Origin of the sequence: Ensifer sp. ENS08, assembly GCF_014852195.1 — a bacterium.
In the GTDB taxonomy this organism is placed as follows: domain Bacteria; phylum Pseudomonadota; class Alphaproteobacteria; order Rhizobiales; family Rhizobiaceae; genus Ensifer; species Ensifer adhaerens.
The window spans coordinates 855,040-964,885 of sequence record NZ_JACVBF010000001.1; the positions used below are offsets into that span (position 1 = coordinate 855,040).

The window sequence follows — 109,846 nt, forward strand, 5'->3', positions numbered from 1 at the left end:
GGTTTTCCCTGATGGCAAGACGGTTCGGCTTGGCGGTCAGGGTGAAATCCATCGATGCGTGTATCCTGTTCAAATTTCTATCGCGGCCATAGATAGCATCGAATGCGCCCGTTTCAAGGCAGGCCCTTCGATACAGACCTGCGGGGGCCAGGGGATCAGGCGAGGCTGCGCTGCACTTCGTCGTCGCCGAAGACGAGCCCGGAGGCCCGCACGCTCCGGTTTCGGCCGTGGTTCTTGGAGTCGAGAAGAGCGGCATCGGCCCGGGTCAGGAGCGTGGCTACAGGCCCATCGTCCGGCGCCGAGGCAACGCCGACCGAGACCGAAACCGTGCCCAGAATCCGGCCGCGATGCGACAGCGGCGTCGTGCCGATCCGCGTCCTCAGCCGCTCGGCAAGCTCGAAGCCCGCGGCTTCGCCGGCGTCGGGCATGAGCACGGTGAACTCCTCGCCGCCGAAACGGTAGGCACTGCCGGCATCGCCGACCGTGTCGACGATGATCTGCGCGACATACTGCATGACGACGTCGCCGGCATCGTGGCCGAACTCATCGTTGAAGCGCTTGAAGTGGTCGATGTCGATCATGAGGCAGCTGAGCGGCTTGCCGGCCTGCCCGCGCGGCTGCCGGTTCAGCGCCTCATCGAGGCAGCGCCGGTTGAGCAGGCCCGTCAACGCATCGCGGACGGCGAGATTGGTAAGCTTCTCGCGCAGCTGAAGATTGGCGACGGCGAGCCCGATATTTTCGGCGATCAGTTCGAGATAGAGGCGCGACGCCTCGACCGCGAACTCCTCCTCAGACCGTTCCTCGAAGTAGAGGAGCCCGATCGTGTCGCCCTGGGCCGTCAGCGGCACGCAGAGGCCGATCACGCCTTCATCGTCGAGGTGCTGGCAGGCGATGTCGCTGTGGCCACGGTTGCTGACATGCGGCCGGCCGCGGCGGAGCCCCCAGCAGGCGCTGGACGGAAACGTCGGCGCCGAGTGCTGCGGATCGAGCCAGGTACCGACGCGCGACAGGAGCGTCCGGCTGTCGTTCAGCACATAGAGGTGGCCGGCGAGGTTGGGAAAGACCTGCGGCGCGAAACGGGCGACGACCTCGGCCAGTTCGTCCTGGCTCTGGCAGGCCTGCAGCCGGTGCATCATCTGCAGGATGAGATCCTTGGTCTGCTGGTCCAGCCGCCGCTCCGCGTCCAGACGGTCCCGCTCCAGGCCGTTTTCGCGGAAGATATGGATCGCCTTGTTCATCTCGCCGATCTCGTCGCTGCGGCGATCGAGCGGGACTTCCACGGCGTAATCCTGCTCGGCAAGTCTTGTGACGATGCCGCTCATGCGGGTGAGCGGCATGGCGACGCGACGCTTGAGGATGAAATAGAGCACGCTCAGGAACAGGGCGGCGGTGATGCCGAGCATCGTCTTGGCGGCGGCCGCATACCAATCGCTGCGCTCCTGCGCCTCGTTGAGGGCCGCGCCGGTGCGGACGTTGGTCAGGTCCCTGAACCGCGCCACCGTCTCAAGAAGGGCGGTCTGCAGACGCTCGTGCTCGGGCCCAAAGAGCTTTTCCTGCGCGCCGGCGCGGTCACCCTTCTGGTAGGCCTCGATGGCGGTAACCTCGACCTTGTCGAGCGCTTCCGCCTCGCGAACGATATCCTGCAAGGCGGCGATCTCCGCCGGCGTTGCGCCAAGATTGGTCGCGGTCTTGGTCGCCTCCTCGCGCCGGCGTTCTTCTTCCTCGGCGCGGTGGAAGGCTTCGAGATGGCGCTCGTCGCCGCGCATCACATAAAGACGTGCCTCGTCACTTCGCGTTTCAGCCCCGAGCGCAAGCTCTTCGCCGAGCGTGTCAAGCACCAGATGTTGCTCAACCGCCTGGCGTTCCTTGATCGCGCTGTCGGTCGACAGGATGAAGGCGGCACCGGAAAGCCCCGTCAGAAGGACGGTCACGCCATAGGCCCAGTTTGTGATCGCATTTATTCGCATGGAAGAAGCTTAGCCCCCGCGGATTGAGAGCGGATTAACCGCATTATCAGGCTTCGGCAACAGCCCATGCCCCGGTTGACGCAAGCGGCGCGGCTTTTGTTCCGCCCCCTTGACCTGCCGGCCCCTCCGGACACGTTGCGCCCGGCAGATCGCTCAAGTAGGTTCGACATCAAAGGCGTCGGTGAGGCCGGTCGCCTGGACTATTCTGATATCGCGTAGGCTCGGCAGCCCATGCCGGGCGAGAGGACGGCCGAAGGGCCGGGTGCAAATGACACTGTCGGGCAAGCGTATTCTCCTCATCATCTCCGGCGGCATCGCGGCCTATAAGAGCCTCGATCTCATCCGGCGCCTCAGGGAGCGCGGCGCAAGCGTGCGGCCGGTCATGACGGCGGGCGCACAGCAGTTCGTGACGCCGCTTGCCGTCGGCGCGCTTTCGGCCTCGCATGTCTATCTCGACCTGTTCTCGCGCGAGGACGAGCAGGACGTCGGCCATATTCGGCTGGCGCGCGAATGCGATCTGATCGTCGTGGCACCCGCGACCGCCGACCTGATGGCGAAGATGGCGAACGGCCATGCGGACGATCTCGCCTCGACCATTCTGTTGGCAACGGACCGCCCTGTCCTGGTTGCGCCGGCGATGAACCCGAAAATGTGGGCGCATCCGGCGACGCGCCGCAACCGGGCGACGCTTGCCAGGGACGGCCTCCGCTTCATCGGCCCGGAAGCGGGCGAAATGGCCGAAAGCGGCGAGGCCGGCGAAGGCCGCATGAGTGAGCCGCTGGCGATCGTCGCGGCCGTTGAAGACCTGCTCTTAGGCGCGCCAAAACCGCTTGCCGGGCGCAGCGTCGTCGTCACCTCAGGGCCGACGCATGAGCCGATCGACCCGGTGCGCTACATTGCCAATCGCTCCTCCGGCAAGCAGGGCCATGCGATCGCCGCGGCGCTAGCAAAGCTCGGCGCCGACGTCACGCTGGTCTCCGGCCCGGTGACGATCCCGGATCCGGTTGGTGTGAAAGTCGTGCATGTGGAGCGGGCCGAAGAGATGCGCGATGCGGTGCTTGCCGCCCTTCCCGCCGATGTCGCCGTCATGGTCGCCGCCGTTGCCGACTGGCGGGTGGCGACGGCCGCCGGCAACAAGATCAAGAAGAAGCCGGGCGAGGCGCCGCCGCCGCTGCAGCTTGCTGAAAACCCCGATATCCTGAAGACGGTCGGCCACCATGCGAAGCGGCCAAAGCTCGTCATCGGCTTTGCCGCCGAGACCGAAAACGTCGCCGACAACGGCCGCGCCAAGCTCGAGCGAAAGGGCGCCGACTTCATCCTCGCCAACGACGTCTCGCCGGCAACCGGCATCATGGGCGGCGACCGCAATAAGGTGAAGCTGATCTCACATGCCGGCAATGACGACTGGCCAGAGATGGACAAGGACGCGGTGGCGGAAAAGCTGGCGGCGATGATTGCCGAGCAGCTGGCGCGCTAAACAATCGATCTCATGGCAAATGCCCCTCACCCGAGCCCTCTCCCCGCAAGCGGGGCGAGGGGACGCGGCACACGCGATATCGCGTCCCGTTGGCTGCGGGCTTAGCCTCTCCCGTCTAACCTCGAGAACGATGATAATCGGTCGCTTTCTCAAAGAGCCAGTCGTGGACGAGCGAGCGCCACGCGTCCCTTCTCCCTGCCTGCGGGGAGGAGGTGGCGGCAGCCGGATGAGGGGCGCGGCGTCCTCGTCGAAGTCGAAAGCGCCGCCCGCTCAGGCCATCTGGCGAGATCTGACCGGCGTGCCCTTGGTCGAAAACAGCCGAACATCGACTCCGTTTTCGCCGACGATGACCGCGGTGCCGTCGGGGATTTCGACCCAGGCACTGTCGTCGTCGTTGAGCGGCTCGGAGACAAGGCAATAGCCACCGCTCGGGCCCATCGGTGCGGCATAGAGCGTCGGCGCCTTCCAGTCGGAGGCGTAGCGCACGGCGTAGAGATCCTGGCCGTCGGAAAAAGCTGCGGTGAAGCGCACCAGCACCTGGCGCTCCAGATGCTCGGCAAGCTGTTCGATAAAGGCGAGCGCCTCGGCGATGGCGCCGAGCGGATCGCGGTCGAGCCCGAACTGCATGGCGAGAAGAAACAGGAGCTCCGAATCCGTCGTGCCGGTGCGCGCCGAATAGAGGTCATTGTCGAGCATGCTCTCCATCGGACGGCGCAGATGCTCGAAGTCGCCGATCTGGCCGTTGTGCATGAAGGACCAGCGGCCGAAGACGAAGGGATGACAGTTGTCGCGCCTGGTTCCACCGCCGGTCGCGGCGCGCACATGGGCGAGGAAGAGCGGCGAGCGGATCTGCCGTGCGATGCTCTTCAAGTTGCAGTCGGACCAGGCCGGCAGGATATCGCGGTAGCGCCCCGGCTCGGGATGGTCGCCGTACCAGGCGATGCCGAAGCCGTCGCCGTTGGTGGCGGTCTTGGCCCGTGTCGCGCAATGGGACTGTTCGATCAGCGAGTGCGCCGGAGAGGTCACCAGTTCCTCGAGATACAGCGGCTCCCCGCGATAGGCTGCCCAGCGGCACATGCTGATTTCACTCCAGCTCCGCTCCGTTCACTGCGGAGCGATTCGTTAACCATGACGAAACGCGATGTTCCAACGGAACATGGTAAAAATGCGTTAACACATTCCCCCTTCGTCAAGGTGAAGCTAACCGGAACGCACAGTTTTGGCTGTTTCAAACGGCACAACGTCGGTATCGCCATCCTATTTCGAACAAAAATTCCATATTGACAAAACTTGCAAAATTCATTTCATCTCAGACCAACACGGCAGCGCCGCCAGGGAGGAATTCAGCATGGGCAGCAAGCGCAAACTCGGCATCGGCCTGATCGGCACGGGCTTCATGGGCAAGGCCCATGCGCTCGGCTTCACCATTGCCGCGCGGGTCTTCGACCTGCCCTTCGAGCTCGATCTGGTTTCGGTCGCCGACGTGACCGTCGAGAGTGCCGAACGCGCCCGCGGTCAACTGGGTTTCCGCAAGGCGACCGCCGACTGGCGCGAGCTCTTGACCGATCCGGATATCGACATCATCGACATCACCACGCCGAACCTTTTGCACAAGGAGATGGCGCTTGCGGCGATCGCCCATGGCAAGCACGTCTATTGTGAAAAGCCGCTGGCGCCGACCGTTGCGGAATGCCGCGAGATGGTTGAGGCGGCCGAGAAGGCGGGCGTCGTGACCCAGGTCGGCTTCAACTATCTGAAGAACCCACTGATCTTCCTTGCCAAGGACATCATCGAAAGCGGCGAGATCGGCGAGATCCGCTCGATGCGCGGCATCCATGCGGAAGACTTCATGGCCGACGCGCAGGTTCCGTGGGGCTGGCGCCTGAACCCGGCCAGCGGCGGGGGTGCGCTTGCCGACATCGGCAGCCACATTATCGCCTCCATGCGCCACCTCGTCGGCCCGATCAAACAGGTGCTTGCCGAAACCATTATCCAGATCCCGGAACGCCCGGTTTCCGCCGGCTCCAGCGAAACCCGCGCCGTCGAGGTCGACGACGTCGCCCGCGCCTTCGTGCGCTTCGAAAACGGCGCCACCGGCAGCTTCGAGGCAAGCTGGATCGCGACCGGTCGCAAGATGCAGCACGATTTCGAGATCTACGGTTCGAAGGGCAGCATCGTCTTCACCCAGGAGCGGCTGAACGAAATCCGCCTCTACAAGACGGGCGATGATATCCGCACCCGCGGCTTCCGCACCATCTGGGCCGGACCGGAACATCCGCCCTATGGCGCGTTCTGCGTAGCGCCGGGCCACCAGATCGGCTTCAACGACCTGAAGGCCATCGAGGTGAAGGAGTTCCTCGACGCCATCGCCGGCGGCAAGTCTCCCTCGACCGATTTCCGCGAAGGCTACGAGGTGCAGAAGGTGCTTTCGGCGACCTATCAATCGGCCAAGACAAACGAATGGGTGCGGATCTAGGCGGCTTCGACGGCCGGCGTGTTGTAGGAAAGCCATCTATTTTTGCACGCACGTCGGGACGCTAAACCGCTACGCACTTTTCCTGGAAATGCCGCCCGTCTTGCTGCGCATTTCCGGACGCAAAACCGCTACGCACTTTTCCTGGACATGCTCTCTGTTTTGGTGCGCATTCCGGACGGAAATCCGCTTCGCACTTTTCCTGGACATGCTCCGAGAAAAATAGAATGCCTGTTCTATCCCGTTCCCGACTAATCGATTAGGGTGAGGCCGAAAGCCAGACTGACATCGAGGGAGACGAGCGAGACATGGCCATGCCGGAAACGACGACAGAGGTGCCGCAGGATTTCGAGGCGCTGAAGGCCGCCATTCTGGAACGCAAGGCGGAGCTGCCGAAACGGCTGCGCCAGGTTGCCGCCTATTCGCTCGACAATCCCGATGAAATCGCCTTCGGCACGGCAGCGAGCATCGCGACTTCCGCCGAAGTGCAGCCGTCGACGCTGGTGCGCTTCGCCCAGCATTTCGGCTTCGAGGGCTTTTCCAGCCTGCAGCAGATCTTTCGCGCCCGGCTGCGTGAGCGCACGCCCGGCTATGAGGACCGGCTGAAGGCGCTCAGCGCCAACGACCACAGCAAGCTCGAAAGTGGTTCGATCTTCAACGGCTTCGTCGCTGCCGCCCACCGCTCGCTCGACAACATCGCCTCCTCGGTGGATCCTGAAGCCTTCGAACGCGCCGTCGATATCCTCGCCAAGGCCGACACCGTCTACCTGATCGCCAAGCGCCGCTCCTATCCGATCTCCAGCTACATGGCCTATGCCTTCGGCAAGCTGAAGGTGAAATACCAACTCGTCGGCACTGCCGCCGGTATCGACGAGGACATGCTGGCGATGGCGACGAAAAACGATGCCGCCTTTGCCGTCAGCTTCTCGCCCTACGCCTCCGAAAGTGCGGCCCAGGCGCGGCTTCTCGCCGAACGCAAGGTGCCCGTCGTGTCGCTGACGGACTCGGCCTTCTCGCCCTTGGCAGAATCCTCGAAGGTCTGGTTCGAACTGGTCGAGGCCGACCATGCCGGTTTCCGTTCTCTTTCCGCCAGCATGGCGTTTGCCATGGCGCTGACGGTCGCTATCGCCGAGAAGCGCCAGCGCCTCGCCGAGGGCGGCTAGGCAAAACGGAACAGATAGAATGAAAATTCCATATTGACGAAACGTCGGAATTTATGTTTCATACGGCCATCACCCACAGTACGGAAATGGTCGGGCCCGCCAAGGTGTCCGCGGGGAGGAAGCAGTGAGCCAGAACGTTTCGGCACAGGGAGCAAAGCCGCTCGACCTGATCACCATCGGCCGGGCCTCGGTCGATCTCTATGGCCAGCAGATCGGCACGCGGCTTGAAGATGTTTCGAGCTTTGCGAAGTCAGTGGGCGGCTGCCCCTGCAACATCTCTGTCGGCACCGCCCGCCTGGGCCTGAAGTCAGCGCTTCTCACCCGCGTCGGCGACGAACAGATGGGCCGCTTCATCCGCGAGCAGCTCACTCGCGAAGGCGTCGAGACCCGCGGCATAGTCACCGATCCGGAGCGGCTGACGGCGCTCGCGATCCTCGCGGTCGAAAACGACAAGACCTTCCCGCTGCTCTTCTATCGCGACAACTGCGCCGACAACGCGCTTTGCGAAGATGACGTTTCCGAGGAGTTCATCCGTTCCGCCCGCGCAGTGCTCGTCTCGGGCACGCATTTCTCCAAGCCGAACACCGACGCCGCCCAGCGCAAGGCGATCCGCATTGCCAAGGAAAACGGCGCGAAGGTCGTCTTCGACATCGACTACCGTCCGAACCTCTGGGGCCTTGCCGGCCATGACGCCGGCGAAAGCCGTTATATCGCGTCGGATCGCGTTTCGGCGCACCTGAAAACGGTCCTTGCCGATTGCGACCTGATCGTCGGCACGGAAGAGGAAGTGCTGATCGCCTCGGGCGAAAGTGACCTGCTCCAGGCGCTGAAGACGATCCGCTCGCTCTCCAAGGCGACGATTGTGCTCAAGCGCGGGCCGATGGGCTGCATCGTCTATGACGGTCCGATCACCGACGACCTCGAAGACGGCATCGTCGGCAAGGGCTTTCCGATCGAGGTCTATAACGTGCTCGGCGCCGGCGACGCCTTCATGTCCGGCTTCCTACGCGGCTGGCTCAAAAACGAGCCGCACGCGACGTCGGCCACCTGGGCCAATGCCTGCGGCGCCTTCGCTGTCTCGCGCCTGCTCTGTGCGCCTGAAATCCCGACTTGGACGGAACTGCAGTTCTTCCTGGAAAAGGGCAGCAAAGAACGGGCCCTGCGCAAGGACGAGGCGATCAACCACGTTCACTGGGCAACCACACGTCGCCGCGATATTCCGCTTCTGATGGCGCTGGCGATCGATCATCGCAGCCAGCTCGAAGACATGGCCGCCGGCGACCAGGCTCTGCTTGACCGCATTCCCGCCTTCAAGGTGCTGGCGGTGAAGGCCGCCGCACAGGTCGCGGCCGGCCGCTCCGGCTTCGGCATGCTGATCGACGACAAGTACGGCCGCGACGCGCTTTACGCTGCCGGCGCCCACCGCGATTTCTGGATCGGCAAACCGATCGAGCTTCCGGGCTCGCGGCCGCTGCAGTTCGAATTCAGCCAGGATCTCGGCAGCCGCCTGATCGACTGGCCGGTCGACCACTGCATCAAGGTGCTCTCCTTCTACCACCCGGACGATCCGGCGGACTTGAAAGCCCAGCAGGTGGCAAAGCTCCGCTCCGCCTTCGAAGCGGCGCGCAAGGTTGGCCGTGAGATCCTGATCGAGATCATTGCCGGCAAGCACGGCAAGCTCGACGACCAGACCATTCCGCGGGCACTGACCGAACTCTACGATGCCGGGCTCAAGCCGGACTGGTGGAAGCTCGAGCCGCAGGCGAGCCGCGGCGCCTGGGCAGCGATCGATGCCGTCATCGAGGCACGCGACCCGCTCTGCCGCGGCGTGGTGCTCTTGGGCCTCGAAGCACCCTATGAGCAGCTGAAGGACGGCTTTGCAGCCGCTCGCACTTCGAAGAAGGTTCGCGGCTTTGCCGTCGGCCGAACGATTTTCGCCGATGCCGGCCGGGCCTGGCTCGGCGGCACGATGAGCGACGACCAGGCGATCGCCGACATGGCCGGAAAATTCAAGGCCCTGGTCGATCTCTGGCTGCAACTGGGTGAAACAAAGGCGGCATAGGATCGACAGATATCAGTCGATAATGCCGGACAGGGCGGAACGGGACGATTCCGCCACGAGGAGGAAACAGATTATGAGCCAGAAGACCGTGCGCCTGACCATGGCCCAGGCCGTGGCGCGGTTCCTGACCCGCCAGATGACCGTCATCGAAGGCAAGAAGGTGCCGATCTTCGGCGGCGTCTTCGCCATCTTCGGCCATGGCAACGTCGCCGGCGTCGGCGAAGCGCTGCACGCGATCAAGGACACGCTGCCGACCTACCGCGCCCAGAACGAACAGGGCATGGCGAATGCGGCGATCGCCTTTGCCAAGGCGAGCTTCCGCCGCCGCTTCATGGCCTGCACCACCTCGATCGGCCCCGGCGCGCTCAACATGGTGACCTCGGCAGCACTCGCCCATGTCAACCGCCTGCCGGTCCTCTTCCTGCCCGGCGATGTGTTCGCCAACCGCCGCCCCGATCCGGTGCTGCAGCAGGTGGAAAGCTTCGGCGACGGCACGATCTCGGCGAACGACTGCTTCCGCCCGGTCTCGCGCTACTTCGACCGCATCAGCCGGCCCGAACAGATCATCCCGGCGCTGCGCCGCGCCATGCAGGTGCTGACGGATCCGGCCGATTGCGGCCCGGTAACGCTGTCGCTCTGCCAGGATGTCCAGGCGGAAGCCTACGACTACCCCGAAAACTTCTTCGACGAGAAGGTCTGGGTGCCGCGCCGCGTCGAGCCGGATCTCGACGAACTGGCGACGGCGATCGCGGCGCTGAAGGAAGCAAAGAAGCCGATCATCATCGCCGGCGGCGGCGTGCTCTATTCGGAAGCGAGCAAGGAGCTCGGCGATTTCGCCGAACGCCACGGCTTTCCCGTGGTCGAGACGCAGGCCGGCAAGTCGGCGCTGCCGCATTCGCATTCGCTCAACATGGGCTCGGTCGGCGTGACCGGCACCACCGCCTCCAACGCGCTTGCCGAGGATGCCGACGTGGTTCTCGCCGTCGGCTCGCGCCTGCAGGACTTCACAACCGGCTCCTGGGCGCTCTTCAAGAACGAGGGCCTGAAGATCATCGGCCTCAACGTTCAGCCTTTCGACGCCGGCAAACACAACGGCCTGCCGCTGATCGCAGACGCCCGCGCCGGTCTCAACCGCATCTCCGGCGGTCTTGGCGGCCACAAGGCCGATCCGAGCTGGACCGCGAAGGCCAGGGCCGGCAAGGCGGAATGGCTGGCGGCGGCCGACAAGGCAACGGCCACGACCAATGCGGCCCTTCCCTCCGACGCCCAGGTGATCGGCGCCGTGCAGCGCGCCCGCGGCGGCAAGAACACGACGCTCGTCTGCGCCGCCGGCGGTCTACCCGGTGAGTTGCACAAGCTCTGGCAGGCGGAAGAGCCTGGCGGCTACCACATGGAATACGGCTTCTCGACCATGGGTTACGAAGTAGCCGGCGGTCTCGGCGTCAAGCTCGCCAAGCCCGAGAGCGACGTGATCGTCATGGTCGGTGACGGCAGCTACATGATGCTGAATTCGGAGATCGCCTCTTCGATCATGCTTGGCGCCAAGTTCACGATCGTGCTGCTCGACAATGCCGGCTACGGCTGCATCAACCGGCTGCAGATGGGTACCGGTGGCGCCAACTTCAACAATCTCTTGAAGGACACCCATCACGTCGAACTGCCGCAGATCGACTTCGCGGCGCATGCCGGCGCGATGGGCGCCGTCACCCGCAAGGTCGGCTCGATCTCCGAGCTCGAAGCAGCGCTCAAGGAGACCGCGAGCGAGACGCGCACGACCGTGATCGTCATCGACACCGATCCGCTGATCACGACCGAGGCCGGCGGCCACTGGTGGGATGTCGCAGTGCCCGAGGTCTCGGGCCGCGCTCAGGTCAACGCGGCGCGCGAGGGTTATGAGAAGGCGCTCGCCGCACAGCGCTTCGGCTAAGATTGCCCTTTCGGCGCCCGCGTTTTCGCGCGGGCGCTTTTCCCGTTTATGCTCACAAAATATCCGCCTTCCGCGGATGGCATCAGAAAGTGAAAGACATGATCCGCTACGGAACTAACCCGATCGCCTGGAGCAACGACGACGATCATTCGATCGGCGCGCATTTGACGCTCGAGGACTGCCTGTCCGATTGCCAGAAGATCGGCTTCGACGGCATCGAGAAGGGCCACAAGATGCCGTCCGATCCGGAAGCACTGAAGCAGAAGCTCGGCTCCTACGATCTCGTCTTCGTCTCCGGCTGGCACTCGACCAACCTGCTCACCCATGACGTCGAGGCCGAGAAGAAGGCGATCCAGCCGCATCTCGACCTCCTGAAGCACAATGGCTGCAAGGTGGCAATCGTCTGCGAAACCTCGAACGCCATCCATGGCGACGACGGAAAGTCGGTCGCCAACGACAAGCCGGTGCTGCCGGCCGACCAGTGGAAGAAGTTCGGCGCCGACCTCGAAGCGATCGCGCAATATTGTGCCGACCAGGGCATCGACCTCGTCTACCATCACCACATGGGCACGATCGTCCAGACCGGTGAGGAAATCGATCTCCTGATGCAGAACACCGGCCCGGCGACCAAGTTGCTGCTCGACACCGGGCACGCCTGGTTCGGTGGTTCCGATCCGGCCGAGGTCGCGAAGAAATACATGCACCGCGTGCGCCACATCCATTGCAAGAACGTGCGTCCCGCTGTCCGCAAGGTCGTCGAGGGCGAAGGCCTCTCCTTCCTCGAAGGCGTGCGCCGTGGCGTCTTCACGGTTCCCGGCGACAGCGATGGCGGCGTCGACTTCCTGCCCGTACTGAAGATCGCCGCCGAGCACGATTATTCCGGCTGGCTGGTGATCGAGGCGGAACAGGATTCGGCCGTGCGCAACCCTTTCGAATACCAGTCACTTGGGTTGAAGTCGCTGAAGGCCTTCGCCAAGGACGCCGGGCTCGACAAGTAAGCCGTCACTTTCGGTCGCCGGACTTCACGGGGCGTGCCCCTCATCCGCGCGGTGAGGGAGGCCCTCATCCGGCTGCCGCCACCTTCTCCCCGCCGGCGGGGTGAAGGGATAGGCCGCGCCCTCCGGTCCCTCGCGACGTAGAGGTGGGGAGCGCGACGCAAACTCCGAAAATCCCCTCTCCCCGTAAGCGGGGAGAGGGCTAGGGTGAGGGGCAGGCCAACCATTCGGCGCGGCTCCAGAAAAAGTATCAGGGAGATCGACATGTCCAAGCTGCTCGTCAAACCGAAGGCCAAATCGGGCCTCATGCAAAACGTGACGCCGGAGAGCGCCGGCTGGACCTATGTCGGCTTCGCGCTGGAACGGCTGAAAGCGGGCGAGACGACCGAGGGCGAGACCGGCGACAAGGAAATCTGCCTGGTGCTCGTGTCCGGCAAGGCGAAGGTCGCCGTCGACGGCGAAAGCCTCGGCGAGCTCGGCGAGCGCATGACCCCCTTCGAGGGCCAGCCCTATGCCGTCTACGTGCCGAAGGGCAGCCGCTGGCAAGCAACGGCCACCTCCGACCTCGACCTTGCCATCTGCTCGGCCCCGGGCGGCGACGGCTTCAAGGCGAAGGTGATCGCACCGGGCACCCATCCGCAGATGACCCGCGGCAAGGGTACCAACACCCGCTACGTCACCAACATCATGCCGGAAGATGACGGCTCGGCGCAGTCGCTGCTCGTCGTCGAGGTGATCACTCCCGGTGGCCATACTTCCTCCTACCCCCCGCACAAGCACGACCAGGACGACCTGCCGGCCGAGAGCTATCTGGAAGAGACCTATTACCACCGGCTGAACCCGCCCCAGGGCTTTGCGATGCAACGCGTCTATACCGACGATCGCTCGCTCGACGAGACCATGGCAGTCGAGGACGGCGACGTGACGCTGGTGCCGAGGGGCTATCATCCGGTCGCTGCCGTGCACGGCTACGACGTCTATTATCTCAACGTCATGGCCGGACCGAAGCGCATCTGGAAGTTCCACAACGCCCGCGAACACGAGTGGCTGTTTACCGGCGTGTAAGCGGCGGCGAACCAAACGGTGGCGCTCCACCGCTCTCCGTCCATGCCGAACGGCGGGGCGAGACGCTGCGATCCTTGAGCCCGATCGCCCAATGAGGCTTCGGGCGGATGAGAGCGGCATAGCCTTTCGCCCGGACCGCCCTAGCTTTCCCGCTTTCAGGGAGGGCTCCATGCATATCGACGGGCAATGCCACTGCGGCTTCGTCACCTACGAGGCGGAGATCGACCCGGCCGATGTCGGGATCTGCCATTGCACCGATTGCCAGCAACTGACGGGATCGGCCTACCGCGTCACCGCCGGCACGGAACGGGAGAACTTTCGGCTGACCGGCGGCGAACCGAAGCTCTATGTGAAGATCGGCGCAAACGGGCGGCAGCGGCTGCAGTTCTTCTGCCCGAACTGCGGCTCGCCGATCTACACGACCGGCACCGACGAGGACGCGCTGGAGGTTGGCATCCGGGTGGGAACGATCAACCAGCGCCGGCAGCTCAGACCGCGGTCGCAGATCTGGTGTTCCTCGGCGTTGCCCTGGATCGGCGACGTCAGGAAGCTGCCGGGCCGCGATCGCGACGAGGCGCCTCACGCTTAGCCATCTCGGCCTGAACCATCATGCGGCGACGAGCAGGCGATCCTTGAGCGGCGCCCATGCTTCGCCGATCACGACCGATGCCGGCGTCGCCGTCATCTGCGATGGGCGCGCCTGCGGATTGACAGCAAGATAAGTCTTCACCAGATGATAGCCGATCGTGTAGCCGGCCCAGCGCGGCAGAGACCGATCGGTGCCAAAGAACCAGCCTGCGTGATCATAGGTCTCGGCCCAAAGCTCTCGTTCGGCGCGCTCCAACAAGCTTTCCCAATCCGCGGCGTTGAGCGCATGATTCCACACATGGCCGTCGCCGCCGTTGATCTCGGCATCGAAAGCATCGGCCAGCCCCTCGCTGACCAGCGCTTCGCCGAGCTTGGAACCATAGCCGCAGGTCGCGTGGCGAAAGGAATGATGCAGTTCGTGCGTCAGCAATTTGCGCACTTCTCCCGCACTAAGGCTCGCCTCGAAATTCTCGTTGCCGGGATCGACCGTGAAGAAGACCAGCGCCCTGCGGTAGCAGGCGCCCGCAACACCGAGTTCAGGGATCGTCTCGCCCGCACGATACTCGACGAGGACATCGATGGGGGCGGCGCTGTCCGAGGCAGAAACCGCCGCGCCGACACGCTCGGCGGTTTCCCGCACGGCCTCCCGTATTCGTTCGTGCCACGGCGCCAGAGACCCGTCCGCTTCGAGAAAGTGAACACGAAGATCCAGCATTTCGACCATCTCCTATTGTCTCAGCCGCCTGGAACCGCAACGTAAGGATGCGGCCGGTGATTGCAACGCCGGAAAGATGAAAGTTTCTGCGACCCACCGATGTCAGCCGGAGCAGGAGGCGTCATGAGGCGTCATTGCGATGGCCGGATGCGGCGCCTCGGTGTACAAGACAAAGCTGGAGAACGGAGCAGGCGCGCGGGATGGCGAAGGGCAAGATCAGGATGCTGCGCAGTGCCGCCGCGGGCATAGACGCTGTCGAGGCCGAAACGCGCCAGTCCTTCGCCCGCCACACGCACGATCAGTTTGGCATCGGTCTCATCTATGAGGGCGCGCAGAAGTCGCTCAGCGGCCGCGGCATGGTCGAAGCCGGCGCCGGCGACATGATCACCGTCAACCCCGGCGAGGTGCATGACGGAACGCCGATCGGTGATGCCGGCCGCGCCTGGCGCATGCTCTACTTCGATCCCTCGGTCATCGCGACTGCCGCCGAGGATATCAGCCAGGGCCGCGCGCATTCCGGCGAGTTCACTGCCCCCGCCTTCCACGACCGGGAGGTCGCAGATCACTTTCGGGCACTGTTTGCGGCCATCACCGATCCGACGGCCATGGGCGACGCCATCCGGCACGAGGAGCAGCTCCTGCTGCTGCTTGCAGGCGTTCTTGCCACCGGCAGGCGACACCAGCGTGAACGGCCGGCAACAATCGCGGCGGCCAAGACGATGATCGACGACGATCCGACGGCCGCGATCACGCTCGCCGATCTCGCCGCCGAAGCCGGGCTCAGCCGCTTTCAACTGGTGCGCAATTTCGCAAGCGCGGTCGGCCTGACGCCGCATGCCTATATCGTCCAGCGCCGCATCGATCTCGCCCGCCGCCTGATCGGCGGGGGCATGCCGCTGGCGGAGGCCGCGTTCGCGGCCGGCTTCGCCGACCAGAGCCACATGACCCGCGTCTTCGTCAGCAAATATGGCCTCTCGCCGGGCATCTATGCCGAGGCCAAAAAGTAGCGCCCGCAATTCCGTTCAAGACCCGAGCCCTCCCCCGGAGCATTGCTGCATCGGCTGCGCAGCGACAAGCGCGGCGGAGCAACGGAGAACGGACATGTCGGGAAAATTTCAAGGCTATCTCTATCTGTCGCTGGCGATGATCCTCGTCGGTAGTACGGTGATCGCCAGCAAGATCATCGCGACGGGCCTGCCACCGTTCACGGCCACCGCGCTGCGCTTCGCCGTCGCCTTCCCGCTCTTCCTGCTGTTGATGTGGCTCACCAGGACGTCATGGCCGAAACTTAAGGGCCGCGACTGGCTTCTCCTCATCGCCCAAGCCGGCGCTGGCAGCGTCGGCTATACGACGCTTTTGATCGCCGGCCTCAGCCTGACCTCGGCAACCGATGCCGGCGTGGTGATCGGTACGCTGCCGGTGGTTTCCGCCGCCATCGCCATCCTTCTTCTCGGCGAGCGCCCGGACCGCAAAGTGCTTGCGGCGATCGCACTTGCCGCAGCCGGCGTGCTGACCATCGTCTTCAAGCCCGGCGAAGGCGGCACCCATTCGCCGCTCGGCATCGCCCTCATCTTTGGCGCCGTCATATGCGAAGGCCTGTTCATCCTTCTCAACAAGCGCGTGAAGACGGAGATCTCGCCGCTGGCTCTTTCGACGCTGATGGCCGGCCTCGGCTTCGCGGTCGCCATCATCCCTGCGCTCTTCGAGACGCATGCGACGGCCGAGATCGACAGGGGCGCAATCGTTGCGGTTCTCTACTACGCCCTCATCCCGACCGTTGCCGGCTTCCTGCTCTGGTATGCGGGATCGGCGAAAGTAAGCGGCACCGAGGCCTCCGTCTTCACGGCGCTGGCGCCCGTTTCAGCCGTCGCCTTCGCCTTTCTCCTACTCGACGAGCCGGTCGGCACCCCTCAATTGCTTGGGATCGGCTGCGTGCTCGCCGCCGTCCTCGGCCTGACCCTACCCCAGATCCTCGCCGGCCGAAGGACGGCACGCGCCTTTCCGGTCGCGGAGGTTTGAACCAGAATGAACGCATCCAATTCGAGGACTTCCATGCACTTCCAGCACGCAGACGACATCTGGCGCGATTTCCCGGAGCTGAGCGCCGGCGCGCTTTTCATCGATGGCATAAATGGCGGCGTCTCGGTCGAGGACCATGTTCGCCAGTTCCAGGCGAGCGCAAATGATCGTCTCGGCGCGGGTTCGGAAAGCGACCTGCCCGAGATCCAGGCGTGGCGCCGGACCTTTGCCAAGATGGGATTGAAGCCGACACAATACCGCTCGGCAGCTGAAGCCTTGCTCCGCCGCTTCCGCAAGGAAGGCGACCTGCCCTCGATCCATCCGCTGATCGATCTTTGCAACGCCGCTTCGCTCGCCTTCGCCATTCCGATCGCCGTCTTCGACCTCTCCCACGTCAGCGGTTTTCTGCACGTCCGCCGGGCGGCCGGCAGCGAACGCTATCTGACGTTCTCAGGAGAAACGGAGAGCCCCGAACCAGGCGAAGTGATCTTCGCCGATGCCGAGGGGCGGGCGCATGCCCGGCGCTGGACCAACCGGCAGAGCGGTCTTTCGGCCATCCGGCCGCAGACGACGCATGCGCTGATCGTGGCGGAAGCGCTGCACAAGACGGCATGCGAGGACACCGAACGCCTGCTCACGGCACTTTCGCAGGCAATCGAACAGACCTGGGGCGCTCGCCCGAGCATGGCCATGCTCGATCGTTCGTCGCCGCGTTTCGATTTTTCGGTTTAGGGATTTCGTTCGGAAAACGGCGCTTGAGCGCCGCGAGACCGGCCGATGCCTAGGCACCGGCCGGACACAGGACAATCAGGCCGCCTTGGCGACGTGATATTCCTTGATCGCGACCATCTTGATCGCCGGATAGCGCTCGGCTTCGTAGCGCAGCGAGAAGCTGTCCTGCGCCAGGAACACCGGGTCGCCATCGAGATCGCGGGCGATGTCGCCACGACGGGCCGTGACAAACTTGTCGAGTTCGGCCGGCTGGTCGGACGAAATCCAGCGGCAGACAGAGAAGCGCGACATTTCGAAGGAAACCGGCAGGCCGTATTCGGCACTGAGGCGCTCCTTCAGCACGTCGAGCTGCAGCGCACCGACGACGCCGACGATCGCCGGCGAACCGTCTTCCGGCGAGAAGAGCTGCACGACGCCTTCTTCCGCCATCTGCTGCAACGCCTCTTTCAGCTTCTTCGCCTTCATCGCATCCTCGAGCCGCACGCGGCGCAGGATTTCCGGCGAGAAGTTCGGCACGCCCTGGAACACCAGCGGCTCGCCCTCCGTCAGCGTGTCGCCGATACGGAGCGTGCCGTGGTTCGGGATGCCGACGACGTCGCCGGCGTAAGCCGTGTCGGCGAGTTGGCGCTGCGAGGCGAAGAAGAACTGCGGGGCGCTGAGGCCAAGCTGCTTGCCGGTGCGCGACAGGCGCGCCTTCATGCCGCGCTCGAGCTTGCCGGAGCAGACGCGCGCAAAGGCGATGCGGTCGCGATGGTTCGGGTCCATGTTGGCCTGGATCTTGAAGACGAAGGCCGTCATCTTGTCGTCGGTCGCATGCACCGTGCGGATATCCGCTACCTGGTCGCGCGGTGGCGGGGCGATGTCGCCAAGCGCATTGATGAGATCGCGCACACCGAAGTTGCGCAGCGCCGAGCCGAAAAAGACCGGGGTCAGATGGCCTTCGAGGAAGGCCTTCTTGTCGAAGGGCTTGCAGGCCTCGATCGCCAGCATCAGCTCTTCGGTAAAGGCGTCGCGCTCGTTTTCCGGCAGGCGATGGGAGGCCATTTCCGGGCCGTTGACCTTGGTCGGGATTTCCTGCGTGTCCGAACCGCGCACGGTGTTGTCGGCGAGGTTGTAGGACCCGCAGAAAGTCTTCGAGCGGCCGATCGGCCAGGTCACCGGCGCGCAGTCGAGCGCCAGCTTCTCCTCGACCTCATCCAGGATCTCGAAGGGATCGCGGCTTTCGCGGTCCATCTTGTTGACGAAGGTGATGATCGGGATGTCGCGCATGCGGCAGACTTCGAAGAGCTTTAGAGTGCGCGGTTCGATACCCTTGGCGGCGTCGATGACCATGACGGCCGCATCCACCGCCGTCAGCGTGCGATAGGTGTCATCGGCGAAGTCTTCGTGACCGGGCGTATCGAGAATGTTGAAGACGTTGCCGCCATACTCGAAGGTCATCACCGAGGTGACGACCGAGATGCCGCGCTCGCGCTCGATCTTCATCCAGTCCGAACGGGTCTGGATGCGGTCCTTCTTGGCCTTGACCTCACCGGCGAGCTGGATGGCACCGCCGAACAGCAGCAACTTTTCCGTGAGCGTGGTCTTACCGGCGTCCGGGTGGGCGATAATCGCAAATGTGCGGCGGCGGGAGACCGCCTCGGCGAGAGTTTCAGCCATGTCGTAAAATCCTGTGAGTTGCCGCGTCCTTTACAGGCTCGGCCCCGATTATGCAATTGACCGAGGCGCCCGTGGCCCGGCTTATGCGGGCATGAGCACGCACACTTCCCTATCCCGCCCGACCCTCAACCTCGTTCGTCTGCCGCACGGCGAAGGCCTGGAGCTTGCGGCCTACGAGACCGCAGGCGCCGCCGGCATGGATTTGCGCGCGGGCGTCCCCGCCGATCGCCCGCTGATGCTCACCCCCGGCAAGCGCGCCCTCGTTCCGACCGGCTTCATTTTCGAAGTGCCCGCCGGCTACGAGGCGCAGATCCGCCCGCGCTCTGGCCTCGCCTTCAAGCACGGCATCACCTGCCTCAACACGCCCGGTACGATCGACAGCGACTATCGCGGTGAAGTGAAGGTGCTGCTCGTCAATCTCGGCGACGAGGAGTTCATCATCGAGCGCGGCATGCGCATCGCCCAGATGGTGATCGCACCGGTCACGCAGGTCACGGTTCGCGAGGCCGACGGCGCAAGCGAGACGGCACGCGGCGCCGGCGGCTTCGGCTCGACCGGCGTCTGATCGACCGACGGCGACCCCTTCGCACTTTTCCTGGGATTGCTTTTAAACCAAAGGCGGCAGGCGGCGCTTGACCGGTGTCGACTTGACAATCGAGGTGTTGGTCTGCGCCTTCTCGGCGATCCGGTCGAGGATCATGTCGAGCTGCGCCATGTCACGCACGTAGAGCTTGGCGATGAAGCAGTCGTCGCCTGTGACCTTGTCACATTCGACGAATTCCGGCGTCTCCTGGATCAGCCGCTCGACGATGTGCAGCATGCCCGGCATCGGTCGCACGCGGATTACCGCCTGCAGCGGGTAGCCGACCTTGGCGGGGTTGAGGGCGATTGTGAAACCGTCGAGGACGCCGCGCTCTTCCAGCTTGCGGAGCCGATCCGCAGCGCTCGGCGACGAGAGCCCGGCCTCCTGCGCCAGCTCCTTCAGCGACACCCGAGCATTGGCGGCCAGTATGTCGAGGATTCGTCGGTCAATCTCGTCCAGCATCACGACACCATAAGTCACAACAACAAACAGAACTTCGATAATTAGGCAACCTAGCACAATTGCCTTCGTTCATCTATGGGAAAGGCCATGAGCACCGGCTATTCTGCGATCACCAATAGGAGCAGAAATCATGAATACCGAGCTCAAACGCGGCAGCATCGAGATGACGGCAGCGATGCTGATATCCGGCACCATCGGCTGGTTCGTGCTGATGTCGGGACAGCCGGTGACGAGCGTGGTGTTCTGGCGCTGCGTCTTCGGGACCATAACGCTCGTTGCCATTGCTTGGGCGCTCGGACTTCTCGACCGTCGCCACTTCAGCCGACGGATGCTGCTGCTTTCGGTCATCGGCGGCATCGCGATCGTGGTCAACTGGCTGCTGCTGTTCGCCGCCTATTCCCACGCATCGATCTCGATCGCGACGATGGTCTACAACACCCAGCCCTTCATGCTCTTGGGCCTCGGCGCCGTGTTCCTCGGCGAAAAGATCACCGTCACCAAGATCTTCTGGCTCCTGGTGTCGTTTGCCGGCATGCTTGCGATCATTTCGGCCAAGCCTGGCCAAGGCTTCGCGCCTGAAGATTATCTGATCGGCGTGGCCCTTTCGATCGGTGCTGCCTTCTTCTACGCGATCGCGGCGATTGCGACCAAGCTGCTCAAGGGCACGCCGCCGCATCTGATTGCGCTGATCCAGGTGATCACCGGCACCGTGATGCTGGCACCGATGGCGCTTGCCGCACCCGCCCCGTCAGGTGCAACGCAATGGTCGATCGTCCTGACCCTCGGCGTCATCCACACCGGGCTGATGTATGTGCTGCTCTACGGCGCGATCCAGCGGCTGCCGACACATATGACCGGGGCGCTTTCCTTCATCTATCCGATTGCCGCCATTGTGGTGGACCGCCTCGCCTTCGGGCACCAGTTGCAGCCGATCCAGATCGCCGGCTCCGTCGCGATCCTCGTTGCCGCCGCCGGAATGACTCTCGGCTGGAAACTTCGCCTTCCCTCTTCTATCAGGAAGCGGGAACGCGAAGGGAGAACCGCATGATCACCTGCTACCTGAAATACATTATCGACCCTTACAAGGCGGCCGAGTTCGAACATTACGCCAAGCTCTGGATCCCGCTCGTCAATCGGCTGGGCGGCACGCATCACGGCTACTTCCTGCCGCATGAAGGGGCGAACAACATCGCCCTGGCGCTCTTCAGCTTTCCGACCCTTGCCGACTATGAAAACTACCGCCGGGAAATGGCCGCGGATCCGGAATGCCAGGACGCCTTCGCCTATGCCGAGAAGACGCGCTGCATCCTCAGCTACGAGCGCAGCTTCATGCGGCCGGTTTTCGAGTAAGCCAGCTCCGGAGTTGAGGGCGGCATCGGCAAGCGCGCGTTAGCGCCGCGCTTCCGAGGCCATGCTCAGCGCAAAGCCGAAGAGCGCCGTCCCCATCGCCCAGCGCTGCACCACCATGAACAACGGCCGCCCGGCAAGAAAAGCGGCGATGCCGCTGGCGGCGAGCGCGATCATGGCGTTGACGGTGACGCTGGTCGCGATCTGGATCGAGCCGAAGACCAGCGACTGGCCGAGCACGTTGCCGAGCTCCGGCCGGATGAACTGCGGCAGCAACGAGAGATAGAGCACCGCTACCTTGGGATTGAGCAGGCTGGTCAGGAAGCCCATGACGAACAGCTTCTTCGGCCCATCCTTCGGCAGGTTCTTGACCTGAAAGGGCGAGCGTCCACCGGGCCTGACCGCCTGCCAGGCGAGATAGAGAAGGTAGGCTGCACCGGCGATGCGAAGCGCATCATAGGCGAGGGGCACGGCCAGAAGCAGCGCTGTGATACCGAATGCCGCCGAGACCATATAGACGACGAAGCCGAGCGCCACGCCGCCGAGCGAAATCAAGCCGGCGCCCGGCCCCTGGCTGATCGAGCGCGAGATCAGGTAGATCATGTTCGGGCCTGGCGTCAGCACCATGCCAAGGGCCAGGAGGGCAAAGCCGATCATATCCTTCAACTCGGGCATGGAGAGGCGCCTTTCGCTCGTTTTCGCCAAGCTCTACGCATTTCGCACCAGCGGACAACGCCAGACTTGTCACCCGGTCAATTTCTTCAGCGGACGCCCGCCGGTCGCAGTTCGGTGATTTCCTTTTTCAGTCGCTTGAGGTAGAAATCGGCATCATCTTCGGAAGGACATTCCATGACGCTCGCGGCCCTCATCGCCTATAGCGGCGCGCTGTTCATCGCTGCGGCCATTCCAGGCCCCGGCGTGACGGCGCTGGTTGCGCGCGCGCTCGGCTCCGGTTTCCGCGAGACCTTCTTCATGGGCCTCGGCATCGCGCTCGGCGACATGATCTATCTAACCGCGGTCATCCTCGGGCTGGCGCTGATTGCCCAGACCTTCACCACAGCCTTCCTGGTGGTGAAGTTTGCCGGCGTCCTCTACCTCGGCTACATCGCGTGGAAGCTGTGGAGCGCAGGGCTGCTGCCGGAGGACATCAAGGCGAAGCCGTCGACGAGTGCGGCCATGTCCTTTCTGTCCGGCCTGCTGATCACGCTCGGCAATCCGAAGACGATGCTGTTTTACGTGGCGCTCGTGCCGACGCTGATCGACATTCGGGCGATCGGACCCGGCGACTACGGCCTGCTCCTGACCGCCACCTTTCTGGTGCTCTTGAGCGTTCTCGTGCCCTATATGCTGCTCGCCTCGCGTGCGCGTCTGCTGCTCAAGCAACCGAAGGCCCTGAAAGCGCTGAACCGGGTTGCGGCCAGCGTGCTTGCCGGCACGGCGGCCTATATCGCCGTTCGCGCCAGCTGAAAAAACTTTTCCCGAACAACGACTTCGCCAGTGGTTTTTCCTTCGGCGGATCGCTGCGCGGTGTTTGTCGTTCTGGAATTGCGCGATCATTGTTCCTATTCTCGTAGCTCGACAATTTACGCCAAGGGAGAAACCCATGTCCGACACACGCAAGCCCGGCCGCGGCCGCGTCTACTCCTCGATCACGGAAACGATCGGCGACACGCCCATCGTGCGGCTGGACAAGCTTGCCAAGGAAAAGGGCGTCAAGGCGAACCTGCTCGCCAAGCTCGAATTCTTCAACCCGATCGCCTCGGTCAAGGACCGTATCGGTGTGGCGATGATCGAGAGCCTGGAAGCGCAGGGCAAGATTACGCCCGGCCGCACGACGCTGGTGGAGCCGACCTCCGGCAATACCGGCATCGCGCTCGCCTTCGTCGCGGCCGCCAAGGGCTACAAGCTGATCCTGACGATGCCGGAGACCATGTCGGTCGAGCGGCGCAAGATGCTGGCGCTGCTCGGCGCCGAGCTGGTGCTGACCGAGGGCGCCAAGGGCATGAAGGGCGCGATCGCCAAGGCGCAGGAACTGGTCGAGACACTGCCGGACGCCATCATCCCACAGCAGTTCGAAAACCCGGCCAACCCGGAAATTCACCGCAAGACGACGGCCGAAGAAATCTGGAACGACACGGACGGCGCTGTCGACATTTTCGTCTCCGGCATCGGCACCGGCGGCACGATTACCGGCGCCGGCCAGGTGCTGAAGGCGCGCAAGCCTTCGATCAAGGTAATCGCCGTCGAGCCGGAGGAATCTCCGGTTCTGTCCGGTGGCAATCCCGGGCCGCACAAGATCCAGGGCATCGGCGCAGGCTTTGCGCCGGCGATCCTCGACACCACGGTCTATGACGAGATCGTCACGGTCAACAGCGCGGAAGCGATCGAGGCCGCCCGCCTTGTCGCCAAGCTCGAAGGCGTGCCGGTCGGCATCTCCGCCGGTGCAGCTCTAACCGCGGCAATCGAGGTCGGCCAGCGCGAGGAAAATGCCGGCAAGACCATCGTCGTCATCATCCCGTCCTTTGCCGAACGCTACCTCTCGACGGTGCTGTTCGATGGCCTGGGCGGCTGATCAGGCCGACTTCAGTTCCAATCGGAAAGGGCGCCCGTGGCGCCCTTTTTTTTTCAAGGCACGCCGCTATGCGGCGACGGGCAAGCGTTCCCCGGCGATCCGATAGGAAATCGCCTCGGCGAGATGGATGCGACCGACGGTTACTGCGCCATCGAGATCGGCAAGCGTGCGGGCGACCTTCAGCACACGATGGTAGCCGCGGGCGGAAAATTTCATCTTTTCGGCGGCGTCCCGGAGAAGCTGCAGGCCGGCCGCATCGGGTGCTGCGATCTTCTCGATCATCGAGGTTGACGCGCGGGCATTGCTTGTCAGCTCTGGATGTCCGAGGGCGGCGAAACGATCGATCTGCAGCGCCCGGGCACGGGCGACGCGACGAGCAACGACCTCGCTGCTTTCGGCTGCGGCCGGCTTCAGGAGATCGGCGGCGCTGACGGCCGGCACGTCGATGCGGATATCGATGCGGTCCATCAGCGGACCGGAGATGCGTGCCTGATAGTCGGACATGCAGCGCGGTCCACGGGCGCAGCTGCGGCCGGGTTCGCCGGCCATGCCGCAGCGACAGGGGTTCATGGCCGCGACAAGCTGGATCGCGGCGGGATAGCTGACGCGGTGGTTGGCGCGGGCGATGATGCATTCGGCGGTTTCAAGCGGCTGGCGCAGCGCGTCGAGCACCTGCGGCGAGAATTCCGGAAACTCGTCGAGAAACAGTACGCCGTTGTGCGCAAGCGACGCCTCGCCGGGCTTGGCACGCAAGCCGCCACCAACCATGGCGGCCATCGTCGCGGAATGATGCGGCGTGCGGAACGGCCGCCGGTCCGAGAGCTTGCCGCCCGGAAGCTGCCCGGCGATCGAATGGATCATCGACACTTCGAGGAGCTCGGCCGGGTTGAGCGGCGGCAGGATCGACGGCAGGCGGGCAGCGAGCATCGACTTGCCCGAGCCGGGCGGGCCGACCATCAGCAGATTGTGGTTGCCGGCGGCCGCCACTTCGAGCGCCCGCTTGGCGCTTTCCTGACCCTTGATATCGGCGAGATCGGGCAGGTTAGATGCGCCTGAGCGGATCGCGGCCTCGGGTCGCGAAAGCACCTGCGTACCGCGGAAATGGTTGGCGATTGCGATCAGGCTGCGGGGCGCCAGAATGTCGATCTCGGCCCCGGCCCACGCCGCCTCGGGTCCGCTTTCGGCCGGGCAGATCAGCCCCTTGCCGAGCGCATTGGCACCGATCGCGGCGGGAAGCGCGCCGGCAACGGCAGCAATGGTGCCATCGAGATTGAGCTCACCGATCACCACATAAGGCGCCAACGCATCGCCGGGAATGGCGCCGAGGGCTGCCATCAGGCCGAGTGCGATCGCCAGGTCGAAATGGCTGCCTTCCTTGGGAAGGTCAGCGGGCGCAAGATTGACGGTCACGCGCTTGGCCGGCAGCGCCAGACCTGAAGCATGAAGGGCGGCCTGCACCCGCTCGCGGCTTTCGGCGACGGCCTTGTCCGGCAGGCCGACGATCTGCATGCCGACCTTGCCCGGCGCGACCATCACCTGCACATCGACAGGCAGGCCCTCGATTCCCTGAAATGCGACCGTGCTGACGCGCGCGACCATGCTTGCCCCCTCGCCCAGGCAGCCCAGTTATCGGGCGCCACAACCGCCCAGGGTTGCAGGCAGAAGCCTTGCACGGATCGCGCACAAAAACAAGAACAATAACGGAACATTTGAGGAGGCGCGGGCCTGTACCCGGGACGTTTCGGCAAACGGCCGCGGGCGTAGGCCCGCGGCAAGCGCCATCGACCCGAGATGGCTCCTAGGCCGAGATCTTGATCAGGCGCGCTTGCGCTCGATCGCATCCCAGAGCAGGCTCGCGACATCGGCGCCGCCGAACTTTTTCACTTCGCGGATGCCGGTCGGCGACGTCACGTTGATCTCGGTCATGTAGTCGCCGATAACGTCGATGCCGACGAAGAGGAAGCCGCGCTCCTTCAGCGCAGGCGCGATGCGGGTGCAGATTTCCTTCTCACGCGCCGTCAGTTCGGTCGGCTCAGGCCGGCCGCCAGCATGCATGTTGGAGCGGGCGTCGTGGTCTGCCGGAACGCGGTTGATGGCGCCGACCGGCTCGCCGTCGACGAGCAGGATGCGCTTGTCGCCCTTGCGCACCGCCGGCAGGTATTCCTGGGCGATGAAGGGCTCGCGGAACATCTGGCCGAACATTTCGAGCAGAGAGGACATGTTGCGGTCGTCGCGGGTCGAGTGGAACACGCCGGCGCCGCCGTTGCCGTAGAGCGGCTTCAGGATGATGTCGCCCATTTCCTGGCGGAAGCTGGAGATCTCAGCGGGGTCGCGGGTGATCAGCGTCTTCGGCATCAGGTCGGCGAATTCGGTGACGAAGATCTTCTCCGGCGAATTGCGCACCCAGGCGGGATCATTGACGACCAGCGTCTTCGGATGCAGGCGTTCCAAAAGGTGCGTCGAGGTAATGTAGGCCATGTCGAAGGGCGGGTCCTGGCGCAGCAGGATGACGTCCATGGTCGAAAGATCCACGCGCTCGGCTTCGCCAAGCGTGAAGTGGTCGCCCTTGACGTCGCGCAGCGTCATCGGCTGCACGCTCGCATAGACCTTGCCGTCGCGCAGCGACAGCTTTTCCGGCGTATAGTGGAAGAGGCGATAGCCGCGCGACTGTGCCTCGAGGCTCATGGCGAAGGTGGAGTCACCCGCAATGTTGATGCCCGACACATGGTCCATCTGGACCCCGACATTGACGATTTTCGCCATCTACCCATTCCCTCATGGATCACGCTTAGCGTGATCGATTTCAAACCGCCGGAGCGAATGAGGACGGGAAAACCGCTGCCCTCTGCCGCACTGGCAAAGCCCTCGACATGTAGAATGCGGGCGGGCCTTAGGCAAGGAGAGGCGAGCCTATTCGAAGCCTTCGATCACGCAGGTGATGAGATCGTGATCCGAAAGCGGCCGGCCGGTTTCGTCAAGCGAAGGAATGATCGTGGTCTCGCCGATCTTCAGCCCGCGCGACAGGAACCAGTCGAGCTTCATCGCCCGCTCTGGCCAGCGGGTGATCAGGCTCGGCCGCGTGGTCATCACGTCGAGCGGCCCACCATGGCGGGTAAAGCCTCTGATGGCGCTCATGGCAAACAGCCCTTCGGCCTCGAAATCGCCGCCGGCATGGTTGCCGGTATTGAGATCGCCACCGATCATCACCGGCAGGCCGGGGAAAGTCTCGTCGAGTGCATCGATCAATTCCTTGACCTGGCGCTCTCGGTAGACGGCAGTCGTCGCACTCTCGAGATGGGTGGAGACGGCGACGAAGGGTCCGGCTTCCGTCTCGATGACGGCGCCGATCGCACAGCGCTCGCCAAGGCGCGGCTGCTCGCCATCGGTGAACCAGAGGCGTTCGCCCCATAGGCGCAACATGAAGGGCCGGGAGAACGGCACCGCAGCCATCAGCGCATTGCCATGGAACCCCTTGGCGTTGAATTCGTCCTCACAGAACTCACGCTCCGTATCGGAGCCGAGACCCATCTAGATGAACTCGATGCCATACGCATAGTGCATGCCGAGTGTTTCGGCGACTTCGGCGGTCGGGTGACGCTGGCCGGTGCGGGCCATGCCGTTGTCCATCTCTGAAAGAAGGACGACCGGCGCGTTCGTCGCGGCGAGATGGGCGGCGCTTTCGGCCGGAAACAGGCAGCGCTCCAGGTTCCAGGCAGCAACGGTGAACGGGAAGGCGAGCGGCGTATCGGAGGCCGGTGTGCCGCCGACCTCCACGCTGTTCATCTCCGGCCGTGCGGCCATGGCTGCGTCATGGGCGGCAATGGTGCGCACGATCTCGGCAAAGCTGGCGCGGGTTTCAAGCGAAGGAACGGCAAGCTGCTCGACGGTCTTGGAGATCACGATGCGGTCTCCAGGCGTGGCGCTGCAACCGGCGCTTCATTGGCAAACGACGTGCCGCGCTCCAGCCGCTTGCCGGTCTCGGTCGAGAAGAAGTGCAGACGGTCGACGGCGATCGTCACTGCAAGATCACCCGAAAGTGGCGTCTCCGGAGACAGCGCGATGGTGAGCGCCTGGCTCTCGATGGTGCCGTGCACGAGCCGCTGCGCGCCCAGTTCCTCGACATAGTCGACCTGGAACAGCATGGCGTCCTCGCCGACGCCGGCGAGCTTGAGATCTTCGGCGCGAAGCCCAACCGTGACCGGGCCTTCGACCGGCGCACGGTCGCCAAGCGCGATCCTGTAGAGACCGATCTGCAGGTTGCCGCCTTCGATCTCACCCTTGATCAGGTTCATCGCCGGCGAGCCGATGAAGCTGGCGACGAAGGTTGAGGCCGGGCGGTGATAGACGTCGAGCGGACGGCCGATCTGTTCGATGCGACCGCCATTCAGCACCACCAGACGGTCGGCAAGGGTCATCGCCTCGAGCTGGTCGTGGGTGACGTAGAGCGAGGTCGTGCCGAGGCGCTTCTGCAGGCGTTTGATCTCGCCGCGCATGGAGACGCGCAGCTTGGCGTCGAGATTGGAGAGCGGCTCGTCGAAGAGGAAGGCCGCCGGCTTGCGCACGATGGCGCGGCCCATGGCGACGCGCTGGCGTTGGCCGCCCGAGAGCGCACGGGGCTTGCGGGTAAGATAGGGCTCGATCTCCAGCATGCGAGCGGCTTCGGCGACGCGGGCGTCGATCTCGGCCTTCGGCGTCTTGCGGTTCTTCAGGCCGTAAGCGAGGTTTTCGTAGACGGTCATGTGCGGATAGAGCGCGTAGTTCTGGAAGACCATGGCGATGTCGCGCTCGGCCGGATCGACCTCGTTGATCACGCGTGAGCCGATCGTCACCGTGCCCTTCGAAATCGTCTCCAGCCCCGCGACCATGCGCAGAAGCGTGGACTTGCCGCAGCCGGACGGGCCGACCAGCACGATGAATTCGCCGTCCTCGATATCGATCGAGACGGATTTCACCGCCTCGACATTGCCGTGATAGATCTTCGAGACCTCGGCGATGGTAATGGCCGCCATGGCTGCCTCCGTAAGATTGATGTCGTCTCAGGAGCGGGCGGGACTTTTGTCCCGCCACGACCCCGTTTACTTGTCGCTTTCCGTCAGGCCCTTGATGAACCAGCGCTGGAAGATCACGACGATCATGACCGGCGGCAGCATGGCGAGAATCGCCAGCGCAAAGGCCTCGTTGTAGTCGGGGATGTTCGAGCCGACCCAGACGAGCAGGATCTGCTTGATGCCGCGCACCAGGGTGAAGAAGCCTTCGTCGGTGGTCATGAGGGTGGGCCAGAGATACTGGTTCCAGCCGTAGACGAACATGATGATGAAGATCGCCGCCATCATCGTGCGCGAGAGCGGCACCAGTACGTCGATGAAGAACTTGAAGGGTCCGGCGCCGTCGATGCGCGCGGCCTCCAGCAACTCGTCCGGCACCGACTTGAAGAACTGCCGGAAGTAGAAGGTGCCCGTCGCCGAGGCGAGAAGCGGCACGATCAGGCCGGTATAGGTGTTGGTCAGCTTCAGCGTGTTCATCACTTCATAGGAAGGAAGGATGCGCACTTCGAGTGGCAGAAGCAGGGTGGTGAAGATCACCCAGAAGAAGAAGGTCGCGAGCGGAAAGCGGAAATAGACGAGCGCATAGGCCGCCAGCATCGACAGCACGATCTTGCCGACGGCGAAACCCAGGCCGAGGATCATCGAGTTCAGCATCATGTTGAAGCCGGTGATCTTGCCGGTGAAGCCGCCCTCGCGCGTCAGTGCCGTCTGGTAGGTCTCGACGAAATGGCCGCCCCAGCTGAGGCTGAGACCGTTGCGGTGAATGTCGGCCGCCTCGTGCGTCGAGGTCATGAAGGCGACGACGACGGGCGCCACCATGATGAAGACGCCGAAGAGCAGGATGATGTGGTCGAAAATCTTGGTGCGATACATCGGCCCCACCTCAGTTGTAATGCACGCGCCGCTCGATGAAGCGGAACTGGAAGATGGTGAGCACGAAGACGATCAGCATCAGGATCACTGACTGGGCCGAGGAGCCGCCGAGATCGTTGCCACGGAAACCGTCCATGTAGACCTTGTAGACAAGGGTGATCGGGTTGTTGGCGGCCTTGTCCTTCACCATCACGTCGATGACGCCGAAAGTGTCGAACAGCGCATAGGTGACGTTGATGATCAGAAGGAAGAAGGCGGTCGGCGCGAGCAGCGGCAGGATCACCGTCCAGAAACGGCGGAAGCCCGAGCGGCAGTCGATCGCCGCAGCTTCCCGCACCGAGACCGGAATGCCCTGGAGCCCTGAGAGGAAGAAGATGAAATTGTAGGGGATCTGTTTCCAGACCGAGACGACCACCATGGAAAAGGCGGTGTCGAAGTAGTTCAGACCAACCTTGATGTCCCAGCCGAACCAGCGCGCAAGCTCGACGATCGGGCCGATATGCTGGTCGAAGAACATCATGCCGATGAGGCCTGCGACCGGCGGGGCAATGGCATAGACCCAGATCAGCAGCGTCTTATAGGCGGCGTTGCCGCGGATGACGCCATCGGCCTTGACGGCGAGCAGCAGCCCGATCGACAGCGCAAAGAAGGTGACCAACGCCGTGAAAACGGCGGTGAAACGGGCAATGCCGAGATATTCGCCTGATTTCAGCACGTCGGTATAATTGGTCATCCCGACGAAGGTCGAGCCGAAACCGAAGGGGTCTTCAAGATAGAACGACGACTGGATCGCCTGAACCGACGGCCAGTAGAAGAAGATGAAGATGATCGCGAGCTGCGGCGCGAGGAAGAGGTATGGCAGGAACGGCGAGGAGAACTGCACGCGCTTTGCAGCGCTTTCGCCTCCGCTATTCGACTGGCCACCGAAAATCCGGAAGGCGCCGAAGCGACGCCCCCCGGTCTTTGTTCCGGTCCCTCCCCGCGCTGCGGGGAGGAGATCTGTCGCGGTCGACATCGAGATCAGCCGGCCGTCTTGGCGAAACGGGCGAGCAGCTCGTTGCCTTCCTTCTCGATCGTGTCGAACGCGTCCTTGACGGTTGTTTCGCCCGAGAAGATGCGGCCGTATTCGCGTTCCATGATTTCGCGGATCTGCGGGTAGAAGCCGAGGCGGTAGCCCTTCGACCAGTCGCCGGCCGGCAGCATCAGCTGCTTGATGCCGACTTCGGCAACCGGCTTTTCCTTGTAGTAACCATCCTTCTGGGCAAGCTCGTAGGCTGCCTTGGTGATGGCCACATAGCCGGTGGCCTTGTGGTAGAAGTACTGGATCTCAGGCGAGGTCAGGAACTGGAAGAAGTCGGCAACGCACTTGTTTTCTTCATCCGTCTTGCCGGACATGGCAAAGAGTGCCGCGCCGCCGATGAAGGAGTTGGTGCCGGCGCCCTTGATCGAGCCCCAATAGGGCAGGAAGGTTGCCGAGAACGGCATCTGCGCCGTCTTCTGCAGGCCGCCGAACGAACCCGACGAACCGATCCAGAACGCAGCCTCGCCTTCTTCGAAGACCTTCTGGTTGTCGTTCCAACCGGCGCCGTAGAAGGCGAAGTAGCCTTCATCCTTCCAGGCCTTCAGCTTGTCGAACATCATGACGAGGTTCGGGTCGGTGACCTTCAGCTCAGTGTCGACGACGGCGTCGTAACCGTTGTTGTTGGTGGCGAACTGGATGTTGTTGCGGGAGAAGAAGTTCTCCGTGAACTGCCAGGTGAGCTGCGACTGGACGAGCGGGATGTAACCGGCTTCCTTCAGCTTCGGGGCGACGGCCTCGAACTCTTCCCAGGTCTTCGGCGCTTCGACGCCGGCCTTCTTCAGGGCCTCGTCGTTGATGTACATGATCGGCGCGGAGGAATTGAACGGCATGCCGACGAACTTGCCTTCGCTGTCGGCGTAGAAGTAGCGCACGCCATCGATGAAGGCGTTGCGGTCGAAGTTGTGACCAGCCTTGATGATCAGGTCTTCGGCCGGGATGACCGCGCCCTTGGCGTTGATGATCGTGGCGGCACCGGCGTCGAAGACCTGCAGGATGTTCGGCTGTTCACCCGAGCGGAAAGCGGCGATACCGGAAGCGAGCGCTTCCTCGTAGGTGCCCTTGGAAACCGGGGTCAGCGCGCAGGCGCTCTGGGCTTCATTGAACTTCTTGGAAACTTCATTGATGACTTCGCCGTTGCGGCCGGCCATGCCGTGCCACCAGGTAATGTTGGTCGCGGCAAGCGACGAGGTCGCGGAAAATGCAAGGGTAAGGGCTGCGAGCGTAAACTTCTTGAACATGACTAATCCTCTCCACCGGGTTGCGGATGGCAGTGGACTAGTGACCTTCAATGACAGGCCCGTAACGCTTTTATGTCGGAACGATTACAAATTCGAGAATATGTTCCAATGAGGGGCACCCGCGGAACAACGCAATCATTTCCCTTCATTATGCGCCGATTCAGAACGCATCCGGCAGGTGCCGCGGCCAGCCCCAAGGGGTCACGGTGACGATGTCGTAGCGCACGGAAAGCCTGCTGAAATCCGGCTGTTTCGCCAGCCAAAGATCGCTCGCGGCACGGATACGCCTCTGCGCTGTCGCCGTCACGGCGAAGACGCCGTCTTCGGCCGAGCGACGGGCCTTGACCTCGACGCAGGCGATGAGATCGCCGCGCCTTGCGATGATGTCGATCTCGCCAAGCTTGGTGCGATGGCGCATGGCGACGATGCGGTAGCCCTTGAGCAGAAGGCAAAGCGCGGCACGGTATTCGGCGAGATGCCCTCGCTTCAGCGCCTTCAGCTTCCGCTTGTCGCCACCATCAGTCGTCATGGCGCTCCTTCAGTTGAAGCAGCCGGTCATAGAGTTCCTTGCGCGGCAGGCCCGTCTGGCGGGCGGCTTCGGTTGCCGCCTTGCCGGTCGGCATGTCGGCGACCAGGCTTTGCAGCAGCGCGTCGACGTCGGCCGCTTCCGGTTCGGGCGCGGCATCGGGAGGGCCTATGACGAGCACGATCTCGCCCTTGACCGGCCCCGCCTGTTCATAATGAGCCGCAAGCTCGCCGAGTGTGCCGCGGCGAAATTCCTCGAAGGTCTTGGTCAATTCGCGGCAGACGGACGCCCGCCTGCCCTCCCCCAAAACGTCGGCCGCCGCCGCAACCGTCGCAGCGATCCGGTGCGGCGATTCGAAGAACAGGATGGTTGCCGGCACGGCGGCGAGTTCCCTGAGGCGATCGCGTTTGGCCTTGTCCTTGGTCGGCAGGAAACCGGCAAAGAGGAAAGCATCGTTCGGCAGACCGGACCCGACGAGGGCTGCAAGCGGCGCCGAGGCGCCGGGAATCGGCACGACGCGATGTCCGGCCTCGATCGCAAGCTGCCCCAGGCGGTAGCCGGGGTCGGAGACCAGTGGCGTGCCGGCATCAGAGACGAGTGCCACCGAACGCCCTTCGGCGAGCGCTGCCAGCAGCCGCGGACCGGCCTCGTCGGCATTGTGCTCGTGGTAGGCGTAGGGCCGATTGGTGATGCCGTAGCGATCAAGCAGAACACGGGTGACCCGCGTGTCCTCACAGGCAAGCACATCGGCGCCGGCCAATGTTTCCAGCGCGCGCAGCGTGATATCGCCGAGATTGCCGATCGGGGTTGCCACCAGATAGAGCGCGGCATCAAGGGGGCGGGCCGGAACGCTCACATTGTGCAGCCGGTAGCTGCGCTCCCTCTGTCCGCCGGCCGGTTCCGCTGTCTTTTGCTTTTCCACCTGTAACGTCCTGATCGTGCTTACCGATGTGTCTGTCCGGTCTTTATGAGTGAGCCACCATGGCAGAGCAAGGGCAAGACGACGGGCCCACGTGCCGCATCTGGGGACAGAAGCCCTCAAACCCCTTGCTTTCCGGGCGCTCTTTCTGCCATTTTGCCGGTCCACATCTATCCGGTCGGTCGGCCGGGGCACTCGCAGTTGACGCTCAGGCGGACGTTTCGCCCGCCGGGCAATGGTTGAAAGCGGCATCCCATGCGCATTACTCTCGAGCGATCCAACCTCCTGAAATCGCTGAACCACGTGCACCGCGTGGTGGAGCGGCGAAACACGATCCCGATCCTCTCGAACGTGCTCCTGCGTTCCGACGGCGCCAGCCTCGAAATGAAGGCGACCGACCTCGACCTCGAAATCACCGAGGCGACCCCGGCCCAGGTGGAGCAGGCGGGCGCGACCACCGTGCCAGCGCACCTGCTCTACGACATCGTGCGCAAGCTGCCCGACGGTTCGGAAGTGCTGCTCGCCACCAACGCCGAGGGCACGGCGATGACCGTCGCCTCGGGCCGTTCCAAGTTCTCGCTGCAGTGCCTGCCGCAATCCGACTTCCCGGATCTGACCGCCGGCAGCTTCTCGCATTCGTTCCGCCTCAAGGCGACCGACCTCAAGATGTTGATCGATCGCACCCAGTTTGCGATCTCGACCGAGGAAACCCGCTACTATCTCAACGGCATCTTCGTACACACGGTCGAAAGCAAGGGTGAGCTGAAACTGCGCGCCGTCGCAACCGACGGCCATCGCCTGGCGCGCGCCGACGTCGAGGCGCCATCCGGCTCCGAAGGCATGCCGGGCATCATCATCCCGCGCAAGACCGTCAGCGAATTGCAGAAGCTGCTCGACAACCCGGAACTCGTCGTCACCGTCGAAGTCTCGGACGCCAAGATCCGCTTGACGATCGGCTCGATCGTCATGACCTCGAAGCTGATCGACGGCACTTTCCCCGACTACCAGCGCGTCATCCCAGCCAACAACGACAAGGAACTGCGCGTCGATTGCCAGTCCTTCGCCCAGGCGGTCGATCGCGTATCGACGATCTCGTCGGAGCGCGGCCGCGCCGTCAAGTTGGCGCTGAACGAAGGTCAGATGACGCTGACGGTCAACAATCCCGATTCCGGCAGTGCTACGGAAGAACTGCCCGTCGGCTACGACCACGATCCGCTCGAAATCGGCTTCAACGCCAAGTACCTGCTCGACATTACTTCGCAGCTGACCGGCACCGATGCGATCTTCATGCTGGCAGACCCGGGCTCGCCGACGCTCGTCCGTGATCTGGCCGCTGAAGATGCGCTCTATGTGCTCATGCCGATGCGCGTGTAGCCGGGCCTGACGCGGCGCGAAATGCCAACCCGTCACGCCCGCGCGTGACGGGTTTTTTGTTGGCCGCGGCATCTGCGGACTGTTGATAAGCGAACGCTTTCAGGCGCAGACAGACTTGTTTTTGCCGCAGATGGGGACACATTATGATCACCGCCGCCGCGGCCGGCCCGAATCACCGGGCGAGGAATTTTGAGCGGACGGCCTGTGCGAGGAGAGGACAGCGGTTTTGAGGGGTTCAATGAATTTGCGCGTGAAGGTGAAGGAACGGCTCGGACGGAAGTTCGACGAAGAGATTCGCTTTTTCAAGGGATGGATGAGCAATGCCAAGGCCGTCGGCGCGATCCTGCCGACCTCCTCCGTCACAGCGCGCCGAATGGCGAGCGTCATCAATCCGGCCTCAGGCCTTCCGGTTCTTGAGCTCGGCCCCGGCACCGGCGTCATCACCAAGGCGATCCTGGAACGTGGCCTTGAGCCGTCCAATCTCGTGTCGATCGAGTATTCGACCGATTTCTACAATCAGCTCAAGACCAACTTCAACGGCGTCAACTTCATCAACGGCGACGCCTTCGATCTGGAACACACGCTCGGCGAACTCAACGGCCAGACCTTCGACAGCGTCGTCTCTGCCGTGCCGCTTCTGAACTTCCCGATGTATCGCCGCGTCGAACTGATCGACGATCTGCTGTCGCGCGTTCCGGTCGGCCGGCCGGTCGTGCAGATTTCCTATGGGCCTTTGTCGCCCGTCGTTGCCATGCCGGACCGCTACAGCATCCAGCATCTCGACTTCGTCGTGCGCAACATTCCGCCGGCGCAGCTCTGGGTCTATCGCCGGGCGCACTGACGGGATGTTCGGCGTCTACGTCACCCATCCGCAGGTCCAGATCGATCCGGACGTGCCCGTCCCGCAATGGGGACTTTCCACTGTTGGCCGCGAACGCGCGGTCATCACCGCCCGATTGCCCTGGGTGCGTTCGCTCGGACGGATCGTTTCGAGCGACGAAACCAAGGCGATCGAGACGGCACAACTTTTGGCCGATGCGGCCGGCGTGACGATCGAGGTCCACCACGACATGGGCGAGAACGATCGCTCGGCCACCGGCTTCCTGCCGCCGCCGGAATTCGAGAAGGCGGCCGACTGGTTCTTCGCCAATCCCACCGAAAGCTTCGAGGGCTGGGAGCGCGCGATCGATGCCCAGAGCCGCATCTCGAACGCGGTCTTTCGGATCCTCGGCGATCACGATCCGAAAATCCCGATTGCCTTCGTCGGCCATGGCGGCGTCGGCACACTTCTGAAATGCCGCCTTACCGGCGCGCCAATCTCGCGCGCAGCCGACCAGAAGGGTGGTGGCGGCGGCAATGTCTTCGCTTTCCGCCTTGCGGATCGGACTGTTGCATGCGACTGGACCCCGATGGAACACTGGCAGGGGATTTAGACGATGACCGAAACCGCGCGCGACAGACTGATCGTAGGCCTCGACCTTCCGACGATTGCGGATGCCGAGAAGATCGTGTCGACGCTCGGCAACGATGTCTCCTTCTACAAGATCGGCTACCAGTTGGTCTTTGCCGGCGGCCTGGAATTCGCGCGCGACCTGGCCAAAAGCGGCAAGAACGTCTTCCTCGACATGAAGCTGCTCGACATCGACAACACGGTGGCCAAGGGCGTCGAGAACATCGCCAAGATGGGCATGTCGATGCTGACCCTGCACGCCTATCCGAAGGCGATGAAGGCGGCTGTCGAGGCTGCGAAAGGCTCCGACCTCTGCCTGCTCGGCGTCACCGTGCTCACCTCGATGGACGAGCAGGACGTGATCGATGCCGGCTATGAATACGATCCGCACACGCTGGTGCTGCGCCGGGCCGAACAGGCGCGCGCCGCCGGCATGGGCGGCATCGTCTGCTCAGCGGAAGAATCGGCGGCAGTGCGCAAGATCATCGGGCCGGACATGGCACTCGTCACCCCGGGCATTCGCCCGGCCGGCGCGGACAAGGGCGACCAGAAGCGGGTGATGACGCCCTCCGAGGCGCTCAAGGCCGGATCCAGCCATCTCGTCGTCGCGCGCCCAATCGTCGCAGCCGCCGAGCCGCTTGCGGCTGCCCGCGCCATCCTTGCCGAAATGAACGGTGCGCTCGCCCGCTGATGCCGGGCGACACCCGTCGGACCAACGCGCCCGGTCGATCCGCTTGACCTTGGCCCAAATTTGCCGGAAGTAACACTCCCGTCAGCCTTTCGTGCTGCAAGACGAGGAGCTCAATATGGCCAAGGGATACTGGATCGCACGGGTCGATGTCCGCGACCCCGAGCGCTACAAGGACTATGTAGCGGCCGCAAAGCCCGCCTTCGAGAAATACGGCGCCAATTTTCTGGCACGCGGCGGGCTGCATCATCGGTTGGAGGGTGGCGTTCGCGCCCGCAACGTCGTCATCGAATTTCCATCGCTGCAGGCGGCGATCGACTGTTATAACTCTCCCGAGTACCAGATTGCCGCCGCGATCCGCCAGGAAGTCGCCGACGCCGAGATGGTGGTCGTCGAAGGCGTCTGATCCCACCGCCCCCAACCTTCAGCAGGCTCTGCACGCAGGCGTCGATTGGCCTTCACCTCTCGCGGCTGTTGGGCTATGTAGCAATCAATTCTTTCCGATCCGATCAGGAGTGCACATCCCATGACCTTGTCCAACCTTCCGCCGCTGGTGACGATTTTCGGCGGATCCGGGTTCGTCGGCCGTCATGTGGTGCGCGCGCTCGCCAAACGCGGCTATCGCATCCGCGTCGCCGTTCGCCGGCCGGACCTTGCCGGTCATCTCCAGCCGCTCGGCAATGTCGGCCAGATCTCCTTCGTTCAGGCGAACCTGCGCTACCGTAAATCGGTCGACCGCGCCGTTGAAGGCTCCGATCACGTCATCAACTGCGTCGGCGTGCTGTTCGAGAGCGGCCGCAACACCTTCGATGCGGTCCAGGATTTCGGCGCCCGTGCCGTGGCTGAAGCGGCCCGCGGCGTCGGCGCGACGCTGACCCATATCTCCGCCATCGGCGCCGACGCCTCCTCTGCATCGAACTACGCCCGCAGCAAGGGCCGCGCCGAGGCCGCTATCCTTGAGACCAAGCCTGACGCGATCATCCTGCGTCCATCGGTCGTCTTCGGTCCAGAGGACGGCTTCTTCAACAAGTTCGCCAACATGGCCCGCTTCTCGCCGGTCCTGCCGCTGATCGGCGGCGGCGAGACGAAATTCCAGCCCGTCTACGTGACCGACGTCGCCGAAGCCGTGGCCCGCGCCGTCGACGGCACGATCGCCAAGGGCAAGATCTACGAACTCGGCGGCCCTGACGTCTTGAGCTTCCGCGACTGTCTCGAGATCATGCTCAACACGATCGACCGCAAGCGCACGCTCGTCTCGCTGCCCTTCGGCGTCGCGTCTCTGATCGGCAGCGTTTCGTCGCTGATCCCCTTCGTCACGCCGCCGCTTACCGCCGACCAGGTGGTGTTGCTGAAATCCGACAATGTCGTCTCCACAAAGGCCGTATCGGAAGGCCGCACACTTTCCGGCATCGGCATCGACCCGACGATGCTGGAATCGATCCTGCCGACCTATCTGGTGCGCTACCGCCCGCAGGGCCAGTACACCCGTAGCGGCCGCGCCGCCTGATCGGCAGCAGCCCAACGATTTTTTTGAACGGCCGCCGGAACCACCGGCGGCCGTTTTCTGTTGTATTGCGGTAACAGCGTTGCAGTTCTGCCGCAGTCGGAAAAGCGATTGGCATTTACCGCAAATTCAACATGTCCTGATATTGATCATGTCATATCCACCAACTAAACACCGCCTCGCGCGCCCGATCCCAAGGCATGACGGCGGGCGGCGGCATCAATCTCGAAAGGCATAGCGTCCATGGGCAAGTCGATCGCAATCTTTTTTGCGTGTGCGGCACTGATCATTCTGGCTGGCTCGTTCATGGCGCCGAACACGGTCGCCAGCAGCGGCAAGGATTGCGCACCGGCCTATGGCGTCGATCCGTGCACCACGGCATCGATCGACCTTTCCGGCCACTAAGGGCCGGCGCCTCGACGAGGCATCAAAAGTTATTGGCGGGGGCCAGTAGCCGCGTGCGTTTCACCATGAGACGCACGCGGCTTTGTTTTTAGGGCCTGACAACAGGTCAAAGAAAAAGGCGCGTCCGGGACGCGCCTTTTGTCATTCTAAGATCGTCGGTTCTGCTCAGCCAAGCAGCCACAGACCGATCAGGCCGGCGATCCCGACGATGATGCGCCAGATGGCGAAAGGCGTGAAACCGCGCCGCGAGACGAAGTCGAGCAATGAGCGCACGACGAAGATGCCGGCGACGAAGGCCGCAATGAAACCGACTGCAATCAGGGTAAAATCGTCAAAGGAGAGCGCATCGCGGTTCTTGTAGAGGTCCAGCGTAAAGGCGCCGACCATGGTCGGCATCGCCAGGAAGAACGAGAACTCGGCGGCCGAACGCTTGTCGGTGCCCATCAGCAGGGCGCCGGCGATCGTCGCGCCGGAACGGGACGTTCCGGGGATCATAGCCAGGCACTGGAACAGGCCGATCTTCAGCGCCAGCGACGGCGGGTAGTCCATCACGTCGGTATAGCGCGGCTTCAGCGGCAGATGGTCTATCGCATAAAGGATGACGCCGCCGACGATCAGTACGACGCAGATCAGGACAGGCGTCTCGAACAGCACCGTCTTGATAAAATCATGGGCAATGGCACCGATGACCGCCGCCGGCAGGAAGGCGAGCAGCACTGACACGACGAAGCGGCGCGCCTTGATGCTTGTCGGCAACGCCAGCGCGATCGACAGAAGCTTCTGGAAATAGACGAGCAGGATCGCCAGAATGGCGCCGAGCTGGATGAGGACGGCGAAGGTGTTGCCCGGCGACTTGAAGCCGAGGAAGTGGCCGGCGAGAAGGACGTGCGCCGTTGACGAGACGGGGATGAACTCCGTCAGGCCCTCGATCAGACCGAGGACAAGCGCACTGATGATCGATTGATCCGCCATATATGAGAATTTCCTGACAAGTTTTGGAGTGGGAGGAAAAGGCTGATTCGCTTGTGTTTGCCACCACAAATTTCTATAGCTCTAACACATGAGCCGTGGCCAGACGCTTGCGCCGCCACGCTGACGCCCCCAAGCCAAAGCCCTGAGAAGCCAGATCATCGATGCCGACACTGTATCATCACCCCATGTCCGCCGCTTCACGCTTCGTTCGCCTGATCCTTTCGGAATACGGCTACCAGACGGAATTGACGGACGAGCAGCCCTGGGAGAACCGGCGCGACTTCCTGGCTTTGAACCCGGCCGGAACGCTACCGGTCTATGTTGACGACAGTATGAGGGCGCTCTGTGGGGCGACGATCATCTCGGAATATCTCGACGAGACGAATGGCATCATGAAGCGGGATCGCCGCCTTCTGGCCGAGGATCCGTTCCAGCGCGCGGAAATCCGCCGGCTGGTCGAATGGTTCCTGCAGAAGATGGAAGCCGATGTGACGCGGCCGCTGGTGCGCGAGCGGATCTTCAAGCTGCAGATGACGCCGGACCAGGGCGGCGGCGCACCCGACAGCAAGGTCCTGCGGACCTCGCGCGCCAACATCCGCCAGCATATGAAGTATCTCTCCTGGCTCGCGGGCACGCGCACCTGGCTTGCCGGCGACCGGATTTCCTATGCCGATCTTGCCGCCGCCGCGACGGTGTCCGTGCTCGATTATCTCGGCGAAATCGACTGGTCGGACGCCCCGAGCGCCAAGGAGTGGTACCAGCGGCTGAAGTCCCGCCCCTCCTTCCGGCCGCTGCTTGCCGAGCGCGTGCGCGGCGTCACCCCCGTTCCGCACTATGCGGATCTCGACTTCTGAGGCGAATACCGTGCCCGGCATCGATGCCAAGGCAGACAGTGAGGAACGGCGCCGGCTGAAGCTGACGGCGTTCCTGAAGGCAGAGGCGGCAGACAAGGGCTTCGATCTCTGTCGCATCACCCTGCCGGATGCCATTCCGCAAGCACCGGCCCGGCTTCGAGACTTTCTCGACGAGAGCTTTCACGGCACGATGGACTGGCTCGAAGAGACAGCCGAGCGCCGTTCCGATCCGCGCACGCTCTGGAGCGAGGTGCGCTCCGTCGTCATGTTCGCGATGAACTACGGCCCGGAACACGATCCGCGTGGCATTCTTGAGCGGACCGATCGCGGTGCGATCTCGGTCTATGCCCAGAACCGCGACTACCACGACATCATCAAGGGCAAGCTCAAGGAAGTCGCGACCCGCTTTGCCGCGCGCGCTGGCGAGGACGTCAAGGTCTTCGTCGATACCGCCCCGGTGATGGAAAAGCCGCTGGCGGAGCAGTCCGGCCTCGGCTGGCAGGGCAAGCACACCAATCTGGTCAGCCGCGAATTCGGCTCCTGGCTTTTTCTCGGCAGCCTGTTCACGACGGCGGACCTCGCCTTCGACGAAGCCGAGCGCGACCATTGCGGCTCCTGCCGCGCCTGCCTCGATGCCTGTCCGACAGACGCTTTCCCGGCGCCCTACCGGATCGACGCGCGACGTTGCATCTCTTACCTCACGATCGAGCACAAGGGGCCGATCGATCCCGAATTCCGGCCGCTGATCGGCAACCGCATCTATGGCTGCGACGACTGTCTTGCCGCCTGCCCCTGGAACAAGTTCGCGCAGGCAGCCTCGGAAATGAAGCTCCGAGCACGCGACGATCTGAAGGCGCCGTCGCTCGAAACCCTGCTTGACCTCGATGATCCGAGCTTTCGCAGCCTGTTCTCAGGCTCACCGGTCAAGCGCATCGGTCGCGACCGGTTCGTGCGGAACGTGCTGATCGCCGCCGGCAATTCCGGCAGCCAGGCGCTGGTGCCCGCAGTCAAGGCCCGCGTCAACGACACCTCAGCCGTGGTGCGGGCGATGGCGGTCTGGGCGCTGTCACGATTGGTCGCGCCTGCGGCGCTTGCGGAATTTGCCGAACAATGCGAGCCAGAGACCGACGAAGACGTCCTCAACGAATGGCAGATCGCGGGAGTGAGCCGATGCATGTCTTGATCCTTGGCGCCGGTTACTCCGGTATGGCAATCGCAAAAGCGATGGTCCCAACGGCCACAAGCGTTATCGGCACCACCAGGAGCGAGGAGAAAGCGGCAAAGCTCGAAAGGGCCGGCATCCGCCCGGTCCTCTTCGACGGCAAGACGATCTCCGACGACCTTGCCGCCGCCCTCGGCAAGGCAACTCATCTGATCCAGTCGATCGCGCCCGGTCGCGATGGCGATCCCATGTTCCGCACCACGAGCCCGGACCTCACGCAGATCGCGCCGAACCTCAAATGGATCGGCTATCTCTCAACGGTCGGCGTCTATGGCGACCATGGTGGCGAATGGGTCACCGAGGACATGCTGCGCAAGCCGGTCTCGGCCCGCTCTGTCGAGCGCGTGGAAGCGGAGGACGCCTGGATCGCCTTCGGCAAGAACCAGGATATTCCGGTCGCAGTGCTCAGGCTCTCCGGCATCTACGGACCCGGACGCAACGCCTTCTGCAATCTCGAAAACGGCACGGCACGGCGGCTGGTCAAGCCCGGCCAGGTGTTCAATCGAATCCGCGTCGAGGATATCGGCGCCGCAGCGCTGTTCCTCGCCAACAATGGCACCAGCGGCGTCTTCAACATCACCGACAACGAGCCGGCGCCGCCGCAGGACGTGGTCGCGGAAGCCGCCCGGCTGATGGGCGTCGAGCCGCCGCCGGAAACGCCTTTCGAGCAAGCCGAGTTGTCACCGATGGCCCGCACTTTCTATGGAGAAAACAAGCGGGTTTCGAACGCCCGCATGCGTGCAACCGGTTTTGAATTTGCCTTTCCGGATTATCGCGTCTCGCTTGCACAGCTTTGGCAGTCGGGCGCGTGGCGCGGACAGTGAAATGCAATACGGCACCCGCCAGATAGCATAACCCGTAATGCTTATAGAACGTCGATAGTCAGTCCGTCAGTAATGGCCAGGGCTGGGCCACCGCAATTGTGACATTCTTTGGATATTCGTTCGATACTTGGCTAATTTCATACAACCTGCGCGCTAGTAACGAATTTTCGACCATCCGGATTCCGGAAAATTGGTCCAATTCGAAATTTTTAATGAAATTTTTCGTTTACGGGCGGGTTCGGCTCGCGTGCGGAGGCTGGCGAGCGCTCAACCCCTGATTCCAAAGAACTCCTGTCTGCGTTTAAACTATTTCAAACAATCTTCGTTTTTGAATTTTCGTCATTTTTTAATAAATCCTAATAGATCGTAAATGGTTGAAGCACGTTTTTGCCATTTTTCGCCCCAATTAGCGGTTCTCAGAAGTTTTTAACCAAGTGTTTTGACCGAGGGGATCGCCAGTTTGACGCCAGCGAAGATAAAGACGGCTGCCGCTGCAGCGCTATTCACGGCCACTATCGGTCTCGTCTCCGTTTCCGATAGCCATGCAGCCGGCGCCGGCTGCGGCGGCGCATCTTGGTATGCGCTGAGCTCCAAGACCGCCTCCGGCGAGCGCATGAATGCCGCTCACCTGACGGCCGCCCATCGCAGCCTGAAATTCGGCACCAAGGTGCAGGTCACCAACAAGCGCAACGGCAAGAGCGTTATCGTTCGCATCAACGATCGTGGCCCGTTTATCCGCGGTCGCGTCATGGATCTTTCCAAGGCCGCAGCATCGCAGATCGGCATGGTCCGCTCCGGCACTGCCAGCGTCTGCTATCGCGTCGTCAATTCCTGATCTTGAAATACTTCTACCCGGCCTGCGGGCGGGTGGATCTACTTCGCTAAAGACCGTTCTCGGCGGTTAATCTTCTCGGCCGTCTTGCTCTTCGATGCCATCGCCGTTACCACGGCGAAAAAGGAGTTGATCGAAGATGCGTTTGGGCGGCAGGCTCGCTGGAGCCATTGAGGTTCTTGAGGATATCGAAAAGCGGAAGCGCCCGGTCGCCGACGCGCTCAAGGATTGGGGCCTTGGCCACCGTTTCGCCGGATCCGGCGATCGCTCGGCGATCGGCAACATCGTCTACGACGCCCTTCGCATGAAGCTCTCCCACGCCTACCTGATGGATAGTGACAGCGCCTCGGCCCTCGGCCACGCGGTGATGTACCGCCAGTGGGGCTTTTCGCCCGAGGCGCTGGCCGCCGAGCTCGATGGCGACAAGTTCGCGCCGGAGGCACCGGCCGAACAGCTTCAAGCCTTCAGGTCGCGCCGGATCGAGGACGCCCCGGCCCATGTGCAGGGCGACATCCCCGAATGGGTCCAGGCCTCCTTTGAAGAGAACTTTTCCGACGACTGGCTGGAAGAAGCCAAGGCGCTCGCCGGCCGGCCGACGCTGGACCTGCGCGCAAACACGCTGAAGGCGTCGCGCGCCAAGGTCCTGAAGGCACTGGAGCGCAGCGGTGCCGAGGCCGCAACGATCGCCCGCAACGGCATCCGCATTCCCGCCGGCGAAGGCGCCTCGCGCTTGCCGAACGTGACCGCCGAGCTTTCCTTCCAGAAGGGCTGGTTCGAGGTCCAGGACGAGGGCTCGCAGATCGTCGCCGATCTCGCCTATCCACAGGAAGGCGAACAGGTGCTCGACTATTGCGCCGGCGGCGGCGGCAAGACGCTCGCCATGTCGGCGGCGATGAACAACAAGGGCCAGGTGCACGCCTACGACACCGACCGCAAGCGGCTTGCCCCGATCATCGAGCGGCTGAAGCGCGCCGGCACCCGCAATGTCCAGGTGCATGAATCCACCGACAGCCTCGCGCCGCTTGCCGGCCGTTTCGACCGCGTGCTGGTCGATGCGCCCTGCACCGGCACCGGTACCTGGCGCCGTCGCCCCGACACCAAGTGGCGGCTGAACCAGAAGAACCTCGAAGAGCGCATCTCCCAGCAGGAAGAAGCGCTGGCAAGCGCTGCCCAGTTCGTCCGTCCCGGCGGCCACCTGATCTACGTCACCTGCTCGGTACTGCCTGAGGAAAACGAGGCGCAGGTCTACGGCTTCTGCGAAGACAATCCGGAATTCGAGATCCTGTCGGCCGCCGATATCTGGGCGACGCTGTTCGGCACCGACAAGCCGCAGCCCTGGTCGGCAGACATGAAGACGGTGACGCTGACACCCGCTTCCACCGGCACGGACGGCTTCTTCTTCTGCCTGATGCAACGCAAGGGTTAACGCCGTTTGACGATCGGCAAAAGACGCGCATCAGATTGAAAGCGTTCTAAACTATACACTTTGACACAAGTTTGCTTTTGGTTCATGAGAAGCGGGCTCGGCGGGGCCTTTTCTGATGGCTCGACGGCTGAACGACGCCATGTTTTGCGGCTCGTTCGACGGCGCCGGGGGACGCAACAGGAGAGGGTCATGACCAAGAAATTTTTCCGGGGCGCCGCGCTGGCGCTGATGACGGCGACCTCGGCGATGGCCCTGCAGCCGGCCCATGCCGCAACCGATGCCGCCGCCGTGGTGAAGCACTACACCGCCGTCGCCCACGCCAAGTTCGAAGACGCGCTGACGACCGCAGAAGCGCTCGACAAGGCCGTTGACGCGCTGATCGCGACGCCGAGCGAAGAAACGCTGAAGGCCGCGCGCGACGCCTGGAAGAAGGCCCGCAACCCCTACCAGGAAACCGAAGTCTACCGTTTCGGCAACGCGATCGTTGACGAGTGGGAAGGCAAGGTCAACGCCTGGCCGCTCGACGAGGGCCTGATCGACTATGTCGACCCGAGCTATGGCACCGAGAGCGACGAGAACGCGCTGTTCACCGCCAATGTCATCGCCAACAAGACGATCAAGATCGACGGCAAGGACGTCGACGCTTCCAACATCACGCCGGAATTCCTGGCGGGCACGCTGCAGGAAGCCGGCGGCATCGAAGCAAACGTCGCGACCGGCTACCACGCGATCGAGTTCCTGCTCTGGGGCCAGGACCTGAACGGGACCAAGGCCGGCGCCGGCAACCGCCCCTTCACCGACTACGACACCAAGGCCTGCACCGGCGGAAATTGCGACCGCCGCGCCGCCTACCTGAAGGCTGCGACCGAGCTGCTCGTTTCCGACCTCAAGGAGATGGTTGCCAACTGGACGCCGGATGGTGCCGCCACCAAGGCGGTCGAGGCCGATCCGAAGGCTGGTCTCGTCGCCATCCTCACCGGCATGGGCTCGCTCTCCTATGGCGAACTGGCGGGCGAACGCATGAAGCTCGGCCTGCTGCTGCACGATCCGGAAGAAGAGCATGACTGCTTCTCCGACAACACGCACAACTCGCACCTGCACGATGCGATCGGCATCCAGTCGGCCTATACCGGCGAATATACCCGCGTCGACGGCACGAAGATGACCGGCCCGTCGCTGTCCGAACTCGTCTCCGCCAAGAATGCAGCGCTCGACAAGGAAATGGCCGGCAACCTTTCGACCACGGTCGAGAAGATGCAGGCGATGGCCAAGCGCGCGGAAACGACCGAGGCCTACGACCAGATGATCGGCGAAGGCAATGCCGAGGGCAACGCCACCGTTCAGGCGGCGATCGACGGCCTGATCGCCCAGGCAAAGACCGTACAGCGCGTCATTGCGTCGCTGGATCTCGGCACCGTCGAGCTTGAAGGTTCCGACAGCCTGGATAATCCTAACGCCGTCTTCCAATAAGCTGAAAAGGCGGGCCGCATCGACAAAGACGCGGCCCGATCCTCCTGAGATGAAATCTGGCGCTTTCCGCCTTTGCGCGCTGGTTCTCGTTCAAGCGCTTTTCACGGCCCTGCCCGCCTTCGCCGGCGACGGCCTTTTGACCGAACGCTCCGACCTCAACGACAAGGACCGCCAGCGCGTCCAGGCGGTGACGCGGCCTGCGACCGATTTCTCCAAGGCAGAAACCTTCGAAGCAATGTCCGGCGGTGCCGCGACCTCGATCGCGCCCGTCAATGCCGACAGTTTTTCGCAATTCTCGGCCAATCTCACCTTCCAGGAGGAAGAGGGCTTCAAGCTCGGCAACGCGCTCTTTCGCAAGCTTTGGGTTTCCTCCCCCTCCTCCACACAGGCCTCCGACGGGCTCGGCCCACTCTACAACGCCCGAGCCTGCCAGAGCTGTCACCTGAAGGACGGGCGCGGCCGGCCGCCGGAAGGTGCCGTCGATACAACCTCGATGTTCTTCCGCCTGGCGCGGCCGCCCCGCGACGACGAGGAGCGCCGGATGATTGCGGCGCACGAGGTGGTGAACTTCGGCGACGCTGTTTATGGCGCCCAGCTTCAGGATAGCGCCGTGCCCGGCCTTGCCGCCGAAGGCCATCTGAAGATCAGCTACACCGAGGAGCCCTTCACTTTCCCCGACGGCGAAACGGCCTCTCTGCGCCGACCAGGCTATTCGGTGGCCGATCTCGCCTATGGCCCGCTCGATCCGGAAACCACGCTCTCGCCGCGTGTGGCGCAGCCGATGATCGGCCTTGGCCTGATCGAGGCGATCCACGAGGCGGATATCCTCGCCCTTGCCGACCCCGACGATAGGGATGGCGACGGCATCAGCGGACGGCCGGCGCTGACGCGCGACGCCAGGACCGGCAAGCTCATGCTCGGGCGCTTCGGCTGGAAGGCGCAGAACGCCACCGTGCGGCAACAGAGCGCCGATGCCTTCGCCACCGACATCGGCATCTCTTCACCCGACGCCGACCGCCCGCATGGCGACTGCACCGCGGCCCAGGCAAAATGCCTGACCATGCCGACCGGCGAGCAGGCACGCCTTGGCCCCACAGAAGCGCCCGACCCGGTGCTCAACCTCGTGACCTTCTATTCGGAGAACCTGGCCGTGCCGGCGCGGCGCAAGGCGAGCTTTGCGGAGACACTGCGTGGCAAGAAGGTCTTCTACGAACTCGGCTGCACCAGTTGCCACACACCGAAATTCGTCACCCGCCGGGACGCGGCCAACAAGGCGCAGTCGTTCCAGCTGATCTGGCCCTATTCCGATTTCCTGCTGCACGACATGGGCGAGGGTCTTGCCGACGGACAGCAGGTGGGTGTGGCCACCGGCCGCGAGTGGCGCACGCCGCCGCTTTGGGGCATCGGCTTGACGAAGACCGTCAGTGGGCACACTTTCCTGCTCCACGACGGACGCGCCCGCAATTTCACCGAAGCGATCCTCTGGCACGGCGGCGAAGGGCAGAAGGCCCGTGACGCCTTTGCCGCCCTTGCCGCAAGCGATCGCCGCGATCTCCTTGCCTTCCTGGAGTCACTCTGATGCCCCTTACGCATACGCTTACTCTCGCTTTTGCCCTGACCTTGACGGCCGGTTTCCCGACGATGGCCCAGGAAGGAAGCGCGCTCTCGCCGCGCGTCGTCAACGAGGCGGCCGTGCCCGCGGTCATGGCCAAAGCCGTCGACGACTTCATCATCCCCGGCTATCGCAACCTCACGGAAAAGACCGCTGCCGCCACGCAGGCCACGGCCAAGCTCTGCGCGGCGCCGTCGCAGGCGACGGTCGATGGCGCTCGCGTTGCCTTTTCCGAGATGGTTGGCGCCTGGTCGGCGATCGAGGTGGTGAGGCTTGGTCCGGCACTTGAGCAGAACCGCTTCGAGCGGTTCCTGTTCTACCCCGACCGCAAGAGCACGGGCCTGAAGCAGGTGCAGGCGATCGTTTCGAAGCACGATGAAAGCGCAACGGACGAAGCCAAACTCAAGGGCAAGAGCGTCGCCGCACAAGGGCTCGGCGCGCTCGAATACGTGCTCTATGGCACGGGCGCCGAGTCGCTTCTGAACAAGGACGGTGATTTCCGCTGCCGCTACGGCCTGGCGATCACCAAGAACCTCGACACGATCGCCAACGAGTTCCTGGCCGCATGGCAGAAGCCCGATGGCATTCAGGCGGCCTGGAAACATCCGGGCCCTGACAATCCCGAGTTCCGCGACAACCGCGAAGCGGCAACCGAACTGCTCGGCATTCTCGTCCATGGCGTCGAGACGGTGAAGGACCAGCGGCTGAAGCCGTTCTACGAGGGCAGGGACGACAAGGGACATCCGAAGCTCGCGATCTACTGGCGCTCCGGCAACACCATGGCGTCGATCGCCGCCAACGTGCGGGGCCTGAAGACACTGTTCGACGTTGCCGACATGCAGAGCCTTTTGCCGGAAGACAGCCGCTCGGTCGCGGGTTCCGCCGACTTCGTCTTCAAGTCGGTGATCGGCATGGCCGGCAACATCGACGGACCGATCGATCAGGCGCTCGAGGACAAGGACAAACGGGCCAAGCTCGCCTTCCTGTCGCTCAATACCAATGACCTTCTCGATCGGCTGAACAAGGATTTCGGCGGCGCGATCGGGCTTGGCGCGGGCTTCTCCTTTGCCGACGGCGACTAGGGCGGGATGAGGAATCGTGGGCGCGGTTTTCCGCCCGCATCCCGCTTAAGCGCCCAGTGTTGACAATCAAGGCTTTTGGGCGCAAAGCGCTTCCCGTGTCCGCTCTCGCGGGCACGTTTCACCACAAGGACCAACTCCCAATGAACCCCGACAGTCGAAGTCGAGCCTTCACGCTCACGGCCGTCCGGTCCTGATTGATCAGGGCTTCAGGCGGTCGGATGACTCGCCCTATGGAGCCCAATATGCTGCGCATCTACAAAAGCCAGAACAGCCACCTCGTGCTTGTCGACATGATCGACGGCATCGCCCTGCCGACGCCGGCAATCTGGTACGACCTCTACAATCCATCGACCGAGGAAACGCGGCTCGTCGAAGGCCAGCTCGGCATCGAGATCCCGACCCGCGACGAGATGCAGGAGATCGAGCTTTCCGACCGCCTCTACCAGGAGGCCGGCGCCGAATTCATGACGATGACGGCCGCCGCCAAGCTCGACAGCGATTATCCGGTCAAGGTGCCGGTGACCTTCATTCTCAAGGGCACGACGCTGGTTACCGTGCGCCACGCGGACCCGAAGCCGTTCCAGAATTTTTCCAATCGCATCCAGAAGGCAAACGGCCAGATCTGCGAAAGCGGCGAACTCGTGATGCTCGGGCTGCTTGAGGCGATCATCGACCGCACGGCGGATGCCCTGGAGCGCGCCGGCAGCGAGGTCGACGGAATTTCGCGGGATGTGTTCCGCAAGACCAATGCCAGCGCCACCAAGAAGACGCGCGACCTGCAGTCGCTGATCGAGCAGATCGGCCAGAAGGGCGACCTTTTGACGGTCATCCGCGAAAGCCTGGTCAGCATCGGCCGGCTCGTCGCCTATCATGTGGCGCTCGAAGGCATGGGGCCGCGCAAGGCAGGCAAGGAAAGCCGGCAGCGGATCAAGCTGATCCAGCGGGACGCGACGTCGCTTGGTGATCACGCGCTGTTCCTGTCGAACAAGATCAATTTCCTGCTCGACGCGACGCTTGGCCTCATCAACCTCGAGCAGAACCAAATCATCAAGATCTTCTCGGTTGCCGCCGTCGTCTTCCTGCCGCCGACGCTGGTCGCCTCGATCTACGGCATGAACTTCGGGGTGATGCCGGAACTGCAGTGGGAATTCGGCTACCCTGCGGCACTGATGCTGATGGTGATCTCGGCGATCGTGCCCTATTTCTACTTCAAGCGCCGGGGCTGGCTCTGAGCGCGCAACCTGCTGCATCGCAGCCCTGAGCGGGCACTCCGCCCAGGGCTTGCAGATTTCCATGATGAGCGAGGATGGCATGACAGCCGCCACGGGCCTGATCGACCGGCGCAGTTTCCTGAGGATGGCGGGCGCGGCCTGGGTGGCGAGCCTCGCGCCTGAGCGAGCCTTCGCCCTGACCAGGGCCGACGCCGTCTTTGCCTCGGCCTTCATGGCGCCGGACGGCAGCTATGGCGTCGCGACGCTGACGGAAGCGGGCGAGATCATCGACCGCACGGCGCTGCCGGCCCGTGCACACGGCATGGCCTATTCGCCCGTCAGCCGCCGCACCGTCGCCTTTGCCCGCAGGCCCGGCACCTATGCGATGATCCTTGCAACCGACGGCACGGCCGAGCCGATCGTGATCACCGCTGCCGACGGCCGGCATTTCTACGGCCATGGCTGCTTCTCGGCAGACGGCAAGCTGCTCTACGCCACCGAGAACGACTTTGCCGCCAATCGCGGCATGGTCGGCATCTATGACGGCAGCGACCACTTCACCCGCATCGGCGAATTCCCGACCTATGGCATCGGCCCACACGACATGACGCTGAGCGCCGACGGGAAACTGCTGGCGATTGCAAATGGCGGCATCGAGACCCATCCGGATTTTGGCCGCACCAAGCTCAATCTCGACCATATGGAGCCGAGCCTGACGCTGGTCGGTACGCGAACCGGCGCGCTCGTACAGAAGCACGGTCTGCCGGATGATCTCAGCCGCCTGTCGACCCGGCATGTCGATATCGGTCCGAAGGGCGAGATCTGGTTCGCCTGCCAGTATGAGGGTGCGCGCAGCGACCTGCCGCCGCTCGTCGGCTCGTTTTCCCAGGGCGAAGACCTGAAGTTCCTGTCTCTGCCCGAGCGCACGACGGAAGCGCTGGCGAACTATGTCGGCGCCATCGCCGTCAACCGGAACGAGGGGCTGATCGGACTGACTTCGCCGAAGGGCGGCGTGGCGGTGATGCTCGATGCACGAACCGGTACCGTGTTGAAGGAAGAGCGCGTCGCCGATGCGGCGGGGGTCGCCAGTGCCGACCACGGCTTTGCCGTTTCCTCCTATGACGGCCACTTCAAGGCTAACAAGAGCCGAGTGGCCTGGGACCAGCACATCGTACGGTTGGCTTAGGCCTAAGACGATCTCAGGCCGAAAAACGGCCGTCGCCGGAGAGTTTTGCCAGATCGCTCCAACGATAGGCGGTCTGGTCGTGGTTTTCGCCGCCGAGGCTCACCTGGCCCTGGCCAACGGCAATGGCGCCGAGATGCTCGTAGAAGCCCCGATTCGGGTTGCTGGAAAGCACCCAGGCAAAGAGCGACTTGCCGCCAAGCTCCCGGCAGTGACCGGCGACGCTGCGCACCAGTGCCGAGCCGATGCCCGCGCCCTGGAACTCTTTCAGGATGTAAAGCGCATAGAGCTCGCGGTCGAACCGCGGCGGCATCGAGCGCGCCTTGCCGTAATTGGCAAAGCCGATCACCTTGTTCGTGCTCACGTCAACCGCAACCAGATGGAAGACGTCGGCGATGCGCATGCGTCTTGCGTGGCGCAACGCCTGTTCCTCGATGCTCATGGCGTCGAGAAAGGCATCGGAAATCAGCCCGCGGAAGGTCGATCGCCAGGTTTCGACGATAACGGAGGCGATCATCATGATGTCATCCGGGCCGGCCGGCCGGATGTCGATACGTCGGAAGGTCTTCATGGCAGCTGATATAGGTGGTGCATGATGGCTTCAAAACGGCGGCCCCGCTGGAAAGACGGAAAGTCTGTTCTATCTGGCGAGATCATGAACAGAACCATCGTATACGTAGTCTTCATCGCCGCCGTTCTCGGCCTCGGCCTTCTCATCGGCACCAACAACATCCCCGGCGAATGGTACCGGTCGCTGGCAAAGCCAGCCTTCAATCCACCGGACTGGATCTTCGCGCCGGTCTGGTCGATCCTCTACGTGATGATCGGCGTTGTCGGCGCCCGCATGTTTCTCGATCATCGGCGCAGCGCCGCCATGCGCCTGTGGCTGGCGCAGATGATCCTCAACTTCCTCTGGTCGCCACTGTTCTTCGGCATGCAGGATATAGCGTCGGCGCTGATCGTGATCATCGCGCTCGTGATCGCGGTTGCCGGCTTCGTCGTCGCAAGTTGGCAACGGGATCGCATTTCAGCCCTGCTGTTCCTTCCCTATCTCGCCTGGGTTGCGTTTGCGACGGCGCTCAACAGCGCGATTTTGCTCATGAATTGAACTTGTCCGACCTTCACGACCGTGCCACTGTCCCGCGGGCATAATGATGCCGCCCGACACAAAGGCCCATGGACTGATGGACGACCGTGATCCCCCCGATTTCCGAAAGCGCATTCGCGAGAGCTTCGCGCGGCAGGCGGCGATGCGCACGATCGGAGCCGAACTGACACTTGTCGAGCAAGGCACGGTCGAAATCGAGCTGCCCTTCGACGACAAGCTGACGCAGCAGCACGGCTTCCTGCATGCCGGCGTGATCTCCGCGGCGCTGGATTCAGCCGGCACCTATGCGGCCTATTCGGTGATCGACCCGGATGCCTCGATCCTGACGATCGAGTTCAAGGTCAACCTGCTTTCGCCGGGGCGCGGCGAACGCTTCCTCTTCCGCGGCGAGGTGACAAAGCCCGGATCGACGATCATCGTTTCCGACGGTCGCGGCTATGCGATCCGCTCCGACGGACCGGCAAAGCTGATCGCCTCGATGACGGGAACGATGATGGTGGTGCGCGGACGCGAAGGGATCGAAGGATGAGTTTTGCCGTCAAGGACGTTACCGGACGCAAGGTGCTCTACGTCATGGCCGTGGATGCCGAGTACGGTCCGCACCTGAAAGGCCGGATCAAGCCGATGATGACCGGCGTCGGGCCGGTCGAGGCGGCCGTCGTATTGACGCGCACGCTTGCCGAACTCGCCGCCGAGCGGGCCCTGCCCGATCTCGTCGTTTCGCTCGGCTCGGCGGGTGCCGCCACGCTCGAACAGACCGAAGTTTACCAGGCGGTTTCCGTCGGCTACCGCGACATGGATGCCTCGCCGCTCGGCTTCGAGAAGGGCGCAACGCCGTTTCTCGACCTTCCGGCCGTGGTGCCGCTGCCGCTGCGCATCCCCGGCGTTCCGGAAGCGCGGCTTTCGACCGGCGCCAACATCGTCTCGGGCGCTGCCTATGAGACGATCGACGCCGACATGGTCGAGATGGAGACCTTCGCGGTGCTGCGCGCCTGCCAGTCCTTCGGCATTCCTTTGATTGCGCTTCGCGGCATTTCCGACGGCAAGGCCGAACTGAAGCACGTCAACGACTGGACGGAGTATCTTCACGTCATCGACGAGAAGCTTGCAAGCGTGATCGACCGGTTGGAGAATGCGGTTTCGAGCGGCGTGATCCCGCTCTAGACCCCGATGGCTTCGGGTCTGGTCGACCCAAGGCCCTAAACGTGATCGATGCTCACAAGTCAGAGCGGGATGCGGGCGGAAAACCGCACGCACTTTTCCTCATCCCGCTCCAAAACCCCGGAATTGTCCGGGTGCAATTGAATCGTTGCGTCGATGGCGGGCTTTCATTAAAGGCTCGCCATGATCAAGCTTGTTTGAAGGCACCCAATGACCCAGACAGCCCATCCCGACACCGTTCTCATCGTCGACTTCGGCAGCCAGGTGACGCAGCTCATCGCCCGGCGCGTGCGCGAATCCGGTGTCTATTGCGAAATCGTGCCGTTCCAGTCGGCCGAAGAAGGCTTTCAGCGGCTGAAGCCGAAGGCCGTCATCCTTTCCGGCAGCCCGGCCTCGACGCTCGATATCGGCTCGCCGCGTGCGCCCTCGGTGATCTTCGATTCCGGCCTGCCGGTGTTCGGCATCTGCTATGGCCAGCAAACCATTTGCGCCCAGCTCGGCGGCAAGGTTGAGAGCGGCCATCACCGTGAATTCGGCCGCGCCTTCCTGGAAGTCGAAAAGGAATGCGCTCTGTTCGACGGTCTCTGGTCCCTCGGCTCGCGCCACCAGGTCTGGATGTCGCACGGTGACCGCGTCACCGCGATCCCCGAAGGCTTCGAGGTCGTCGCGACCTCCGCCAACGCCCCCTTCGCCTTCATCGCCGACGAGAAGCGCAAGTACTACGCCGTGCAGTTCCATCCGGAAGTCGTGCACACGCCCGATGGCGCCAAGCTGATTTCCAACTTCGTGCACAAGATCGCCGGCATCAAGGGCGACTGGTCGATGTCGGCCTATCGCGCCAAGGCGGTCGAGGCGATCCGCCGCCAAGTCGGTGACAAGAAGGTGATCTGCGCGCTCTCGGGCGGCGTCGACAGCTCGGTTGCGGCACTGCTGATCCACGAAGCCGTTGGCGACCAGCTCACCTGCATCCTCGTCGACCACGGCCTGATGCGCAAGGACGAGGCGAAGAACGTCGTTGCGATGTTCGAGGAGCACTACAACCTGCACCTCCTGCACGTCGACGCGTCCGACCGGTTCATCGGCGAGCTGGAAGGCCAGAGCGATCCGGAAACCAAGCGCAAGATCATCGGCCGCCTGTTCATCGAGGTGTTCGAGGAAGAGGCAAAGAAGCTCGGCGGTGCGGACTTCCTCGCCCAAGGGACGCTCTATCCCGACGTGATCGAAAGCGTCTCGTTTACCGGCGGCCCGTCGGTGACCATCAAGTCGCACCACAATGTCGGCGGCCTGCCGGAGCGCATGAACATGCAGCTCGTCGAGCCGCTGCGCGAACTCTTCAAGGACGAAGTGCGCGTGCTCGGCCGCGAACTCGGCTTGCCCGACAGCTTCATCGGCCGCCACCCCTTCCCGGGTCCGGGCCTTGCCATCCGTTGCCCGGGCGGCATCACCCGCGAGAAGCTCGAGATCCTGCGCGAAGCGGATGCGATCTATCTCGACGAAATCCGCAAGGCCGGCCTCTACGACGCCATCTGGCAGGCTTTCGCTGTGCTTCTGCCGGTGCAGACCGTCGGCGTCATGGGCGATGGCCGCACCTACGAGTTCGTCTGTGCACTTCGCGCCGTCACCTCGGTCGACGGCATGACGGCGGACTTCTACCACTACGACATGGAATTCCTCGGCCGCGCGGCGACGCGCATCATCAACGAGGTCCGCGGCATCAACCGCGTCGTCTACGACGTCACCTCGAAGCCGCCGGGCACGATCGAGTGGGAATAAACGCGCGGACGCATCTGCTGCGTCGGTGATAAAAAATGTTAAAGGGCGTGCTTCGGCGCGCCCTTTTTGCTTCCCGGCACAGTCGCGGCCCGGGTGCAGCGCTACTTCACCGCGTCGCGCATGCCATCGCGGAGTTTCCGCACCCGCTCGTTCAAATCGATCATTTCCGGCACCGTGAAGCCGGAGTTTTCCAGAAGCGCATCGGTCAGGCAGCCGGTCTTCACGTGGAGGCCGCGCCCTTTCGCGGTGAGGTGGACCTCGACCTGCCGCTCGTCGCTGACGCTGCGATGCCGACCCAGGAAGCCGGCAGCTTCGAGCCGCTTCACAGCCGGCGTGATCGTGCTCGATTCCAGACCCAGCCGATCGGCAATCGCCGAGATCGTCAACCCATCCCTCTCCCAAAGCGTGCTCAGGACGAGATACTGCGTGTAGGTCACACCGAGCGCATCGAGCATCGGCTTGTAGACGCGGTTGATGGCGATCGACGCCGAGTAGATCGAAAAACAGAGCTGGCTGTCGAGCGGCAGCGTTGTCGGTTCTTCAGGCATTCCAACCTCCTTGCGGCGCTTTGCGGCTTCTTCCGCGAAAATAGATATCGCGATAATTAATATCTTTACAAGAAACCGGAGTCGCCGTATACGATGCTTATCGCGATAATTAATTTCGCGCAAAACAACTCAACGAAGGAGACCCGAAATGCTCAAGTCCCTCATCACCGCCGCCGCTTTCGCCCTCTCCGCAAGCGCGCTGACGCCGGCCCAGGCCGCCCCCGCCACCAAGAATGTCGTGCTCGTTCACGGCGCCTTTGCCGACGGCTCCGGCTGGCAGGGCGTCTACAACATCCTGAAGAAGGACGGCTATAACGTCACCATCGTGCAGAACCCGACCCTGACGCTTGCCGGCGATGTCGCGGCCACCAAGCGTGCGATCGCCGCTCAAGACGGCCCGATCGTGCTCGTCGGCCACTCCTATGGCGGCGTGGTCGTTTCGGAAGCCGGCACCGATGAGAAGGTGAAGTCTGTCGTCTACATCGCCGCCTTCGCGCCGGATAAGGGCGAGTCCGTTTCCTCGCTCATCGCCAACCCGCCGGCCGGCGCGCCCGTTCCGCCGATCCTGCCGCCGGTCGATGGTTTCCTCTCGCTCGACAAGGAAAAGTTCGCCGCCGCCTTCGCGGCCGATGTCGATCCTGAGATTGCCGCCTTCATGGCCGACTCCCAGGTCCCGTGGGGGGTCGAAGCGGCAGCCGGCGCCGTCACCGCTCCGGCCTGGAAGGAGAAGCCGAGCTTCTATCTGGTCGCGACCGACGACCACATGATCCCGCCGGCCGCCCAGCGCCAGATGGCAAAACGCGCCGGCTCCACCGTGGTCGAAACATCCGGCAGCCACGCCATCTACGTCTCGAAGCCGGAAGCGGTCGCCAAGCTGATCGAGCAGGCAGCGCAGGCGAGCGAATAAGCGATATCAACCGGCAACGAAGGCAAAAGGGCGAAGCGCGACGCGTCGCCCTTTTGCTTGTCCCGAAGACAATCCGGAAGATCCTGGTGGACGCCATTGCCGGCCCTGTTGCCGCCAGATCTTTGGTTAGAATTTCTGACCGCCCCATGCTCGATCGGCACCTCGATCGAACGGATCGCCCTTTCTATCTTCTGTCTCACCGGCGCTCAGGCCCAACGCCCGAGCCGGACTCAAACAGAAACGCACCTTTCGAAAGGGCATATCCATGGAAAATGTTCACGGAAAAGTCGTGGCCGTGACCGGCGCAAGCAGCGGCATCGGCGAAGCCGCTGCGAAGCTGCTGGCGGCTGCCGGAGCCAAGGTCGTGATTGGCGCACGCCGGTCCGACCGGCTGGAACGCATCGCCGGCGAAATCGCCGGCGCCGGCGGCGAGGTCCGCTTTCGCGTGCTCGACGTTACCGACCGCGGCGACGTCGCCGCCTTCGCCCGCTTTGCCCAGGCCGAATTCGGCCGCCTCGATGTCATCGTCAACAATGCCGGCGTGATGCCGCTGTCGCCGCTGGCAGCGCTCAAGGTCGACGAGTGGGACCGCATGGTCGACGTGAACATCAAGGGTGTGCTCTACGGTATCGCCGCGGCCCTGCCGATCATGAGCGCGCAAGGGGACGGGCAGATCATCAACATCTCCTCGATCGGCGGCCATTCCGTGTCACCGACGGCCGCCGTCTATTGCGCCACCAAGTTCGCCGTCCGGGCGATCTCGGACGGCCTGAGGCAGGAGACCGACCGCATCCGCGTTACCGTCATCTCGCCCGGAACGACGACCTCCGAACTCGCCGATACGATCAGCGATTTGACCGCACGAGAAACCATGAAGGAATGGCGGGCCGTCTGCATCAGTCCTGACGCCATCGCGTCGTCGATCGCCTACGCCATCGGACAGCCCGACGATGTCGACGTCAGCGAGATTATCGTGCGCCCGACGGCGAGCCCGCATTGAGGCTATGTCCTCGGGGGATCAAAGCGACTGAAGGCACGCCTCGAGCGTGCCTTTTCGTTCTGCAGCAGCATTCAAATCAATAGCATTGACTAATCAATTAGTATCCGCTATTTATTTATCCATGATGATCGAAGCCGCTCCCATCACCGCCGTCATGCGCGCCCTTGCCGATCCGACCAGGCGCGCCGTGTTCGAGCGCATCGCCAATGCCGACGAGATCACCGTCGTTGAACTGACGCGCGGCAGCGGCGTGACGCAGGGCGCGATTTCGCAGCACCTCAAGTCGCTGAAACAGGCGGGTCTCGTCGCCGAGCGTCCGGAGGGCCGCAACGTCTATTACCGCGCCGAGCCCGAGGGCCTGGCGCCGCTCGTCGACTGGATGAGCCACTACGGTACCTTCTGGCGTGACCGCTTCGCCAATCTGCGCACCCTTCTCAAGGAGATCGATCCATGACCGACGCAGCAGCCTTGAAACTCGAGACCCAGGATATCGTCGTCGACGAGGTCTTTCCGCATACGCCCGAGACGATCTGGAGGACGCTGACCAACGGCGAAATGATGGGCCGATGGATCATGCCGCCGACCGGCTTCCAACCGGTGGAAGGCACCCATTTCACCTTCCGGACGACGCCCGCCGGCGCATGGGACGGGACCATCCGTTGCCAGGTGCTGGAGGTGCGCCCGCATGAGCGTTTCGTCTACTCCTGGAAAGGTGGCGACGAAGGCAACAGCGGCTATGGCTCGCGTCTCGATACGGTCGTCACCTGGACGCTGACGAAGGTCGACAACGGCACCCGCCTCCGGCTCGTTCATTCGGGCTTCGTCACGCCGAAGAACGACAGCGCCTATGCCAACATGAGCAATGGCTGGCCGAAGGTCCTGTCGCGGCTCGGCACCGTTACCGACGAACAGCATTGAAGCCCAGGCCGGATCGCCATAGCGATCCGGCTCCCCCCCGAAACAGGCAAAGTGATTGGTCGGCGTCGCCCTCGCAGCCACGCGAAAGGCTTTGCCGTGCCCGAGACTGGAGCGAATGTATGCGCAAGTCCTATATCGGCGGATGCGCCTGCGGTGCGATCCGCTACGAGATCTCAGGAGAACCGGTCTTCTCCAACGACTGCCAGTGCCGTGATTGCCAGCACGAAAGCGGGACCGGGCACGGATCGCATATGACGTTCCGCCGCGAGGGCGTGAAGCTCGAAGGTCAGGCCTCGCATTGGGACATGGTCGCCGACAGCGGCCATGTGAAGACGCGCGGCTTCTGTCCCAGCTGCGGCTCTCCGGTCTACATGACCTTCTCAGCCATGCCGGAGTTCTTCAGCGTTCGCGCTGCAAGCCTCGACGATCCCAGCCGTTACAGACCGCAAGCGGTGACCTACGCCGTGCGCGGCCTTGCCTGGGACCGTCTCGATCCGAATTTGCAGAAATTTGGCCGGATGCCGACGGAGTAGCGAAGCAACAGCCTCGGCCAACGGTGAGGTCTTCCATTCTTCGCCGGATGTCCTTGGCATTGTCAGCCGGCATCCCCATCTCCGGTCGAGACCACATGTCGTGGCGCGCGACCCGGGCGGCGGAGGGTACCATGTCGTCGAACCAATTCGCATTCGATCTCGGCTGTCCCCAGCCAGCGCCGGCAATCGACATCCTCTACTTCGCGCTACTTCCGGACGAGCCGGCTGCCACGAAGGCACTGGCGATTGCCGAAAGGGATTTCGCCGACCAGATGGCGGATGGCTTCATCTATCAGCCCGATCGCCTGCACGTCTCTGTCGACAAGCGCTGGCAGGGCCGCGGCTTGCCCGACTTCGCGGTTGCGGATGCGCTGCGGCAGGGTGACCGCGTCGACGTGCCAGCGGTCGAGATCCGCCTCGACAGGTTGGTCAGCAACGGCAATGGCCGCGACCGACGCGCGACGCCGCGCCGGGCTTCAGCGCGCTGGTCCGGCAGATCGAGGCGCTCAAACGCCCGCTCATGGCAATCCCCCATATGACGCTCTACCGGAACGATCGGGTCGCGCCGGATCTCCGCGTTTCCGAACCGGTCTCCTGGGTGGCGCGCGAACTCGTTCTGATCCATGCCCGCAAGGGGGCGGGCTCTACGAAGATCCTCGCCCGCTGGCCGCTATTGCCGTCGCGCTGAAGTCCAGGCGGAAGGTAGCCGTACACCTTGGTGATGTGCCAGCCCGGCTCCGACGGGGAGCCACCCCCTTACGCGGGCGGAATGAAGGGCTGGCTGATCGTCTGGAACACCGGAAGCGCTTCAAGCATGTCCGCATGCGCCTGCAGACGCGGATAGCGCCCCATCGCGACCAGATCGGGATGCACCTCCTTGAGGAAGTGCAACACGGCCGCAACGGCGATATCCACATGGCCGATGCGCTCGCCGAACCAGTAGGCGCCCGTGCTTTGCGCGCGGCTCGTTTCGAGCACTTGAAGCGTCTCTTCGATCTGGCGGCGGCAGCGGTCGACCCAGAGTGCCGAGACCGCCCCGTGCAACCGCTTCTCGTAGAACAGGCTGACGGCCTTTTCGCCGAGGCCCGTGGCGAGCGTCGCGATTCTCAACGCCCCGTGGCGCGCCGGTTCCGTTCGCGGGAACAGGACCCGTTCGTCGGAAACGAGACTGTCTAGATAATCGAGAATGATATGGCTGTCGGTAAGCACCGTCCCATCGTCCAGAACCAGCGTCGGCACGCGCGTCAGCGGATTGTAGGCCCGAAGCTCGTCGGCATTGCCGAAGGACGACCAGGGACGGTGTTCGAACGGGATGTCGTAAAGGCTGAGCGCGATGCCCACGCGTCGCACGAAGGGGGAGTCATATTGGCCGATCAGGATCATCTTGCTGTCTCCCACCTGTGCTGGATGCTTCACGGAACAATAGGCCTGCCGATCATGTCAAAGCCAGAGCGACGTCGGCGCAACCCGAAACCGCACCCTAGTTCTTAGCGACTTGCGGAGCGCCTTGGGAATGCCGATAAGCGCGACCAACGAACGATACGGGAGGAGCCCATGGACGTTTCCGAAATCATCATCGCCGGCGATACGCCCGGTATCGAATGGCGCCTGCCGGTTTTCCGTTTCAAGGGCAGAACGGCCGCTGCACCGAAGACCTACATCCAGGCGGCGCTGCACGCCAACGAACTGCCGGGCACCGCACTTGCCCATTTCCTGCTGCAGCGGCTGCAGCAGGCGGAGAAGGACGGCGCCATCCTCGGCGACATCACCGTCGTGCCCCAGGCAAACCCGATCGGCACCGCACAGTCGCATTTCGGCGAGTTGCAGGGCCGCTTTGACCTCGGCTCACGCACGAACTTCAACCGTGATTTTCCGCTGATCACGCTTGGCGACCGTGACCGGCTGATCGACGATCTCGACCGCTACTCGGCGACGGATCGGCTGAAACGGCAGCTGCTGCATATGGCGCTCGGCGCCGACCTGATGCTCGATCTTCATTGCGACGACGAGGCGCTGCAATACGCCTATATCGACGACGCCTTCTGGCCGGAAGCGGGCGACCTCGCCTCGGCGCTCGATATGGAGGCGGTCTTCCTTTCGGACGGCGAAAGCTCCGCCTTCGAGGAGGCTGTCGCCTATGCCTGGAAATACGAAACCGGGCAGAAGAAGACACGCCTGCCGGGACGCCTCTCGGTGACGGTCGAGCTTCGCGGCACGCGCGACGTCTATCCGGAGCTTGCTCGCAAGGATGCCGAAGGGGTCTTCCGCTTCCTCGTCGCCCGCGGCGTCATTACCGGTGACGAAGAAACGATTGCACCCTTCGCTGGCATCATCGCACCGCTCGACAACATCGAGATGATCCGGGCCCCTGAGGCCGGCGCCATCCTGTTCCACCGGGATATCGGCGAGAGCGTGAAGGCGGGCGATCTGCTCGCAACGATCCTTACGCGCCCCGGCCAGGCGGACGGCGCCCTCGAGGTGCGCGCGCCGCAGGACGGGCTGATTGTCACCCGCGTCTCGACCCGCCTTGCACGCCGGCGCTCGGACTTGATGAAGATCGCCTGCGCTGCGCCGTCGAGCGCCGGGCGCAAACCCGGGTCGCTTGAAGCCTAGGGCCTGGGATTGAATGTTCAAGCGGCCGTCACGCCCCCGTGGCGGCCGTCATCTTTGGGCTGTCGAGCAGAATGGTCGAGCGCAACGTCTTGATCTCGGCGATCTGCTCGAATTCGCTCCAGAGCAGGCGTTTGTAATCCGCGACGTCGCGCACCGCGATCTTCAGAAGAAAATCGAAATCGCCGGCGACCGTGTGGCATTCCACCACCTCCGGCATGCGCGACACCAGCTCGATGAAGCGCTGGCCGACCTTGCTTGCGGTGCGCTCCAGCGTCACCTCGACGAAGGCCTGGAAGCCGATGCCGGCTGCCTTCGGATCGACGACCACCGTCTGGCGGATGACGCCGGCCGCATAGAGCCGGGCAAGGCGGCGCGACAGCGGCGCCGGCGAGAGCCCGACTCTCGCCGCAAGCGCGTTGTTGCTGAGCGATGCATCCTCCACCAGAAGGCGGATGATCCGCCGGTCGATCTGATCCAGTTCCACCGCCATCTTCTCAACCATCATCGCCCCCAACGCTTCGATTTCGGCTTCAGGAAGTATGCCGCAGCACGCAAATCAGCAAATGAATTGCAGAATTTTGCGCAAATAGCACGCTGTCGATATTGTCTCCGTGGCAAATATCGCATCGATTTTGCGCTTGCACTGACTTAAGAAGAAAGCCGCAGGGCAGCCGGAGGAACGGCGGCCGGCAGGCTTTCTCGACCGATAACGCATCGCTGCCACTCAAGGGGGAATTTCCGGCATGTTCGACGCTCTGACCCGCCAACCCGATGATCCGTTGCTGGCCCTGATCGGGCTTTACCGCAAGGACGAGCGCCCCGGAAAGGTCGATCTCGGCGTCGGCGTCTACCGCGACGAAACCGGCCACACCCCGATCTTTCGCGCCGTCAAGGCAGCGGAGAAGCGCCTGCTCGAAACGCAGGACAGCAAGTCCTATGTCGGCCCCGAGGGCGATCTCGTCTTTATCGATCATCTCTGGACGCTGGTCGGTGGCGATACCATCGATCGCAGCCATATCGCCGGCGTGCAGACGCCGGGCGGTTCCGGCGCTCTCCGGCTCGCGGCCGACCTCATCCACCAGATGGGCGGCAAGCGCATCTGGATCGGGCTGCCGAGCTGGCCAAACCATGCCAGCATCTTCAAGACCGCTGGCCTTGAGCCCGCCGGTTACCCGTTCTTCGACGTGCCGACGCAGAGCGTGCTCTTCGACAACATGATAACGGCGCTCCAGAGCGCTGCTGCCGGCGACGCCGTGCTGCTGCATGCGAGCTGCCACAACCCGACGGGCGGCGTCATCACGCAAGCGCAGTGGATGGAGCTTGCCGCCGTCATCGCCGAGCGCGGCCTGCTGCCGCTCGTCGACCTTGCCTACCAGGGCTTCGGCCGCGGTCTCGACGAGGATGTCGCCGGTCTCCGCCACCTGATCGGCGTCGTTCCGGAAGCGCTGGTTGCCGTTTCCTGCTCCAAGTCCTTCGGGCTCTATCGCGAGCGCGCCGGCGCGATCTTCGCGGTGACGGCCTCCTCGTCTTCGGCCGATACGGTCCGCTCCAACCTCGCCGGCCTTGCCCGCACCAGCTACTCGATGCCGCCGGATCACGGTGCTGCAATCGTGCGGATGATCCTTTCCGACGCCGAGCTCAAGCGTGACTGGCAAGCAGAACTCGAAACCATGCGGCTGCGCATCACCAACATCCGCCGCGCGCTCGCCGAAGGCTTGCGCGATCGCTGGCAGGCGCTCGGCGCCGTCGCCGGCCAGGAAGGCATGTTCTCGCTGCTTCCGCTTGCCGAGGCCGACGTCATGCGGCTTCGGAACGAGCACGGCATCTACATGCCCGGTTCCGGCCGCATCAACATTGCCGGCCTGAAGACGGCGGAAGTCGACGGCGTCATCGCCAACTTCAAGAACCTCTGAGGACCATGATGGCCGAGCACAGCATCGACGCGACAGAAACCCCGACTGAACGCCATCGCCTCTACGAGGATGCGCTGGCGATCCTGACGGGCACGCTGATCATGTCGCTCGGCATCATCATCTACAGCAAGGCGATGCTGCTCACGGGCAGCACGTCGGGCCTGGCACTGCTTCTGCAATATGCGACCGGCGCCGAGTTCTGGCTGGTCTTTTCGCTCGTCAACCTGCCCTTCTACGTCCTGGCGGTCAAACGGCTCGGCTGGATGTTTGCGCTGCGCACCTTCATCGCCGTCAGCCTCGTCTCGCTGTTTTCTCGGCTGACGGCCGGCTGGGTGGAGATCGCCCGGCTTGACCCGATCTATGCGGCGGTTGTCGGCGGCGGGCTGATGGGCATGGGCCTGTTGATCCTCTTTCGCCATCGCACCGGGCTTGGCGGCATCAACATCGTCGCGATCTATCTCCAGGAAAGGTTCGGCGTCCGTGCCGGCTATTTCCAGCTGGCGGTCGATCTCACCATTCTGGCTGCCGCCTTCTTCGTGTTGCCGCCATCGAACCTGGTGCTCTCGGTGATCGGGGCCGCTGTCGTCAACATGACGCTGGCGATCAATCACAAGCCGGGACGCTACGCCGGCGTGACCTGACGCAAGGTCTCGGTCTTCCCTCCCGCGCATCGGGCGGCTATCACTCCTGCCACGCTTTGAAATTGCGCGATTCCCAGAGGCGCGGCCGTTCGGGAATTGCTCGCTGCGGCTGGAGCATGGGAATGACGGTTACGATTTACGGCATCAAGAACTGCGACACGATGAAGAAGGCCCGCACCTGGCTCGACGGCCGGGGCATCGCCTATCGCTTCCACGACTATAAGGCCGAGGCCATCGACCGCCCGCATCTCGAGCGCTGGTGCAAGGAGGCCGGATGGGAAACGGTGCTGAACCGCGCCGGCACGACTTTCCGCAAGCTCGACGAGGCCGACAGGCAGGGCCTCGACGAACAGAAGGCGATTGCGCTGATGCTCGCCCAGCCCTCGATGATCAAGCGTCCGGTGCTCGAAGCGGACGGCAATCTGCTGATCGGCTTCAAGCCGGACCTCTACGAGGCCGTACTCGCCAAAGCCTGACCCCCATTTGGAGCGACGACGATGTCGAAGACCACGCGCGCCACGCAGATGCTTTCGAAGGCCGGTGTCACCTTCAGCGTGCATGCCTATGACTATGATCCCAATGCGGAGCGCGTCGGCCTGCAGGCAGCCGAGGCGCTCGGCGAGGATCCGAGCCGGGTGCTGAAGACGCTGATGGCTGAAGTCGACGGCAAGCCGGTCTGCTGCGTCGTTCCCTCGGATCGTGAGGTCAGCATGAAGAAGCTCGCCGCCGCCTTCGGCGGCAAGTCGGCGGCGATGATGAAGCCGGCGGATGCCGAGCGGCTGACCGGTTACCATGTCGGCGGCATCAGCCCGTTCGGCCAGAAAAAACACGTGCCGACGGCAATCGAGGAGGCCGCACTTGCCGAAGTGCAGGTCTACATCAATGGCGGACAGCGCGGTCTGCAGGTGCGGCTTGCACCCCGCGACGCCCAGGCCGCGCTAAAGGCGATCGCCGCACCACTCATCGCCTGAGGCGCTGCCATCAAAATATCACAGATGCCTTATACGAGCCGCTGATGCGGGGACGAAATGTGCAATTTTTGCATGCACGCCCGCCTTCGAACGGCGTCGGGTCTCTCACATGGCATTTTCAAAATTTCCCAGCGCGAAGCGTCTTTTGAAGCGCCTCGCCGTCGGCACGGCTGCGCTCGTCGCGGCCCTGGTCATCTACCTCGTCGGTCTTCAGTGGACCGGCAATTTCCATACGCTCGTGGCCGGTGAGGTCTACCGTTCGGCACAGCCGACGCCGGAGGCGATCGCCGCCTATTCCAAGGCCTACGGCATCCGCACCATTCTCAACCTGCGCGGCGAAAAGCCGGACGAGCGCTGGTATCGCGAAGAGGTTGCCGCCGCCGAGCGCAACGGTATCCGGCTCATCAACTTCCCCATGTCCGCTTCGGCCGAGATCGACCGCAAGGAAACCGACGCGCTGATGGCGATCCTCAGGGACGCGCCAAAGCCGCTTCTGATCCACTGCAAGGCCGGCGCCGACCGCACCGGCCTCGTCTCGACGATCTACCTGCAGCAGATCGCAGGGGTCGACGAGGAAACGGCCGAGTGGCAGCTTTCGCCGCTCTATGGACACGTGGCCATTCCCTATCTCTCCGGCACCTTCGCCATGGACGAGACCTGGGAAGCGCTGGAGAAGTCGTTCGGGCTGAGCAGCTAGACGACGACGGCGTCCTAGATTGACGCTCGCTCCGTCGAGGCCCCTCATCCGGCCTGCCGGCCACCTTCTCCCCGCAAGCGGGGCGAAGGAGACGCATGGTCCCGTTCGTCTCAGCAACGACGACCTCCCTCTCCTGTGACGGCTCCGGTCGGCGGCGCTACGAACAGCACGCCAGCACGCCCCCTCTCCCCACCTGCAGGAAGAGCGCTGAGGTGAGGGGTAACTTGCCTGGAAGGCGCTACCCGATCGTTCGCCGGTACCCTGTTTGAGAACTGACGTGGTCTACCTGAGCTTCGCCAGCAGCCCCGTGAGCTGCCGCGCCTCCGCTTCTGTCAGCCGGGCGCCGACATGGGCCTCTATCGAAGGCCCATAAGTCTGCCACATGCGCGCGCGCAGCGCCCTTCCGGCCTCGGTGACGACAACCCATTGGCCGCGACCGTCGGCGTCGAAGGCTTCGCGACGGACCAACCCCTCTTTGACCAGGCGATCGATCAGGCGCGACAAGTTATACTGCGCGAGCAAGGTGCGCGCCTCGATCTCGAAGGGCCGCAGCCGGCCGTCTTCGGCCTGAACCAGTTCCCACAACACGTCGTACCAGCCAAGCGGTGGCAGGCTGGCCCCCTTGAAATCGGCCTCGATCCGAGCAAGCACGCATTCCCGTGCGCGCATCAGGCAGATCCAGGCCGCGGTCGTTTCGGGGCCAGGGCCCTTCTCGTCGATTTTCGTCTCTTTGCTCATAGATGCAATTACATCCATCTTGAAAGTCGAAGCAAGCCCACATATATGCATATGCATCTACTTTACCTCAACCGGGAGATTGCCATGCTTACCCTCGTCAGCCACCATCTCTGCCCCTATGTGCAGCGTGCCTCGATCGCGCTCGACGAAAAAGGCGTTCGCTTCGAGCGGACCTATATCGACCTCAAGGCCAAGCCCGACTGGTTCCTGAAAATCTCGCCGCTCGGCAAGGTGCCGCTGTTGCAGGTGCCGCAGCAGAGCGGCGAAAAGGTACTGTTTGAAAGCTCCGTCATCGCCGAATATGTCGAGGAAAGCCAAGCCGGCCCGAAGCTTCACCCCGAAGACGCGCTGGAGCGCGCCCGTCATCGCGGCTGGATGGAATTCGGCTCGTCGATCCTTTCGGATCTCTGGGGCTTCGAGACTGCGAAGGACCGGGAAACCTACGAACAGAAACGCCAGGCGGTGGCCGGCAAACTTGTGACCATGGAAGCGGCACTTGGCGAAGGTCCCTACTTTGCCGGTACACAATTTTCGCTCGTCGATGCGGTCTTCGCACCGATCTTCCGTTACTTCGATCTCTTCGACACGCTTGCAGATCACGGCATTTTCGACGGACTCGATCGTGTCGGCGCCTGGCGCAAGGCGCTCGCCGAGCGGCCGAGCGTCAAGGCGGCCGTGACGCCGGATTACGGTGAGCGGCTGATGACCTTCCTCAGGGAGCACGACGCCTATCTGCTGCGCGCCGGACAGGCATAGCGAAGAGCGCGTGATCACGCCGTCCTTCAGTTTGGCGCGCGCCTGCTCTATGACAGGGCGCAAGCCATGCTGGAGGAGCGCCTTGTGACCGACATGATCTCGACCCTTACGGTTCTTGAGCCCTATCCCGGCGTCTATGCCTACTATGATGGGCGTGTTGCCGGAATGCGGCTCTATTCGCAGGCGGCGAACTGGCTCGATGACGGCGCCTACGAACTCGGCGTCGCCTCCTATGCCATCGTCGACGGCGCGCAAGCGCTGGTCTACGACACGCATATCTCGCTCGATCACGCCCGGGCGATCCGCAACCATCTCGAAAGCCTTGGCGTCACCGCGATCCGCGTCGTGCTCAGCCATTGGCATAAGGACCATGTGGCCGGAAATGCGGTCTTTGCCGATTGCGAGATCATCGCCCTCAAGCTGACGGCAGCGAAACTTGAAGAAAACCGCGAGAAGATCGAAACGGCGACGCCGCCGATCCAGCCCCTCGTGATGCCGAACCGCCTGTTCGACGAGACGCTTGCACTGACCGTCGGCGCACGCCGGGTCGAACTGCATCACTTCGCCATCCATAGCGCCGATGGCAACGTGATCTGGCTGCCCGAGGAGAAGTTGCTGCTGGCGGGCGATACGCTTGAGGATACGACGACCTTCATCAGCGAGGCTGAGCAGACGGCGACGCACATCGCGGAACTCAAGCGCCTGCGGCAATGGCAGATTGCTCGGATTCTACCCGCCCATGGCGATCGCGAACGCATCGCCAGCGGCGGCTACGGACCGAAACTGATCGATGCCAATCGCGGCTATCTCGAGCGGCTGACCCGCGCGATCGCGACCGGTTCTGCCATCGGCACACTCAAGGAATTCGCCGCCGAGGATATCGCCTCCGGCGCGATCCTCTATTTCGCGCCTTATGAGGCTGTGCACAGGAGCAATGTCGAGCGGGTGCGTGCGGCCCTCGGCGCGCGCTGATTGCACGAAACCTCCCGGGCTCAGCCTTCATTTTCGCCGCAAAGCGCTCTAAGTCTTCTTCTTCCGATTTCAGAAAGACAGGTAGATCATGACCTTTCCCGCCAATACGCCCGATCCGATCGACCCGGTGAAACTCGACAAGCTCGCGGAAGTCGCGATCCAGGTCGGCCTGCAGCTTCAGCGCGGTCAGGACCTTGTCATGACTGCGCCGGTCGCGGCGATGCCGCTTGTTCGCCTGATCACCAAGCACGCCTACAAGGCCGGTGCCGGCCTCGTGACGACGCTCTATTCGGACGAGGACACGACGCTTTCGCGTTATGCCTATGCACCGGACGAGAGCTTCGACCGGGCAAGCGACTGGCTGTTCAAGGGCATGGCCGAAGCTTTCGCCGGTGGTGCAGCGCGGCTTGCGATCTCCGGCGACAACCCGATGATGCTTTCGGCGCAGGATCCGGCCAAGGTGGCGCGGGCCAACAAGGCAAATTCCATTGCCTATAAGCCGGCGCTCGAAAAGATCTCGAACTTCGACATCAACTGGAACATCGTTTCCTACCCGAACCCGTCCTGGGCGAAGCTCGTCTTCCCGAACGACCCGGAAGAGGTTGCCGTCGAGAAGCTCGCCAACGCCATCTTCGCCGCCTCGCGCGTCGATGTCGCCGATCCGGTGGCCGCCTGGAAGGAGCACAACGCCAACCTCGCCCGGCGCTCGGCCTGGCTGAACGGCGAGCGCTTTGCCGCGTTGCACTTTACCGGCCCGGGCACCGATCTGACCGTCGGGCTTGCCGATGGCCATCTCTGGTGCGGCGGCGCATCGGAGGCCAAGAACGGCGTCACCTGCAACCCGAACATCCCGACCGAGGAAGTGTTCACGACGCCGCATGCGCTGCGCGTCGAAGGCCATGTCTCCTCGACCAAGCCGCTGTCGCACCAGGGCACGCTGATCGACAACATCCAGGTGCGTTTCGAGGGCGGCCGGATCGTCGAAGCCAAGGCATCGCGCGGCGAGGAAGTACTGAACAAGGTGCTAGACACCGACGAGGGCGCGCGCCGGCTCGGCGAAGTGGCTCTGGTGCCGCATTCCTCGCCGATCTCGGCAAGCGGCATCCTGTTCTACAACACGCTGTTTGATGAAAACGCCTCGTGCCACATCGCGCTCGGCCAGTGCTATTCCGGCTGTTTCGTCGACGACACCAAGCTGACGCCGGAACAGATCCGCGCCCAGGGCGGCAATTCCAGCCTGATCCACATCGACTGGATGATCGGTTCGGGCCAGGTCGACATCGACGGCGTGCGCGCCGATGGTAGCCGCGTCCCGGTCATGCGAAAGGGTGAATGGGCCTGATCACGGCCCCTCCCCGGTCTCGTCCGACCTGAAAGGCTTGTGGCCGCCGCAACACATGCGGCGGCCTTTTCTATTGGGGAAACGCCCCTTCAGCCGTTGGCAGCCCGCTTCAGACGCGGCATCTCCGCCGATTGGTAAAGGGACAGCACGTGGCCATCGGGATCGGCGAATTCTGCCGACCAGCCGCCGGGCGCATGGCTCACCGGCGTGACGATGGTGGTTCCCTTTTCAGCGAGGCCCGCGACCACATCGTCGATGCCGCCTTCGGCGAGATCGAACACAACGATCGGTGTGTTGCCCGGCTTGCTCTCCACGACGAAGAAGATCAACTCGACCTCGTCTTCTATCTTCGCCATCAGCCAGGAACCGGCTTCGTCGTCCTCCATGCGCTGGACGTTGAGACCCAGAACATCACGGTAGAAGGCTTCCGTGCGGGTGAGATCCGAGACGAAGTAGCAGATGGCCCCGATACGTGGTTTCGACAACATTGGTTGCTTCCCTTGTGTTTGTTACGCCGGCTTGTTGCCGCCGGTTGCCGTTTCGTGAGACGCGCGCGGCGAAAAATTGATCGCGAAGAGATGGCCGTCCGGATCGTGGCTGGCAAAGGCGGCGCGGCCGCCGCGGGTGACCGGCAGGAGGGCCTGACGAATACGGCCGCTTTCGAGCGGATAGCGAAGTCCGGTCAGTTCCAGATTGATCTCGACATGGCCGGCATCGCGCCAGGCCCGGCGCAGCATCAGGATGCGCTGGCGCAACGCTTCATCGGAAATGCCGAGGAGATGACGGATTTCGAGGCGATTGTGGCCGCCGATCGCCAGCAGCATCACGATCCTGAGGCTCGGGGAAAGCGTGACGGCGAACGCCAGCGGATCGCCAGAGCGCCGCTCTTCCACTTCGGGAACGTCCGCTTGCAGCTCGCGGCGCAAACGGCGAGCAGCGGTGCGCGCCTGCATCGCTGCGAGCTTGCGGAGAACACCGCAGAACCAGGCGCGATCGCCGCCGGTTGGAAAACGCCCTGCCTTGAGCGCGACGATCAGCGCCTCATGCAGCAAATCCTCCGCTTCGGCCGCACGGCGGCTTTGCCGCCTCGCGAAACGGAGGAGATCGGAATAGTGCGCTGGCGTCAGATGCTCGGTCATCAGGGCGTGCGCTTCTTTGAGGATTGACGTTGCCGGCAATGTGAAGCGCATGCGCTGTGGTTGCAAGCCCTGCTTTCAGGCGCGCGCCGCTCGCACCTTGGGGGCGAGTTGCGCGCGCTGGCTGAGCCAGACGCTGATGAAGACGACGAGGATGCCGAGCGCCTGCACCGGCGTCAGTTGCTCGCCGAGCACGCCCCAGCCGAGCAGGATGGCAACGACCGGGCTCAGGAAACCGAGCGGCGAGACGGCAGAAGGTTCGAGGCGCGACAGGCCGCGGAACCAGAGCAGATAGGTGAAGGCGGCGCCGATCAAGCCGAGATAGGCGAGACCGAGGACGTTGGCGGTGGTCAGCGGCGGCAGCGACGGCTCGAAGAACAGCGCCACCGGCACGAGCATGAGGCCACCGGCCGCCAATTGCCAGGCAGTGAAGGTGAGCGGCGGAACCGGCGGCGCCCAGTGGCGGCTCAGCACCGTGCCGAAGGCCATGGAGACGGCTCCGGCGAGACCAGCGAGCACCCCGAGCGGATCGAGCGCGGCGCCCGGCGTCAGCACCAGCAGGGCGACGCCGGCAATGCCCGCAAGGCCGGCAACCACGCTGAGCAGGCGGATCGGCGAGCCCAGGAAGACGCGCGACAAAAGGATGACGATCAGCGGCTGAACGGCACCGACGGTTGCGGCGACGCCGCCTGGCAGCCTGTAAGCGGAAACGAACAGCATGGCCCAGAAGAAGGAGAAGTTGAGCGCGCCGAGCACGAAGGTCCGCGGCCACCAGATACCGTCCGGCAGGCGCCGCACAATCAGGAGCAGGAGCAACCCCGCCGGCAGGGCCCGCAGCATGGCAACCGTCAACGGATAGCCAGACGGCAGGAACTCTGTGGTGACGAGATAGGTGCTGCCCCAGATGGCCGGTGCCAGCGCGGTCAAGGCAAGGTCGACGGTGCGGTTCGAAGTCATATCTTTACCTCAAGAATCTCTATATCAAGATAAAATGACGATAACGCGGTTTATCTCTAAGTCAAGATACTCTATGCTGAGATAAATGCATGGAGGTTTTGATGGATCGCGTCGACAGGATTTTGGCCCAATGGCACCGGGAGCGGCCGGACCTCGATGTTTCGGCCATGGGCCTGCTTGGCCGGCTCTCACGGGTTTCGACACATATCGCCCGGGAAATCGAGAAGTCGTTTTCCGAGCGCGGATTGAATGCGTCGAGCTTCGACGTGCTCGCGACGCTTCGTCGGTCCGGACCGCCCTATCGGCTTTCGCCCGGAGACCTTCTGGATACGACCATGGTCAGCTCCGGCACCATGACCAACCGCATCGATCAGCTTGAAAAGGCCGGGCTCGTCGAACGGATCGCCAATCCCGAGGACAGGCGGGGGGTGATCATCGCCTTGACGGACGAGGGCTTGCGCCGTGTCGACGAGGCCGCGACCGCGCATGTGGCCAACCAGCATCGCGTCGTTTCCGCGCTGTCGCCCGAGGAACGCGTAGTCCTCAACGCACTGCTGCGCAAATATCTTGCGACGTTCGAGTAGCCGCGATCACAGACTGGAGGCAAGCCGACGGACACGCTGCAGATGCGCCTTGCGCTTGGCGTCGGTCGCCCGGTCCATGTCGTGCAGCGCGAGCATGCGGAAGTTCAGTCCCTTGGCGCAGAAGGCGGCGATGCCGCGCTTCAAAAGCCGCTTCACCGGATTGCCCATGTAGAGATGCACCACCCACCAGGGCGAGCCGGTCGTCGTCAGCGCCCAGAAGAGCTTGATATTGTGGAGCCGCGGGATGATGCGGCCGCCGGCCGGGTCGTTGTCGAAGGCGATGCCCGGCGCAAAGACGCGATCGAAGAAGCCCTTCAGGATCGCCGGAAAATTGAACCACCATTGCGGGAAGACGAGCACCAGCCCATCGGCCGCCTGCAGCCGGCCGATCCAATCTGCCGCGCCTGACCGATCATAGGTGTCGGAGAAGTAACTGCCGCGCTCAGCGACGCTGAGGCGCGGATCGAAATCCTCGCGATAGAGATCGAGCAAGTCGACCGAATGTCCCCTCGCCTCCAAGGCGGCGCGCGCTTCACGCGCCACGTTCGCGGCAAAACTGTCTTCGAGCGGGTGGGCAAGCACGAGCAGGATGCGCATGCGGTGTTCCTAACATATCGATCTGGAATCAAGATCCGTCGCCGGGAAAATGAGCTTAAAAATCAACCGAATACAATGCCGTTTTTCGCGACCGTCAGGCCGCGCCGAGGAGGCAGTCATGCGAGCCGACACGCTCGCTCCCTGGACCGCCAGCAGCCGCCTTCTTCAGAACGGGGATTTGCCCGATCCTGCCCGGGCTTCCAGCGCCAGTGTGTCGAAGACGGAGGGCGAGCGGCGCACTGACCAGGCGGAAATCAATTGCGCGGCGGCGTCATCGGCGGCCTGTCCCGGACCAAGCTCCAGATCGTAACACTGTCCGACGTGAATGCGGTGAAAATCATCTGCGGCGCTGCCGATCGGCCGGTCGGCGCGAAGCCGTTCGCGCCGGATGAGTTCGTCGCGTTCACAATGAAGCGCGACAAAAAACACATCGAACGGCTGAAGCATCACCGCGAGCTCAGACGCCCAGCCGGGCTCTTCGAGAATGTGCTCCAGCAGGAGATTGTTGCCGGCTGACGCATAGGCGACCAGCGAGCGGTGAAAACCGTCGAAGAAACGCGCCCGGTGTTCCTTCCAACGAAAATCGCCGCGGCGGAACCTTTCCATTGGCACCGTCCCCGAATCGCGAAGATGGTCGATCGAAACATGCCAGAACGGCGCGCCGATCTGCGCCTGGACCGCCCGCGCCAGCGTCGATTTCCCGCTGCTGGAGGCGCCGTGGATGAAGATAATCTTGGCTCGCTCGACCATGCCGGGCTCCGTCACTCTCTTGCGAACGCTGGCGTTACGTCGTCGGCATGACAGCGGGATGACGCGCTAGAACAGGTTGCCCTGTTTCGGCGGGTCTCCCGCCGGGTCTGCGGGCTTCGGCTGCTTCTTGCGGGGCGCCGTCGGCGGAGAACCTGGCTCGCCCTCCCCGTCGCCGGCAATCGCCGACACGCGACCGTCGGCAAATTCCAGGCTGAGCGTCATGCCGACCGAGACGGACGCAGCCTGGCGCACCGGCCCGCCTTCGGCATCGCGCACCAGCGCAAAACCGCGCTGCAGGACGTTGCGATAGGAAAGCGACTGCAGGATGCGATCCTGGGCGACGATGACGCTGCGCAGGCGTCGCACGTCGGCGCGCACGGCCGCATCGGACCGGGCAGCAAGCCCGGCGACGCGATCGGATGCCCGATGGATCTGGCCGATGAGGCGCGAGGGTAAGGCGCGCAGCGCAGCGTCGGCCGCAGAAACCCGCGCCTCGCCGCGATGTACCTGCCGCTCGACGATGCGGTCGGCCTTGTTCATGGCATCGACCAGGCGCTGGCGACGCTCGGAAAGCTTGCCCTTGAGAAGGTCGGCACGCAGCTCGGTAGACACGCGTTCGAACTGACGACGCTTGTTCGCCGTGTTCATCGTGAGCCCGCGCCCGAGCCCGAGTGCAGCCTCGTCGAAACGGCGGCGCGGCAGCGCCAGCAACTGGTCGAGCGACGGCAGCGCCCGCGCCAGAGACCGCACCGCCTGGCGGCGATTGTCCATCTGGCGTCCGACAGCCGACTTGAGGCGTGCCGACAGGCCGGAGAGACCGGCTTCGAGATCGGCCCTGACCGGCACCGCCATTTCCGCTGCACCCGTCGGCGTCGGCGCGCGCTGGTCGGCGGCATAGTCGATCAGCGTCCAGTCGGTCTCGTGGCCGACGGCCGAAATCAGCGGGATCCCGGAGGCGGCGGCGGCGCGCACGACGGCCTCGTCGTTGAAGCCCCAGAGGTCTTCAAGGCTGCCGCCGCCACGCGCGACGATCAGGACATCCGGCCGCGCAATCGGCCCGCCGGGCTCGATCGCGTTGAAGCCGCGGATCGCCGCTGCCACCTCGTCACCCGAGCCATCGCCCTGCACGCGAACCGGCCAGACGACGACATGGACGGGAAAGCGGTCGGCGATGCGGTGCAGGATGTCGCGGATGACGGCACCGGTCGGCGACGTCACGACACCGATCACCTTGGGCATATAGGGCAGCTGCCGCTTGCGATTGGCGTCGAAGAGCCCTTCGGCGGCGAGCTTGCGCTTGCGCTCTTCGAGCAGCGCCATCAGTGCGCCGGCGCCGGCCGGTTCCATCGTCTCGATGACGATCTGATACTTCGACGAGCCCGGGAAGGTCGTGACCTTGCCGGTCGCGATCACCTCCATGCCCTCTTCCGGACGGAAGCGCAGGCGCGAGAAGGTACCCTTCCAGATGACTGCATCGATGCGCGCCCGATCGTCTTTGAGCGCGAAATAGGCGTGGCCCGACGAATGAGGGCCGCGATAGCCGGAGATTTCGCCGCGCACGCGCACCTGGTCGAAGGCCTGTTCGACCGTTCGCTTGATCGAGCCCGAAAGCTCGGACACCGAATATTCGGTGAGGTTGCTCGGAGAATCGCTGTCGAAGAAAGAGGCCATTGCCTCTTTTACCGCACCCTTCGCCGAAGGCCAGCACATCCCTCACGCTTTCCACGCGCCAGGGGCGTGGCGCTCAAGGCGCAAGCGTATAGAGCCGGATGGGCGAGCCTTTCGAAACAGGCAGGGGCGACAGGAATGCCGGCACGCGCCCGGCGGCGAGATCCGCATAGAGACCACGCGGAGCGCGGGCAGCTATGACCTGCGTTTGAGCGTCAACGGCGCAGAAGGCGAGCACCGGCTGCCCGAGCTGGTGCAACAGGACGGCGGCGGCTCCAGGCTCGGCCAGGCCGATCTTCAGCTCGCGGAGCATGCCGCCGGCATTGCGATGATAGGGCGCGCTGAGCACGCGGTGTTCGGTGCGGCGAAGCAGCGTCGCGCCGATATCCGACGGTCCGACGACCAGCGACGGCGCCAGCCGCCCAATATCGGCAAGGGCGGCGTCGGTCAGGCACGCCTCGCCGTTCGTGACCGCTGCTTCCGCGGCAGCAAACCCGCTGATCCCCTTTTCCGCAAGCGTTCCGGCAACGGCCCACATCGCCGGAACGGAAACGAGCAGCGCTCCGACATAGAGAAGGGAGGCGCGGGCGCCAGCCGTTCCGCCGCTCGACCGCGCACGCAGGTCGGCAAGCAGCAGGGCCATCGGCACGATGGCGAGCAGGTTGGAAAATGCCATACCGCGGACCTGGACGAGGGCGATCGCCAGGCTCGAAAGCACCAAGGCAAGGAGCACCAGATGGAGATCGATCCGGTCGCGATGCAAGATGCGCCAGAGGCAGATGGCCGAGGCAAAGGCGCCGGTGAAATAGTAGGCGCCGATATTGGTCGGCTCCTGCGCAGCGATCAGCGTGACGGAACGGGCTTCGGAGATATGGTCGAGCCAGAGCTCGATGAGCAGCGGATCGAGACCGGCCAGTGGATTACCGAGGCATTGCGGCGCCACCGACAGGGCGACCGCGGCAACGACGAGACCGCAGAGAGCGAGCGCGCCGAAGCGCAGCGCTGGCGCGCGGTGGCTGACAGTGGCGGCGGCGAGCGCGAGGAGAACGCCTCCCGTCAGCGCCAGCGAATAGAAGGCGATCGAGAGATTGTCGCAGGTCGCGACGAAATAGAGGCGCGGCGGCACGGTCGAAAAGAAGATGACGCTGAGGCCGGCTGCCAGCGACAGGCCGAAGGCGACGGTCGAACGCGCGGCCGTCTGGCCGGCCCAGAGCCACTGGCAGGCAACGATTGCGCAGACGACCGCCACGAGTGGCGTGGTTTCGGCACCTACGGCGATCGCGAGTGCGGCCGCCGCTCCCGCAAGCGCATAGTTTAGGGCACGATACCGTCGATCGACGAGCATCGCCGCCATGACCGCGGCCAGCACCAGTTGCACATTGTGGTGATCGATGGCCCCCCCGAGGAAACGGTTCGAGGTGGCGATGAAGATCGCGGTCAGCCCCAGGCAGAAATGCATGGCGACCGTGCCGCCGGCACGGCGTCCGGCGAGCCCCATCGCCGCAAGCAGCCCGACCGCGAGCGCCATCGGCCAGATCGCAAGCGCCAGGACTTCTGCCTGCTCCACGCCGACAAAAGGCCGAAAAATCGACATGAGCCCGGCGATCGGCAGATCGATCAGGCGCGACCAGTGCATCAGCGTTCCGCCCTCAAGCCCCAGGCGGGGCTGGGTGAGGTCGAACCAGCTCTGTCCGGCGAGGAGGTCGCGCACCTCGACCAGGCGCATGGCATCGTCATTGTCGCGGCCGAGATAATCCGGCGCCCGCATGAACTGGGTGACGAGGAAAAGAACCGTGGGCACGCCATAGGCGAGCACCATCCCAAGGAGGCTCGACGAGAGCCGCCGCTGCCTGGGCGTAGCCGCCATTTCCGGTAGTGCCGCCATTCCGCTCGACATAGGTTCCCGCCCTCTAGATCGCGTGGATCTTACGTCCCTGCGATCAAGAAAGCGTAAAGCGCGCGGCGGCGAGGCCGGTCGCATCGACCGGCCCGCGCGGCGCACCTTGGCGTCTTGTTAACACCCTGATCCTATGATGGCGCGATCCAACAGCAACCGAGCCACCTTGATGTTCGACCGCTTCAACATCGCCGTTCTCCTGCCTTGCTACAACGAAGCATCGACCATCGGACAGGTGGTCGAGGGTTTCCAGACGGCACTGCCGACGGCGCGAATTTACGTCTACGACAACAACTCGACCGACGGCACGGCGTTGAAGGCGATGCTTGCCGGCGCGACCGTCGTACGTGAACGCCGGCAGGGCAAGGGGCACGTGGTGCGCCGCATGCTCGCCGATATCGACGCCGACATCTATGTCATGGCCGACGGCGACAGCACCTATTGCCCGACCGATGCGGAAGACCTGATCCGCACCTTGATCACCGAGCGCGCCGACATGGTCGTCGGCACGCGGCGCGGCGTTCACGACGATGCCGGCAGGCAGGGTCACGCCTTCGGCAACAGGCTTTTCAACATTCTGTACCGGGAAATTTTCGGTACCGATTTCAACGACATCTTCTCCGGTTACCGCGTACTCTCGCGCCGCTTCGCCAAGAGCTTCCCGGCGATTTCCAACGGCTTTGAAATCGAAACGGAGATGTCCGTCCATGCCTCGCGTCTCAAACTGCCGGTCGCGGAGCTTGAACTGGACTATGGCCGGCGCCCGGAAGGTTCCCATTCCAAGCTGTCGACGTACAAGGATGGCGCCAAGATCCTCTGGACCTTCGCCATGCTCATGAAAGAAACGCGGCCCTTCACGTTCTTCGGCGTGATCGCCATGGCGTTCTTTGCGACGAGCATCGGCTTCATGATGCCTGTCTTGCTCGAATATTTCGCCACAGGCCTCGTGCCGCGCATGCCGACCTGGGTCCTCGCGCTGGCCATGCTGATGATGTCGATCATCATGTTCACCGCAGGCCTGATCCTCGATTCGGTCTCGCGCGCCCGCACCGAGCAGCTCCGGCTGCACTACATCGCGACACCGGTACGGGCTGCGCCGCTGGAGAAGGTCGATAGCGGCGTCGCTCTGCCCCGGGGCGAGGACCAGGAAGCCGGCTTGCAGTCGGCACCACGCATTGTGCGGGAGCGCCGCGGATGAACCGGGAAACGACCAACCGCATACGCTTCCTGATCGAAGACGTCATGCCGCCGATCCTCAGGGATTCGCGCCTGTTCAAGGGTATGGCGAGCCTCGCCTGGGGCAAGCACATCGCCCATCTCGCCGACTTTCGCGCACGGGCGCCGTTCCTGTCGGCGAACGAGTACGAGGACCTCTACCGGCAGCACCCAAGAGTGCACGAGGGAACGGACAATTCCGAAGCCTGCGTGCGCAAGATCGCGGCAAGCGTCGTCGGCGACAGCGTCTGCGACGTCGGTTGCGGCACCGGCGTTCTGTTGAAGCGTATCCGGGAAGCCAAGCCCGACCTTAAACGCCTCGCCGGTGTCGACTTCGCCATCGACGATGCGGCCCGGATCGAAGGCATCGAATATCACGCCGCGATGATCGAGGACCTGCCCTTTGCGGACGGCGAATTCGACACGGTCGTTTGCACGCATGTGATCGAGCACATTCTCGACTACCGCAAGGCGATCGCCGAGCTTCGCCGGGTCACTCGCCGGCGCCTGATCATCGTCGTGCCGCGCGAGCGCGAGTACCGCTACACCTTCAATCCGCACTTCAATTTCTTTCCCTATACCCACTCCTTCCTGCGGGCGATGCATCCCGTTCCGGCCGAGCACACATGCGTCGATATCGGCCGCGATATCTTCTATTGCGAAGACAGAACTGCCGCGGCGGAGTGAGGCATGGCGATGAACCTCAATCTCACGCCCACCGTCTGGTTCGGGCTGTTCTTCACGCCGGTGCTGATCTCGGCCGGGCAGATCCTCTTCAAGCTGACAAGCGCGAAGACCGGGAATGCCAGTGCCCAGGGGCTCCTGGCTCTGGCCCTCAGCCCCACCCTGCTGATTGCGCTCGCCGTCTACGGCATCGGCACGATCATCTGGATCTTCACGATCAAGTCGGTGCCACTGACGATCGCCTATTCCTTCATGGCGCTTACCTTCTGCATCGTGCCGCTGCTTGCCGCCGTCTTTCTCGGCGAGGCGGTGACGCTGCGCTACGCCTTCGGCGCCGCGCTGATCATCAGCGGCATGATCATCATCAACTCCTAAGGGGATAAGCGGGCCTCATGATCGTCACCGCATCCTTCGTCCTCGGCATTGCCGTATGCGGCCTCAAATCCGCCCGCGCCTGCCTGTTTGCCGGCACGGGGCTGCTGGCGCTTGCCGGCGCAAACGGCGACTGGATCCAGGCGGCGGCAGCGATCGGCGCTTACAACATGGGCGTCGCGCTGATGATTTGCGGCGCGATTGCCATCGGCCTGGAGCGCGACCGATAGCCGATCATCCCTTGCGTTCGAAAAACGCCCTGGTCTCCTCGTCGGCCGGAAAGAAGGATTCGATCAGCACCCCCTCGACCAGCGCATCCTGGGTCGAGCCGAAGGTCTGAAGCGTGGTGATGAAGCTTAAGCGCAAGCCGCCGATGTCGAGCTCGATCGGCAGCACCGGCAACCGGTCAGTGTCCGGATGGTTTTCGGTCGCACGCGCCACGGCCGGATTGGACGCCGCTTTTTCCAGGCGCTTGCCGAGGCGGCTGCGGGGACCCTGCAGCCAGGCTTCGGTTCTGACCCGCTGCACCAGATCGGCGGCCGCGGCCTCCCAGTTGACGACCAGCTTGCGCACATTGTCGTCACCGAGAAACGTGTCGAGAAAGTTCTCGCCGGGCTGGAACGGAATGTCGGCGGCAACCGCCAGGCTCGCCAGCGCCGGATTAACGACCAGCAGCGTATACTCGTGATCGAGCACCAGCCCCGGATAGGGATCGTGGCGCGCCAGGATCAGCCTGATGGCATTGGCAACGACCGGCGGCATGGCGTCCAGCCCGGCGGCGGGCCGCGTCGCCATGCGCGGTCGATAGCCGGCTGCCGAAAACAGCGTGCCCTGGTCGCGAGCGGGGACTTCCAGCACGGAGGCCAGCCGCAGGATCATGCCCTCCGACGGTTTCGAGCGGCCGGTTTCGAGAAAGGACAGGTGGCGCGCCGAGATGCCGGCGGCAACCGCAAGATCAAGCTGGCTCATGCGGCGGTGCCCGCGCCATTCCTTCAGATGTTCACCAAACTGCATGGGTCGTGATTCTCCGTTCTGCCGGAGAGTGGCGCGCGCCGGTCGTAAAATCCATTACCTCGGAGGTAATTGGTTTGATGACACCGAACCGGCAATCTCCGGTCATCGACAAACCGATGGAGCCGACGATGAACCTCTCGAACCGCAGCCTGCTCAACAAGACCTTCCTTGCCGACGGCGTCTACTCTCTTGCCGTCGGCGCCGTGCTGATCCTTTTTGCCGCCCCGCTTGCTTCGCTCTTCAGCCCCGCCGCGACAGCGCCGATGATGAAGATCCTCGGCGTCGGGTTGGTATTTTGGGGGATCTTCCACCTTGCCGCGGCGCGCAACGGCGGGCCGGTCGCAGCAGCGGCGCGCGTCAGCATCGCTGGCGACATCCTTTGGCAGGTGGCAAGCGTAGCACTGCTGGTCGCGGCTTACCCGTTCCTCACTGTCGCGGGTATCGGCTTCATCGTCATCGGCCTGATCACGGTCGCCGACTTTCTGATCTTCAAGCTGCGCGGCCTTGCGCGGGAACAGGCAGCGATTGCCTGACGGGATGATCGCTGGAGATGAAGAGGAAAGGGCCTGCCGGCAAAACCAGCGGGCCCTTTCCGTTGATCAGATGGTCTCCCAACCGTCCTTGGCGCTGGCGCGGTAGATCGCGTCGATGAATTTCTGATTGAGGCGGGAGTTTTCCAGCGTCACCACTTCCTCGTCCTCGCCCTTGGCCGCGCGGGCGAAAGCCTCCGCCTGGAGCTTGTACTGGCGCGCGTCCTGGAAGCGGAAAAGCTGGGATTGGGCGTGGTTCTGGTTCGTCAACTCCACTTCCTCGCGGCCATAGCGGTCAGCGTTGAAGGGCGACTTCACCTCGATGAAGCCCTTGTCGCCGTGGAAGACCATGACCTGGCGGGCCGCCAACTGGGTGGAGATGTAGAAGCTCAGCTCGAAGTCGCCGAAATCGGCGCGCACGCTCGAATAGATATCCGTGCCGAATTCCGGATCGCGATCGGTGTTTGCCTGGACGCGCACCGGCTCCTTGGCCGTGACGAAGCGGGTGGTGATCGTCGGGTATACGCCGATATCCGGCAGGCCGCCGCCACCGAGCGCCGGGATGTTGCGCATGTTGTTGGGGTCGCGGTTGAAATAGGTGAAGGCGCCCTGGACGTGGCGCAGCCGGCCGATCGCGCCTTCGGCGATCAGGGAGCGGACCTTTCGCCAGACCGGGCTATAGGTGACCATGAAGGCTTCGGCGATTACGACGCCGTTGCGGTCACGTGCGGCGATGAGCTGGTCGATCTCAGAGGCGCGCAGTGCAATCGGCTTTTCGCAAAGCACATGCTTGCCGGCATTGGCGGCCTTGACCGACCATTCCACATGTTGCGCCGTCGGCAGCGGAATGTAGACCGCATCGATGACATCGGAAGCGAGCATCTCTTCGTAGGAACCGAAGGCGTGCGGCGCGGAGAAGCGATCGGCCATTGCCCGGGCCTTGGCGAAGTCGCGGCTGGCGACAGCCGAGACGACGGCGTTTTCCGCATCCTGAATGGCCGGCACGACGAGGTCGCGGCCGATCCTGGCCGTGGACAGAATTCCGAAACGTAACATGACAAGGCTCCCTGATTTGGTGGCAGAGACTAGCGCCGAGGTACGTACCTAGCAAGCGGCAGTGAGCGGTTTGGCGAAGAAGTACGACGTGCAGAAAATTGCCGAAAGGCGGGTGACAATGTCAGCTTTTCTGCCCTATCTTTCCTTCGCAATCCTCCCGATCGCAACATGCCCTCATCCAGTCCAATGGAGCGAAACCATGGAAAAACTGAGACTTGGCCGCACCGACCTGACAATCGCGCCCCTCGTCTTCGGCGGCAATGTCTTCGGCTGGACCGCCGACGAGAAGACCTCTTTCGCGCTGCTCGACGCCTTTTTCGATGCCGGCTTCAATGCCATCGACACCGCCGATGTCTATTCCTCCTGGGCGCCCGGCAATCAGGGCGGCGAGTCCGAAACGATCATCGGCAAGTGGCTGAAACAGTCGGGCCGGTCGCGCGACAAGGCCGTCATCGTCACCAAGGTCGGCTCGGAGCTCGGCCCCGACCGCAAGGGGCTTTCGCGCCGCTGGATCCTGCAGGCGGTCGAAGATTCGCTGAAGCGGCTACAGACCGACCATATCGATCTTTATCTCTCGCACTGGCCAGACCCCGACACGCCTTACCAGGAGACGCTTGCAGCCTACGACCAGCTGCTGTCCGAAGGCAAGGTGCGGGCGATCGGCGCCTCAAACCTGAACTCGCTGCAACTGCGCGAGGCGCTCGACGTGTCCGCCAACCAGGGCCTGCCCCGCTATCAGGTGCTGCAGCCGGAATATAATCTCTACGACCGCGACGCATTCGAAGGACCGCTGCGCGACCTCTGCATCGCCGAGGAGATCGGCGTCATCAGCTATTTCGGGCTGGCGCGGGGCTTCCTTTCGGGGAAATACCGCACCCACAAGGACCTCGAAGGCTCCGTGCGCGGCAGCGGAGTCGAGAAATATCTCGACGGACGCGGCATGCGCATCCTTGGCGTTCTCGACGACATCGCGGCCGACATGGGCGCGACCCAGGCGGAAATCGCGCTCGCCTGGATCCGGACACGCAAGGGCGTCACCGCGCCGATCGCCAGCGCCACCAGCCTTGAGCAATTGCAAAGCCTCATTCGCTCCGCGGAACTCACTTTGTCGGACGAGGCGGTGCAAAAACTCAACGACGTCGGTGAGTGACGGGAGCAAAAACCACACAATGGCATTGACGATACGCGCCGCGACTGGCGGCGACGAGGCGGACTGGCGCCGCCTCTGGGCTGGTTATGTCGCCTTTTCCGGCACCGATCTCGCCGAAGACATCATCGACCTCACCTGGAAGAGGCTTATGGATCCCGCCGCACCGCTCTTTGCGCGGCTGGCGATGCTCGACGGGCAGGTGGTCAGCTTTGCGATCTGCCAGGAGCAGCTCGCCACCTTCTTTCGCCGGCCGATCTGCTACATCGAGGATCTCTATGTCGATCCTGCAGCGCGCGGCCAGGGCGTGGCGCGGGCGATGATCGACGATCTCATTGCGCATTGCCAGGAGAAGGGCTGGGACCGGCTCTACTGGTACACCGAGGCCGACAATGCGACGGCGCGGCGGCTCTATGACCGCTACTCCGGCACGGACGAGCATGTGCGCTACAAGGTGAATATCGGCGCGGCCCTCAAATCCGGAAACCCGGCATAGGCCCCGGCGTGGCGGCCGGCCTGGTTCGCCATGCCGGCCTTGGTCAGGACACCGCGCGGCTCGACGAAGCTCATGATCCGGCGCGCCGGCCGCTCGTGCCACTGGATGTTGAAAGCCCATAGCTTTGGGAAAAAGCAGAGCGAGGCGTAGGGCAGATGGTCGTGGATCCACCAGGCGATCGACTGCCAGCCGCCGATCTCGCCGCGTCGATCCCAGACCCAGGGAATGACGATGCAGGCGGTGGCGCCGATGCACCCGTCGGCATCGCGCATGTCCCAGATGTGGTCGGCGGCAGAGGCCGCATTGGTCGAGCAGTTGAGCCCATTGGCATTGCCGAAGCCGTTGACGGCGCGGTTGCGGTAGCCCGAGCGGATGACGAGGCGGCCGAAGGTCGCTTCCAGCGGTTCCAGCAGTTCCTCGCAGAGACGGCGCCCGGCCTCGATCGCCAGATCCGGATCATCGGGAATGTTCGGGATACGGTAGAAGTCGGCGATTTCCGAATGCAGGAAATCGCGAAAGAAGAAGTTTCGAGAAAGCCGCACCCGGCCGAGATCTTCAAGACCCTTCATCGAACCGGGCTTTTTCATAGGCCTTCCTCTCATCAAGACACGAAACCAATGGCATTCCAGATCCGGGCCCGTCCCGCCACCCGATTTTGCGCCGGCTGCTATCCGCTGTGCCGGAAGAAGTCGATGAAAGCGCGCAGTGCCGGCCGCATCTGCCGGCGGCTCGGATAGTAGAGATAGGGGCCGGCATAGGGCGCGCACCAGTCCTCCATGACGCGCACCAGCTTCCCTTCGGCAATCGCGGTCTCGACCCGTGAGAGGAAGAGATAGGCGAGACCGGCGCCGCCCATTGTCGCCTTGATGATCGGCCGGTCCTCGCCAAGGATCAGCGGTCCCTCGACCGATACCGTCAATTCCTCGCCATGCTTCTCGAATTCCCAGCGATAGAGGGTGCCGTTGGAGAAGCGCCGGCGGATGCAGCGATGCTGCGCGAGGTCGCGCGGGTGCTGCGGCCGGCCATAGCGTTGGAAATATTCGGGAGACGCGACGACGGCGCTTTCCAGCTCCGGGCCGACCTTCACCGCGATCATGTCGGCCTCCAGGCTCTCGCCGAGCCGGATGCCGGCGTCGAAACCTTCTTCGACGATATCGGTGAAGCCGTCCTCGTTGGCGATTTCGAGCACGATCTCGGGATACCGATCCAGGAAGGCGCCCAGGCGCGGCGCCAGGATCAGATCGGCAGCGAACCGCGGTGCGGTGATGCGCAGATTGCCGGCCGGGCGCTCGCGGGCGTCGGCGGCTGCCTCCAGTGCATGGGCGATCTCGTCGAGCGCCGGCGCCAACCGTTCGAGCAGCCGGCGCCCCTCCTCCGTCGGGGCGACGCTGCGGGTGGTGCGGGCAAGCAGACGAATGCCGAGGCTCGCCTCGAGGCTGCCGACGGCGTGGCTGACGGCCGAAGGTGCGACGCCCAGTTCGCGCGCGGCACCACGAAAGCTGCCGTGGGCGGCGACGGCGGCCAATACCGCGAGTTGGGAGAGCTGTGTTCTGTTCATTGATCGAAATAATAGAACAGCCCGTGAGAATTGACAGTGATTTTCAGCCGCCCCATCGAGCCCTATTCTTCACATGTCGCCAGCGTCAGGACGAAGCGAGGAGCTGTCTGGCGATGAGGCAGAGGAACCCGTCGCGCCGCCACAAAAGGGCGTGGGCGGCGGTGCCACCCACCATTTCATGCCTCGGAAGATAGACGTGCGCTCCCAACGCGCTAGCTCCGACGCATGGCAGCCATAAAGGACACGACATGAAGACCCGCAAACTCGGAAGTGAGCTTACCGTCTCCACCATCGGCCTTGGATGCATGGGCATGAGTTTCGCCTATGGCGCTGCGGACGAAGCGGAATCGATCCGCACGCTGCAGCGCGCCGTCGATCTCGGCGTCACCTTCTTCGACACGGCCGAAGTCTATGGTCCCTTCGAGAACGAAAAGCTCGTCGGCAAGGCGCTCGGCCCGGTGCGTGACAAGGTGGTCATCGCCACCAAGTTCGGCTTCCGCATCGAGACCGGCGTGCCGAGCGTCCAGGCGATCAGGGGCGTCGACGGCCGGCCGGAGCATGCGAAGGCGGTAGCGGAAGCCTCGCTCAAGCGGCTCGGCACCGATGTCATCGATCTCTACTACCAGCACCGCGTCGACCCTGACGTACCGATCGAGGACACCGTCGGCGCCATGGCCGAGCTGGTGCGCGAGGGCAAGGTGCGCGCGCTCGGCCTTTCGGAAGCGAGTGCCGCCACCATCCGCCGCGCCCACAAGGTTCATCCGATCGCCGCGGTGCAGAGCGAGTATTCGCTGTGGACGCGCGATCCGGAAGAAGACGTGCTTGCCACTTGCCGCGAACTCGGCATCGGTTTCGTGCCATACAGCCCGCTTGGACGCGGCATGCTGACCGGCGCGATCCGCAAAGCCGAGGATCTGGAAGCCGACGATTTTCGCCGCTCGCTGCCGCGGTTCCAGGCGGAGAACTTCGACGCCAACGTCCGACTGGTCGAGACGCTGCAGGCGCTGGCCGAGGAGAAGGGCGTGACCGCCGCCCAGCTGGCGCTCGCCTGGGTCATCAACCAAGGCGATTTCATCGTGCCGATCCCGGGTGCCCGCAAGCTCGACCATCTGGAGCAGAACGCCGCCGCTGCGGAAATCCGGCTCACGGTCGAAGAAACCACCCGGCTGTCCGACGCACTCTCGCCGAACCTGGTCGCAGGAAAACGCTACACCGACGCCTCGCTGGCACTCACCAATCGTTGAGCCAAAATTTCTCTCCGCTCCCGCAGCGGAGAGAATGCCCATCGAAATTCCCGCTGAACGCACTACCTCTGAGCAACAAGCAACTGGGGAGGAGCGGGATGTCCGACGAGCAGGCGATCAGTGCAGTGGTGCACCTCTATGTGGACGGCATGGCATTTGCCAACGAAGGGGCGCTGCGCAAGGCGTTCCATCCCGATGCGGCGATCATCGGCAACTACCAGGGTGCGCTCGAATGGATGACGCGTGACGGCTTCATCAAGGCGATCCTCGATACCGGTGCGGCACCACCCGGAACACAGCCGGAAATGGACGTGCAGATGATCGACATCACCGGCGACGCCGCCACGGTGAAGGTCATCGACAGCTTCGCCGGAGAGCGCTTCTCCGATTACCTGTCGCTGGTGAAGATCGACGGCCGTTGGCTGATCGTCAACAAGATCTATCACCTGCACGCGCAATGACGGACGGCGGACCCGAGTCCACATCGACCGGCCGGCTGCTCGCCATCGACCATGTGCAGCTTGCGATACCGGACGGCGGCGAAGACTTGGCGCGCGGCTTCTATGGCGGGTTGCTCGGGCTGACGGAGGTCGTCAAGCCCGCCAATCTGCTTGGCCGTGGCGGCTGCTGGTTCGAGCGGGGCAGCATCCGCCTGCACCTCGGCATCGACGAGGATTTCGTGCCCGCGCGCAAGGCCCATCCGGCCTTTTTGGTCGACGATCTCGAGCGGATGATCCTCAGGCTCGAAGCCGGCGGCGTGACGATCGCCGAGGACGAGCCGCTTGCCGGCTACCGCAGATGTTATGTCAACGACCCGTTCGGCAACCGCATCGAGCTGATGCAGCGCGCGCAATAGGCCGCAACGAAAAGGGCCGTTGCGGTGCAGCGGCCCTTCGGTATCCGTTTTGTCGATCGGATCAGGCGCGCAGTACGCCGCCGGTCGTCTTCGTCACATTGGCGACGATCTTGGCGGTGAGCGCCTCGAAATCCTCGTCGGTGAGCGTACGCTCGACCGGCTGGATGGTCACCTCGATGGCGATCGACTTCTTGCCTTCGCCGAGCGACGAACCCTCGAAGACGTCGAAGACGCTGACGCCGGTCACCAGCTTGCGGTCGGCACCCGAAGCGGCGCGCAGGATTGCGCCGGCTTCCACGGCCTTGTCGACAACGAAGGCGAAGTCGCGCTTGACCGCCTGGAACGGCGAGAGATCGAGCGCCGGCTTGGTGCGGGTCGCCTTCTTCTTCGGCTCCGGCATGGCATCGACATAGATCTCGAAGCCGCAGAGTGCGCCGGAGACGTCGAGCGCTTCCAGCGTCTTCGGATGGAACTCGCCGAAGGTGCCGAGAACGATCTTCGGGCCGAGCTTGATCGTGCCGGAGCGGCCCGGATGATACCAAGCGGGACCGCCCGGCTCGAACTGGACGTTGCCCATCGGCACGCCGCAGGCTTCGAGCACGGCAATCGCGTCGGCCTTGGCGTCGAACACGTCGACCGGCTTGCCGCCGCCCTTGGCGGCGTTCGACCAGAGACGACCTGCACCGTTCAAGGAAGCCGTGCCGCGACGAATGCCGCCGGCTACGCGGCGCTGCGCGTCCGCCGTATCGCCTTCATAGGTGCCGGAGACTTCGAAGATCGCGACGTCGCCGAAACCCTTGTCGGCATTGCGCTGGGCAGCCGTCAAAAGGCCCGGCAGCAGCGACGGGCGCATGTCCGACATGTCGGAGGCAATCGGGTTCGCAAGCTTCAGTGCCGGTGCGCCGCCGCCAAAGAGCTTTGCCTGCTCTTCGGAGATGAACGACCAGGTAACGGCTTCGAGCATGCCGCGGCTGGCAAGCGCGCGCTTGGCAAGGCGCGTGCGGATCTGCAGCGTCGTCAGGATCTTGCCGTTGACGGTACCATGGCTCGGCAGCGGGGCAGCAACGATGTTGTCGACGCCGTGGATGCGCATGACCTCTTCGACGAGATCGGCCTTGCCGTCGACATCGGGACGCCAGGAAGGAACCGACACCTTGAAGCGGTCGCCAGAACCTTCCACGCCGAAGCCGAGCTTTTTCAGGATCGAGACGCTTTCCTCGGAGGAAACCTCAAGGCCCGTCAGGCGCTTCACTTCGGAAACCGGGAAGTCGACGATCTTCGGCTCATGGCCGGCATAACCGACCACTTCCGCCTTGGCGGCGGTGCCACCGCAAAGCTCGAGCACCAGTTCGGTGGTGCGCTCGAGACCGGGCACCATATATTCCGGGTCGACGCCACGCTCGAAGCGGTAGCGCGCATCGGTGATGATGCCGAGCGTGCGGCCGGTCTTGGCGATGTTCATCGGGTCCCAGAGAGCCGATTCGATCAGGACGTCGGTGGTGTTCTCGTCGCAGCCGGAATGTTCGCCGCCCATGACGCCGCCGATCGACTCGATCGCCTTTTCGTCGGCGATGACCACGTTGTTGGGACCGAGCTTATATTCGCGCTGGTCAAGCGCCAGCACCGTCTCGCCGTCCTTGGCGCGGCGGACCGTCAGGTTGCCCTCGACCTTGGCGGCGTCGAAGACGTGCATCGGCCGGCCCTGGTCGAAGGTCATGTAGTTGGTGATGTCGACCAGCGCATTGATTGGGCGGAGGCCAATTGCCAGCAGGCGCTGCTGCATCCACTTCGGCGACGGGCCGTTCTTGACGCCGCGCACCAGGCGCAGCGAGAAGCCCGGGCAGAGATGCCTGTCTTCGCCGAGATCGAGCGTCAGCTTGGTGGGCGTGTCGCCTTCCACCTTGAAGGCCGGCGCCTTGCGCGCCTTCAAGGTGCCGAGGCCGGAAGCGGCGAGGTCACGGGCAATGCCGTAGACGCTGGTGCAATCCGGCCGGTTCGGCGTCAGGTTGATCTCGATCATCGGATCGTCGAGGCCGGCATAGGTCGCATAGCTCGTGCCAACGGGTGCGTCGGCCGGAAGGTCGATGATGCCGTTGTGGTCCTCGGAGATCTGCAGTTCCTTTTCCGAGCACATCATGCCGCGGCTTTCGACGCCACGGATGGTGCCGACGGCGAGCGTCACGTCGATGCCGGGAACATAGGTACCGGGGGCTGCAAAGGCGCCGACCAAGCCGGCGCGCGCATTCGGTGCGCCGCAGACGACCTGGATCGGAGCGCCGGCGCCGGTGTCGACCATCAGTACCCGCAGCTTGTCGGCGTTCGGATGCTGCTCGGCCGAAACGACCTTGGCGATGACGAAGGGCTTGAAGGCGGCCTTGTCGTCGACGTCTTCCACTTCGAGCCCGATCATCGTCAGGCGCGCGCAGATGTCTTCCAGCGAAGCGTCGGTTTCAAGGTGGTCCTTGAGCCAGGAAAGCGTGAATTTCATGATTTCACCTGTGTCCTAAATATCTACGCGCGATCAGGCCGAGAGACCGCCGAACAGCGTCGGCATGTCCAGCGGGCGGAAGCCGTAATGGGTCATCCAGCGAACGTCGGCGTTGAAGAAGTCGCGCAGGTCCGGCATGCCGTATTTCAGCATGGCGATGCGATCGAGGCCCATGCCCCAGGCAAAGCCCTGGTACTCGTCCGGATCGAGCCCGCCGGAGCGCAGCACGTTCGGGTGCACCATGCCGCAGCCGAGGATCTCCATCCAGTCGGTGCCTTCGCCGAACTTCACGATCGGGCCGGAGCGGTCGCACTGGATGTCGACCTCGAAGGACGGCTCGGTGAAGGGGAAGAAGGACGGGCGGAAGCGCATCGTCACCTGGTCCACCTCGAAGAAGGCCTTGCAGAATTCTTCCAGCACCCAGCGCATATTGGCGACGTTGGCCGCCTTGTCGATGACCAGGCCTTCGACCTGATGGAACATCGGCGAGTGGGTCGCGTCCGAATCCTGGCGGTAGGTCTTGCCGGGGATGATGATGCGGATCGGCGGCTTCTGCGCTTCCATCGTGCGGATCTGCACCGGCGAGGTGTGCGTGCGCAGCACCTTGCGATCGCCGTTCTCATCCGGGTTGAAGAAGAACGTATCGTGCATCTCGCGGGCCGGATGACCTTCGGGGAAGTTCAGCGCCGTGAAGTTGTAGTAATCGGTCTCGATGTCCGGACCTTCGGCGATCGAGAAGCCCATGTCGCCGAAGATCGCGGTGATCTCGTCGACGATCTGGCTGATCGGGTGGATGCGGCCGCGCTCGGCCGGCGAGGAGCGGACCGGCAGGCTGATATCGACAGTCTCGCGCGCCAGGCGCTCGGCGATCGCCTGGTCCTTCAGCGCCGACTTGCGGGCGGCGATCGCTTCGGCGACCGTGTTCTTCAGCGCGTTGATCTGCGCGCCGCGGGTCTGGCGCTCTTCCGGCGTCATGGTGCCGAGCGTCTTCAGGAGCTCGGAGATCGAGCCCTTCTTGCCGAGCGCGTTGACGCGCACCGCCTCGATCGATCCTTCGTCGCCGGCGGCGTCGATGTCCGCCAGGAGTGTCCGTTCCAGTGTTTCCAGTTCGCTCATTCTGTCCTGCCTCGATGCGGGAATGGGTTCGGTTCTATATCGGTTCTTGTCTTCAGGAATGTGATCGCGTTGCACCCGCCAGATGGTCCGTCGCAGCGATGAAACGGATGATATCGTTGCCCTTGCGGAAGCGCAGGACGAAGCGCGCCAGCGGCAGGAAGCGGATGAAGAGCGGCATGATTTCGGTGAGCGCCCGGCTGGCTTCCGCCGGCGCTACGCGCCTCCAGGCGGCAAAGGCCGCGGCCGGGGTTTCCGGCTGCACGGCCCGGCTCGCCACCTGCAGGAACAGGAGCCAGAGGTCGCGCGCCTGGGCGGTCGCCAGCGGCATGACGCTCGCAGGCACCTCCTCGAAATCGAGGAAGCCGAATTCGCCGTTGTCGATGATGAAATCGCGCGGATGCGGACGTCCGTGGCAGAGACCTGCGCGGTGCAGGCGCCCGAGTTCCGCAGCGCAGCGCACCAGCAGCTGATCGTGCGCGGCGGCGTCGCTGTTGCGCAGCGGCCCCATATGCTTGCTGACCGGCAGACCAAGATGGGAGAGAACCAGCACCTTCGGCCCACGGTAGACGACCTCGGGCGTCATGAAACCGGCCGCGGAGAAGGTCGCGATCTGGCGAACTTCGCGCTCGATCATGCCCTCGATGTCGAGAAGCCGGGACGGCAACAGCACCGGAAGGCCACAAATCCGCGCGACAAAGGCTTGCGTGCGCAGCCAAAGACGAGGGCCCTGACGACGATAGCGCTTGATCCAGACCATACGATCCTTGAGCTCGCAGCGCTCAACGCGCTCCCGGCCGGCTGCAAGCGCTGCCAGCAGAGACGTCATATCGTCGTCATCAAGCTCCGGGACCGCGCATGGTCCCCTTCGATCGTGGTACACTTTCGTCCCGTAAAACAAGAAAAACCCGCGCCAGCCCTGCCAGCGCGGGTTTCCCAACTAATTTCAAAAACGATTTTGGGAAAACGCTGGCTTAACGAACAGCGCTTTCAAACTCGTTTGCCGTGCCGGCTTCCTTGAGATAGGCGAGCGCCTTCTTGGAAGCTTCGACGAGGGCGCCGAATGCTGCCGGCTCATGGATAGCCATGTCGGACAGAACCTTGCGGTCAACTTCGATGCCAGCCTTGTTCAGGCCGTCGATGAAGCGGCCGTAGGTCAGGCCGAATTCGCGGACGGCAGCGTTGATACGCTGGATCCAGAGAGCGCGGAAGTTGCGCTTGTTGACCTTGCGGTCGCGGTAAGCGAACTGCTTCGAACGGTCAACCGCTGCCTTGGCGGCGCGGATAGTGTTCTTGCGACGGCCATAGAAGCCCTTGGCTGCCTTGAGCGTCTTCTTGTGCTTGGCGTGAGCGGTTACGCCGCGTTTTACACGTGCCATGTCATGATCTCCTTAACGTGTCCAATATGCCTGAAAGTCTTAGAGACCGTTGGGCAGGTAGTTCTTGATGACCTTCTTGCCATCAGGCTCCGCGAGAACCATGGTTCCACGTGCGTCGCGGATGAACTTGTTGGAACGCTTGATCATGCCGTGGCGCTTGCCAGCAGCTGCTGCACGAACCTTGCCGGTCGCGGTGATCTTGAACCGCTTCTTGGCAGACGATTTCGTCTTCATCTTGGGCATTTTGCTACTCCATTGTTCTTAAGAATCGAAACGGACAGACGAGGTCCATTTCCAGCGTTAAGAACGGCCACGGCATGCCCTGCCGGACCGTTCGGACGGGGGCTTATAACCGCACATCCCGAAAAGCGCAACTGGGGAATCGAAAGAGCGGGCTGCAAGCGGCGATCCAGTGCCTTCGCCGCCTGCGCATGCCGCCTTTTTTTTGCGACGACGCATTGCGCCTCAGGTCGGATCGCGCGGACGCCGGCTGCCGCCGCCGACGTCGAAGATCAGCGCGACCTCGAGACCGCCCAGGGCCGACTGCCCGAGCGACATGGTCGCGCCATAGGCCTCCGCTATATCGGCGCTGATCGCCAGCCCCAGGCCATTGCCGGAGGCGTGGCCCGGCGCTGCATTGGCACTATGCCCCCCGCGGCGCATCGCCTGCTCGCGGTCGCCCTCGGCAACCCCCGGCCCATCGTCACCGACCGTGATCCGCACGCGCCCGTCGACCACCTCGGCCGATAGCCGGATCCGCGCCCGCGCCCATTTGGCGGCATTGTCGAGCAGATTGCCGAGACATTCAGCAAGGTCGGCCGGGTCGACGTCGAGTGAAATCGACGGATCGATGTCGACCTCCCAGACGACGTCGCGCTCCGCGGTCACGGGACGCAGGACGCTGACCAGCTTGTTGCCGAGATCGGCGAGTAAGGTCGTTGCCATGCGCTCGACGCCCATGCGGGCCGCCTGAAGCTGGCGGTCGGCGCGCTGGCGTACGAGGTCGACCTGTTCGAGCGCGATGTCGCGCTGGTGTTTCGGCAGGCCTTCGGCGAGTTGCGCCAGCACCGTCAGCGGCGTCTTCAGCCCGTGGGCGAGGTCGCTGGCGCGCGCCCGGGCCTGCGCCAGCGCCGTCGCGCGCTCCGCAAGCAGAAGATTGATTTCGCTGACGAGCGGCTGCACCTCACTTGGCCCGGCCAGGCCAAAATCCTTCTCCTCGCCGGACCGGACGCGGGCGGCTCGCTCCCGCAGCCGCACCAGTGGCAGAAGGCCGAGGGCACCCTGCAGGAATGCGGCGCCGGCAAGCACGACGGCCGTCGCCAGCAGCATCAGCCGGATACGGCCGTGAAAGGCGGAAAGAGCGTCATCGAGTTCGCTGCGCGCAAAGCCGGCAGTAACCGCGAACTGCCTGGCATCCGCGCCTTCGCCAAGCGTCAGGGCCTGGCGGTAGACAAGGATCGGCGCGCCATCCGGCCCCTCCGCTTCGAGGAAGCCCAGGTGGTGCGGCGCCGACGGGCGATCGGCATCGATTACCGTGTCCCACAGGGAGCGCGAACGCAGAGGAGTGCCGCCGTCGCGGTCGAGCTGCCAGTAGCGGCCGCCGGCCGGCAGGCTCAGGCGCGGATCGGCCGGCGCGCGCGGCAGCACCAATTCACCGTTGCGCACCCGCACCTGGGCGGCAACCGTATCGACGAGCGTTGCCATTTCGGCGCGGTAGCGCCCGGCAACGTAGTCGGTAAAAAGCCGGCTCAAGGAGAGCCAGACCACCAGCAGAACCAGGCAGATGGCGACCGATGCGCCGATTGCCAGCCTCAGCCGCAACGAGCGGATCATGCGCCACCGTCCGGCAGGACATAGCCAAATCCGCGCCGCGTTTCGATCGCACCGCTCTCCGTCTTTTTGCGCAGACGGGCAATCATCGCTTCCACCGCATTCTTGGCGGCATCGTCGTCGCGGCCCTGAACGTGGCTTGCCAGCTCGAGCGGCGTGACAACCTGCCCCTTGCGCTCCACGAACAGTGCAAGCATGCGGTATTCGAGCGGGCTGAGGTCGAGCGGCAGCCCGTCGAAGGTCACCCGGCGCCCCGCCTCGTCGAGGGTGAAGCGTCCGGCAGCACGCACCGACCCAACACGCGGACCGGCGCGCCGCAGAAGGGCGCGCAGCCGCGCCAGAAGCTCCTCGGCCCGAAAGGGTTTCGGCAGATAGTCGTCCGCCCCGGCATCGAAACCGTCGACGCGCTCCATCCAGGAGCCGCGCGCCGTCAGAACCAGAACCGGCGTCTCCAGCCCCGCCTGCCGCCAACGCTTCAGGATCGACAGCCCGTCCATGCCCGGCAGGCCGAGATCGAGGATGACCAGGGCGTAGTTACCGCTCTCCCCTTGCTCCCAGACATCCGGGCCATGGGTGAGCGTATCGACGCCGTAGCCTTCCGCCTCCAGCCGGCTTGCCACATGGGCCGCGATGTTGGGATCGTCCTCCGCCAGAAGAATCCGCATGTCGTTCCTCTAGAACCCGAAAATGTTCACGAACTTGCCGGTTCGAGCATTGATGCGCAGGTTGCGGATCGTGCCCTGCTCGTCGCGGGTGCGGAGCCGGTAAATCTCGCTGCCACCCGATCGCTTGAGATCGACCGCAATGACCTGGCCGTATCTGTCTTCGTCGACCAGCCGGAGAACCTCCTTCAGCGGCAGGATGTCGCCCTTTTCGACGCCGTCGCGCGCCCGCTCCTGATCGCTTCGACGGATACCGCCGGCACCATCCGGCCCTAGGTCTTCGTCGTCATCATCATCATCATCGTCTTCGTCTTCGTCATCATCGTCGTCATCGTCGTTGCCGTGCCCGCCGCCGCCATGCGAGCCACCGTCATCATCGTCGTCGTCATCCTTGGCGAGAGCCGCCATGCCGCCGGGCTGCGGCGCGAGCGAAAGCAGGAGCGAGCAGCAGAAGAGCGCGATCAGGTCTCGTCGTGTCATCGCCATGGCTTCATCCTGTCGCAACTGCTCCTCAGCGTCGGGTCCTTCCAAATGCGTTTGCGCAAGCATCCGCCAGGTGCTTCGTCTGCGGCGACGCCGCGGGCATCGTTCGGGGCGAGCCTATGCCAGCCTTGGCGAGAACGCCAGCGACGCGCATGCCCCCGGCGCCGTTTCGGGCACAGGGGGCATGCGCTTGCCGGGTCGGGCCGCCGGGCGGGCTGGTGACGGCCGACCATCGCTCCGGCGCATGGTGTGGGGCGAATGCGCCGGGCAAATTGTGACTTGATCAGAATGCCGGCCGGATGGAGACGCTGCCGACCGGTCCCGGATTGCGCCGGATATCGCTGTCGTGCGGCTCGACCGTCACGACGCGAACGCCATGTTCGTATTCCACCTCGACCTCGAGCACACGGCCGAGATTGTCGACGGCAACCAGCGAACCATTGCGCAGGCCCCGGAGATTTTCGTCGGTCACCCGCAGTTCAATCTCATGATCATCTCGGGCATCATCGAAGTCGTCGTCGATGTCGTCGAAGCGGTCATCATCATCGTCGTCGCGATGACCGGGGCCACGATCATCGTCATCGTCTCGATCGTTGTGACGACCGTCGTCGCGGTCGTCATTGCCGCCACCACGACCGCCGTTATCGTCGCCGTCATCGTCATCGTCGGCGAGCGCCGTGGTCGAGAAGGGATTCGACGCTCCGGTGGCAACGAGGGAAGCGCCAATCGGCGCCGAAACGAGGCCGCAGACGGCGACCGTAGAAACGAGCAAGGCCTTGCGCAGTACTGAAGTCATGATCTCGGCTCCTTCTCCCGATGCGATGCGGAGAGAATGGCACGGGACGCCTGACAGCTCGCTGAGGGCGATTGTCAGCATTCTGTCAGCAAAGCCCGAAGGATCCCGCAAACGAAAAAAGCCGCCCGGAGGCGGCTTTCGTCATCTCGACGGATGGGCGGCACGCGCTTAGCGCGGCGCGAGAACCATCATCATCTGGCGGCCTTCGAGCTTCGGCTCGGCTTCCACCTTGGCAATCGCCTGGGTGTCGTCCTTGACCTGCAGCAGAAGCTTCATGCCGAGTTCCTGGTGGGCCATTTCGCGACCGCGGAACTTCAGCGTGACCTTGACCTTGTCGCCGTCCTCGAAGAACCGGTTCATCGCCCGCATCTTCACGTCATAATCGTGCGTGTCGATGTTGGGACGCATCTTGATTTCTTTGATTTCGACGATCTTCTGCTTCTTGCGCGCTTCGGCCGCCTTCTTCTGGTTGGCGAACTTCAGCTTGCCAAGATCGAGGATCTTGCACACCGGCGGTTCGGAGTTCGGCGCGATTTCCACCAGATCAAGACCGGCTTCCTCCGCCATACGGAGCGCCTGGTCGATCGGGACGGCGCCGATGTTCTGGCCTTCGGCGTCGATAAGCTGAACCCGGGGCACCCGGATTTCCTTGTTTGAGCGCGGCCCCTCCTTGACGGGGGCGTCCGCTTTGAACGGTCTGCGAATGGTCGTACTCTCCTCGAGCTATTTCGAAAAATGTTGTTTAATTCGTTCGCCGGCGCGATCCCAAACGAAGCGCCTGAATCTGTCACCGACGGCAATGTGTGAATTGCGACGGGAGAGTCAATAGCACGGCTTGCAAGGAAAATCACCACCTGTCGATAGCAAGACGAATCTGTTTTAGAAAGAAAATCGCCAGCGAAACGGGCCTTTGGAGAGAATTTGCATGCAGGATACGCCAGCCGAGACGGAAATCAGCTTCATCGAGGTCGGCGCAGCGGAGGCCGCGCGCAAGATCGCGATGCGCGTGCGGCACGCCGACAAGCCGACGGATGGACAGCCGACGCTGGTCTGGCTCGGCGGCTACCGCTCGGACATGACCGGCACCAAGGCGGTCGAAGTCGAGCGCTATGCCATGGAACGGGGGGCTAGCTGCGTGCGCTTCGATTATTCCGGCCATGGCTCCTCCGGCGGCGCCTTCACCGACGGCACGATCTCGCGCTGGCTGGAAGAAAGCCTCGCCGTCATCGATCAGGCGGCACCGGGGCGCGTGGTGCTGATCGGTTCGTCGATGGGCGGCTGGATTGCCTTGCGGGTCATCCAGGAGCTCAGGCGCCGGGGCGACGGAAACCGGCTCGCCGGTCTCGTCCTGATCGCGCCGGCACCCGACTTTACCGCCGAACTGATCGAGCCCAACCTGACGGAGGCCGAGCGGGCCTCGCTTTCAGAACGCGGCTATTTCGAGGAGCCTTCCGAATACAGCCCCGAGCCGAACATCTTTACCCGCGCGCTCATCGAGGACGGCCGGGCCAACCGGGTGCTCGACGGCACGATCTCCACCGGCTGCCCGGTGCACATCCTGCAGGGCATGCGCGACCCCGATGTCCCCTACTCCCACGCCCTGCGGCTGATGGAGCACCTGCCCGCCGACGACGTCGTCATGACGCTCATTCGCGATGGCGACCATCGCCTCTCGCGTGAAGAAGACATTGCTAAAATGAAACAGGCGATCGGCACGATGCTCGCCTGAGCCCATGCCGGAATAGCCCTCCCTTTTCGACCGAACCCCAAGGACAAAACCCGTCCCGTGCCGCAGATCCCCTGCGGCACAACGGTTCGCGTGCGCCTGGCTCCGGTTTTAACCATAAAGTCCGATGCCCCGATTCCGGAGATTGACTCCGCAGCCCCGACGTTATTAACTCTTTATTAACGATTAGAGCAGCGGCGGGGACGAACCTAAACAAGCTGCCTTCAACTCAGGATTGCGCGAATGCGTCCGGACAAAGAGCGTCCGGCATACCGCGCCGCAGGGGACTTGTATGGCGTCTTGGACTGGGGTTAAGGGAAGTATCGCGGCGTTCTGCGCACTTTTCATTTCAGCAAACACGGCAATCCCCGCACAGGCGGGATCGCCTCCCTGGATGCAGACCGGCTCCGCGACCTCGCAGCCGATCGGCCACTACGAATTCTGCCAGAAGTACAAGAGCGAGTGCAACGTACGCTCCAAGGGAACCGTCGCTGCGCGCGTGACCGAACGAGGCTGGGCAACGATCCGGCAGGTGAACGCGGCGGTCAACCGCGAGATCACGCCGATGACCGACCTGGAACTGCACGGCCGGGACGAAGTCTGGTCCTATCCGGACGGCGCCGGCGACTGCGAAGACTTCGTGCTCGAAAAGCGCAAGCGCCTGATGAGCAGGGGCTTCTCGGCAAGCGACCTGTTGATCACCGTGGTGCGCAAGCCTGACGGCGAAGGCCATGCGGTTCTGACCGTTCGTACCTCGCAGGGCGACTTCATCCTCGATAACCTCGAAAACGGCGTCAAGCTCTGGACCAACACGCCCTACCGCTACCTGAAGCGCCAGGCGTCGAACCACAGCGGCCGCTGGGTCACCATCCAGAACGGCGCGGAAGTCCTCGTCGGCTCGGTCGGCAACTGACCTCAAGGCGACAGAAGAGTTTCAAAAAAGGGTCGGTCGAACCGGCCCTTTTTCGTATCTCCCGCTCGCCCGTCAGGCGTTGCCGATCAGGATGCCGGCCGCGAGCACCAGACCGCCGCCGAGCACCACCTGGAAAGCGGCCCTGAGGAACGGCGTTTCCATGTAGCGGTTCTGGATGAAGGCGATCGCCCAAAGCTCGACGAAGACGATTACCGCTGCAGTCGCGGTCGCCGTCCAGAAATGCGGGATCAGATAGGGCAGCGCATGGCCGAGACCGCCGAGCGCGGTCATGATACCGGAGGCAAGGCCGCGCTTGATCGGTGAGCCGCGACCGGAAAGCTTGCCGTCATCATGGGCGGCTTCGGTGAAGCCCATGGAGATGCCAGCGCCGACGGAGGCCGAGAGACCGACAAGGAAGGTCTGCCAGGTATCCTGGGTGGCAAACGCAGCGGCGAAGATCGGGGCCAGCGTCGAGACCGAGCCGTCCATCAGGCCGGCGAGACCGGGCTGAACGTAAGTGAGGATGAACTGGCGGCGCGCGGTCTGGTCCTCCTCGGCGCGCACGTCCTCAGGCGTGTGCTCTTCGCCAAGCCGACGGGCGAGCGATTCATGCGACTTTTCGGCGATCGCGAGATCGCCGAGCAGTTTGCGGGTGGCGGCATCCTGGGTTCTGGTGGCGGCCTCGACATAGAAGCGGTGCGCTGCTTCCTCCATCGCTTCGGCCTCCTCGCGCGCCTTTTCGATCGGCATTTCGGCAATCAGCCAGTCAGGCTTGCGCTCGGGGAAGTCGCGCACATGTTCGCGCCGGATCAGCGGGATGCGGTTGCCGAAGCGTTGGACGTGCAGATCGATCAACCATTGTCTGTGGTGGCTTTCCTCCTCCGCCATCTCCTCGAACACTTTTGCCGAGTGGGGATACTGCGCCCGAAGCGCATCCGCATAGGCGAGATAGATGCGCCCGTCGTCCTCCTCGGAGGAGATGGCGAGCGCCAGGATTTCCTGTTCGCTGAGAGACAAAAACGGGCGTTTGGAACGGGAGAAGAGACGGGAAAACATTGGGAGAAAACCTTCTTTAGAATAGTTCTAAAATAGAAACGCGGGATCGCACCGTCAAGCCCAAAGCTATGCAATCATGTAACAATCGCTCGACAGAGTGTCGCGGCTCGGCCACCATGCCCGCCAGTTTCGAATCCCCATCCCCTCCCCGGAGCGATCGCCTCGATGAGGACCATCTATCCACTTTCCGAAAGCAAGGACACGCTGCTCGATCGTCTCGGCGCCAGGCTCGCCGCACGCCTGCAGGCGCAGACGTCGGGCTACGAGCCCTACACGCCATCCGATCAGGAAACGCTGGCGCGCACGCTGCGCCCGGGCGACATTCTCCTGATCGAAGGCAACCAGAAGGTTTCGGCAGCGATCAAGTATCTGACGCAATCGACCTGGTCGCATGCCGCCTTCTTTGCCGGTGACCAGATGCCGCTGACGCTCGATCAGGCGACACTACCCGTCATCGAGCGGCCGCAACTGATCGAGGTAAACATCGGCGAGGGCTGCGTTGCCGTGCCGTTGAAGAAATACGCCTCGTTCAACACCCGCATCTGCCGGCCTATCGCGCTGACGCCGGATGATCGCACAGCACTCGTCGGCTTCATGATCTCGAGGCTCGGGATGAAATACGACCTGAAGAACATTTTGGACATGCTGCGCTATTTCATGCCGACGCCGCCGGTTCCGGTGCGCTGGCGGCGGCGCCTGCTTGCCTTCGGTTCCGGCGACCCGACGCGCGCGATCTGCTCGACGCTGATTGCGGCCGCCTTCGAGCAGATCCGCTATCCGATCCTGCCCGAGGTTACCCGCGCGCCCGGACGGGCGTCCGCGACCTCGACCTATTCACGCGAGGAGATCCTGCATATCCGCCATCATTCGCTCTACACGCCCAGGGATTTCGACCTCTCGCCGTTCTTCGCGATCGTCAAGCCGACGCTGGAGTTCGGCTTCGACTACAAGCGATTACGCTGGCAAGGTGACGGAGAACACCCGTTCAAAGGTTGAGAGCGAGCGCCTGTTCGCGGGCCATGTAATCGCGCTGGCGGTCGGTGATGTAGTCGCGAACGATCGGCGCCGCATCACGCGAGCGCGACAGCTGCATGTGGAAGACAAGCTGGCTGCCGGTGCGGAACATCATCTCGGCACTGATCAGATAGAACTCCCACATGCGGGCAAAGCGCTCGTCGTATAGCGCGATCACATTGTCGCGGTTCGCGTCGAAGCGCGCGCCCCAATGGGCAAGCGTCGTCGCGTAGTGCACCCGCAGGAATTCGAGATCGCTGACCCAGAGGCTGTTGCGCTCGACGACCTCGAAGACCTCCGACAGTGCCGGCGAATAGGCGCCCGGGAAGATGTACTTGCGAAGCCACGAGCTCGCCATGCCGGGCGGGCTCATGTGGCCGATCGAATGCAGCACCGCCAGGCCGTCGTCCGGCATCAGCGCGTTCAGCTTCTTGAAGAACTCGTCATAGTGATGGACGCCGACATGTTCGAACATCCCGACCGAGACGATGCGGTCGAACGGCCCCTGCACATCGCGATAGTCCTTGAGCTCGAAGCGCACCCGGTCCGACAGGCCCGCCTTGCGCGCCCGTTCGGTGGCAAGCGCCTGCTGCTCCTTGGAAAGCGTGACGCCGAGCACCTGAACATCCGCCAGCTGCGCCAAGTACATCGCGAGATCGCCCCAGCCGCAGCCAATATCCAGCACCTTCATGCCGGGCTCCAGGCAAAGCTTGGAGGCAAGCAACCTCAGCTTGTTGCGCTGCGCCGTCTCGAGCGTCTCGTTGGGCTCGCGGAAGTAGGCGCAGGAGTAGAGCATGTTCTCGTCGAGGAACAGCTTGTAGAACTCGTTGCCGAGATCGTAGTGATGCGCGACGTTCTGCTGGGCCTTGCCCTTGGGGTTGGCCTGCTGACGCTTGCGGAAGCGCATTTTTACCGCGCGCAGCAACTTCTGGATCGGGTAGGAGCCGAGCGACAGGCGGTTGACCGAAAATAGCGTCAGGAAATCGCGGAGGGTGGAGCCCTCCTCGAAGCGCATGGTGCCGTCCATATAGGCTTCGCCGGCGGCCAGTTCGGCATTGAAGACGAGGCTGCGATAAAGCTTCTTGTCGGTGAGACGCATCGTCACTTCCGGTCCTGGCGTCCCGGAATAAACGTGCCTCTTGCCATCGGCATCGATCACCGTCAGGCGACCCTTGCGAATGAACGACTTCATCATATGCGACAATGGGAACATGCAGGCCCTCTCGTGACACGTCGTATCGGCGCCGCATCCTAGCACCCGTTTTTCGAAATGCGCCCCTTAAATTTCTGGTTGCTCATGCGGCCTGCCCGAAACGAAAACGGGGACGGCAACCTTCGCTGCCGTCCCCGTCCAAATTGACCTGGTCGATGCCTCAGTCCTTGGCGCGCTCGACGTAGGAGCCGTCTTCCGTCGCGATGATGACGCGGGTGCCGGCCTGGATATGTGGCGGAACCAGCGTGCGGACGCCGTTCGACAGAATGGCCGGCTTGTAGGACGACGAAGCCGTCTGGCCCTTGACGACCGGCTCGGTCTCGGTGATTTCGAGCGTCACGTGGCGCGGCAGGTCGATGGCGATCGCCAGGCCTTCGTGGATCGAAAGAATGACGGCCATGCCTTCCTGCAGGTAGGCCTTGAGATCGCCGATGTCCTCGGTGGTCATGACCAGCTGGTCATAGCTTTCCGGGTTCATGAAGTGGAAGCCTTCGGCGTCTTCATAAAGGAAGGTGTGCTCGCGGTCTTCGACGAAGGCGCGCTCGACCTGTTCGGTCGTGCGGTAGCGTTCGGAGACCTTCACGCCGTCGGAAATGCGGCGCATGTCGACCTGGGTGACCGGCGTGCCCTTGCCCGGGTGGAAGTTCTGGGCGGTAAGCACGACATAGAGCTTGCCGTCGACGTCGAGAACGTTGCCCTTACGGACAGATGAAGCGATGACCTTGACCATTAGTCTTCCTTGTAACAGAGGTATGCGCGACACCGCGGGCCGGAAACACGGGCCCTGAAGGACGCGGAAAGAAGGATTTCGCGCCGCCACTACCCTAATTTCGCGCAAATAGCCAGCCTGAGCCGGTATCTGCACGAAGAAAGCCTGGACTGAACCGATCATGTCGCATGCCTCACCCTGGTGGACACCCGATGTCCATGCCGACCGGCGCCCGTTTCTTCTCGGCCGCAACCGGATCCAATCGGTATTGCGCCGGTTCTTCGAGACACGCGACTTCATCGAGGTCGACACCGCGACCCTGCAGGTCTCGCCCGGCAACGAGGCGCACCTGCATGCCTTCGCGACCGAGGCGCTCAACCACGACGGAACCGGCCATCCGCTCTATCTGCACACCTCGCCGGAATTTGCCTGCAAGAAGCTGCTGGCCGCCGGCGAAGAGCGCATCGCCTGCTTTGCCCATGTCTACCGCAATCGCGAGCGCGGGCCGCTTCATCACCCCGAGTTCACCATGCTCGAATGGTACCGCGCCGGCGAAAGCTACGAGGCGTTGATGCGCGACTGCGCCGAGATCCTGGCGCTTGCGGCGGAAACCACCGGCACCAAGCAGTTCATTTTCCAGGGGCAGGACTGCGATCCCTTCGCCGCTCCGGAGCGCCTCAGCGTGGCGGACGCCTTCGAGCGCTTTGCCGGCATCGACCTGCTGGCATCGATCGCCGCCAATGGCGAGACCGACCGCGACCATCTGGCTGCCACGATGGCCGCAGCCGGCCTTCGGGTCGCCCATGACGACACCTGGGCCGATCTTTTCAGCCGCGTGCTTGTCGAAAAGGTCGAGCCGCACCTCGGCTTCGGCCGCGCAACGATCCTCGACGAATATCCAACCGCCGAGGCGGCACTGGCGCGTCCTGCCGCACGCGACCCTCGCGTTGCCGAACGCTTCGAGCTCTATGCCTGCGGCGTTGAGCTTGCCAATGCCTTCGGCGAGCTGACGGATGCGCCGGAACAACGGCGTCGCTTCGAGATGGAGATGGCGGAGAAGGCCCGCGTCTATGGCGAGACCTATCCGCTCGACGAGGATTTTCTTGCAGCACTTGCCTTCATGCCCGAGGCAAGCGGCATCGCGCTCGGCTTCGACCGGCTGGTGATGCTCGCAACCGGAGCCTCACGCATCGACCAGGTGCTCTGGGCGCCAGTGGCGGAGACACGAGCGTGAACGCGCACCGCCCGATCAAGACCGCACGCGAACTGGTCGAAACAGGCCTCATCGACAGCGCCAAGGAGGCGGCGGTTGCCGCCGTTGCCGAGCGTTATGCCGTTGCGATCAGCCCCGTCATCGCCGGTCTCATCGATCCCAACGACCCCAATGACCCGATTGCCCGGCAGTTCGTGCCGGATGCCGCCGAGTTGACCCTGCTGCCCGAAGAGCGCGAGGACCCGATCGGCGACAAGCCGCACAGTCCCGTGACCGGCATCGTCCACCGTTATCCCGACCGGGTGCTCCTGAAGGCCGTGCATGTCTGCCCGGTCTATTGCCGCTTCTGCTTCCGCCGCGAAATGGTCGGGCCCCAGGGGCTCGGCACGCTGACGCCAGCCGAACTCGATGCCGCGATCGCCTACATCGCCGAACACAAGGAAATCTGGGAGGTGATCCTCACCGGCGGCGATCCGCTGGTACTGTCCCCGCGGCGGCTCGCCGAACTCATGGAACGGCTGAAGCCGATCCCGCATGTGAAGATCGTCCGCTTCCACACCCGCGTGCCCGTGGTCGAGCCGGCACGCATCGACGCCGACCTGATCGCTGCACTCAAAGCCAGCGGCAAGGCGACCTATGTGGCGCTGCATGCCAACCACCCGCGCGAGCTGACGGACGAGGCACGTGCCGCCTCTGCCCGACTGATCGATGCCGGCATCGTCATGATCAGCCAATCGGTGCTCTTGAGGGGCGTCAACGACGATGCCGAGGTGCTTGCCAGCCTGATGCGCGCCTTCGTCGAAACGCGGATCAAGCCCTACTACCTGCACCACCCGGATCTCGCCCCCGGCACCAGCCATTTTCGCCTGACGATCGAGGAAGGCCAGGCGCTGGTTGCCGCCCTGCGCGGCCGCGTCTCCGGCCTCTGCCAGCCGACCTACATCCTCGACATTCCTGGCGGGCACGGCAAGGCGGTGATCAGCGCTGCCTCGATCGCGGACGAGGGCGGCGGCTGCTACACCGTCACGGATTTTCGCGGTGGCGAGCACAGCTACCCACCGAAAACCTGATGCACGGCGAGAAATCGCGACTCTCCAAATTATTGAAACTTCTTCAAAATAATCAGCTCGTGCATTTTTCTTCGCGTCCTGCGAGAAAAATCATCGTGCCCGCGTCACAGCTGTCCGGCGTCGATCGTCAATTGGTCATAAGCAACACGACAACGATGGAGTTGAGACCATGACCGATACCAAGGCCGTCCGCTACGAACAGGAAATCTCCGATGTGCTCGGCGCGCTCGCCGACGTGCACAAGACCATGGACCTGCACGGGCTCGACCGCACGATCCACAATCTCGTGCAGCTGCGCGCCTCGCAGATCAACCGCTGCGGCTTCTGCGTGAAGATGCACACCAAGGAATCCCGCACCGAGGGCGAGAGCAACGAGCGGCTCGACCGCATCATCGTCTGGGACCAGGTCAATGATTTCACGTCGCGCGAGAAGGCAGCGCTTGCCTGGACCGAAGCTCTGACCGAACTCGAGCCGCGCACCGACTTTGCGCCGCTTCGCGCCGAGCTGCGCCAGCATTTCAGCGAAAAGGAGATCAGCGTCATCACCGCGACGGTGGCGATGATCAACCTTTGGAACCGCATCCAGATCTCGAGGCACTGACATGAACGACCGGCAGCACATGCAGATCTTCGAGGAGGCGCGCCCGCGCCTTCTCGGCCTTGCCTACCGCATCCTCGGCTCGCGTGCCGATGCGGAAGATGCGGTGCAGGACACGTTCCTGAAATGGCAGGAGGTCGACCGGACAACGATCGAAACGCCGGCGGCGTGGCTGACGACCGCCTGCACGCGGCGCTGCCTCGACCTCCTGAAGGCGGCGCACCGCAAGCGCATCGATTATGTCGGCGCATGGCTACCGGAGCCGATCCATACGGCGAGCGATGACAATGCCGAGGAGAAGCTTGCGCTGACATCCTCACTGACGACGGCCTTCCTGCTGATGCTCGAACGGCTCACACCGAAGGAGCGCGCCGCCTATCTGCTGCACGAGATCTTCGGCCAGCCCTATGAGGAAGTGGCCGAAACGCTCGACATGCAGGAAACCGCCGCCCGCAAGCTGGTGTCGCGCGCCAAGACCAATATCGGGCTCGAAAAAGCCCGGCACCAGACGCCGCGTGAGCGACAGGACGAACTGCTTTCGGCCTTCCACCAGGCAATCCACGGCGGCAATGTCGCTAGCCTCTCGGCCCTGCTTTCGGCCGATGTGAAGCTGACAGCCGACGGCGGCGGCAAGGTGGCGACCGTGCTCGGAGTGCTCTCGGGCAAGGAGACGGTGCTCGCCTTTATCATCGATCGGCTTACCGAATACTGGTCGCATTACGTCTGGGAAATCGGCGACATCAACGGCGGCCGCGGCATCGTGCTTCGAGACGAAGCGAAAAACGAGATCGCGGCAACCGTCGCCTTCGGCTATGACGGCGACGGAAACGTCAACGACATCTTCATCATGCGCAACCCGGACAAGCTCACGCATTTCGGCGAGGCTGCGCTCCACTGATAATGGCGGCATCGCCCTTGAAAACGTGATCCTCCCCACCGGCCAGGCCGGCCGCACGTTTTCGGCAATACCGCTGCATGAGGTACTGACATGCTCGAAAAAACATCCGCAGCCCACCAGGAAACCGGCTGGCGCGCGCTTTTGACCGGCGGAAACGCCGTGCATTCGCTGGTGCTCAGCGGCGGCGTCGCGCTGCACGCGCTCAACATCTACGTCGTAACGACGATCATGCCTTCGATCGTGCGCGAGATCGGCGGGCTCGAATATTACGCCTGGAGCACGACCGTCTTCGTCGCCGCCTCGATCCTCGGCGCGGCCCTGTCGGCCCGGCTGCTTGGTGCCGTCGGCGCCGGCGGCGCTTATGCGATCGGTGCGCTGGTCTTCGGGCTGGGCACACTCCTCTGCGCTGCGGCCCCCTCGATGGCGATGCTGCTCGCCGGCCGCGCGATCCAGGGTTTCGGCGGCGGGCTGCTCTATGCGCTTGCCTATGGCGTGATCCGTGAGGTCTTCCGGCCAGAGCTCTGGACCCGCGCCATCGGCCTGATTTCGGCCACCTGGGGTACGGCGACGCTGGTCGGCCCGGCGATCGGCGGTATGTTCGCGGAGTTTTCCACCTGGCGCGTCGCCTTCTGGTCGCTCTTGCCGCTGACGGCGCTGCTGGCGACCCTCGCCTTCTCGACCTTGCCGCGCAAGGCTGCCGGCGAAGGCGCACGCACGCCGCTTCCCTTGGTGCAACTGGCGCTGCTCGTCGCCATCGTGCTTGCGCTTTCCATCGCCAGCACGCTGACCACGGCGGTGGAGCAGGTAGGCTGCGTCGGCGCGGCGATCCTCATGTTCCTGGCACTGCTCGTCGTCGAGAAACGGGCGACAGGCAAGCTGCTCCCCTCCGGCAGTTTCACCCCGACCTCCCCGCTGGCAGCCCTTTATGCTACGATCACCCTGCTGATGGTCGGCCTGCAGCCGGAAATCTATGTGCCGTACCTCCTGCAGGAGCTGCACGGATTGTCGCCGCTGGTAGCCGGCTACATTGCGGCGCTGATGTCGATCGGCTGGACCGCCGGGTCGATGACAAGCGCCCACTGGCATGGGGAAAGGGCAAAGCAGACGATCTTTGCCGGCCCGGCCTTCGGCTTTGTCGGCCTGGCACTGATTGCGCTGTTCATGCCGATGGCAGGATCGGAATTCATGGTGATCGCCGCGCCGCTCAGCGTCGGCATCATGGCGGTCGGCTTCGGCATGGGCTTTGCCTGGCCGCACATCGTGACGGCCGTCTATGAATTTGCGCCGGAAGGCGAAGCGGAGAAGGCGTCGAGCTCGATTACCACGGTCCAGCTCTTCGCCGCAGCACTCGGCGCGGCGCTGGCCGGGCTTACCGCCAATCTCGCCGGCATCGAAACGCCGTCGACGGAAGGCGTGGCGATGGCGACACGCTGGCTCTTCTGGCTGTTTGCGCTGATGCCGGCGCTGGCCGTTCTGACAGCCGGACGCGTCTGGCGGGCGCGCCGAACGGCGAAATAGGCGCCTTTGCGGGCCTTCCCCGGGGTGGAGGGCCTGCAAAATGCAAGCTGTGCGACGGGGTGCATCACGCCCTTGGGAGGGGAGGATGGAAGCCGAGGAGATCGGCCTTCACGGCGTACGGGAGACCTTGCTGGTCACGCTCCAGGCCAAAGCCGCAGAGAGCGCGTTCCCGGATTCCCTGCTCAACGATCACTTTGCCGCCGATCTCATGCGGCAGCTCGCCGGCAGGCCGAAACCGCCCGATGCCGGCCACGACATGACCATCGGCATTGCCGTGCGCGCCCATATGCTCGACCGCTGGGCGCGCGCCTTTATCGGGCGCCACCCGGACGCAATCGTGCTCAACCTCGGCTGCGGTCTCGACACACGTATATTGCGGCTCGATCCGCAGGCGTCCATCGGCTGGTTCGATGTCGACTTTCCCGATGTGATCGCCTTGCGGCGACAGCTTTTCCCGGCGCGCGCCGGCTGCACGACGATCGCCTCCTCGATAACAGAGCGTGAGTGGATCGACCTCGTTCCGGCGGACCGCCCGGCGATCGTCGTCGCCGAGGGCGTGTTTCCCTATCTCTCAGAACACGAGGTCCGCGACGTCTTGCGACGGCTGACCTCCTGTCTTGCCGGCGGGGAAATCGTCTTCGACGCCTACAGCCATCTCGGTATCGAGCTTTTGCGGCTGAGCCCATCGCTGCGGGCAACGGGGGCGGAGCTTCGCTGGGGGCTGGAAAACGCGCAAACGCTGGAACGCGACGTGCCCGGGCTGACGTTGCTCGACGAGGTCAGCGAGTATGATTCAGGCCAGGTCGCACGCCTGTCGCCGGTGGCGCGGATAGCGGCGCATGTCGTCAGCGCCCTGCCGATGCTGCGCCGGATGGGCCGCCTGTTGCGCTACCGTTTCTAGCCCGGCAAGGCATGAAAAGGGCCGCGCCTTGCGGCGCAGCCCCTTCGATTGCAAGCGGTCGCTTTCGGCCGATCAGGCCTTGATCGGCGCGATCGAGATTTCGACGCGGCGGTTCTGCGCGCGGCCGGCTTCGCTTCCGTTGGACGCGATCGGACGCTCCTTGCCGTAGCCCATGGCCGACATGCGGCGCTGGTCGACGCCCTGGCCCGCCAGGTAGTTGGCGACCGAAGCGGCGCGGCGCTCGGAGAGGCCCTGGTTGTAGGAGGCGCTGCCGGTCGCGTCCGTGTGGCCATCGACGTCGATCATCGTCTTGTTGA

General features: G+C 63.7%; 121 protein-coding genes (1 of these 121 cut by a window edge). 74 read left to right on the forward strand and 47 right to left on the reverse strand.

Going from position 1 to position 109,846, the window contains the following annotated elements; genetic code table 11:
- Positions 1–155 precede the first annotated feature (155 nt).
- Positions 156–1,967 carry a diguanylate cyclase gene (locus IB272_RS03995; protein WP_060519714.1) on the reverse strand — a complete coding sequence of 604 codons (1,812 nt, stop codon included), beginning with the start codon at positions 1,965–1,967 and terminating at the stop codon, positions 156–158.
- Positions 1,968–2,235: 268 nt separating this feature from the next.
- On the opposite strand from IB272_RS03995, the gene coaBC reads away from it, so the two are divergent.
- Positions 2,236–3,444 (forward strand): bifunctional phosphopantothenoylcysteine decarboxylase/phosphopantothenate--cysteine ligase CoaBC, encoded by a 1,209-nt coding sequence (coaBC, locus tag IB272_RS04000; protein WP_060580642.1) that lies wholly within the window; start codon positions 2,236–2,238, stop codon positions 3,442–3,444.
- A 270-nt stretch (positions 3,445–3,714) separates the two neighbouring features.
- On the opposite strand, the gene IB272_RS04005 is transcribed toward coaBC, so the two are convergent.
- Entirely contained in the window at positions 3,715–4,521 is an 807-nt protein-coding gene (locus tag IB272_RS04005) for a class II glutamine amidotransferase (protein WP_034797533.1), read from the reverse strand.
- A 271-nt stretch (positions 4,522–4,792) separates the two neighbouring features.
- Here IB272_RS04005 and IB272_RS04010 point away from each other — a divergent pair, with 271 nt between their 5' ends.
- The 7 genes from IB272_RS04010 (at position 4,793) to IB272_RS04040 (ending at position 13,718) form a co-directional block, all read left to right on the forward strand.
- Positions 4,793–5,920: a Gfo/Idh/MocA family oxidoreductase gene (locus tag IB272_RS04010; protein WP_060580641.1), complete on the forward strand. Its 1,128-nt coding sequence runs from the start codon at positions 4,793–4,795 to the stop codon at positions 5,918–5,920.
- Between the two features lie 305 nt (positions 5,921–6,225).
- A complete protein-coding gene (locus tag IB272_RS04015; protein WP_060519708.1) occupies positions 6,226–7,080 on the forward strand; it encodes a MurR/RpiR family transcriptional regulator in 855 nt (284 codons plus the stop codon).
- 124 nt (positions 7,081–7,204) lie between these two features.
- Positions 7,205–9,142: a 5-dehydro-2-deoxygluconokinase gene (iolC, locus tag IB272_RS04020; RefSeq protein ID WP_060580640.1), complete on the forward strand. Its 1,938-nt coding sequence runs from the start codon at positions 7,205–7,207 to the stop codon at positions 9,140–9,142.
- Positions 9,143–9,215: 73 nt separating this feature from the next.
- Complete coding sequence (gene iolD, locus IB272_RS04025; RefSeq protein ID WP_060580639.1) at positions 9,216–11,069, forward strand: 3D-(3,5/4)-trihydroxycyclohexane-1,2-dione acylhydrolase (decyclizing); 1,854 nt, start codon at positions 9,216–9,218, stop codon at positions 11,067–11,069.
- A 98-nt stretch (positions 11,070–11,167) separates the two neighbouring features.
- On the forward strand, positions 11,168–12,067 hold the full coding sequence (gene iolE, locus IB272_RS04030) for a myo-inosose-2 dehydratase (RefSeq protein WP_060580638.1): 900 nt from the start codon (positions 11,168–11,170) through the stop codon (positions 12,065–12,067).
- 261 nt (positions 12,068–12,328) lie between these two features.
- Entirely contained in the window at positions 12,329–13,129 is an 801-nt protein-coding gene (gene iolB / locus IB272_RS04035) for a 5-deoxy-glucuronate isomerase (RefSeq protein ID WP_060580637.1), read from the forward strand.
- Positions 13,130–13,298: 169 nt separating this feature from the next.
- The gene (locus IB272_RS04040; RefSeq protein ID WP_060580636.1) at positions 13,299–13,718 is read left to right on the forward strand and encodes a GFA family protein; all 420 of its coding nucleotides are present in this window, start codon (positions 13,299–13,301) and stop codon (positions 13,716–13,718) included.
- 18 nt (positions 13,719–13,736) lie between these two features.
- Here the strand turns inward: IB272_RS04040 and IB272_RS04045 are convergent, their stop codons facing one another.
- Positions 13,737–14,432, reverse strand: coding sequence for a DUF2268 domain-containing putative Zn-dependent protease (locus IB272_RS04045; protein ID WP_162732962.1), 696 nt, complete (start codon positions 14,430–14,432; stop codon positions 13,737–13,739).
- Between the two features lie 200 nt (positions 14,433–14,632).
- On the opposite strand from IB272_RS04045, the gene IB272_RS04050 reads away from it, so the two are divergent.
- The 3 genes from IB272_RS04050 (at position 14,633) to IB272_RS04060 (ending at position 17,183) form a co-directional block, all read left to right on the forward strand.
- On the forward strand, positions 14,633–15,439 hold the full coding sequence (locus IB272_RS04050) for an AraC family transcriptional regulator (protein WP_060580634.1): 807 nt from the start codon (positions 14,633–14,635) through the stop codon (positions 15,437–15,439).
- A gap of 94 nt (positions 15,440–15,533) precedes the next feature.
- Positions 15,534–16,451 (forward strand): DMT family transporter, encoded by a 918-nt coding sequence (locus IB272_RS04055; RefSeq protein ID WP_060580633.1) that lies wholly within the window; start codon positions 15,534–15,536, stop codon positions 16,449–16,451.
- 33 nt (positions 16,452–16,484) lie between these two features.
- Entirely contained in the window at positions 16,485–17,183 is a 699-nt protein-coding gene (locus IB272_RS04060) for a phenylalanine--tRNA ligase beta subunit-related protein (protein WP_060580632.1), read from the forward strand.
- Positions 17,184–17,258: 75 nt separating this feature from the next.
- On the opposite strand, the gene IB272_RS04065 is transcribed toward IB272_RS04060, so the two are convergent.
- A complete protein-coding gene (locus IB272_RS04065) occupies positions 17,259–18,842 on the reverse strand; it encodes a peptide chain release factor 3 (protein ID WP_034797554.1) in 1,584 nt (527 codons plus the stop codon).
- 91 nt (positions 18,843–18,933) lie between these two features.
- Between IB272_RS04065 and dut the strand changes: the two genes are divergently transcribed.
- Complete coding sequence (dut, locus tag IB272_RS04070; RefSeq protein ID WP_192444217.1) at positions 18,934–19,407, forward strand: dUTP diphosphatase; 474 nt, start codon at positions 18,934–18,936, stop codon at positions 19,405–19,407.
- Positions 19,408–19,449: 42 nt separating this feature from the next.
- On the opposite strand, the gene IB272_RS04075 is transcribed toward dut, so the two are convergent.
- Entirely contained in the window at positions 19,450–19,887 is a 438-nt protein-coding gene (locus IB272_RS04075) for an Lrp/AsnC family transcriptional regulator (protein ID WP_034797556.1), read from the reverse strand.
- A gap of 130 nt (positions 19,888–20,017) precedes the next feature.
- On the opposite strand from IB272_RS04075, the gene IB272_RS04080 reads away from it, so the two are divergent.
- Positions 20,018–20,935 (forward strand): DMT family transporter, encoded by a 918-nt coding sequence (locus IB272_RS04080; RefSeq protein ID WP_034797558.1) that lies wholly within the window; start codon positions 20,018–20,020, stop codon positions 20,933–20,935.
- Positions 20,932–21,237 (forward strand): NIPSNAP family protein, encoded by a 306-nt coding sequence (locus tag IB272_RS04085; protein WP_034797560.1) that lies wholly within the window; start codon positions 20,932–20,934, stop codon positions 21,235–21,237. The genes IB272_RS04080 and IB272_RS04085 overlap by 4 nt, the downstream gene beginning before the upstream one ends.
- Before the next feature lie 39 nt (positions 21,238–21,276).
- Here the strand turns inward: IB272_RS04085 and IB272_RS04090 are convergent, their stop codons facing one another.
- A complete protein-coding gene (locus tag IB272_RS04090) occupies positions 21,277–21,909 on the reverse strand; it encodes a LysE family translocator (RefSeq protein WP_060519681.1) in 633 nt (210 codons plus the stop codon).
- A gap of 174 nt (positions 21,910–22,083) precedes the next feature.
- Between IB272_RS04090 and IB272_RS04095 the strand changes: the two genes are divergently transcribed.
- Entirely contained in the window at positions 22,084–22,701 is a 618-nt protein-coding gene (locus IB272_RS04095) for a LysE family translocator (RefSeq protein WP_060580631.1), read from the forward strand.
- Between the two features lie 136 nt (positions 22,702–22,837).
- On the forward strand, positions 22,838–23,806 hold the full coding sequence (cysK, locus tag IB272_RS04100; protein ID WP_034797566.1) for a cysteine synthase A: 969 nt from the start codon (positions 22,838–22,840) through the stop codon (positions 23,804–23,806).
- Between the two features lie 66 nt (positions 23,807–23,872).
- On the opposite strand, the gene IB272_RS04105 is transcribed toward cysK, so the two are convergent.
- The 10 genes from IB272_RS04105 to rsmI all read right to left on the reverse strand — a co-directional run bounded on the left by IB272_RS04105 (position 23,873) and on the right by rsmI (position 33,491).
- Positions 23,873–25,405, reverse strand: a complete 1,533-nt coding sequence (locus IB272_RS04105) for a YifB family Mg chelatase-like AAA ATPase (RefSeq protein WP_060580630.1) — start codon at positions 25,403–25,405, stop codon at positions 23,873–23,875.
- Positions 25,406–25,621: 216 nt separating this feature from the next.
- Positions 25,622–26,569 carry a glutathione synthase gene (gene gshB, locus IB272_RS04110; RefSeq protein ID WP_060580629.1) on the reverse strand — a complete coding sequence of 316 codons (948 nt, stop codon included), beginning with the start codon at positions 26,567–26,569 and terminating at the stop codon, positions 25,622–25,624.
- Positions 26,570–26,716: 147 nt separating this feature from the next.
- On the reverse strand, positions 26,717–27,334 hold the full coding sequence (locus tag IB272_RS04115) for a hypothetical protein (RefSeq protein ID WP_348646773.1): 618 nt from the start codon (positions 27,332–27,334) through the stop codon (positions 26,717–26,719).
- Positions 27,335–27,706, reverse strand: coding sequence for a hypothetical protein (locus tag IB272_RS35565; RefSeq protein WP_348646774.1), 372 nt, complete (start codon positions 27,704–27,706; stop codon positions 27,335–27,337). It lies immediately after the preceding gene.
- Positions 27,703–28,815, reverse strand: coding sequence for a sn-glycerol-3-phosphate import ATP-binding protein UgpC (locus IB272_RS04120; RefSeq protein ID WP_060580627.1), 1,113 nt, complete (start codon positions 28,813–28,815; stop codon positions 27,703–27,705). The genes IB272_RS35565 and IB272_RS04120 overlap by 4 nt, the downstream gene beginning before the upstream one ends.
- Positions 28,816–28,881: 66 nt before the next feature.
- Complete coding sequence (ugpE, locus tag IB272_RS04125; protein ID WP_060580626.1) at positions 28,882–29,724, reverse strand: sn-glycerol-3-phosphate ABC transporter permease UgpE; 843 nt, start codon at positions 29,722–29,724, stop codon at positions 28,882–28,884.
- 10 nt (positions 29,725–29,734) lie between these two features.
- Positions 29,735–30,739 carry an ABC transporter permease subunit gene (locus IB272_RS04130; protein ID WP_246810296.1) on the reverse strand — a complete coding sequence of 335 codons (1,005 nt, stop codon included), beginning with the start codon at positions 30,737–30,739 and terminating at the stop codon, positions 29,735–29,737.
- A 5-nt stretch (positions 30,740–30,744) separates the two neighbouring features.
- On the reverse strand, positions 30,745–32,043 hold the full coding sequence (locus tag IB272_RS04135; RefSeq protein ID WP_192444218.1) for an extracellular solute-binding protein: 1,299 nt from the start codon (positions 32,041–32,043) through the stop codon (positions 30,745–30,747).
- 160 nt (positions 32,044–32,203) lie between these two features.
- A complete protein-coding gene (locus IB272_RS04140; RefSeq protein ID WP_060580625.1) occupies positions 32,204–32,572 on the reverse strand; it encodes a YraN family protein in 369 nt (122 codons plus the stop codon).
- The gene (gene rsmI / locus IB272_RS04145; protein WP_060580624.1) at positions 32,562–33,491 is read right to left on the reverse strand and encodes a 16S rRNA (cytidine(1402)-2'-O)-methyltransferase; all 930 of its coding nucleotides are present in this window, start codon (positions 33,489–33,491) and stop codon (positions 32,562–32,564) included. The genes IB272_RS04140 and rsmI overlap by 11 nt, the downstream gene beginning before the upstream one ends.
- Before the next feature lie 252 nt (positions 33,492–33,743).
- On the opposite strand from rsmI, the gene dnaN reads away from it, so the two are divergent.
- From dnaN to IB272_RS04180, 7 genes are all read left to right on the forward strand, one after another.
- Positions 33,744–34,862, forward strand: a complete 1,119-nt coding sequence (dnaN, locus tag IB272_RS04150) for a DNA polymerase III subunit beta (RefSeq protein WP_034804468.1) — start codon at positions 33,744–33,746, stop codon at positions 34,860–34,862.
- 238 nt (positions 34,863–35,100) lie between these two features.
- A complete protein-coding gene (gene pmtA, locus IB272_RS04155; protein ID WP_113135390.1) occupies positions 35,101–35,703 on the forward strand; it encodes a phospholipid N-methyltransferase PmtA in 603 nt (200 codons plus the stop codon).
- A 4-nt stretch (positions 35,704–35,707) separates the two neighbouring features.
- Entirely contained in the window at positions 35,708–36,295 is a 588-nt protein-coding gene (locus tag IB272_RS04160) for a histidine phosphatase family protein (protein ID WP_034804471.1), read from the forward strand.
- A 3-nt stretch (positions 36,296–36,298) separates the two neighbouring features.
- A complete protein-coding gene (pyrF, locus tag IB272_RS04165; RefSeq protein ID WP_034804475.1) occupies positions 36,299–37,003 on the forward strand; it encodes an orotidine-5'-phosphate decarboxylase in 705 nt (234 codons plus the stop codon).
- Between the two features lie 115 nt (positions 37,004–37,118).
- Positions 37,119–37,406 (forward strand): DUF1330 domain-containing protein, encoded by a 288-nt coding sequence (locus tag IB272_RS04170; protein ID WP_034804478.1) that lies wholly within the window; start codon positions 37,119–37,121, stop codon positions 37,404–37,406.
- Between the two features lie 120 nt (positions 37,407–37,526).
- Entirely contained in the window at positions 37,527–38,507 is a 981-nt protein-coding gene (locus tag IB272_RS04175) for a complex I NDUFA9 subunit family protein (protein ID WP_034804481.1), read from the forward strand.
- Positions 38,508–38,747: 240 nt separating this feature from the next.
- A complete protein-coding gene (locus IB272_RS04180) occupies positions 38,748–38,909 on the forward strand; it encodes a hypothetical protein (protein ID WP_034804494.1) in 162 nt (53 codons plus the stop codon).
- Between the two features lie 165 nt (positions 38,910–39,074).
- On the opposite strand, the gene IB272_RS04185 is transcribed toward IB272_RS04180, so the two are convergent.
- On the reverse strand, positions 39,075–39,881 hold the full coding sequence (locus tag IB272_RS04185; RefSeq protein ID WP_034804497.1) for an undecaprenyl-diphosphate phosphatase: 807 nt from the start codon (positions 39,879–39,881) through the stop codon (positions 39,075–39,077).
- A gap of 161 nt (positions 39,882–40,042) precedes the next feature.
- Here IB272_RS04185 and IB272_RS04190 point away from each other — a divergent pair, with 161 nt between their 5' ends.
- From IB272_RS04190 to IB272_RS04235, 10 genes are all read left to right on the forward strand, one after another.
- Positions 40,043–40,735 (forward strand): glutathione S-transferase family protein, encoded by a 693-nt coding sequence (locus IB272_RS04190; RefSeq protein WP_034804500.1) that lies wholly within the window; start codon positions 40,043–40,045, stop codon positions 40,733–40,735.
- Positions 40,736–40,745: 10 nt separating this feature from the next.
- Positions 40,746–41,918, forward strand: coding sequence for a tRNA epoxyqueuosine(34) reductase QueG (queG, locus tag IB272_RS04195; protein WP_113135481.1), 1,173 nt, complete (start codon positions 40,746–40,748; stop codon positions 41,916–41,918).
- Positions 41,906–42,781: an SDR family oxidoreductase gene (locus IB272_RS04200; protein WP_060580622.1), complete on the forward strand. Its 876-nt coding sequence runs from the start codon at positions 41,906–41,908 to the stop codon at positions 42,779–42,781. The genes queG and IB272_RS04200 overlap by 13 nt, the downstream gene beginning before the upstream one ends.
- Positions 42,782–43,241: 460 nt before the next feature.
- Positions 43,242–43,616 carry a septal ring lytic transglycosylase RlpA family protein gene (locus tag IB272_RS04205; protein WP_060519659.1) on the forward strand — a complete coding sequence of 125 codons (375 nt, stop codon included), beginning with the start codon at positions 43,242–43,244 and terminating at the stop codon, positions 43,614–43,616.
- 136 nt (positions 43,617–43,752) lie between these two features.
- Positions 43,753–45,039 carry an RsmB/NOP family class I SAM-dependent RNA methyltransferase gene (locus IB272_RS04210; RefSeq protein ID WP_034804507.1) on the forward strand — a complete coding sequence of 429 codons (1,287 nt, stop codon included), beginning with the start codon at positions 43,753–43,755 and terminating at the stop codon, positions 45,037–45,039.
- A gap of 189 nt (positions 45,040–45,228) precedes the next feature.
- Positions 45,229–46,509 carry an imelysin family protein gene (locus IB272_RS04215; RefSeq protein WP_060580621.1) on the forward strand — a complete coding sequence of 427 codons (1,281 nt, stop codon included), beginning with the start codon at positions 45,229–45,231 and terminating at the stop codon, positions 46,507–46,509.
- Positions 46,510–46,558: 49 nt separating this feature from the next.
- Positions 46,559–48,088, forward strand: coding sequence for a di-heme oxidoredictase family protein (locus IB272_RS04220; protein WP_060580620.1), 1,530 nt, complete (start codon positions 46,559–46,561; stop codon positions 48,086–48,088).
- A gap of 62 nt (positions 48,089–48,150) precedes the next feature.
- Entirely contained in the window at positions 48,151–49,203 is a 1,053-nt protein-coding gene (locus tag IB272_RS04225) for an imelysin family protein (RefSeq protein WP_246810313.1), read from the forward strand.
- A 242-nt stretch (positions 49,204–49,445) separates the two neighbouring features.
- Entirely contained in the window at positions 49,446–50,435 is a 990-nt protein-coding gene (locus IB272_RS04230; protein WP_043625893.1) for a magnesium transporter CorA family protein, read from the forward strand.
- Positions 50,436–50,499: 64 nt separating this feature from the next.
- Positions 50,500–51,600, forward strand: a complete 1,101-nt coding sequence (locus IB272_RS04235) for a DUF1513 domain-containing protein (protein WP_113135480.1) — start codon at positions 50,500–50,502, stop codon at positions 51,598–51,600.
- 13 nt (positions 51,601–51,613) lie between these two features.
- Here IB272_RS04235 and IB272_RS04240 read toward each other — a convergent pair whose 3' ends face one another.
- Positions 51,614–52,168, reverse strand: a complete 555-nt coding sequence (locus IB272_RS04240; protein WP_060519651.1) for a GNAT family N-acetyltransferase — start codon at positions 52,166–52,168, stop codon at positions 51,614–51,616.
- A gap of 84 nt (positions 52,169–52,252) precedes the next feature.
- Here IB272_RS04240 and IB272_RS04245 point away from each other — a divergent pair, with 84 nt between their 5' ends.
- The 4 genes from IB272_RS04245 to guaA all read left to right on the forward strand — a co-directional run bounded on the left by IB272_RS04245 (position 52,253) and on the right by guaA (position 55,639).
- On the forward strand, positions 52,253–52,705 hold the full coding sequence (locus IB272_RS04245) for a TspO/MBR family protein (protein WP_060580618.1): 453 nt from the start codon (positions 52,253–52,255) through the stop codon (positions 52,703–52,705).
- Positions 52,706–52,781: 76 nt separating this feature from the next.
- Positions 52,782–53,234, forward strand: coding sequence for a PaaI family thioesterase (locus tag IB272_RS04250; protein WP_034805179.1), 453 nt, complete (start codon positions 52,782–52,784; stop codon positions 53,232–53,234).
- The gene (locus tag IB272_RS04255) at positions 53,231–53,869 is read left to right on the forward strand and encodes a 5'-methylthioadenosine/S-adenosylhomocysteine nucleosidase (RefSeq protein WP_060580617.1); all 639 of its coding nucleotides are present in this window, start codon (positions 53,231–53,233) and stop codon (positions 53,867–53,869) included. The genes IB272_RS04250 and IB272_RS04255 overlap by 4 nt, the downstream gene beginning before the upstream one ends.
- Before the next feature lie 207 nt (positions 53,870–54,076).
- Positions 54,077–55,639 (forward strand): glutamine-hydrolyzing GMP synthase, encoded by a 1,563-nt coding sequence (guaA, locus tag IB272_RS04260; RefSeq protein ID WP_034804526.1) that lies wholly within the window; start codon positions 54,077–54,079, stop codon positions 55,637–55,639.
- Positions 55,640–55,740: 101 nt separating this feature from the next.
- On the opposite strand, the gene IB272_RS04265 is transcribed toward guaA, so the two are convergent.
- Complete coding sequence (locus IB272_RS04265) at positions 55,741–56,187, reverse strand: MarR family transcriptional regulator (protein WP_060580616.1); 447 nt, start codon at positions 56,185–56,187, stop codon at positions 55,741–55,743.
- A 148-nt stretch (positions 56,188–56,335) separates the two neighbouring features.
- On the opposite strand from IB272_RS04265, the gene IB272_RS04270 reads away from it, so the two are divergent.
- The 7 genes from IB272_RS04270 (at position 56,336) to IB272_RS04300 (ending at position 60,233) form a co-directional block, all read left to right on the forward strand.
- Positions 56,336–57,094, forward strand: coding sequence for an alpha/beta hydrolase (locus IB272_RS04270; protein ID WP_034804533.1), 759 nt, complete (start codon positions 56,336–56,338; stop codon positions 57,092–57,094).
- A 265-nt stretch (positions 57,095–57,359) separates the two neighbouring features.
- Positions 57,360–58,094: an SDR family oxidoreductase gene (locus tag IB272_RS04275; RefSeq protein WP_060580615.1), complete on the forward strand. Its 735-nt coding sequence runs from the start codon at positions 57,360–57,362 to the stop codon at positions 58,092–58,094.
- 124 nt (positions 58,095–58,218) lie between these two features.
- Complete coding sequence (locus IB272_RS04280; protein ID WP_060580687.1) at positions 58,219–58,548, forward strand: metalloregulator ArsR/SmtB family transcription factor; 330 nt, start codon at positions 58,219–58,221, stop codon at positions 58,546–58,548.
- Complete coding sequence (locus IB272_RS04285; RefSeq protein ID WP_060580614.1) at positions 58,545–59,012, forward strand: SRPBCC domain-containing protein; 468 nt, start codon at positions 58,545–58,547, stop codon at positions 59,010–59,012. The genes IB272_RS04280 and IB272_RS04285 overlap by 4 nt, the downstream gene beginning before the upstream one ends.
- A 119-nt stretch (positions 59,013–59,131) precedes the next feature.
- Positions 59,132–59,545, forward strand: coding sequence for a GFA family protein (locus tag IB272_RS04290; RefSeq protein WP_113135388.1), 414 nt, complete (start codon positions 59,132–59,134; stop codon positions 59,543–59,545).
- A 131-nt stretch (positions 59,546–59,676) separates the two neighbouring features.
- On the forward strand, positions 59,677–60,084 hold the full coding sequence (locus IB272_RS04295) for a hypothetical protein (protein WP_192444219.1): 408 nt from the start codon (positions 59,677–59,679) through the stop codon (positions 60,082–60,084).
- Positions 60,081–60,233 (forward strand): hypothetical protein, encoded by a 153-nt coding sequence (locus IB272_RS04300; protein WP_192444220.1) that lies wholly within the window; start codon positions 60,081–60,083, stop codon positions 60,231–60,233. Before IB272_RS04295 ends, IB272_RS04300 begins: the two co-directional genes overlap by 4 nt.
- 68 nt (positions 60,234–60,301) lie before the next feature.
- Here the strand turns inward: IB272_RS04300 and IB272_RS04305 are convergent, their stop codons facing one another.
- Positions 60,302–60,928 (reverse strand): glutathione S-transferase family protein, encoded by a 627-nt coding sequence (locus IB272_RS04305; protein WP_060580612.1) that lies wholly within the window; start codon positions 60,926–60,928, stop codon positions 60,302–60,304.
- A 171-nt stretch (positions 60,929–61,099) separates the two neighbouring features.
- Here IB272_RS04305 and IB272_RS04310 point away from each other — a divergent pair, with 171 nt between their 5' ends.
- Positions 61,100–62,158 (forward strand): succinylglutamate desuccinylase/aspartoacylase family protein, encoded by a 1,059-nt coding sequence (locus IB272_RS04310; protein ID WP_060519636.1) that lies wholly within the window; start codon positions 61,100–61,102, stop codon positions 62,156–62,158.
- Between the two features lie 28 nt (positions 62,159–62,186).
- On the opposite strand, the gene IB272_RS04315 is transcribed toward IB272_RS04310, so the two are convergent.
- Positions 62,187–62,663, reverse strand: coding sequence for an Lrp/AsnC family transcriptional regulator (locus tag IB272_RS04315; protein ID WP_034804555.1), 477 nt, complete (start codon positions 62,661–62,663; stop codon positions 62,187–62,189).
- A gap of 238 nt (positions 62,664–62,901) precedes the next feature.
- Here IB272_RS04315 and tatA point away from each other — a divergent pair, with 238 nt between their 5' ends.
- From tatA to IB272_RS04340, 5 genes are all read left to right on the forward strand, one after another.
- On the forward strand, positions 62,902–64,071 hold the full coding sequence (tatA, locus tag IB272_RS04320) for a tyrosine aminotransferase (RefSeq protein ID WP_060580611.1): 1,170 nt from the start codon (positions 62,902–62,904) through the stop codon (positions 64,069–64,071).
- Positions 64,072–64,079: 8 nt separating this feature from the next.
- A complete protein-coding gene (locus IB272_RS04325; RefSeq protein ID WP_034804562.1) occupies positions 64,080–64,712 on the forward strand; it encodes a YitT family protein in 633 nt (210 codons plus the stop codon).
- Positions 64,713–64,834: 122 nt separating this feature from the next.
- A complete protein-coding gene (locus tag IB272_RS04330; RefSeq protein ID WP_034804565.1) occupies positions 64,835–65,188 on the forward strand; it encodes an ArsC family reductase in 354 nt (117 codons plus the stop codon).
- Between the two features lie 21 nt (positions 65,189–65,209).
- Entirely contained in the window at positions 65,210–65,683 is a 474-nt protein-coding gene (ybaK, locus tag IB272_RS04335; RefSeq protein WP_060580610.1) for a Cys-tRNA(Pro) deacylase, read from the forward strand.
- A gap of 109 nt (positions 65,684–65,792) precedes the next feature.
- Positions 65,793–66,380: a dual specificity protein phosphatase family protein gene (locus IB272_RS04340; RefSeq protein WP_060580609.1), complete on the forward strand. Its 588-nt coding sequence runs from the start codon at positions 65,793–65,795 to the stop codon at positions 66,378–66,380.
- Between the two features lie 282 nt (positions 66,381–66,662).
- Here IB272_RS04340 and IB272_RS04345 read toward each other — a convergent pair whose 3' ends face one another.
- The gene (locus IB272_RS04345) at positions 66,663–67,118 is read right to left on the reverse strand and encodes a MarR family winged helix-turn-helix transcriptional regulator (protein WP_246801838.1); all 456 of its coding nucleotides are present in this window, start codon (positions 67,116–67,118) and stop codon (positions 66,663–66,665) included.
- Positions 67,119–67,202: 84 nt separating this feature from the next.
- Between IB272_RS04345 and IB272_RS04350 the strand changes: the two genes are divergently transcribed.
- The 3 genes from IB272_RS04350 to IB272_RS04360 all read left to right on the forward strand — a co-directional run bounded on the left by IB272_RS04350 (position 67,203) and on the right by IB272_RS04360 (position 70,188).
- The gene (locus tag IB272_RS04350; protein WP_246810297.1) at positions 67,203–67,874 is read left to right on the forward strand and encodes a glutathione S-transferase family protein; all 672 of its coding nucleotides are present in this window, start codon (positions 67,203–67,205) and stop codon (positions 67,872–67,874) included.
- A gap of 93 nt (positions 67,875–67,967) precedes the next feature.
- On the forward strand, positions 67,968–68,846 hold the full coding sequence (locus IB272_RS04355) for an MBL fold metallo-hydrolase (RefSeq protein ID WP_246810314.1): 879 nt from the start codon (positions 67,968–67,970) through the stop codon (positions 68,844–68,846).
- Positions 68,847–68,934: 88 nt separating this feature from the next.
- A complete protein-coding gene (locus IB272_RS04360; RefSeq protein ID WP_034804607.1) occupies positions 68,935–70,188 on the forward strand; it encodes an aminopeptidase in 1,254 nt (417 codons plus the stop codon).
- 89 nt (positions 70,189–70,277) lie between these two features.
- Here the strand turns inward: IB272_RS04360 and IB272_RS04365 are convergent, their stop codons facing one another.
- The 3 genes from IB272_RS04365 to IB272_RS04375 form a co-directional block, all read right to left on the reverse strand.
- Positions 70,278–70,676, reverse strand: coding sequence for a VOC family protein (locus tag IB272_RS04365; protein ID WP_034804610.1), 399 nt, complete (start codon positions 70,674–70,676; stop codon positions 70,278–70,280).
- A 21-nt stretch (positions 70,677–70,697) separates the two neighbouring features.
- The gene (locus IB272_RS04370; protein ID WP_060580684.1) at positions 70,698–71,327 is read right to left on the reverse strand and encodes a sigma factor; all 630 of its coding nucleotides are present in this window, start codon (positions 71,325–71,327) and stop codon (positions 70,698–70,700) included.
- A gap of 75 nt (positions 71,328–71,402) precedes the next feature.
- Positions 71,403–72,281 (reverse strand): EamA family transporter, encoded by an 879-nt coding sequence (locus tag IB272_RS04375; RefSeq protein ID WP_060580607.1) that lies wholly within the window; start codon positions 72,279–72,281, stop codon positions 71,403–71,405.
- An 89-nt stretch (positions 72,282–72,370) separates the two neighbouring features.
- On the opposite strand from IB272_RS04375, the gene IB272_RS04380 reads away from it, so the two are divergent.
- Complete coding sequence (locus tag IB272_RS04380) at positions 72,371–72,865, forward strand: MarR family transcriptional regulator (RefSeq protein WP_113135386.1); 495 nt, start codon at positions 72,371–72,373, stop codon at positions 72,863–72,865.
- A 6-nt stretch (positions 72,866–72,871) separates the two neighbouring features.
- Here the strand turns inward: IB272_RS04380 and IB272_RS04385 are convergent, their stop codons facing one another.
- From IB272_RS04385 to IB272_RS04400, 4 genes are all read right to left on the reverse strand, one after another.
- Positions 72,872–73,462, reverse strand: a complete 591-nt coding sequence (locus tag IB272_RS04385; protein ID WP_060580606.1) for an NAD(P)H-dependent oxidoreductase — start codon at positions 73,460–73,462, stop codon at positions 72,872–72,874.
- A 165-nt stretch (positions 73,463–73,627) separates the two neighbouring features.
- Positions 73,628–74,212 carry an AAA family ATPase gene (locus IB272_RS04390; RefSeq protein WP_049811022.1) on the reverse strand — a complete coding sequence of 195 codons (585 nt, stop codon included), beginning with the start codon at positions 74,210–74,212 and terminating at the stop codon, positions 73,628–73,630.
- 66 nt (positions 74,213–74,278) lie between these two features.
- On the reverse strand, positions 74,279–75,883 hold the full coding sequence (gene xseA / locus IB272_RS04395) for an exodeoxyribonuclease VII large subunit (protein WP_060580683.1): 1,605 nt from the start codon (positions 75,881–75,883) through the stop codon (positions 74,279–74,281).
- A gap of 73 nt (positions 75,884–75,956) precedes the next feature.
- The gene (locus IB272_RS04400; protein ID WP_113135384.1) at positions 75,957–77,777 is read right to left on the reverse strand and encodes a hypothetical protein; all 1,821 of its coding nucleotides are present in this window, start codon (positions 77,775–77,777) and stop codon (positions 75,957–75,959) included.
- Positions 77,778–77,946: 169 nt separating this feature from the next.
- Between IB272_RS04400 and IB272_RS04405 the strand changes: the two genes are divergently transcribed.
- Genes IB272_RS04405 through IB272_RS04420 form a run of 4 tightly spaced genes read left to right on the forward strand, consistent with a single transcriptional unit; the run spans position 77,947 to position 80,278 of the window.
- Entirely contained in the window at positions 77,947–78,975 is a 1,029-nt protein-coding gene (locus IB272_RS04405) for a glycosyltransferase family 2 protein (protein WP_090296428.1), read from the forward strand.
- Positions 78,972–79,679 (forward strand): class I SAM-dependent methyltransferase, encoded by a 708-nt coding sequence (locus IB272_RS04410; protein ID WP_060580604.1) that lies wholly within the window; start codon positions 78,972–78,974, stop codon positions 79,677–79,679. Before IB272_RS04405 ends, IB272_RS04410 begins: the two co-directional genes overlap by 4 nt.
- Positions 79,680–79,682: 3 nt before the next feature.
- Positions 79,683–80,051 (forward strand): transporter, encoded by a 369-nt coding sequence (locus IB272_RS04415; protein ID WP_234798717.1) that lies wholly within the window; start codon positions 79,683–79,685, stop codon positions 80,049–80,051.
- Positions 80,052–80,068: 17 nt separating this feature from the next.
- Entirely contained in the window at positions 80,069–80,278 is a 210-nt protein-coding gene (locus IB272_RS04420) for a hypothetical protein (protein ID WP_034804625.1), read from the forward strand.
- Positions 80,279–80,282: 4 nt separating this feature from the next.
- On the opposite strand, the gene IB272_RS04425 is transcribed toward IB272_RS04420, so the two are convergent.
- Positions 80,283–81,062: a helix-turn-helix transcriptional regulator gene (locus IB272_RS04425; protein WP_034804627.1), complete on the reverse strand. Its 780-nt coding sequence runs from the start codon at positions 81,060–81,062 to the stop codon at positions 80,283–80,285.
- A 77-nt stretch (positions 81,063–81,139) separates the two neighbouring features.
- Here IB272_RS04425 and IB272_RS04430 point away from each other — a divergent pair, with 77 nt between their 5' ends.
- A complete protein-coding gene (locus IB272_RS04430) occupies positions 81,140–81,595 on the forward strand; it encodes a hypothetical protein (RefSeq protein WP_051659679.1) in 456 nt (151 codons plus the stop codon).
- Between the two features lie 66 nt (positions 81,596–81,661).
- On the opposite strand, the gene IB272_RS04435 is transcribed toward IB272_RS04430, so the two are convergent.
- Positions 81,662–82,648: a Gfo/Idh/MocA family oxidoreductase gene (locus tag IB272_RS04435; protein WP_029742452.1), complete on the reverse strand. Its 987-nt coding sequence runs from the start codon at positions 82,646–82,648 to the stop codon at positions 81,662–81,664.
- A 199-nt stretch (positions 82,649–82,847) separates the two neighbouring features.
- Between IB272_RS04435 and IB272_RS04440 the strand changes: the two genes are divergently transcribed.
- Entirely contained in the window at positions 82,848–83,798 is a 951-nt protein-coding gene (locus IB272_RS04440) for an aldo/keto reductase (protein ID WP_060580603.1), read from the forward strand.
- Between the two features lie 19 nt (positions 83,799–83,817).
- Positions 83,818–84,291, forward strand: a complete 474-nt coding sequence (locus IB272_RS04445; protein ID WP_060580602.1) for a GNAT family N-acetyltransferase — start codon at positions 83,818–83,820, stop codon at positions 84,289–84,291.
- Here the strand turns inward: IB272_RS04445 and IB272_RS04450 are convergent.
- Both IB272_RS04450 and IB272_RS04455 read right to left on the reverse strand, forming a co-directional pair.
- Positions 84,243–84,878, reverse strand: coding sequence for a hypothetical protein (locus tag IB272_RS04450; protein ID WP_060580601.1), 636 nt, complete (start codon positions 84,876–84,878; stop codon positions 84,243–84,245). The two genes, IB272_RS04445 and IB272_RS04450, sit on opposite strands and share 49 nt — an antisense overlap.
- A gap of 80 nt (positions 84,879–84,958) precedes the next feature.
- The gene (locus IB272_RS04455; protein WP_034804636.1) at positions 84,959–85,849 is read right to left on the reverse strand and encodes a LysR family transcriptional regulator; all 891 of its coding nucleotides are present in this window, start codon (positions 85,847–85,849) and stop codon (positions 84,959–84,961) included.
- A 248-nt stretch (positions 85,850–86,097) separates the two neighbouring features.
- Here IB272_RS04455 and IB272_RS04460 point away from each other — a divergent pair, with 248 nt between their 5' ends.
- The 3 genes from IB272_RS04460 (at position 86,098) to IB272_RS04470 (ending at position 87,949) form a co-directional block, all read left to right on the forward strand.
- A complete protein-coding gene (locus tag IB272_RS04460) occupies positions 86,098–87,093 on the forward strand; it encodes an aldo/keto reductase (RefSeq protein ID WP_060580600.1) in 996 nt (331 codons plus the stop codon).
- Positions 87,094–87,191: 98 nt separating this feature from the next.
- A complete protein-coding gene (locus IB272_RS04465; protein ID WP_034804642.1) occupies positions 87,192–87,554 on the forward strand; it encodes a nuclear transport factor 2 family protein in 363 nt (120 codons plus the stop codon).
- The gene (locus IB272_RS04470) at positions 87,551–87,949 is read left to right on the forward strand and encodes a VOC family protein (RefSeq protein WP_060580599.1); all 399 of its coding nucleotides are present in this window, start codon (positions 87,551–87,553) and stop codon (positions 87,947–87,949) included. The genes IB272_RS04465 and IB272_RS04470 overlap by 4 nt, the downstream gene beginning before the upstream one ends.
- Positions 87,950–88,010: 61 nt before the next feature.
- On the opposite strand, the gene pheT is transcribed toward IB272_RS04470, so the two are convergent.
- From pheT to IB272_RS04515, 9 genes are all read right to left on the reverse strand, one after another.
- Positions 88,011–90,437 (reverse strand): phenylalanine--tRNA ligase subunit beta, encoded by a 2,427-nt coding sequence (pheT, locus tag IB272_RS04475; protein ID WP_060580598.1) that lies wholly within the window; start codon positions 90,435–90,437, stop codon positions 88,011–88,013.
- A gap of 33 nt (positions 90,438–90,470) precedes the next feature.
- Positions 90,471–91,553 carry a phenylalanine--tRNA ligase subunit alpha gene (gene pheS / locus IB272_RS04480; RefSeq protein WP_029742442.1) on the reverse strand — a complete coding sequence of 361 codons (1,083 nt, stop codon included), beginning with the start codon at positions 91,551–91,553 and terminating at the stop codon, positions 90,471–90,473.
- Between the two features lie 52 nt (positions 91,554–91,605).
- Positions 91,606–92,379: a serine/threonine protein phosphatase gene (locus tag IB272_RS04485; RefSeq protein ID WP_192444221.1), complete on the reverse strand. Its 774-nt coding sequence runs from the start codon at positions 92,377–92,379 to the stop codon at positions 91,606–91,608.
- A gap of 145 nt (positions 92,380–92,524) precedes the next feature.
- Positions 92,525–92,929: a 50S ribosomal protein L20 gene (gene rplT / locus IB272_RS04490; RefSeq protein WP_029742440.1), complete on the reverse strand. Its 405-nt coding sequence runs from the start codon at positions 92,927–92,929 to the stop codon at positions 92,525–92,527.
- Between the two features lie 39 nt (positions 92,930–92,968).
- A complete protein-coding gene (gene rpmI / locus IB272_RS04495; RefSeq protein WP_025425550.1) occupies positions 92,969–93,172 on the reverse strand; it encodes a 50S ribosomal protein L35 in 204 nt (67 codons plus the stop codon).
- Positions 93,173–93,394: 222 nt separating this feature from the next.
- Positions 93,395–94,762: a sensor histidine kinase gene (locus IB272_RS04500; protein ID WP_060580596.1), complete on the reverse strand. Its 1,368-nt coding sequence runs from the start codon at positions 94,760–94,762 to the stop codon at positions 93,395–93,397.
- Positions 94,759–95,424 carry a response regulator transcription factor gene (locus IB272_RS04505; protein WP_029742438.1) on the reverse strand — a complete coding sequence of 222 codons (666 nt, stop codon included), beginning with the start codon at positions 95,422–95,424 and terminating at the stop codon, positions 94,759–94,761. The genes IB272_RS04500 and IB272_RS04505 overlap by 4 nt, the downstream gene beginning before the upstream one ends.
- 9 nt (positions 95,425–95,433) lie before the next feature.
- Positions 95,434–95,907, reverse strand: a complete 474-nt coding sequence (locus tag IB272_RS04510; RefSeq protein ID WP_060580595.1) for a hypothetical protein — start codon at positions 95,905–95,907, stop codon at positions 95,434–95,436.
- Positions 95,908–96,187: 280 nt separating this feature from the next.
- Positions 96,188–96,376: a hypothetical protein gene (locus IB272_RS04515; protein WP_029742436.1), complete on the reverse strand. Its 189-nt coding sequence runs from the start codon at positions 96,374–96,376 to the stop codon at positions 96,188–96,190.
- Between the two features lie 15 nt (positions 96,377–96,391).
- Here IB272_RS04515 and IB272_RS04520 point away from each other — a divergent pair, with 15 nt between their 5' ends.
- Positions 96,392–96,694 carry a hypothetical protein gene (locus IB272_RS04520; protein WP_060519580.1) on the forward strand — a complete coding sequence of 101 codons (303 nt, stop codon included), beginning with the start codon at positions 96,392–96,394 and terminating at the stop codon, positions 96,692–96,694.
- Between the two features lie 174 nt (positions 96,695–96,868).
- Here the strand turns inward: IB272_RS04520 and infC are convergent, their stop codons facing one another.
- Complete coding sequence (infC, locus tag IB272_RS04525) at positions 96,869–97,405, reverse strand: translation initiation factor IF-3 (RefSeq protein ID WP_034804663.1); 537 nt, start codon at positions 97,403–97,405, stop codon at positions 96,869–96,871.
- Positions 97,406–97,625: 220 nt separating this feature from the next.
- Here infC and IB272_RS04530 point away from each other — a divergent pair, with 220 nt between their 5' ends.
- Positions 97,626–98,429, forward strand: a complete 804-nt coding sequence (locus tag IB272_RS04530; protein WP_060580594.1) for an alpha/beta hydrolase — start codon at positions 97,626–97,628, stop codon at positions 98,427–98,429.
- Positions 98,430–98,718: 289 nt separating this feature from the next.
- Positions 98,719–99,339 (forward strand): transglutaminase-like cysteine peptidase, encoded by a 621-nt coding sequence (locus tag IB272_RS04535; protein WP_029742432.1) that lies wholly within the window; start codon positions 98,719–98,721, stop codon positions 99,337–99,339.
- A 72-nt stretch (positions 99,340–99,411) separates the two neighbouring features.
- Here the strand turns inward: IB272_RS04535 and mbfA are convergent, their stop codons facing one another.
- The gene (gene mbfA, locus IB272_RS04540) at positions 99,412–100,395 is read right to left on the reverse strand and encodes an iron exporter MbfA (protein ID WP_029742431.1); all 984 of its coding nucleotides are present in this window, start codon (positions 100,393–100,395) and stop codon (positions 99,412–99,414) included.
- Positions 100,396–100,560: 165 nt separating this feature from the next.
- Here mbfA and IB272_RS04545 point away from each other — a divergent pair, with 165 nt between their 5' ends.
- Positions 100,561–101,391 (forward strand): lipo-like protein, encoded by an 831-nt coding sequence (locus IB272_RS04545; protein ID WP_060580593.1) that lies wholly within the window; start codon positions 100,561–100,563, stop codon positions 101,389–101,391.
- Here IB272_RS04545 and IB272_RS04550 read toward each other — a convergent pair.
- Together IB272_RS04550 and efp are read right to left on the reverse strand one after the other, a co-directional pair.
- Complete coding sequence (locus IB272_RS04550; RefSeq protein ID WP_060580592.1) at positions 101,381–102,622, reverse strand: cyclopropane-fatty-acyl-phospholipid synthase family protein; 1,242 nt, start codon at positions 102,620–102,622, stop codon at positions 101,381–101,383. The genes IB272_RS04545 and IB272_RS04550 overlap by 11 nt on opposite strands.
- Before the next feature lie 160 nt (positions 102,623–102,782).
- Entirely contained in the window at positions 102,783–103,352 is a 570-nt protein-coding gene (gene efp / locus IB272_RS04555; RefSeq protein WP_029742428.1) for an elongation factor P, read from the reverse strand.
- 160 nt (positions 103,353–103,512) lie between these two features.
- Here efp and epmA point away from each other — a divergent pair, with 160 nt between their 5' ends.
- From epmA to IB272_RS04585, 6 genes are all read left to right on the forward strand, one after another.
- Positions 103,513–104,565: an EF-P lysine aminoacylase EpmA gene (gene epmA / locus IB272_RS04560; RefSeq protein ID WP_029742427.1), complete on the forward strand. Its 1,053-nt coding sequence runs from the start codon at positions 103,513–103,515 to the stop codon at positions 104,563–104,565.
- The gene (locus tag IB272_RS04565; protein WP_060580591.1) at positions 104,562–105,614 is read left to right on the forward strand and encodes a lysine-2,3-aminomutase-like protein; all 1,053 of its coding nucleotides are present in this window, start codon (positions 104,562–104,564) and stop codon (positions 105,612–105,614) included. Before epmA ends, IB272_RS04565 begins: the two co-directional genes overlap by 4 nt.
- Before the next feature lie 169 nt (positions 105,615–105,783).
- Positions 105,784–106,215 carry a carboxymuconolactone decarboxylase family protein gene (locus IB272_RS04570; protein ID WP_060580590.1) on the forward strand — a complete coding sequence of 144 codons (432 nt, stop codon included), beginning with the start codon at positions 105,784–105,786 and terminating at the stop codon, positions 106,213–106,215.
- A gap of 1 nt (position 106,216) precedes the next feature.
- Positions 106,217–107,110: an RNA polymerase sigma factor SigJ gene (gene sigJ, locus IB272_RS04575; protein ID WP_034804673.1), complete on the forward strand. Its 894-nt coding sequence runs from the start codon at positions 106,217–106,219 to the stop codon at positions 107,108–107,110.
- A 90-nt stretch (positions 107,111–107,200) separates the two neighbouring features.
- Entirely contained in the window at positions 107,201–108,628 is a 1,428-nt protein-coding gene (locus IB272_RS04580; RefSeq protein ID WP_090296260.1) for an MFS transporter, read from the forward strand.
- An 85-nt stretch (positions 108,629–108,713) separates the two neighbouring features.
- On the forward strand, positions 108,714–109,529 hold the full coding sequence (locus tag IB272_RS04585) for a class I SAM-dependent methyltransferase (RefSeq protein WP_060580589.1): 816 nt from the start codon (positions 108,714–108,716) through the stop codon (positions 109,527–109,529).
- Positions 109,530–109,601: 72 nt separating this feature from the next.
- On the opposite strand, the gene IB272_RS04590 is transcribed toward IB272_RS04585, so the two are convergent.
- Positions 109,602–109,846, reverse strand: the end of a protein-coding gene (locus IB272_RS04590; RefSeq protein WP_029742421.1) for an OmpA family protein. 418 nt of this gene lie beyond the right edge of the window; 245 of the gene's 663 nt are visible here — the last part of the coding sequence; its start codon lies off the right edge, out of view; the stop codon is at positions 109,602–109,604.

Coding starts and splice junctions, on each gene's coding strand:
- IB272_RS04520 (WP_060519580.1), top strand. CDS start 96,392: ATGATCATCTCGGGCATCATCGAAGTCGTCGTCGATGTCGTCGAAGCG.
- IB272_RS04230 (WP_043625893.1), top strand. CDS start 49,446: ATGCTGCGCATCTACAAAAGCCAGAACAGCCACCTCGTGCTTGTCGAC.
- IB272_RS04250 (WP_034805179.1), top strand. CDS start 52,782: ATGGACGACCGTGATCCCCCCGATTTCCGAAAGCGCATTCGCGAGAGC.
- IB272_RS04370 (WP_060580684.1), bottom strand. CDS start 71,327: ATGACCGAGCATCTGACGCCAGCGCACTATTCCGATCTCCTCCGTTTC.
- IB272_RS04330 (WP_034804565.1), top strand. CDS start 64,835: ATGACGGTTACGATTTACGGCATCAAGAACTGCGACACGATGAAGAAG.
- IB272_RS04090 (WP_060519681.1), bottom strand. CDS start 21,909: ATGCCCGAGTTGAAGGATATGATCGGCTTTGCCCTCCTGGCCCTTGGC.
- IB272_RS04440 (WP_060580603.1), top strand. CDS start 82,848: ATGGAAAAACTGAGACTTGGCCGCACCGACCTGACAATCGCGCCCCTC.
- IB272_RS04500 (WP_060580596.1), bottom strand. CDS start 94,762: ATGATCCGCTCGTTGCGGCTGAGGCTGGCAATCGGCGCATCGGTCGCC.
- IB272_RS04305 (WP_060580612.1), bottom strand. CDS start 60,928: ATGATCCTGATCGGCCAATATGACTCCCCCTTCGTGCGACGCGTGGGC.
- IB272_RS04550 (WP_060580592.1), bottom strand. CDS start 102,622: ATGTTCCCATTGTCGCATATGATGAAGTCGTTCATTCGCAAGGGTCGC.
- pheT (WP_060580598.1), bottom strand. CDS start 90,437: ATGAAATTCACGCTTTCCTGGCTCAAGGACCACCTTGAAACCGACGCT.
- IB272_RS04295 (WP_192444219.1), top strand. CDS start 59,677: ATGTCGTCGAACCAATTCGCATTCGATCTCGGCTGTCCCCAGCCAGCG.
- IB272_RS04130 (WP_246810296.1), bottom strand. CDS start 30,739: ATGTCGACCGCGACAGATCTCCTCCCCGCAGCGCGGGGAGGGACCGGA.
- iolD (WP_060580639.1), top strand. CDS start 9,216: ATGAGCCAGAAGACCGTGCGCCTGACCATGGCCCAGGCCGTGGCGCGG.
- IB272_RS04210 (WP_034804507.1), top strand. CDS start 43,753: ATGCGTTTGGGCGGCAGGCTCGCTGGAGCCATTGAGGTTCTTGAGGAT.
- IB272_RS04265 (WP_060580616.1), bottom strand. CDS start 56,187: ATGCCTGAAGAACCGACAACGCTGCCGCTCGACAGCCAGCTCTGTTTT.
- IB272_RS04485 (WP_192444221.1), bottom strand. CDS start 92,379: ATGACGTCTCTGCTGGCAGCGCTTGCAGCCGGCCGGGAGCGCGTTGAG.
- gshB (WP_060580629.1), bottom strand. CDS start 26,569: ATGGCGAAAATCGTCAATGTCGGGGTCCAGATGGACCATGTGTCGGGC.
- IB272_RS04530 (WP_060580594.1), top strand. CDS start 97,626: ATGCAGGATACGCCAGCCGAGACGGAAATCAGCTTCATCGAGGTCGGC.
- IB272_RS04290 (WP_113135388.1), top strand. CDS start 59,132: ATGCGCAAGTCCTATATCGGCGGATGCGCCTGCGGTGCGATCCGCTAC.
- IB272_RS04140 (WP_060580625.1), bottom strand. CDS start 32,572: ATGACGACTGATGGTGGCGACAAGCGGAAGCTGAAGGCGCTGAAGCGA.
- IB272_RS04170 (WP_034804478.1), top strand. CDS start 37,119: ATGGCCAAGGGATACTGGATCGCACGGGTCGATGTCCGCGACCCCGAG.
- cysK (WP_034797566.1), top strand. CDS start 22,838: ATGTCCGACACACGCAAGCCCGGCCGCGGCCGCGTCTACTCCTCGATC.
- IB272_RS04425 (WP_034804627.1), bottom strand. CDS start 81,062: ATGCAGTTTGGTGAACATCTGAAGGAATGGCGCGGGCACCGCCGCATG.
- IB272_RS04460 (WP_060580600.1), top strand. CDS start 86,098: ATGAAGACCCGCAAACTCGGAAGTGAGCTTACCGTCTCCACCATCGGC.
- IB272_RS04235 (WP_113135480.1), top strand. CDS start 50,500: ATGAGCGAGGATGGCATGACAGCCGCCACGGGCCTGATCGACCGGCGC.
- IB272_RS04185 (WP_034804497.1), bottom strand. CDS start 39,881: ATGGCGGATCAATCGATCATCAGTGCGCTTGTCCTCGGTCTGATCGAG.
- IB272_RS04215 (WP_060580621.1), top strand. CDS start 45,229: ATGACCAAGAAATTTTTCCGGGGCGCCGCGCTGGCGCTGATGACGGCG.
- IB272_RS04340 (WP_060580609.1), top strand. CDS start 65,793: ATGGCATTTTCAAAATTTCCCAGCGCGAAGCGTCTTTTGAAGCGCCTC.
- IB272_RS04245 (WP_060580618.1), top strand. CDS start 52,253: ATGAACAGAACCATCGTATACGTAGTCTTCATCGCCGCCGTTCTCGGC.
- IB272_RS04105 (WP_060580630.1), bottom strand. CDS start 25,405: ATGGTCGCGCGCGTCAGCACGGTCGCATTTCAGGGAATCGAGGGCCTG.
- IB272_RS04410 (WP_060580604.1), top strand. CDS start 78,972: ATGAACCGGGAAACGACCAACCGCATACGCTTCCTGATCGAAGACGTC.
- IB272_RS04225 (WP_246810313.1), top strand. CDS start 48,151: ATGGCCCAGGAAGGAAGCGCGCTCTCGCCGCGCGTCGTCAACGAGGCG.
- IB272_RS04300 (WP_192444220.1), top strand. CDS start 60,081: ATGACGCTCTACCGGAACGATCGGGTCGCGCCGGATCTCCGCGTTTCC.
- IB272_RS04400 (WP_113135384.1), bottom strand. CDS start 77,777: ATGTCGAGCGGAATGGCGGCACTACCGGAAATGGCGGCTACGCCCAGG.
- IB272_RS04385 (WP_060580606.1), bottom strand. CDS start 73,462: ATGCGCATCCTGCTCGTGCTTGCCCACCCGCTCGAAGACAGTTTTGCC.
- IB272_RS04435 (WP_029742452.1), bottom strand. CDS start 82,648: ATGTTACGTTTCGGAATTCTGTCCACGGCCAGGATCGGCCGCGACCTC.
- rplT (WP_029742440.1), bottom strand. CDS start 92,929: ATGGCACGTGTAAAACGCGGCGTAACCGCTCACGCCAAGCACAAGAAG.
- dnaN (WP_034804468.1), top strand. CDS start 33,744: ATGCGCATTACTCTCGAGCGATCCAACCTCCTGAAATCGCTGAACCAC.
- IB272_RS03995 (WP_060519714.1), bottom strand. CDS start 1,967: ATGCGAATAAATGCGATCACAAACTGGGCCTATGGCGTGACCGTCCTT.
- xseA (WP_060580683.1), bottom strand. CDS start 75,883: ATGGCCTCTTTCTTCGACAGCGATTCTCCGAGCAACCTCACCGAATAT.
- dut (WP_192444217.1), top strand. CDS start 18,934: ATGAGCACGCACACTTCCCTATCCCGCCCGACCCTCAACCTCGTTCGT.
- rpmI (WP_025425550.1), bottom strand. CDS start 93,172: ATGCCCAAGATGAAGACGAAATCGTCTGCCAAGAAGCGGTTCAAGATC.
- IB272_RS04465 (WP_034804642.1), top strand. CDS start 87,192: ATGTCCGACGAGCAGGCGATCAGTGCAGTGGTGCACCTCTATGTGGAC.
- IB272_RS04405 (WP_090296428.1), top strand. CDS start 77,947: ATGTTCGACCGCTTCAACATCGCCGTTCTCCTGCCTTGCTACAACGAA.
- IB272_RS04255 (WP_060580617.1), top strand. CDS start 53,231: ATGAGTTTTGCCGTCAAGGACGTTACCGGACGCAAGGTGCTCTACGTC.
- IB272_RS04115 (WP_348646773.1), bottom strand. CDS start 27,334: ATGGGTCTCGGCTCCGATACGGAGCGTGAGTTCTGTGAGGACGAATTC.
- IB272_RS04240 (WP_060519651.1), bottom strand. CDS start 52,168: ATGAAGACCTTCCGACGTATCGACATCCGGCCGGCCGGCCCGGATGAC.
- IB272_RS04325 (WP_034804562.1), top strand. CDS start 64,080: ATGGCCGAGCACAGCATCGACGCGACAGAAACCCCGACTGAACGCCAT.
- IB272_RS04390 (WP_049811022.1), bottom strand. CDS start 74,212: ATGGTCGAGCGAGCCAAGATTATCTTCATCCACGGCGCCTCCAGCAGC.
- IB272_RS04375 (WP_060580607.1), bottom strand. CDS start 72,281: ATGACTTCGAACCGCACCGTCGACCTTGCCTTGACCGCGCTGGCACCG.
- IB272_RS04345 (WP_246801838.1), bottom strand. CDS start 67,118: ATGAGCAAAGAGACGAAAATCGACGAGAAGGGCCCTGGCCCCGAAACG.
- IB272_RS04570 (WP_060580590.1), top strand. CDS start 105,784: ATGACCGATACCAAGGCCGTCCGCTACGAACAGGAAATCTCCGATGTG.
- IB272_RS04365 (WP_034804610.1), bottom strand. CDS start 70,676: ATGTTGTCGAAACCACGTATCGGGGCCATCTGCTACTTCGTCTCGGAT.
- IB272_RS04010 (WP_060580641.1), top strand. CDS start 4,793: ATGGGCAGCAAGCGCAAACTCGGCATCGGCCTGATCGGCACGGGCTTC.
- IB272_RS04310 (WP_060519636.1), top strand. CDS start 61,100: ATGGACGTTTCCGAAATCATCATCGCCGGCGATACGCCCGGTATCGAA.
- IB272_RS04275 (WP_060580615.1), top strand. CDS start 57,360: ATGGAAAATGTTCACGGAAAAGTCGTGGCCGTGACCGGCGCAAGCAGC.
- IB272_RS04315 (WP_034804555.1), bottom strand. CDS start 62,663: ATGATGGTTGAGAAGATGGCGGTGGAACTGGATCAGATCGACCGGCGG.
- IB272_RS04065 (WP_034797554.1), bottom strand. CDS start 18,842: ATGGCTGAAACTCTCGCCGAGGCGGTCTCCCGCCGCCGCACATTTGCG.
- IB272_RS04430 (WP_051659679.1), top strand. CDS start 81,140: ATGACACCGAACCGGCAATCTCCGGTCATCGACAAACCGATGGAGCCG.
- IB272_RS04415 (WP_234798717.1), top strand. CDS start 79,683: ATGGCGATGAACCTCAATCTCACGCCCACCGTCTGGTTCGGGCTGTTC.
- IB272_RS04015 (WP_060519708.1), top strand. CDS start 6,226: ATGGCCATGCCGGAAACGACGACAGAGGTGCCGCAGGATTTCGAGGCG.
- IB272_RS04055 (WP_060580633.1), top strand. CDS start 15,534: ATGTCGGGAAAATTTCAAGGCTATCTCTATCTGTCGCTGGCGATGATC.
- tatA (WP_060580611.1), top strand. CDS start 62,902: ATGTTCGACGCTCTGACCCGCCAACCCGATGATCCGTTGCTGGCCCTG.
- IB272_RS04470 (WP_060580599.1), top strand. CDS start 87,551: ATGACGGACGGCGGACCCGAGTCCACATCGACCGGCCGGCTGCTCGCC.
- IB272_RS04545 (WP_060580593.1), top strand. CDS start 100,561: ATGAGGACCATCTATCCACTTTCCGAAAGCAAGGACACGCTGCTCGAT.
- IB272_RS04050 (WP_060580634.1), top strand. CDS start 14,633: ATGGCGAAGGGCAAGATCAGGATGCTGCGCAGTGCCGCCGCGGGCATA.
- pmtA (WP_113135390.1), top strand. CDS start 35,101: ATGAATTTGCGCGTGAAGGTGAAGGAACGGCTCGGACGGAAGTTCGAC.
- IB272_RS04060 (WP_060580632.1), top strand. CDS start 16,485: ATGCACTTCCAGCACGCAGACGACATCTGGCGCGATTTCCCGGAGCTG.
- IB272_RS04580 (WP_090296260.1), top strand. CDS start 107,201: ATGCTCGAAAAAACATCCGCAGCCCACCAGGAAACCGGCTGGCGCGCG.
- IB272_RS04175 (WP_034804481.1), top strand. CDS start 37,527: ATGACCTTGTCCAACCTTCCGCCGCTGGTGACGATTTTCGGCGGATCC.
- coaBC (WP_060580642.1), top strand. CDS start 2,236: ATGACACTGTCGGGCAAGCGTATTCTCCTCATCATCTCCGGCGGCATC.
- IB272_RS04120 (WP_060580627.1), bottom strand. CDS start 28,815: ATGGCGGCCATTACCATCGCCGAGGTCTCGAAGATCTATCACGGCAAT.
- IB272_RS04180 (WP_034804494.1), top strand. CDS start 38,748: ATGGGCAAGTCGATCGCAATCTTTTTTGCGTGTGCGGCACTGATCATT.
- IB272_RS04200 (WP_060580622.1), top strand. CDS start 41,906: ATGCATGTCTTGATCCTTGGCGCCGGTTACTCCGGTATGGCAATCGCA.
- ybaK (WP_060580610.1), top strand. CDS start 65,210: ATGTCGAAGACCACGCGCGCCACGCAGATGCTTTCGAAGGCCGGTGTC.
- mbfA (WP_029742431.1), bottom strand. CDS start 100,395: ATGTTTTCCCGTCTCTTCTCCCGTTCCAAACGCCCGTTTTTGTCTCTC.
- IB272_RS04450 (WP_060580601.1), bottom strand. CDS start 84,878: ATGAAAAAGCCCGGTTCGATGAAGGGTCTTGAAGATCTCGGCCGGGTG.
- ugpE (WP_060580626.1), bottom strand. CDS start 29,724: ATGTATCGCACCAAGATTTTCGACCACATCATCCTGCTCTTCGGCGTC.
- IB272_RS04270 (WP_034804533.1), top strand. CDS start 56,336: ATGCTCAAGTCCCTCATCACCGCCGCCGCTTTCGCCCTCTCCGCAAGC.
- iolB (WP_060580637.1), top strand. CDS start 12,329: ATGTCCAAGCTGCTCGTCAAACCGAAGGCCAAATCGGGCCTCATGCAA.
- pheS (WP_029742442.1), bottom strand. CDS start 91,553: ATGAGCGAACTGGAAACACTGGAACGGACACTCCTGGCGGACATCGAC.
- IB272_RS04455 (WP_034804636.1), bottom strand. CDS start 85,849: ATGAACAGAACACAGCTCTCCCAACTCGCGGTATTGGCCGCCGTCGCC.
- IB272_RS04095 (WP_060580631.1), top strand. CDS start 22,084: ATGACGCTCGCGGCCCTCATCGCCTATAGCGGCGCGCTGTTCATCGCT.
- efp (WP_029742428.1), bottom strand. CDS start 103,352: ATGGTCAAGGTCATCGCTTCATCTGTCCGTAAGGGCAACGTTCTCGAC.
- IB272_RS04355 (WP_246810314.1), top strand. CDS start 67,968: ATGATCTCGACCCTTACGGTTCTTGAGCCCTATCCCGGCGTCTATGCC.
- epmA (WP_029742427.1), top strand. CDS start 103,513: ATGTCGCATGCCTCACCCTGGTGGACACCCGATGTCCATGCCGACCGG.
- IB272_RS04040 (WP_060580636.1), top strand. CDS start 13,299: ATGCATATCGACGGGCAATGCCACTGCGGCTTCGTCACCTACGAGGCG.
- IB272_RS04220 (WP_060580620.1), top strand. CDS start 46,559: ATGAAATCTGGCGCTTTCCGCCTTTGCGCGCTGGTTCTCGTTCAAGCG.
- IB272_RS04350 (WP_246810297.1), top strand. CDS start 67,203: ATGCTTACCCTCGTCAGCCACCATCTCTGCCCCTATGTGCAGCGTGCC.
- IB272_RS04445 (WP_060580602.1), top strand. CDS start 83,818: ATGGCATTGACGATACGCGCCGCGACTGGCGGCGACGAGGCGGACTGG.
- sigJ (WP_034804673.1), top strand. CDS start 106,217: ATGAACGACCGGCAGCACATGCAGATCTTCGAGGAGGCGCGCCCGCGC.
- pyrF (WP_034804475.1), top strand. CDS start 36,299: ATGACCGAAACCGCGCGCGACAGACTGATCGTAGGCCTCGACCTTCCG.
- IB272_RS04135 (WP_192444218.1), bottom strand. CDS start 32,043: ATGTTCAAGAAGTTTACGCTCGCAGCCCTTACCCTTGCATTTTCCGCG.
- IB272_RS04280 (WP_060580687.1), top strand. CDS start 58,219: ATGATCGAAGCCGCTCCCATCACCGCCGTCATGCGCGCCCTTGCCGAT.
- IB272_RS04535 (WP_029742432.1), top strand. CDS start 98,719: ATGGCGTCTTGGACTGGGGTTAAGGGAAGTATCGCGGCGTTCTGCGCA.
- IB272_RS04080 (WP_034797558.1), top strand. CDS start 20,018: ATGAATACCGAGCTCAAACGCGGCAGCATCGAGATGACGGCAGCGATG.
- IB272_RS04585 (WP_060580589.1), top strand. CDS start 108,714: ATGGAAGCCGAGGAGATCGGCCTTCACGGCGTACGGGAGACCTTGCTG.
- IB272_RS04075 (WP_034797556.1), bottom strand. CDS start 19,887: ATGCTGGACGAGATTGACCGACGAATCCTCGACATACTGGCCGCCAAT.
- IB272_RS04005 (WP_034797533.1), bottom strand. CDS start 4,521: ATGTGCCGCTGGGCAGCCTATCGCGGGGAGCCGCTGTATCTCGAGGAA.
- IB272_RS04505 (WP_029742438.1), bottom strand. CDS start 95,424: ATGCGGATTCTTCTGGCGGAGGACGATCCCAACATCGCGGCCCATGTG.
- IB272_RS04420 (WP_034804625.1), top strand. CDS start 80,069: ATGATCGTCACCGCATCCTTCGTCCTCGGCATTGCCGTATGCGGCCTC.
- IB272_RS04085 (WP_034797560.1), top strand. CDS start 20,932: ATGATCACCTGCTACCTGAAATACATTATCGACCCTTACAAGGCGGCC.
- IB272_RS04510 (WP_060580595.1), bottom strand. CDS start 95,907: ATGGCGATGACACGACGAGACCTGATCGCGCTCTTCTGCTGCTCGCTC.
- IB272_RS04285 (WP_060580614.1), top strand. CDS start 58,545: ATGACCGACGCAGCAGCCTTGAAACTCGAGACCCAGGATATCGTCGTC.
- IB272_RS04360 (WP_034804607.1), top strand. CDS start 68,935: ATGACCTTTCCCGCCAATACGCCCGATCCGATCGACCCGGTGAAACTC.
- guaA (WP_034804526.1), top strand. CDS start 54,077: ATGACCCAGACAGCCCATCCCGACACCGTTCTCATCGTCGACTTCGGC.
- iolE (WP_060580638.1), top strand. CDS start 11,168: ATGATCCGCTACGGAACTAACCCGATCGCCTGGAGCAACGACGACGAT.
- IB272_RS04190 (WP_034804500.1), top strand. CDS start 40,043: ATGCCGACACTGTATCATCACCCCATGTCCGCCGCTTCACGCTTCGTT.
- IB272_RS04380 (WP_113135386.1), top strand. CDS start 72,371: ATGGAGGTTTTGATGGATCGCGTCGACAGGATTTTGGCCCAATGGCAC.
- IB272_RS04045 (WP_162732962.1), bottom strand. CDS start 14,432: ATGCTGGATCTTCGTGTTCACTTTCTCGAAGCGGACGGGTCTCTGGCG.
- IB272_RS04160 (WP_034804471.1), top strand. CDS start 35,708: ATGTTCGGCGTCTACGTCACCCATCCGCAGGTCCAGATCGATCCGGAC.